The 112,963-nt window shown below is 74.4% G+C and carries 100 protein-coding genes, 2 tRNA genes, 1 other RNA gene and 1 riboswitch (1 of these 104 running past the window's edge); of the genes, 51 read left to right on the top strand and 52 right to left on the bottom strand.

Going from position 1 to position 112,963, the window contains the following annotated elements:
- Together ACWFNE_RS08340 and ACWFNE_RS08335 are read right to left on the bottom strand one after the other, a co-directional pair.
- Positions 1-383, bottom strand: the 5' portion of a protein-coding gene (locus ACWFNE_RS08340; RefSeq protein WP_452121952.1) for a DUF5998 family protein. Its footprint begins 193 nt before the window's first position; only the first 383 of its 576 coding nucleotides appear in the window; it begins with the start codon at positions 381-383; its stop codon lies beyond the left edge, outside the window.
- Between the two features lie 41 nt (positions 384-424).
- Entirely contained in the window at positions 425-3,172 is a 2,748-nt protein-coding gene (locus ACWFNE_RS08335; RefSeq protein WP_452121951.1) for a GNAT family N-acetyltransferase, read from the bottom strand.
- Positions 3,173-3,415: 243 nt separating this feature from the next.
- Between ACWFNE_RS08335 and ACWFNE_RS08330 the strand changes: the two genes are divergently transcribed.
- Positions 3,416-5,887, top strand: coding sequence for a DNA gyrase/topoisomerase IV subunit A (locus ACWFNE_RS08330; RefSeq protein ID WP_452121950.1), 2,472 nt, complete (start codon positions 3,416-3,418; stop codon positions 5,885-5,887).
- 113 nt (positions 5,888-6,000) lie between these two features.
- On the opposite strand, the gene ACWFNE_RS08325 is transcribed toward ACWFNE_RS08330, so the two are convergent.
- A complete protein-coding gene (locus ACWFNE_RS08325; RefSeq protein ID WP_452121949.1) occupies positions 6,001-7,032 on the bottom strand; it encodes a GNAT family N-acetyltransferase in 1,032 nt (343 codons plus the stop codon).
- A 189-nt stretch (positions 7,033-7,221) separates the two neighbouring features.
- Complete coding sequence (locus ACWFNE_RS08320; RefSeq protein WP_452121948.1) at positions 7,222-9,348, bottom strand: DNA gyrase/topoisomerase IV subunit B; 2,127 nt, start codon at positions 9,346-9,348, stop codon at positions 7,222-7,224.
- Between the two features lie 164 nt (positions 9,349-9,512).
- On the opposite strand from ACWFNE_RS08320, the gene ACWFNE_RS08315 reads away from it, so the two are divergent.
- Complete coding sequence (locus ACWFNE_RS08315; protein ID WP_258723523.1) at positions 9,513-9,740, top strand: DUF7455 domain-containing protein; 228 nt, start codon at positions 9,513-9,515, stop codon at positions 9,738-9,740.
- A 262-nt stretch (positions 9,741-10,002) separates the two neighbouring features.
- Positions 10,003-10,899, top strand: coding sequence for an NAD(P)H-binding protein (locus tag ACWFNE_RS08310; RefSeq protein WP_452121947.1), 897 nt, complete (start codon positions 10,003-10,005; stop codon positions 10,897-10,899).
- A gap of 162 nt (positions 10,900-11,061) precedes the next feature.
- Here ACWFNE_RS08310 and ACWFNE_RS08305 read toward each other — a convergent pair whose 3' ends face one another.
- From ACWFNE_RS08305 to ACWFNE_RS08295, 3 genes are all read right to left on the bottom strand, one after another.
- Complete coding sequence (locus ACWFNE_RS08305; RefSeq protein ID WP_452121946.1) at positions 11,062-12,558, bottom strand: RNA polymerase sigma factor; 1,497 nt, start codon at positions 12,556-12,558, stop codon at positions 11,062-11,064.
- 306 nt (positions 12,559-12,864) lie between these two features.
- The gene (locus tag ACWFNE_RS08300) at positions 12,865-13,263 is read right to left on the bottom strand and encodes a universal stress protein (protein WP_452121945.1); all 399 of its coding nucleotides are present in this window, start codon (positions 13,261-13,263) and stop codon (positions 12,865-12,867) included.
- Positions 13,264-13,359: 96 nt separating this feature from the next.
- Positions 13,360-14,487 (bottom strand): DUF4192 domain-containing protein, encoded by a 1,128-nt coding sequence (locus ACWFNE_RS08295; protein ID WP_452121944.1) that lies wholly within the window; start codon positions 14,485-14,487, stop codon positions 13,360-13,362.
- Positions 14,488-14,625: 138 nt separating this feature from the next.
- Between ACWFNE_RS08295 and ACWFNE_RS08290 the strand changes: the two genes are divergently transcribed.
- Both ACWFNE_RS08290 and ACWFNE_RS08285 read left to right on the top strand, forming a co-directional pair.
- Positions 14,626-15,183, top strand: a complete 558-nt coding sequence (locus tag ACWFNE_RS08290; RefSeq protein WP_452121943.1) for a hypothetical protein — start codon at positions 14,626-14,628, stop codon at positions 15,181-15,183.
- Between the two features lie 19 nt (positions 15,184-15,202).
- Positions 15,203-16,321, top strand: a complete 1,119-nt coding sequence (locus ACWFNE_RS08285; protein WP_452121942.1) for a polyprenyl synthetase family protein — start codon at positions 15,203-15,205, stop codon at positions 16,319-16,321.
- Positions 16,322-16,363: 42 nt separating this feature from the next.
- On the opposite strand, the gene ACWFNE_RS08280 is transcribed toward ACWFNE_RS08285, so the two are convergent.
- Positions 16,364-16,783 carry an Rv2175c family DNA-binding protein gene (locus tag ACWFNE_RS08280; protein ID WP_452121941.1) on the bottom strand — a complete coding sequence of 140 codons (420 nt, stop codon included), beginning with the start codon at positions 16,781-16,783 and terminating at the stop codon, positions 16,364-16,366.
- Positions 16,784-16,944: 161 nt separating this feature from the next.
- Between ACWFNE_RS08280 and ACWFNE_RS08275 the strand changes: the two genes are divergently transcribed.
- Positions 16,945-18,186, top strand: coding sequence for a LysM peptidoglycan-binding domain-containing protein (locus ACWFNE_RS08275; protein WP_452121940.1), 1,242 nt, complete (start codon positions 16,945-16,947; stop codon positions 18,184-18,186).
- Between the two features lie 48 nt (positions 18,187-18,234).
- Complete coding sequence (gene pknB, locus ACWFNE_RS08270) at positions 18,235-20,247, top strand: Stk1 family PASTA domain-containing Ser/Thr kinase (RefSeq protein ID WP_452121939.1); 2,013 nt, start codon at positions 18,235-18,237, stop codon at positions 20,245-20,247.
- A 126-nt stretch (positions 20,248-20,373) separates the two neighbouring features.
- Here the strand turns inward: pknB and ACWFNE_RS08265 are convergent, their stop codons facing one another.
- The 3 genes from ACWFNE_RS08265 to ACWFNE_RS08255 all read right to left on the bottom strand — a co-directional run bounded on the left by ACWFNE_RS08265 (position 20,374) and on the right by ACWFNE_RS08255 (position 23,887).
- Positions 20,374-21,726: a class II 3-deoxy-7-phosphoheptulonate synthase gene (locus ACWFNE_RS08265; RefSeq protein ID WP_452121938.1), complete on the bottom strand. Its 1,353-nt coding sequence runs from the start codon at positions 21,724-21,726 to the stop codon at positions 20,374-20,376.
- Positions 21,723-22,943: a pyrophosphate--fructose-6-phosphate 1-phosphotransferase gene (locus ACWFNE_RS08260; RefSeq protein ID WP_452121937.1), complete on the bottom strand. Its 1,221-nt coding sequence runs from the start codon at positions 22,941-22,943 to the stop codon at positions 21,723-21,725. Before ACWFNE_RS08260 ends, ACWFNE_RS08265 begins: the two co-directional genes overlap by 4 nt.
- 146 nt (positions 22,944-23,089) lie before the next feature.
- Positions 23,090-23,887, bottom strand: coding sequence for a lysophospholipid acyltransferase family protein (locus tag ACWFNE_RS08255; RefSeq protein WP_452121936.1), 798 nt, complete (start codon positions 23,885-23,887; stop codon positions 23,090-23,092).
- Between the two features lie 76 nt (positions 23,888-23,963).
- Between ACWFNE_RS08255 and ACWFNE_RS08250 the strand changes: the two genes are divergently transcribed.
- Complete coding sequence (locus tag ACWFNE_RS08250) at positions 23,964-24,596, top strand: hypothetical protein (RefSeq protein ID WP_452121935.1); 633 nt, start codon at positions 23,964-23,966, stop codon at positions 24,594-24,596.
- Between the two features lie 109 nt (positions 24,597-24,705).
- Here the strand turns inward: ACWFNE_RS08250 and ACWFNE_RS08245 are convergent, their stop codons facing one another.
- A complete protein-coding gene (locus ACWFNE_RS08245) occupies positions 24,706-25,650 on the bottom strand; it encodes an ROK family glucokinase (RefSeq protein WP_452121934.1) in 945 nt (314 codons plus the stop codon).
- Positions 25,651-26,035: 385 nt separating this feature from the next.
- Here ACWFNE_RS08245 and ACWFNE_RS08240 point away from each other — a divergent pair, with 385 nt between their 5' ends.
- Positions 26,036-27,847, top strand: a complete 1,812-nt coding sequence (locus tag ACWFNE_RS08240) for an AMP-dependent synthetase/ligase (RefSeq protein WP_452121933.1) — start codon at positions 26,036-26,038, stop codon at positions 27,845-27,847.
- 43 nt (positions 27,848-27,890) lie between these two features.
- On the opposite strand, the gene ACWFNE_RS08235 is transcribed toward ACWFNE_RS08240, so the two are convergent.
- Together ACWFNE_RS08235 and ACWFNE_RS08230 are read right to left on the bottom strand one after the other, a co-directional pair.
- On the bottom strand, positions 27,891-28,067 hold the full coding sequence (locus ACWFNE_RS08235; protein ID WP_452121932.1) for a hypothetical protein: 177 nt from the start codon (positions 28,065-28,067) through the stop codon (positions 27,891-27,893).
- Between the two features lie 119 nt (positions 28,068-28,186).
- A complete protein-coding gene (locus ACWFNE_RS08230; protein WP_452121931.1) occupies positions 28,187-29,641 on the bottom strand; it encodes an NYN domain-containing protein in 1,455 nt (484 codons plus the stop codon).
- 66 nt (positions 29,642-29,707) lie between these two features.
- Between ACWFNE_RS08230 and ACWFNE_RS08225 the strand changes: the two genes are divergently transcribed.
- Complete coding sequence (locus tag ACWFNE_RS08225; protein WP_452121930.1) at positions 29,708-31,663, top strand: DEDD exonuclease domain-containing protein; 1,956 nt, start codon at positions 29,708-29,710, stop codon at positions 31,661-31,663.
- Between the two features lie 7 nt (positions 31,664-31,670).
- A complete protein-coding gene (locus tag ACWFNE_RS08220; protein WP_034633821.1) occupies positions 31,671-31,952 on the top strand; it encodes an Lrp/AsnC family transcriptional regulator in 282 nt (93 codons plus the stop codon).
- 94 nt (positions 31,953-32,046) lie between these two features.
- Here the strand turns inward: ACWFNE_RS08220 and trpD are convergent, their stop codons facing one another.
- Together trpD and ACWFNE_RS08210 are read right to left on the bottom strand one after the other, a co-directional pair.
- Positions 32,047-33,099 carry an anthranilate phosphoribosyltransferase gene (gene trpD / locus ACWFNE_RS08215; protein ID WP_452121929.1) on the bottom strand — a complete coding sequence of 351 codons (1,053 nt, stop codon included), beginning with the start codon at positions 33,097-33,099 and terminating at the stop codon, positions 32,047-32,049.
- A complete protein-coding gene (locus ACWFNE_RS08210) occupies positions 33,096-33,536 on the bottom strand; it encodes a hypothetical protein (protein ID WP_452121928.1) in 441 nt (146 codons plus the stop codon). Before ACWFNE_RS08210 ends, trpD begins: the two co-directional genes overlap by 4 nt.
- Before the next feature lie 244 nt (positions 33,537-33,780).
- Here ACWFNE_RS08210 and ctaE point away from each other — a divergent pair, with 244 nt between their 5' ends.
- The 5 genes from ctaE to ACWFNE_RS08185 all read left to right on the top strand — a co-directional run bounded on the left by ctaE (position 33,781) and on the right by ACWFNE_RS08185 (position 38,839).
- Entirely contained in the window at positions 33,781-34,419 is a 639-nt protein-coding gene (gene ctaE, locus ACWFNE_RS08205; RefSeq protein ID WP_452121927.1) for an aa3-type cytochrome oxidase subunit III, read from the top strand.
- A gap of 61 nt (positions 34,420-34,480) precedes the next feature.
- Positions 34,481-35,266 carry a cytochrome bc1 complex diheme cytochrome c subunit gene (gene qcrC, locus ACWFNE_RS08200; RefSeq protein WP_452121926.1) on the top strand — a complete coding sequence of 262 codons (786 nt, stop codon included), beginning with the start codon at positions 34,481-34,483 and terminating at the stop codon, positions 35,264-35,266.
- A 2-nt stretch (positions 35,267-35,268) separates the two neighbouring features.
- Positions 35,269-36,303, top strand: coding sequence for a cytochrome bc1 complex Rieske iron-sulfur subunit (qcrA, locus tag ACWFNE_RS08195; RefSeq protein WP_452121989.1), 1,035 nt, complete (start codon positions 35,269-35,271; stop codon positions 36,301-36,303).
- Positions 36,300-38,081: a cytochrome bc1 complex cytochrome b subunit gene (gene qcrB / locus ACWFNE_RS08190; RefSeq protein ID WP_452121925.1), complete on the top strand. Its 1,782-nt coding sequence runs from the start codon at positions 36,300-36,302 to the stop codon at positions 38,079-38,081. The genes qcrA and qcrB overlap by 4 nt, the downstream gene beginning before the upstream one ends.
- A gap of 131 nt (positions 38,082-38,212) precedes the next feature.
- Positions 38,213-38,839, top strand: coding sequence for a superoxide dismutase (locus tag ACWFNE_RS08185; protein ID WP_452121924.1), 627 nt, complete (start codon positions 38,213-38,215; stop codon positions 38,837-38,839).
- Between the two features lie 364 nt (positions 38,840-39,203).
- Here the strand turns inward: ACWFNE_RS08185 and ACWFNE_RS08180 are convergent, their stop codons facing one another.
- From ACWFNE_RS08180 to ctaC, 3 genes are read right to left on the bottom strand one after another with little or no spacing between them, the layout of a single operon-like run.
- Complete coding sequence (locus tag ACWFNE_RS08180; RefSeq protein ID WP_452121923.1) at positions 39,204-39,602, bottom strand: cytochrome c oxidase subunit 4; 399 nt, start codon at positions 39,600-39,602, stop codon at positions 39,204-39,206.
- Positions 39,599-41,410 carry an aa3-type cytochrome oxidase subunit I gene (ctaD, locus tag ACWFNE_RS08175; RefSeq protein WP_452121922.1) on the bottom strand — a complete coding sequence of 604 codons (1,812 nt, stop codon included), beginning with the start codon at positions 41,408-41,410 and terminating at the stop codon, positions 39,599-39,601. Before ctaD ends, ACWFNE_RS08180 begins: the two co-directional genes overlap by 4 nt.
- Positions 41,410-42,285, bottom strand: coding sequence for an aa3-type cytochrome oxidase subunit II (ctaC, locus tag ACWFNE_RS08170; protein ID WP_452121921.1), 876 nt, complete (start codon positions 42,283-42,285; stop codon positions 41,410-41,412). Before ctaC ends, ctaD begins: the two co-directional genes overlap by 1 nt.
- 251 nt (positions 42,286-42,536) lie before the next feature.
- On the opposite strand from ctaC, the gene ACWFNE_RS08165 reads away from it, so the two are divergent.
- Positions 42,537-43,709, top strand: a complete 1,173-nt coding sequence (locus tag ACWFNE_RS08165) for a cysteine desulfurase family protein (RefSeq protein WP_452121988.1) — start codon at positions 42,537-42,539, stop codon at positions 43,707-43,709.
- A 5-nt stretch (positions 43,710-43,714) separates the two neighbouring features.
- Positions 43,715-44,065, top strand: a complete 351-nt coding sequence (locus tag ACWFNE_RS08160; protein ID WP_452121920.1) for a sulfurtransferase TusA family protein — start codon at positions 43,715-43,717, stop codon at positions 44,063-44,065.
- A 95-nt stretch (positions 44,066-44,160) separates the two neighbouring features.
- On the opposite strand, the gene ACWFNE_RS08155 is transcribed toward ACWFNE_RS08160, so the two are convergent.
- Positions 44,161-44,511, bottom strand: coding sequence for a HesB/IscA family protein (locus tag ACWFNE_RS08155; protein WP_034632266.1), 351 nt, complete (start codon positions 44,509-44,511; stop codon positions 44,161-44,163).
- Positions 44,512-44,682: 171 nt separating this feature from the next.
- Entirely contained in the window at positions 44,683-45,870 is a 1,188-nt protein-coding gene (locus ACWFNE_RS08150; protein WP_452121919.1) for a glycerate kinase family protein, read from the bottom strand.
- 41 nt (positions 45,871-45,911) lie between these two features.
- On the opposite strand from ACWFNE_RS08150, the gene nadA reads away from it, so the two are divergent.
- The 3 genes from nadA to ACWFNE_RS08135 all read left to right on the top strand — a co-directional run bounded on the left by nadA (position 45,912) and on the right by ACWFNE_RS08135 (position 48,290).
- Complete coding sequence (gene nadA / locus ACWFNE_RS08145; protein WP_452121918.1) at positions 45,912-47,126, top strand: quinolinate synthase NadA; 1,215 nt, start codon at positions 45,912-45,914, stop codon at positions 47,124-47,126.
- The gene (locus ACWFNE_RS08140; RefSeq protein WP_452121917.1) at positions 47,123-47,722 is read left to right on the top strand and encodes a DJ-1/PfpI family protein; all 600 of its coding nucleotides are present in this window, start codon (positions 47,123-47,125) and stop codon (positions 47,720-47,722) included. Before nadA ends, ACWFNE_RS08140 begins: the two co-directional genes overlap by 4 nt.
- A 121-nt stretch (positions 47,723-47,843) precedes the next feature.
- Positions 47,844-48,290, top strand: a complete 447-nt coding sequence (locus tag ACWFNE_RS08135) for an acyl-CoA thioesterase (protein ID WP_452121916.1) — start codon at positions 47,844-47,846, stop codon at positions 48,288-48,290.
- A 124-nt stretch (positions 48,291-48,414) separates the two neighbouring features.
- Here ACWFNE_RS08135 and ACWFNE_RS08130 read toward each other — a convergent pair whose 3' ends face one another.
- Complete coding sequence (locus tag ACWFNE_RS08130) at positions 48,415-49,839, bottom strand: M20/M25/M40 family metallo-hydrolase (RefSeq protein ID WP_452121987.1); 1,425 nt, start codon at positions 49,837-49,839, stop codon at positions 48,415-48,417.
- Positions 49,840-49,889: 50 nt separating this feature from the next.
- On the opposite strand from ACWFNE_RS08130, the gene ACWFNE_RS08125 reads away from it, so the two are divergent.
- Together ACWFNE_RS08125 and ACWFNE_RS08120 are read left to right on the top strand one after the other, a co-directional pair.
- Positions 49,890-50,495 carry a DUF3043 domain-containing protein gene (locus ACWFNE_RS08125; protein WP_452121915.1) on the top strand — a complete coding sequence of 202 codons (606 nt, stop codon included), beginning with the start codon at positions 49,890-49,892 and terminating at the stop codon, positions 50,493-50,495.
- Positions 50,496-50,564: 69 nt separating this feature from the next.
- Positions 50,565-51,575 carry an aldo/keto reductase family protein gene (locus ACWFNE_RS08120; protein WP_452121914.1) on the top strand — a complete coding sequence of 337 codons (1,011 nt, stop codon included), beginning with the start codon at positions 50,565-50,567 and terminating at the stop codon, positions 51,573-51,575.
- A 100-nt stretch (positions 51,576-51,675) separates the two neighbouring features.
- Here ACWFNE_RS08120 and yczE read toward each other — a convergent pair whose 3' ends face one another.
- Together yczE and ACWFNE_RS08110 are read right to left on the bottom strand one after the other, a co-directional pair.
- Positions 51,676-52,275 (bottom strand): membrane protein YczE, encoded by a 600-nt coding sequence (yczE, locus tag ACWFNE_RS08115; RefSeq protein WP_452121913.1) that lies wholly within the window; start codon positions 52,273-52,275, stop codon positions 51,676-51,678.
- A 68-nt stretch (positions 52,276-52,343) separates the two neighbouring features.
- On the bottom strand, positions 52,344-52,526 hold the full coding sequence (locus ACWFNE_RS08110; RefSeq protein WP_452121912.1) for a hypothetical protein: 183 nt from the start codon (positions 52,524-52,526) through the stop codon (positions 52,344-52,346).
- 60 nt (positions 52,527-52,586) lie between these two features.
- Between ACWFNE_RS08110 and yczR the strand changes: the two genes are divergently transcribed.
- Entirely contained in the window at positions 52,587-54,062 is a 1,476-nt protein-coding gene (yczR, locus tag ACWFNE_RS08105; RefSeq protein WP_452121911.1) for a MocR-like transcription factor YczR, read from the top strand.
- Between the two features lie 81 nt (positions 54,063-54,143).
- On the opposite strand, the gene ACWFNE_RS08100 is transcribed toward yczR, so the two are convergent.
- The 4 genes from ACWFNE_RS08100 to ACWFNE_RS08085 form a co-directional block, all read right to left on the bottom strand.
- Complete coding sequence (locus tag ACWFNE_RS08100) at positions 54,144-54,356, bottom strand: hypothetical protein (RefSeq protein ID WP_452121910.1); 213 nt, start codon at positions 54,354-54,356, stop codon at positions 54,144-54,146.
- Positions 54,356-55,414: a quinone-dependent dihydroorotate dehydrogenase gene (locus tag ACWFNE_RS08095; protein WP_452121909.1), complete on the bottom strand. Its 1,059-nt coding sequence runs from the start codon at positions 55,412-55,414 to the stop codon at positions 54,356-54,358. Before ACWFNE_RS08095 ends, ACWFNE_RS08100 begins: the two co-directional genes overlap by 1 nt.
- Before the next feature lie 69 nt (positions 55,415-55,483).
- Positions 55,484-55,933, bottom strand: coding sequence for a hypothetical protein (locus ACWFNE_RS08090; RefSeq protein ID WP_452121908.1), 450 nt, complete (start codon positions 55,931-55,933; stop codon positions 55,484-55,486).
- Positions 55,930-56,286 carry a hypothetical protein gene (locus ACWFNE_RS08085; RefSeq protein ID WP_452121907.1) on the bottom strand — a complete coding sequence of 119 codons (357 nt, stop codon included), beginning with the start codon at positions 56,284-56,286 and terminating at the stop codon, positions 55,930-55,932. The genes ACWFNE_RS08090 and ACWFNE_RS08085 overlap by 4 nt, the downstream gene beginning before the upstream one ends.
- Positions 56,287-56,425: 139 nt before the next feature.
- Here ACWFNE_RS08085 and ACWFNE_RS08080 point away from each other — a divergent pair, with 139 nt between their 5' ends.
- Positions 56,426-57,925, top strand: a complete 1,500-nt coding sequence (locus ACWFNE_RS08080) for a leucyl aminopeptidase (RefSeq protein WP_452121906.1) — start codon at positions 56,426-56,428, stop codon at positions 57,923-57,925.
- A gap of 37 nt (positions 57,926-57,962) precedes the next feature.
- Here ACWFNE_RS08080 and ACWFNE_RS08075 read toward each other — a convergent pair whose 3' ends face one another.
- Positions 57,963-58,331 (bottom strand): oxidoreductase, encoded by a 369-nt coding sequence (locus ACWFNE_RS08075; protein ID WP_452121905.1) that lies wholly within the window; start codon positions 58,329-58,331, stop codon positions 57,963-57,965.
- Positions 58,332-58,553: 222 nt separating this feature from the next.
- Between ACWFNE_RS08075 and lpdA the strand changes: the two genes are divergently transcribed.
- From lpdA to ACWFNE_RS08060, 3 genes are all read left to right on the top strand, one after another.
- Complete coding sequence (gene lpdA / locus ACWFNE_RS08070) at positions 58,554-59,939, top strand: dihydrolipoyl dehydrogenase (RefSeq protein ID WP_452121904.1); 1,386 nt, start codon at positions 58,554-58,556, stop codon at positions 59,937-59,939.
- A gap of 28 nt (positions 59,940-59,967) precedes the next feature.
- Entirely contained in the window at positions 59,968-61,782 is a 1,815-nt protein-coding gene (sucB, locus tag ACWFNE_RS08065) for a 2-oxoglutarate dehydrogenase, E2 component, dihydrolipoamide succinyltransferase (RefSeq protein ID WP_452121903.1), read from the top strand.
- Between the two features lie 154 nt (positions 61,783-61,936).
- Positions 61,937-62,827 carry a TIGR01777 family oxidoreductase gene (locus ACWFNE_RS08060; protein WP_452121902.1) on the top strand — a complete coding sequence of 297 codons (891 nt, stop codon included), beginning with the start codon at positions 61,937-61,939 and terminating at the stop codon, positions 62,825-62,827.
- Here ACWFNE_RS08060 and ACWFNE_RS08055 read toward each other — a convergent pair.
- The 3 genes from ACWFNE_RS08055 to ACWFNE_RS08045 all read right to left on the bottom strand — a co-directional run bounded on the left by ACWFNE_RS08055 (position 62,811) and on the right by ACWFNE_RS08045 (position 67,910).
- The gene (locus ACWFNE_RS08055; RefSeq protein ID WP_452121901.1) at positions 62,811-64,253 is read right to left on the bottom strand and encodes a protein kinase domain-containing protein; all 1,443 of its coding nucleotides are present in this window, start codon (positions 64,251-64,253) and stop codon (positions 62,811-62,813) included. The genes ACWFNE_RS08060 and ACWFNE_RS08055 overlap by 17 nt on opposite strands.
- A gap of 158 nt (positions 64,254-64,411) precedes the next feature.
- Positions 64,412-65,515, bottom strand: a complete 1,104-nt coding sequence (locus tag ACWFNE_RS08050) for a Gfo/Idh/MocA family protein (protein WP_452121900.1) — start codon at positions 65,513-65,515, stop codon at positions 64,412-64,414.
- A 76-nt stretch (positions 65,516-65,591) separates the two neighbouring features.
- A complete protein-coding gene (locus tag ACWFNE_RS08045; protein WP_452121899.1) occupies positions 65,592-67,910 on the bottom strand; it encodes an MMPL family transporter in 2,319 nt (772 codons plus the stop codon).
- Positions 67,911-67,916: 6 nt separating this feature from the next.
- On the opposite strand from ACWFNE_RS08045, the gene ACWFNE_RS08040 reads away from it, so the two are divergent.
- Positions 67,917-68,573 (top strand): MarR family winged helix-turn-helix transcriptional regulator, encoded by a 657-nt coding sequence (locus tag ACWFNE_RS08040; protein WP_452121898.1) that lies wholly within the window; start codon positions 67,917-67,919, stop codon positions 68,571-68,573.
- 115 nt (positions 68,574-68,688) lie between these two features.
- Positions 68,689-69,432 carry a lipoyl(octanoyl) transferase LipB gene (lipB, locus tag ACWFNE_RS08035; RefSeq protein ID WP_452121897.1) on the top strand — a complete coding sequence of 248 codons (744 nt, stop codon included), beginning with the start codon at positions 68,689-68,691 and terminating at the stop codon, positions 69,430-69,432.
- Between the two features lie 39 nt (positions 69,433-69,471).
- On the opposite strand, the gene ACWFNE_RS08030 is transcribed toward lipB, so the two are convergent.
- Complete coding sequence (locus ACWFNE_RS08030; RefSeq protein ID WP_452121896.1) at positions 69,472-69,975, bottom strand: flavodoxin domain-containing protein; 504 nt, start codon at positions 69,973-69,975, stop codon at positions 69,472-69,474.
- A gap of 175 nt (positions 69,976-70,150) precedes the next feature.
- Between ACWFNE_RS08030 and lipA the strand changes: the two genes are divergently transcribed.
- From lipA to ACWFNE_RS08015, 3 genes are all read left to right on the top strand, one after another.
- Positions 70,151-71,152 (top strand): lipoyl synthase, encoded by a 1,002-nt coding sequence (gene lipA, locus ACWFNE_RS08025; protein ID WP_183294518.1) that lies wholly within the window; start codon positions 70,151-70,153, stop codon positions 71,150-71,152.
- A gap of 63 nt (positions 71,153-71,215) precedes the next feature.
- On the top strand, positions 71,216-71,923 hold the full coding sequence (locus tag ACWFNE_RS08020; RefSeq protein ID WP_452121895.1) for a DUF4191 domain-containing protein: 708 nt from the start codon (positions 71,216-71,218) through the stop codon (positions 71,921-71,923).
- A 111-nt stretch (positions 71,924-72,034) separates the two neighbouring features.
- The gene (locus ACWFNE_RS08015) at positions 72,035-72,631 is read left to right on the top strand and encodes a class I SAM-dependent methyltransferase (protein WP_452121894.1); all 597 of its coding nucleotides are present in this window, start codon (positions 72,035-72,037) and stop codon (positions 72,629-72,631) included.
- 88 nt (positions 72,632-72,719) lie between these two features.
- Here the strand turns inward: ACWFNE_RS08015 and ACWFNE_RS08010 are convergent, their stop codons facing one another.
- Positions 72,720-73,154: an RDD family protein gene (locus tag ACWFNE_RS08010; protein WP_452121893.1), complete on the bottom strand. Its 435-nt coding sequence runs from the start codon at positions 73,152-73,154 to the stop codon at positions 72,720-72,722.
- Between the two features lie 175 nt (positions 73,155-73,329).
- Between ACWFNE_RS08010 and glnA (ACWFNE_RS08005) the strand changes: the two genes are divergently transcribed.
- Positions 73,330-74,754 carry a type I glutamate--ammonia ligase gene (gene glnA / locus ACWFNE_RS08005; RefSeq protein WP_452121892.1) on the top strand — a complete coding sequence of 475 codons (1,425 nt, stop codon included), beginning with the start codon at positions 73,330-73,332 and terminating at the stop codon, positions 74,752-74,754.
- A gap of 108 nt (positions 74,755-74,862) precedes the next feature.
- Here glnA (ACWFNE_RS08005) and ACWFNE_RS08000 read toward each other — a convergent pair whose 3' ends face one another.
- Positions 74,863-75,876: a LacI family DNA-binding transcriptional regulator gene (locus ACWFNE_RS08000; protein WP_452121986.1), complete on the bottom strand. Its 1,014-nt coding sequence runs from the start codon at positions 75,874-75,876 to the stop codon at positions 74,863-74,865.
- A 234-nt stretch (positions 75,877-76,110) separates the two neighbouring features.
- Here ACWFNE_RS08000 and ACWFNE_RS07995 point away from each other — a divergent pair, with 234 nt between their 5' ends.
- Positions 76,111-77,352 carry an AI-2E family transporter gene (locus ACWFNE_RS07995; RefSeq protein WP_452121891.1) on the top strand — a complete coding sequence of 414 codons (1,242 nt, stop codon included), beginning with the start codon at positions 76,111-76,113 and terminating at the stop codon, positions 77,350-77,352.
- Here the strand turns inward: ACWFNE_RS07995 and ACWFNE_RS07990 are convergent.
- A complete protein-coding gene (locus ACWFNE_RS07990; RefSeq protein WP_452121890.1) occupies positions 77,343-80,393 on the bottom strand; it encodes a bifunctional [glutamine synthetase] adenylyltransferase/[glutamine synthetase]-adenylyl-L-tyrosine phosphorylase in 3,051 nt (1,016 codons plus the stop codon). The genes ACWFNE_RS07995 and ACWFNE_RS07990 overlap by 10 nt on opposite strands.
- 108 nt (positions 80,394-80,501) lie before the next feature.
- Complete coding sequence (gene glnA / locus ACWFNE_RS07985; RefSeq protein WP_183294512.1) at positions 80,502-81,839, bottom strand: type I glutamate--ammonia ligase; 1,338 nt, start codon at positions 81,837-81,839, stop codon at positions 80,502-80,504.
- 129 nt (positions 81,840-81,968) lie between these two features.
- On the opposite strand from glnA (ACWFNE_RS07985), the gene ACWFNE_RS07980 reads away from it, so the two are divergent.
- The 3 genes from ACWFNE_RS07980 (at position 81,969) to ACWFNE_RS07970 (ending at position 85,604) form a co-directional block, all read left to right on the top strand.
- On the top strand, positions 81,969-83,627 hold the full coding sequence (locus ACWFNE_RS07980) for an NAD+ synthase (RefSeq protein WP_452121889.1): 1,659 nt from the start codon (positions 81,969-81,971) through the stop codon (positions 83,625-83,627).
- 79 nt (positions 83,628-83,706) lie between these two features.
- Positions 83,707-84,519: a 3-methyl-2-oxobutanoate hydroxymethyltransferase gene (gene panB / locus ACWFNE_RS07975; protein ID WP_452121888.1), complete on the top strand. Its 813-nt coding sequence runs from the start codon at positions 83,707-83,709 to the stop codon at positions 84,517-84,519.
- Between the two features lie 98 nt (positions 84,520-84,617).
- A complete protein-coding gene (locus ACWFNE_RS07970) occupies positions 84,618-85,604 on the top strand; it encodes an endonuclease/exonuclease/phosphatase family protein (protein ID WP_452121887.1) in 987 nt (328 codons plus the stop codon).
- Positions 85,605-85,656: 52 nt separating this feature from the next.
- Here the strand turns inward: ACWFNE_RS07970 and ACWFNE_RS07965 are convergent, their stop codons facing one another.
- Positions 85,657-85,839 (bottom strand): SPOR domain-containing protein, encoded by a 183-nt coding sequence (locus ACWFNE_RS07965; protein ID WP_452121886.1) that lies wholly within the window; start codon positions 85,837-85,839, stop codon positions 85,657-85,659.
- Between the two features lie 88 nt (positions 85,840-85,927).
- Between ACWFNE_RS07965 and map the strand changes: the two genes are divergently transcribed.
- Genes map through ACWFNE_RS07950 form a run of 3 tightly spaced genes read left to right on the top strand, consistent with a single transcriptional unit; the run spans position 85,928 to position 88,406 of the window.
- Positions 85,928-86,800 (top strand): type I methionyl aminopeptidase, encoded by an 873-nt coding sequence (gene map, locus ACWFNE_RS07960; RefSeq protein WP_452121885.1) that lies wholly within the window; start codon positions 85,928-85,930, stop codon positions 86,798-86,800.
- Positions 86,797-87,606 (top strand): polyphosphate--glucose phosphotransferase, encoded by an 810-nt coding sequence (gene ppgK / locus ACWFNE_RS07955; RefSeq protein ID WP_452121884.1) that lies wholly within the window; start codon positions 86,797-86,799, stop codon positions 87,604-87,606. The genes map and ppgK overlap by 4 nt, the downstream gene beginning before the upstream one ends.
- A gap of 8 nt (positions 87,607-87,614) precedes the next feature.
- The gene (locus tag ACWFNE_RS07950; RefSeq protein ID WP_452121883.1) at positions 87,615-88,406 is read left to right on the top strand and encodes an MBL fold metallo-hydrolase; all 792 of its coding nucleotides are present in this window, start codon (positions 87,615-87,617) and stop codon (positions 88,404-88,406) included.
- A 52-nt stretch (positions 88,407-88,458) separates the two neighbouring features.
- Here ACWFNE_RS07950 and rnpB read toward each other — a convergent pair.
- Both rnpB and ACWFNE_RS07940 read right to left on the bottom strand, forming a co-directional pair.
- Positions 88,459-88,843, bottom strand: an RNA gene (rnpB, locus tag ACWFNE_RS07945) — RNase P RNA component class A.
- Positions 88,844-88,951: 108 nt separating this feature from the next.
- A complete protein-coding gene (locus ACWFNE_RS07940; protein WP_452121882.1) occupies positions 88,952-89,335 on the bottom strand; it encodes a tautomerase family protein in 384 nt (127 codons plus the stop codon).
- 65 nt (positions 89,336-89,400) lie between these two features.
- Between ACWFNE_RS07940 and ACWFNE_RS07935 the strand changes: the two genes are divergently transcribed.
- The gene (locus ACWFNE_RS07935) at positions 89,401-90,183 is read left to right on the top strand and encodes a YaaA family protein (protein WP_452121881.1); all 783 of its coding nucleotides are present in this window, start codon (positions 89,401-89,403) and stop codon (positions 90,181-90,183) included.
- A 77-nt stretch (positions 90,184-90,260) separates the two neighbouring features.
- On the opposite strand, the gene ACWFNE_RS07930 is transcribed toward ACWFNE_RS07935, so the two are convergent.
- The 7 genes from ACWFNE_RS07930 to ACWFNE_RS07900 form a co-directional block, all read right to left on the bottom strand.
- Positions 90,261-91,484, bottom strand: a complete 1,224-nt coding sequence (locus ACWFNE_RS07930) for a bifunctional RNase H/acid phosphatase (protein ID WP_452121880.1) — start codon at positions 91,482-91,484, stop codon at positions 90,261-90,263.
- Positions 91,484-92,224: a zinc ribbon domain-containing protein gene (locus ACWFNE_RS07925; protein WP_452121879.1), complete on the bottom strand. Its 741-nt coding sequence runs from the start codon at positions 92,222-92,224 to the stop codon at positions 91,484-91,486. Before ACWFNE_RS07925 ends, ACWFNE_RS07930 begins: the two co-directional genes overlap by 1 nt.
- Positions 92,221-93,435 carry a Nif3-like dinuclear metal center hexameric protein gene (locus ACWFNE_RS07920; RefSeq protein ID WP_452121878.1) on the bottom strand — a complete coding sequence of 405 codons (1,215 nt, stop codon included), beginning with the start codon at positions 93,433-93,435 and terminating at the stop codon, positions 92,221-92,223. The genes ACWFNE_RS07925 and ACWFNE_RS07920 overlap by 4 nt, the downstream gene beginning before the upstream one ends.
- A gap of 10 nt (positions 93,436-93,445) precedes the next feature.
- Positions 93,446-94,351: an MOSC domain-containing protein gene (locus ACWFNE_RS07915; RefSeq protein ID WP_452121877.1), complete on the bottom strand. Its 906-nt coding sequence runs from the start codon at positions 94,349-94,351 to the stop codon at positions 93,446-93,448.
- A gap of 114 nt (positions 94,352-94,465) precedes the next feature.
- Positions 94,466-94,539, bottom strand: a tRNA-Val gene (locus ACWFNE_RS07910).
- A 36-nt stretch (positions 94,540-94,575) separates the two neighbouring features.
- Positions 94,576-95,067 carry a peroxiredoxin gene (locus ACWFNE_RS07905; protein WP_452121876.1) on the bottom strand — a complete coding sequence of 164 codons (492 nt, stop codon included), beginning with the start codon at positions 95,065-95,067 and terminating at the stop codon, positions 94,576-94,578.
- Positions 95,064-95,486: a DUF3052 domain-containing protein gene (locus tag ACWFNE_RS07900; RefSeq protein ID WP_412869454.1), complete on the bottom strand. Its 423-nt coding sequence runs from the start codon at positions 95,484-95,486 to the stop codon at positions 95,064-95,066. Before ACWFNE_RS07900 ends, ACWFNE_RS07905 begins: the two co-directional genes overlap by 4 nt.
- Before the next feature lie 305 nt (positions 95,487-95,791).
- On the opposite strand from ACWFNE_RS07900, the gene aceE reads away from it, so the two are divergent.
- A complete protein-coding gene (aceE, locus tag ACWFNE_RS07895) occupies positions 95,792-98,536 on the top strand; it encodes a pyruvate dehydrogenase (acetyl-transferring), homodimeric type (RefSeq protein WP_452121875.1) in 2,745 nt (914 codons plus the stop codon).
- Between the two features lie 84 nt (positions 98,537-98,620).
- On the opposite strand, the gene ACWFNE_RS07890 is transcribed toward aceE, so the two are convergent.
- Positions 98,621-99,307 (bottom strand): hypothetical protein, encoded by a 687-nt coding sequence (locus ACWFNE_RS07890; protein ID WP_452121874.1) that lies wholly within the window; start codon positions 99,305-99,307, stop codon positions 98,621-98,623.
- A 114-nt stretch (positions 99,308-99,421) separates the two neighbouring features.
- Here ACWFNE_RS07890 and ACWFNE_RS07885 point away from each other — a divergent pair, with 114 nt between their 5' ends.
- From ACWFNE_RS07885 to fabF, 5 genes are all read left to right on the top strand, one after another.
- Positions 99,422-100,687 (top strand): PucR family transcriptional regulator, encoded by a 1,266-nt coding sequence (locus ACWFNE_RS07885; protein ID WP_452121873.1) that lies wholly within the window; start codon positions 99,422-99,424, stop codon positions 100,685-100,687.
- Positions 100,688-100,775: 88 nt separating this feature from the next.
- A complete protein-coding gene (locus ACWFNE_RS07880; protein ID WP_452121872.1) occupies positions 100,776-101,792 on the top strand; it encodes an ACP S-malonyltransferase in 1,017 nt (338 codons plus the stop codon).
- Positions 101,789-102,787: a beta-ketoacyl-ACP synthase III gene (locus ACWFNE_RS07875; protein WP_452121871.1), complete on the top strand. Its 999-nt coding sequence runs from the start codon at positions 101,789-101,791 to the stop codon at positions 102,785-102,787. Before ACWFNE_RS07880 ends, ACWFNE_RS07875 begins: the two co-directional genes overlap by 4 nt.
- A gap of 137 nt (positions 102,788-102,924) precedes the next feature.
- Positions 102,925-103,173: an acyl carrier protein gene (locus ACWFNE_RS07870; RefSeq protein WP_258723611.1), complete on the top strand. Its 249-nt coding sequence runs from the start codon at positions 102,925-102,927 to the stop codon at positions 103,171-103,173.
- Positions 103,174-103,394: 221 nt separating this feature from the next.
- Complete coding sequence (gene fabF, locus ACWFNE_RS07865) at positions 103,395-104,642, top strand: beta-ketoacyl-ACP synthase II (RefSeq protein WP_452121870.1); 1,248 nt, start codon at positions 103,395-103,397, stop codon at positions 104,640-104,642.
- Between the two features lie 197 nt (positions 104,643-104,839).
- On the opposite strand, the gene ACWFNE_RS07860 is transcribed toward fabF, so the two are convergent.
- The 3 genes from ACWFNE_RS07860 to ACWFNE_RS07850 all read right to left on the bottom strand — a co-directional run bounded on the left by ACWFNE_RS07860 (position 104,840) and on the right by ACWFNE_RS07850 (position 106,550).
- Positions 104,840-105,340, bottom strand: coding sequence for a DUF3145 domain-containing protein (locus ACWFNE_RS07860; protein WP_034625127.1), 501 nt, complete (start codon positions 105,338-105,340; stop codon positions 104,840-104,842).
- Positions 105,341-105,610: 270 nt separating this feature from the next.
- A complete protein-coding gene (gene def / locus ACWFNE_RS07855; protein ID WP_034625130.1) occupies positions 105,611-106,096 on the bottom strand; it encodes a peptide deformylase in 486 nt (161 codons plus the stop codon).
- A gap of 265 nt (positions 106,097-106,361) precedes the next feature.
- The gene (locus ACWFNE_RS07850; RefSeq protein WP_034625178.1) at positions 106,362-106,550 is read right to left on the bottom strand and encodes a BldC family transcriptional regulator; all 189 of its coding nucleotides are present in this window, start codon (positions 106,548-106,550) and stop codon (positions 106,362-106,364) included.
- Between the two features lie 58 nt (positions 106,551-106,608).
- Positions 106,609-106,683, bottom strand: a riboswitch (cyclic di-GMP riboswitch).
- Positions 106,684-107,292: 609 nt separating this feature from the next.
- Here ACWFNE_RS07850 and ACWFNE_RS07845 point away from each other — a divergent pair.
- The 3 genes from ACWFNE_RS07845 to ACWFNE_RS07835 all read left to right on the top strand — a co-directional run bounded on the left by ACWFNE_RS07845 (position 107,293) and on the right by ACWFNE_RS07835 (position 112,598).
- Positions 107,293-110,694 carry an EAL domain-containing protein gene (locus tag ACWFNE_RS07845; protein ID WP_452121869.1) on the top strand — a complete coding sequence of 1,134 codons (3,402 nt, stop codon included), beginning with the start codon at positions 107,293-107,295 and terminating at the stop codon, positions 110,692-110,694.
- Positions 110,695-110,783: 89 nt separating this feature from the next.
- Positions 110,784-111,305 carry a DUF2231 domain-containing protein gene (locus tag ACWFNE_RS07840; protein WP_452121868.1) on the top strand — a complete coding sequence of 174 codons (522 nt, stop codon included), beginning with the start codon at positions 110,784-110,786 and terminating at the stop codon, positions 111,303-111,305.
- A 228-nt stretch (positions 111,306-111,533) separates the two neighbouring features.
- Positions 111,534-112,598 carry a lytic polysaccharide monooxygenase gene (locus ACWFNE_RS07835; RefSeq protein WP_452121867.1) on the top strand — a complete coding sequence of 355 codons (1,065 nt, stop codon included), beginning with the start codon at positions 111,534-111,536 and terminating at the stop codon, positions 112,596-112,598.
- A 152-nt stretch (positions 112,599-112,750) separates the two neighbouring features.
- Here ACWFNE_RS07835 and ACWFNE_RS07830 read toward each other — a convergent pair.
- Positions 112,751-112,824 (bottom strand) — tRNA-Ile (locus ACWFNE_RS07830).
- Positions 112,825-112,963: the final 139 nt, after the last annotated feature.

Genomic DNA, 112,963 nt, shown 5'->3' with positions numbered 1-112,963 from the left:
GCGCCCCAGCCGATCGCGAGCGTGAGCTCGGACGCCGCGTCGCCGGTGCGGTGCTTCTCGGGCTTCGCGACGACGTGCGTCAGCGCGACCGACCGCAGCTCGGCGAGCGGGACCGACTCGGTCGTGGCGGACGCGCTCGCCGACGGGTTCTCGCTGTCCGCCGGGTGGTCGTCGACGTGCGCGACGACGAGCCGTGACGGCGTCAGGACGAGCACCGTGACGTGCCGACGCACCTCGGCGTCGTCGAACGTCGTCTCGGGGTGGACCAGGTGAGCCAGGACCGGCTCGTCGGCGAGCGCGACGTCGAGCACGTCGGCGACGAGGTCCGGGTAGTACCCGGCCCGGTGGAGGTCGTGGCGGAGTTCGGTGAACGCGGCGGGCACGGGTCCATCCTCCCATCCCGCGCGCCCCCGCCGGCGCGGCGTCACGTCGGGAGGGCTCGCCGCGATCCGTCGGCGCGGTCCGCCGTCCCGAGCTGGGCCCGCGCACCGAGCACCGTCACGCCGCGCTCCGCGACGACGACGGGGTTGAGCTCGAGGCTGCGGAGCTCGGGCAGGTCGTCCGCGAGCACGGACAGCCGCGCGATGACGTCCTCGAGCGCGTCGACGTCGAGCGGCGGCAGCCCGCGGTACCCGAAGAGGCGAGGGGCGGCGCGGGCTGCCCGGACGAGCTCGGCGACGTCGACGTCCGTGAGCGGCGGGACGGCGTAGCTGATGTCCCCGAGCAGGTCCGACGCGTCGCCCGAGAGCCCGAAGCTGAGGACCGGCCCGAACAGCGGGTCCTCGACCGACCGCACGACGCACGCGGCACCGAGCGGCGCCATGCGCTGCACCTCGAGCGGCGCGCGCCCGGGCTCGAGCGGGTGCCCCTGCGCGAGCGCGAGCACCTGCTCGACGTCGGCGCGCAGCTCGGCGTCGTCGTGCACGTCGAGCCGGACCCCGCCGAGGTCCGCGCGGTGCCGCAGGGCGGGCACGGTCGTCTTGAGCGCGACGGGCCAGCCGATCCGGTGCGCGGCCTCGACCGCCTCGTCGGGCGTGGCGACCGGGACCGACTCGAGCACCGCGATGCCGGCGCACCCCAGGAGCTCGGCGGTCTCGGCGGGGCTGAGGTCCACCACGTCCCCGGGGGTCACGCCCGCGAGCCTCGCGAGGACCAGGCGACGGGCCCGGCGGGTGTCGACCCCGGCCGGCTGCACCGGGCTCCCGCGGTCCGCCGAGCGCCACGCCGAGTAGCGCTCCGCCTGGCCGAGCGCGAGGACCGCGTCCTCGGGGGTCGTGTAGGCGGGGATCGTCCAGCGCCGCCCGTCGTCGTCCTCGGCGGTCAGGTCGTCCGTCGCGCCGTGCAGCCCGAGCATGCAGGCGACCGTGGTGCGCCCCGAGCCGGCCGCGACGGCGGCCAGTGCGCGCGAGACCCGCACCTGCGAGTGCCCGACGGTCGGCACGTGCACCGCAACGACGACGTCCACGGCGGGGTCCTCGTAGAGGCGCGCGAGCGTCGAGGCGAGCGCCTCGTCCTCGGCGTCCTCCCGCACGATCGCGGCCTTGCCGCCGACGACGAGACCGACCGCGGCGGCGGCCTCCGCGACGAGCGCGGCCATGGGCGCGGAGCTCGCGACGATCGCGACACGCCGGCCGGTGGGCAGCGGCTGGAGAGCGAGCACCTGTGCGACCTCGAGCATCTGGTGGGTGTTCTCGACCCGGATGACGCCCGCCTGGCGCATGACCTCCTCGAGCGTGCGCCGCGGGGCTCGCGTCGCACGCACCGCGTGCCCCGGCGGGACGACCTGCCCCGACCGTCCCGCGGTCACGACGACGACCGGCTTGACCGCTGCGAGCCGCCGGGCGACGCGTGAGAACTTGCGCGGGTTGCCGATGGACTCGAGGTAGAGACCCACGACCTCGGTCGCGTCGTCGTCGCGCCAGAACTGCATGAGGTCGTTGCCCGAGACGTCGGCCCGGTGCCCGGCGGACACGAAGTGCGCGAGCCCGAGGCGGCGCCGGCGCACCGAGCCGAGCAGCGCCACGGCCATGGGCGCCGACTGGCAGAACAGCCCGATCGTCCCCGGCGGCGGCGGGTCGGCGGCCAGGGACGCGTTGAGCACCCGGCCCCCCGTCGACGAGAGCACGCCGTACGAGCTGGGCCCGACGACGCGCATCCCCGCCGCGTGCGCGGTGCGCAGCAGGGCCCGCTGCAGCGCCAGGCCCTCCGGACCGGTCTCCGCGAACCCGTCGGAGAGGATGACGACGCCGCGGACCTGCAGCCGCGCGAGCGCCCGGACGGCGGCCACGGCCTCGGCCGCCGGCACCGCGACGACCGCGAGCTCGACCGGACCCGGCACGGACGCGACGTCGGGCCAGTGCTGCGTCGTGACCCCCGACGCGCGGGCGTCGGGGTCGGCCGGCTGCGCGACGACGTGCAGCTCCAGGTCGCCGTCGGCGCCGGCCTCGAGGTCCGCGACGACGCGGCGCGCGAGCAGGTCGTCCATCGAGCCCCGCGGGACGTCCGGGGAGCCGACGACGACGACCGAGCGCGCCGAGAGCAGCCCCTGCACGCTGCGGGCCTCCGCGCGGTGCTCACGGTCGGCCATGACCGCGAGCGAGCGCCCGGTCGGGTCGATGTCGAACTCGACGGTCACGACACCGTCCTCGAGCGACTGCCGGACCACGTACCCGGCTTCGCGGAACACCGCGATCATGCGCCCGTTCTGTGGCAGCACCTCGGCGGTGAAGCGCCGGACCCCGCGCTCGCGGGCGGCTGCGGCGAGGTGCTCGAGCAGCACGGACCCGAGCCCGCGCCCGTGGTGCGCGTCCGCGATGTTGAACGCGACCTCCGCGACGTCGGGCGCGATGCGGTCGTACCGTGCGACGCCGATGATCTCCTCGTCCGCGGTCACGGCGACGAGCGCGACCCGGTCGGCGTGGTCGACGACGGTGAACCGAGCGAGGTCCCGGTCCGAGAGGCGGTCGAGGTTGGCGAAGAACCGCAGGTAGATCGAGCGCTCGGACTGCGCGACGTGGAACGCCTGCAGCGCCTCGGCGTCGGTGGGCCGGATCGGGCGCACGTGCGTCGTCGACCCGTCCCGCAGGACGACGTCGGCCTCCCAGCCGGCCGGGTACGCCGGCGCGGGCACGGGGGACGTCCCGGCCCCGTCGCCGTCGATCACCTCAGCCATGCCGTCCAGGCTAGTGCGCCCGTGCGCGGCCACACGGCGGGTCGGCGGGGTCGGCGGGTCGGACCGCGGCGCGCGACCGTGTCCGACCCGCGTGCCATGGTTCGTGCACGCCGCCCGACGCGCGACAATGGCCGCGCCGCACGCACGCCTGCGCGTCGTCACCCACGACCCGCACGACCCGTACCGCCCCGCACAGCCCGCAGCACCCGCCCGTCCGCACGTCCCCCGAGGAGCCGCTCACCTATGGCGCGACGCAACGCGACCCCCGACGTCCCGCCCGAGGACGTCGTCGAGCGGATCGTCGACATCGACGTCGCGGCCGAGATGGAGGGCTCGTTCCTCGAGTACGCCTACTCGGTCATCTACTCGCGGGCCCTGCCCGACGCCCGCGACGGCCTCAAGCCCGTGCAGCGCCGGATCCTCTACCAGATGTCGGACATGGGCCTGCGCCCGGACCGCCCGTACGTGAAGTCGGCGCGCGTCGTCGGCGAGGTCATGGGCAAGCTGCACCCGCACGGCGACACCGCGATCTACGACGCGATGGTCCGCATGGCCCAGCCGTTCTCGCTGCGCCTGCCGCTCGTCGACGGCCACGGGAACTTCGGTTCGCTCGACGACGGTCCGGCTGCGCCCCGGTACACCGAGGCCCGCCTCGCCCCCGCGGCGGCGGCCATGACGACCGGGCTCGACGAGGACGTCGTCGACTTCGTGCCGAACTACGACAACAAGCTCACGCAGCCCGAGGTCCTCCCGGCCGCCATCCCGAACCTGCTGGTCAACGGCGCGAGCGGCATCGCGGTCGGCATGGCGACGAACATGGCCCCGCACAACCTCGTCGAGGTCGTCGCCGCCGCACGTCACCTCGTCGCGCACCCCGACGCGACGCTCGACGACCTCATGCGCTTCGTGCCCGGGCCCGACCTGCCCTCGGGCGGCAAGGTCGTCGGCCTCGACGGCGTGCGCGACGCGTACCGCACGGGCCGCGGGGCGTTCCGCACGCGGGCGACCGCGCGCATCGAGAACGTCACGGCGAAGCGCAAGGGCATCGTCATCACGGAGCTGCCGTACACGGTCGGTCCCGAGAAGGTCATCGAGAAAATAAAGGAGGGCGTGCAGTCCAAGAAGCTCTCCGGGATCTCGAACGCGGTCGACCTCACCGACCGCCAGCACGGCCTGCGGCTCGTGATCGAGGTCAAGACCGGGTTCAACCCCGAGGCGGTCCTCGAGCAGCTCTACCGGTACACCCCGCTCGAGGACTCGTACTCGATCAACAACGTCGCGCTCGTCGACGGCCAGCCACGCACGCTCGGGCTGCGCGAGCTGCTCCAGGTGTGGGTCGCGCACCGCATCGACGTCGTGCGCCGCCGGACGACGTTCCGCCTCGCCCGTCGCCGCGAGCGCCTGCACCTCGTCGAGGGCCTGCTCATCGCGATCCTCGACATCGACGAGGTCATCCAGCTCATCCGCACGTCCGACGACGCCGACACCGCGCGCACCCGGCTGCGCGACGTGTTCGACCTGTCGGAGCCGCAGGCCGAGTACATCCTCGAGCTGCGCCTGCGCCGCCTCACGAAGTTCTCGCGCATCGAGCTCGAGAAGGAGCAGGAGCAGCTCCAGCGCGAGATCGCCGACCTGGAGACGATCCTGGCCGACGAGGAGCGCCTGCGCGGCGTGGTGTCCGAGGAGATGGCCGACGTCGCCGCGACCTACGGCACGCCGCGCCGCACGGTGCTCCTCGAGTCGGCCGGCGGCACCAGCGTCACCGGCGCTGCCGCGGCGTCCCGCTCGGCGACGCCGCTCGAGATCGAGGACTCGCCGTGCTGGGCGCTGCTGTCCGCGACCGGTCTCCTCGCGCGCACGACCGGTCCGGACGCGCCGCTGCGCGCCGAGGCCGGGTCCCGCCGCGCGAAGCACGACGTGCTGCGCGGTGCCGTCGCGACGACGGCGCGCGCCGAGGTGGGTGCGGTAACCTCACGCGGCCGGCTCGTGCGCGTCTCGGTGCTGCACCTGCCCTCGCTCCCGCCGACCGACGGTGCACCGACCCTCTCGGGCGGGGTCCCGCTCGCGGAGGTCGTGACGCTCGAGGCCGGCGAGCGGGTCGTCGGGCTCGCCTCGCTCGCGCCCGACGCGCCGACCCTCGCGCTCGGCACCGCACAGGGCGTCGTCAAGCGCGTCTCCCCCGGCGACGTCCCCGGCAACAAGGACGCGTGGGAGGTCATCGCCCTCAAGCAGCTCGACGAGGTCGTGGGCTGCGCCGAGGTGACCGACGCCGACGAGCTCGTGCTTGTCGCGTCCGACGCGTCACTGCTCCATTTCACGGCCTCGTCCGTGCGTCCGCAGGGCCGCTCGGCGGGTGGCATGGCCGGGATCAAGCTCGCGGCCGGTCAGCGCGTCGTGCACTTCGGCGCCGTGCGCCCGGGTGTCGAGGCGGCCGTCGTCACCATCGCCGGTACGGCGAGCGCCCTGCCCGGCACGCAGCCGGGCTCGGTCAAGACGACGCCGTTCGACGTCTACCCGGGCAAGGGCCGCGCGACCGGCGGGGTCCGTGCGCACCGCTTCCTCAAGGGCGAGGACACGCTGCTCCTCGCCTGGGTCGGGCCGGTGCCGCCGCACGCCACGACGTCCGCGGGCCAGCCCGTCGAGCTGCCGGCCGTCGACCCGCGCCGCGACGGGTCGGGGCTCCCGCTCGCCGCGCCGGTCCACGCCCTCGGCTGACGCCCGGGGCAGGGCCGCGCCCTCGGCTGACGCCCGGGGCAGGGCCGCGCCCTCGGCTGACGCGCCGCGCAGGGCCCGGTGCGGGTCTCCCGACCCGGCCTGCCCGGCCGCGGTCAGACCTCGATCGACCACATCGACGAGCCCTGGAACACCTCGTACCCGAGGCTCGCGTAGAGCCCGTGCGCGCCCGACGGGTTCTCGGTGTCGACGCCGAGCTCCGCGTAGTGCATGCCGTCCGCGGCGTACGCGCGCATCGCCGCCGTCAGCAGGGCCACGCCGAGCCCGCGCCCGCGCCACGCCCGCCGCACCCCCAACAGCTCGGTGTAGCCGGACGGGTACCCGGCGACGGCCCAGTCCTGCTCGTACCGGCCTGAGAGCAGGTAGCCCGCGACCTCCCCGGTCGTGTCGTCGACCGCGAGGAAGCTCCACGACGGCGCGAACATGCTCCGGCCGTGGCTCCACGCCTCGGCGCTGCGCGGCTGGCTGCCCCAGTGGTCCGCGAAGGCCTCGTTGTGCGCCACGCGCGTCGCCTCGTCGCGCTCGGGCGACCAGGGCACGATCTGCACACCGTCGACGTGCGGTACGCCGGGCACCCCGTCGCGCAGCGGGCGACGCATCTCCGAGTAGTAGCGGATCGGCGCGAAGCCGGCCCGCGCGTAGACGCGGGAGGCGTCCGGTGCGGCGTCCTCGAGGTAGGCGGCGAGCCGGCCCGGGACGTCCTTCCCCGACTCGGCGAGCAGCTGCCGCCCCCGACCGTCGAGCCAGGCGACCACCGCGCGGCCGACCCCGCGACCACGCCATGCGGGATGCACGCCACCGAGCAGGAACGCCCGCACGAGCGACTCGTCGCCCGGGGCCGTCGTGGCCTGCGCGTACGCCCGCATAGCGCCGTCGGCGTCCAGGCCGACGAGGGTGTCCCGCGCGTGGTCCTTCCAGTCACCCTCGAACATCTCGACGACCTCCTCGAGGGAGCGCCGGAACGGCAGGGCGTCGGCCGCCTCGATCGCGGCGACGAGGTCGAACAGCGCGGGTGCGTCGTCCGGTTCCAGCGCACGCCACGCGAGGCCGAGCTCGGCGGGCGGTAGCGGGGGCTGCACGGGGGCAGCGGCACGGACGGCGATCGGGGCGAGGGACACGGTGCTCACCGCACCACGATGCCGGTGATGCGGCACGACGGGCAAGGCGATTGATCGGGCCCCGGCGGAGGCGCCGGAGCCCTGCCCACACCGCGAGCCGCGCTCAGGCCGCGACCTGCTCGGCGTGAGGACACGAGCGTCGCCCCCGTTCGGCTCGGAACAGACGGTCCACCGCCGTCGCCGCACCCGCCCGGTGCCTCACGCGTCGATGCGGCTCCGGTCGAGCTCGTCGGCACCGGCGATGATGAAGTCCTTGCGCGGCGCGACGTCGGACCCCATGAGCAGCTCGAAGACCTGCTCGGCCCGCTGCGCGCCCTCGACCGTGACCCGTCGCAGCGTGCGGTGGCGGGGGTCCATCGTCGTCTCCGCGAGCTGGTCGGCGTCCATCTCGCCGAGGCCCTTGTAACGCTGGATGTCGTCCTTGTACCGGCGCCCCGCCCGGTCGAGCTTCTTGAGCGTCGTGGCGAGCTCGGCCTCGGAGTACGTGTAGAGGTACTCCCCCTTGCGGCTGCCGGCGCCGAGGGTCTCGATGCGGTGCAGCGGCGGGACGGCGGCGAAGACCCGGCCGGCCTCGACGAGCGGGCGCATGTACCGGAAGAAGAGGGTGAGCAGGAGGGTGCGGATGTGCGCGCCGTCGACGTCGGCGTCCGTCATGAGGACGACCTTGCCGTAGCGCGCCGCCTCGAGGTCGAACGTCCGCCCGGAGCCGGCGCCGAGCACCTGGATGATCGCCGCGCACTCCGCGTTCTTCAGCATGTCGGTGATCGAGGCCTTCTGGACGTTCAGGATCTTCCCGCGGATGGGCAGGAGGGCCTGGAAGTCCGAGCTCCGCGCGAGCTTCGCGGTGCCGAGCGCGCTGTCGCCCTCGACGATGAAGAGCTCGCTGCGGGCGACGTCGTCGCTGCGGCAGTCCGCGAGCTTCGCGGGCAGCGAGGACGACTCGAGCGCGTTCTTGCGGCGCGAGATCTCTTTCTGCTTGCGCGCGGAGAGCCGGGCCCGCATCTCCCCGACGACCTTGTCGAGCAGCAGCGCCGAGTGCGCCTTGTGCTCGCGCTTCGTCGACGTGAAGATCGCGCCGAGCTCGGCGTCGATCACCTTGGCGACGATGCCGCGCACCGGGGCGGTCCCGAGGACCTCCTTGGTCTGGCCCTCGAACTGCGGCTCGGCGAGCCGGACCGTGAGGACGGCCGTGAGCCCCGCGAGCACGTCCTCCTTCTCGATGCGCTCGCTCGTGTCGCGCGTCGAGATCTTGAGCCGGCGCGCGTTCGCCTCGACCTGCTTGCGCAGGGTCCGCAGGAGCGCGGTCTCGAAGCCCGCGAGGTGCGAGCCGCCCTTCGGGGTCGCGATGATGTTGACGAAGGTGCGGACCTCGGTCTCGTACCCCGTGCCCCAGCGCAGCGCGACGTCGACCTCGCACCGTCGCTCGACCTCCTGCGGGCTCATGTGGCCCCGGCCGTCGAGCACGGGGACGGTCTCCGTGAACGTCCCCTCGCCGGTCAGGTGCCAGACGTCCGTCACCGGCGCGTCGGGCGCGAGGTGCTCGACGAAGTCGACCGTCCCTCCGGCGTGCAGGAACGTCTCCTCGTGCGGCCCGTGCTCGCCGGGCGTGCCGGGGACCCGGCGCTCGTCGCGCACCGTGATCGCGAGGCCGGGCACGAGGAAGCTCGTCTGGCGGGCACGCGTGACGAGCTCGTCGTAGGAGAACACCGCGCTCGTGGGGAACACCTGACGGTCGGCCCAGTACCGCACGCGGGTCCCGGTGCGCCCGCGCGGCGCCTTGCCCACCACGGCGAGCTCGGACCCCGACACGAACGGCTCGAACGGCGCGTCCGGGCTCGGCGCACCGGTGTCCGCGAACGTCCCGGGCTCACCGCGGTGGAAGGTCATCCGGTGCGTCTTGCTCCCCCGGTCGACCTCGACGTCGAGGCGTGCGGAGAGCGCGTTGACCACGGATGCGCCGACACCGTGCAGGCCGCCCGACGCCGCGTAGGAGCCGCCGCCGAACTTGCCGCCCGCGTGCAGCTTGGTGAAGACGACCTCGACGCCCGTGAGACCCGTCTTGGGCTCGACGTCCACGGGGATGCCGCGGCCGTTGTCCCGGACCTCGACCGAGCTGTCGGCGTGCAGGACGATCTCGATCCGGTCACCGTGACCGCCGAGGGCCTCGTCGACGGAGTTGTCGATGATCTCCCACAGGCAGTGCATGAGCCCGCGCGAGTCGGTCGACCCGATGTACATGCCGGGGCGCTTGCGCACCGCCTCGAGCCCTTCGAGGACCGAGAGGTGGCGCGCCGTGTAGCTGGACTCCGCGGATGCTGTCGACACGAGGCCCGATCGTAACCGTCGGCGCCCACACCGGCCGCACGCCGGGCCGCCGACGCTGCTCGTTCCGGGACATCTGGGGCGTTCCCGGACCGGTCGTGTACGCGGGGAGCGAACCACCCGCCCTGGAGGGGAAGTTTCCCGGGTGCGGATGGTTGTATGTCTATGTGACTGGGACGACGACCGAACCGCTGACCGTAGCCGACCGCTGCGACCGCTGTGGCGCGCAGGCCTACGTCCGTGTGCTGCTTCCCGTGGGCGAGCTGCTCTTCTGCGCGCACCACTACCGGGCGCACGCGCCGAAGTTCGCCGATGTGGCGACCCACGTGCAGGACGAGACCGACCGCCTTCTTGCCGAGCATGGAGCAGGTGCAGGAGCAGCAGCCGCGCGCTGACCTCGACCCTCGAGAGGGCGCCGACCGGGACCTCCCCGGGCGGCGCCCTCTCGTCATTCCTGCGGCGGCTCCGCCCTGCCCGACGAGCGAACGGTGCCCGCGACCTCGTCGTCGCCGACGAGGCTCTCGTGCGCGACGTCGGGCCGGCTCGGCGGTCGTCCTGAGCAGCGCCTCAGCCCTCCCCCGGCGGGCCTGTCCCGGCGATGTCGGCGCCCCGCGAGACGATCGTGCGGAACGCAGCCGTCGACGAGAGGCGCGACCGATGACGATCGTCGTGACGACCCCCACGGGACGCGTGGGATCACGCGTGACCGCGCTGCTGGCCCAGGCCGGTGAGCGCCCGCGACTCCTCCTGCGCGACCGCACGCGGCTCGAGCCCCGGCTCCTGACACTGTGCGACGCGGTCGAGCTCGACCTCGGCGACGCGGACGCCGTCGCACGCGCGAGCACCGGCGCGGACGCCCTCTACTGGGTCGACCCGCCGACGCCCGACGACGACCCGGTCGCGGGTCACGAGCGGATGGGCACCGCGGCGGCCCACGCGGTGCGGGCGAACCGCATCCCGCGCGTCGTGCTGCAGAGCAGCGTCGGGGCCGAGGCCCGGCACGGCTTCGGCGACATCGACGGGCTCGGCCGCACGGAGGAGCTCCTCGACGCGACGGGCGCGCACGTGACCCACCTGCGCTGCGGGTACTTCTTCACGAACCTGCTGATGGATCTCGACCAGCTCCGGTCCGGGAGCCTCACGACGACGCTGCCGACGGACCAGCGGATCCCCTGGGTCGACCCGCGCGACATCGGCGACGTCGCCGCGGCGCGCCTTCTCTCCACCTCGTGGACCGGGCGCACGACGCGGGGCGTGCACGGGCCGGCCGACCTGTCGTTCGACGACGTCGCGCGCATCCTCACCGACGTCACAGGTCACCCGGTCGTCGCGACGCACGTCTCCGACGACCAGGTGGCGGGTGAGCTGCGCGGGTTCGGCCTCACCGAGGCGCAGGTCGACGCCGTCGTGGGGATGTCCCGCGGTCTGCGCGGCGACTTCGTCCCGGAGGACGGCCGCTCGGCGCTCACGACGACACCGACGACGCTGGAGTCCTGGGCGCAGGAGCACCTCAGGCCGCTCCTCGGACGGGACGGGGACACCGCCGACCGGTGAGCCGTGCACGGCAGACCGCGAGACACGGGCGGCAGACCTGACCGCGCGCGTGCGCCGGAGCGCCGCAGACCTCCGCGCGCGTGCGCCGGAGCGCCGGAGACGAACGCGCGAAGGCCCGGTGCATGAGCACCGGGCCTTCGTGACGTGCGGGGTCCCGCAGCCTCAGTCGAGGTAGTCGCGCAGCACCTGCGAGCGCGACGGGTGACGCAGCTTCGACATCGTCTTCGACTCGATCTGCCGGATCCGCTCGCGCGTGACCCCGTAGACCTTGCCGATCTCGTCGAGGGTCTTCGGCTGGCCGTCAGTGAGGCCGAAGCGCATCGAGACCACGCCGGCCTCGCGCTCGGAGAGCGTGTCGAGGACCTGGTGGAGCTGCTCCTGCAGGAGCGTGAAGCTCACCGCGTCCGCCGGGACGACGGCCTCGGAGTCCTCGATGAGGTCACCGAACTCGCTGTCGCCGTCCTCGCCGAGCGGGGTGTGCAGCGAGATCGGCTCGCGGCCGTACTTCTGGACCTCGACGACCTTCTCGGGCGTCATGTCCAGCTCCTTGGCGAGCTCCTCGGGAGTGGGCTCGCGGCCCAGGTCCTGGAGCATCTGCCGCTGGACGCGGGCGAGCTTGTTGATGACCTCGACCATGTGCACGGGGATGCGGATCGTGCGGGCCTGGTCGGCCATCGCGCGGGTGATGGCCTGGCGGATCCACCACGTCGCGTACGTCGAGAACTTGTAGCCCTTGGTGTAGTCGAACTTCTCGACCGCACGGATGAGGCCCAGGTTGCCCTCCTGGATCAGGTCCAGGAAGAGCATGCCGCGACCCGTGTACCGCTTGGCGAGCGACACCACGAGGCGCAGGTTGGCCTCGAGCAGGTGGTTCTTGGCACGGCGGCCGTCGGACGCGATCCACTCGAGCTCGCGCCGCAGCTTGGGCTCCATGGTGATGCCCGCGTTGAGCCGCTCCTCCGCGAACAGGCCGGCCTCGATGCGCTTGGCGAGCTCGACCTCCTGCTCGGCGTTCAGCAGCGCGACCTTGCCGATCTGCTTGAGGTAGTCCTTGACCGGGTCGGCCGTCGCGCCAGCGGTCACGACCTGCTGGGCGGGGGCGTCGTCGTCGTCGGCGTCCGAGTAGACGAAGCCGACGCTCTCCTCGGTCGCCTCGTCGGCGGCCGCAGCGGGCTTCGCCGGCTTCTCGGCGTCCTCCTCGAGCTCGCCGGCGGCGGCCTCGACCTCGACGACCGCGGGCTCGACGTCCTCGATCTCCACGTCCTCGAGCTCGACCTCGTCCTCGGCGACCTCGCCGTCGGGCTTGGTGGACTTCGGGGCGGCGACCTTGGCGGACGCGACCTTGGCACCAGCGGCCGCCTTGGCTGCGGCCGGTGCCTTGGGAGCGGTCTTCGCGCGGGCGGGCTTGCGAGCGGCGGGGGCCTCGGCGGAACCGTCGGCGACGACGGCCTTGGCGGCGGGGCGCGTCTTCGCGCTCGTGGCAGCGACGGCGCGCGCTGCGGGGACGGGCTCCTCGACGGCGATCCCCGCGGTCGCGAGACCGCGGACGACGGCCTTCAGACGCTTGGCGTCCTGGACCTGGGCCTGCTCGCAGGCCGCGCGCAGGGCGACCGCGTCGACGCTTCCGTGGGTCCGGCCACGACGGACGAGCTCCTGCATGGCGGGATGCTCGAACTCACGCGGGAGTGCGGGGTGCGAAGGCTGGAGCGACACAAACGACCTTTCGGCAGCGAGAGACCCGGATCAGATCGGCGGGTGCTCCCATATTGTACCGGCCGCTCCTCGGCACAGCGGGCCGAGGGGGCCGTTCGGGTCAGCGTGGACGAGGTCCCGGCGCAGACGGCGCGAGGACGCGACGCTCGAGGATCGCGCGCGGACCCGGTGCCCGCCGCTCTCTCGAGACTGACCACGGTGACAACGTGCGGGCCGGGGGAATGATTCCCGCGGCCGTGCGCGCCCGGCGCGTCAGCTCGCGGCGGGCTTCACCGCGAGCACGGGGCACGGGGAGTCGAGCAGGATGCGCTGCGCGTTCGCGCCGAGGATGAGCTTGCCGACGGGGCTGCGGCGCCGCAGTCCGATGACGATGAGCCCGGCCCCGACCTCCTCGGCCGTGCCGATGAGGTCCTCCGCGACGTCACGGCCACGAGCCAGCACGCGGACGTCGTGCTCGATGCCGCGCGTCGTCAGCTCGGACCGGACCGCGTCGAGCGCCGCCTGGGTCTCCTGGCGGTGCTCGTCGGTCTCGTCGCCACGCTCGCTCACGACCACGACGAGCGACTCGCCGCGCCGCTCGGCCTCGCTCGACGCCGTCTCGAGCGCCGCACGCCCCTCGGGGGTTGCCAGGTACCCGACCACGATGCCCATCGGTCCTCCGCTCTCGACGCACTGACGTCCTGCCCCTGCTGTGACGCTACCGGAGCGTGGGCCCGGCGACTAACGCACCCCGGACGACGGGCCTGGTCAACCCGCGCGTCGGACCCAACCCGGGGGCATCGCTACCGCGAGCGTCCGGTCGAGGATCCGGGCCAGCCGGTGGTCCGGGTCGTCCTCCAGCGCGCGCTCGAGGAGCAGCCCCGCGCGGGCACCGTCCGCCTGCCACCAGGCGAGCAGGGCCAGCAGGGTGCAGGCCGGTGCCTGGGCGTCGCGCCGACCGTGCCCGACGACGCGCTCGAGCACCGTCGCGTGGGCGGCGGTGAGCGCCGCCGGTGGGACGACGCCGCGTCGCTGGTCGACGATCCCGGCGACCGCCTCGCCGACGAGCGCGTCGGTCGCGCCGGGCGCCTCACGCAGCGACCGTTCGGGGAGGTCCGGCGGGCCCGGCACCATGCTCACGAGCACCGCGTCACGCACGCGCGTGTCGGCGAGGGCGACGTCGAGGCGGCCCAGCGCCGGCGCTCCTGTGGACGGCGCTCCCGCGAGCGCAGCGGAGACCTCGTCCCGCCACGCCGCGAGCGACGCGAGGCGCCATGCCGTGAGCGCTGCCGGACCGCCCGCGACAGCCTGGTCATGGCGCCTGCGCCAGCGTGCGGCGACCCGTGCCACCGACCGGCGCGCGTCACCGCCCGCGGAGGGGATGCGGGCGACGTCGGCCCGGCAGTCGGCGACGGCGGACCCGGCGAGCACGAGCTGAGCCCCGACGGCGGTCGACTCGAGGTCGCGCAGCGCCCGGCCCCCGGGCGGGCAGCAGCCGGGGTCGTCGCAGTCGAGCGCGAGGTAGCCGTCGGCCGTCACGACCCAGACCGCGACGTCGGACAACCCGGCGGCCGCCGCCTCCCGGAAGTGCTCCGCGGCGGCCCGCGCGGCCGGCGGGCTGCCGGCACTGCGCGGGTCGTGCGCGGTGTAGAGGACGAGCACCGCGCGCTCGGCACCGTCCGCCCCGAGGTGCGCGACGAGACCGCGCGCGACCTGGGGGCCGTGCACCACGTCGCCCAGGTCGGGGAGGTCGACGCGCGCGACCAGCCCGATCCGCCCGCGGGGTGGTCGCAGGCTGACCGCGACGGCACTCTCGTGCGGCCGGAACCCCAGCTGGTGCGGGAGGTAGGCGAGCATCTCCCGGGGCTCGCTGACCCGGATCGTCGTCGTGTCCATGTCCGTACCCAAGCGAACCCGGGCACGCGTGGGAGGGTGTGCTCCGGGCACTGTGGACCGCGCGTCGAGCCACGGACCCTGGGGTCGCGCGACGACGCGCACGCCGCGCTGACCGGGGACGTTCGTTACGGTGTGCGCGTGCTCCGCCCCTCCCCCGCCCGACGTGCGTGCACGGCGCTCGTGTCGACCGTCGTCGCCGCGAGCGCGCTCGCCGGGTGCACGGCGGACGCCCTCACCCCGGCGCCCGGCGCCACCGGCACGGCCACCAGCACGGCCGGGAGCGACGCCGCCGCCGGGTCGACCCCGTCGCCGACCGAGCCGCTGCTGACCGCCGGACCCGACACCGCGTCCGCGGTCGGTCGCCTCGTCGACGGCTTCCCGACCGACCTCGTGACGGTGCCCGCCGACGCAGAGGTCCTCGTGTCGTCGGCCCGGCCTCCGGACGCCGCGGGTCTGCGCGAGATCAGCCTGAACCTGCGCAGCCCGCAGGACGCCGCTGCGCTGCTCGACGGGGTCCGCGCGACGGTGCTGGCCGCCGGCTTCGCCGAGACGACGGGCGCGGCCGCCGAGCCAGGGCTCGCGGCGCAGGCGACGTTCAGCCGCAGCGAGGGCCAGGAGATCGTCATCGTGGGTGTGCTCGACCGGGACGGGGTGCGCACGCTCACGCTCGGCGGACGGGTGCGCACCGCCCCGTGAGCGCACCTAGGCTGCCCGCGTGACCTCCTCCCCCGCACTCGTCGACGTCGAGGACGTCCGCAGCCGCGTCGACGCCGCGCTCCGGCTCCACGTCGAGGACCTCCGCCCGAGCCTCGCCGCCTCGAGCGCCGACGCGGACCGCCTCGCCGGCGCCGTCGAGCAGATGCTCGGCGGCGGCAAGCGGCTGCGCGCCGCCTTCTGCTACTGGTCCTGGCGCGCGCACGGCGGCGTGCCCGGCACGGCGCGCGAGCAGGTCGTCGTGCAGGTCGGCGCGGCGCTCGAGCTCTTCCAGGCGGCCGCGCTCTTCCACGACGACGTCATGGACGACTCGGACACCCGGCGCGGGCTGCCCGCGGCGCACCGCACGTTCGCGGCGCTGCACGAGGACGCGGCCTGGTCCGGGGACGCCCGTCGCTTCGGCGAGTCGGCCGCGATCCTGCTCGGTGACCTCGCTCTCGTCCGCAGCGAGCACGTGTTCTCGCGGGCGCTCGACCCCGAGCCGGCGGTGCTGCGCTCCCGCGTGCGCGAGGTGTTCGACGTGATGCGCACCGAGGTCACCGTCGGCCAGTACCTCGACGTGCTGGCCCAGGCGCTCCCCTGGGGCGAGGACCCGGAGGCCGACGAGCACCGCGCGCGCGAGGTCATCCGGTCCAAGTCGGCGCGCTACAGCGTCGAGCACCCGATCGTGCTGGGTGCTGCGCTCGCGGAGGCCGACGACGACGCGCTCGCGGCGTGCCGGTCCGTGGGGCTGCCGCTGGGCGAGGCCTTCCAGCTCCGTGACGACCTGCTCGGCGTCTTCGGCGACCCCGCGACGACGGGGAAGCCTGCCGGCGACGACCTGCGCGAGGGCAAGCGCACCGTCCTCGTCGCCCGTGCGATGGCCCGTGCGCTCGCGTCGGGGGACGCCGGGACGGCCGCCCGGCTCCGGTCCGAGCTCGGGGTCCGTGACCTGTCCGACGAGCACGTCGCCGCCCTGGCCGCCGCGATCGCCCGCACCGGCGCGCCCGGCGACGTCGAGCGGCTCATCGACGAGCTCGCCCGCGGTGCGTTCGACGCGCTCGACCGGCTCCCGCTGCACGAGCCGGGCCGGACCTACCTCGTCCGGCTCGCGCACGCGGCGGTCGACCGGCACGCCTGAGCGCCAGCCCTGCGCCCCGGGCCCCGTGCCCGGGCCGGCGTCTCAGAGCAGCGCCTGGGCCTGACGGCGGACCGCGGTCTTGTGGCCCGTGCGCAGCGCCTCGATCGGCGTCGCACCGAGCGACTCGTCGTGCGTGAAGAGCCAGGCGATGGCGCCCTCGTCGTCGAACCCGGCGTCGGACAGCAGCGTGAACGTGCCCTGCAGCGCGGCGAGCACCGTCCAGTCCGCGGCGTCCGGTCCGGCGGCCTCGCGCGAGGGTGCGGACGGGTTCGCGAGGTGGCTCGGCACCAGGAACGCCTCGGGGACCGACAGGACGCGCGGGTCGCCGCGGCGGACGGCCGCGAGACGGTCCTCCTGGAGCAGCCGGCGGACCTTGCCCACGTCGAGCCCCAGGCGGTCCGCGACGTCGGGAAGGGTCAGCCAGGAGCCGACGAGCTGGTCGAGCGGTGTGGATTCAGTCACCGCCACAGGGTACGCACCCTGCAGATCACCCGTATGCGCGGAAATGACAATGCCGTAATTCCGGCACGGCGCTTTCGCGCCTGCATTCCCTGCGTTACGTTCGCATCACGTCACACGAGTCACATCCGCACCATCCATCACATCTGCCACACGAGGTCGACATGACGCAGCACGCCACCGCCCCGTCCGCCGCGCCGCACCCGCGCACGGCCGGCACGCGGCCCCGCCCGCAGCGCATCGACCCCCAGCTCGTGCGCCGCGTCGGCACCGGGACGGGCGCGACGCTCGTGCTCGCCGCCGCCGCGGTCGCCGCGTCCGCCAGCGCCGCGCACGCCGACGAGCAGTACACCGTCCGCAGCGGCGACACCGTGAGCCACATCGCGACGCGCACCGGGACGACCGTCGCCGCGCTGGCCCGCGCGAACGCGCTCGCCGACGCCTCGCACATCCGCATCGGGCAGAAGCTCGTCATCCCGACCGGCGCCACGGCCGCCGCGCCCGCCCCGGCGGCGGCGCCTGCCGCTGCCGCCCCGGCCGGCGCCACGCACACGGTCGCGCGCGGCGAGACGGTCTCGCACGTCGCGAAGCGCTACGGCACCACGGTGGCCGCGATCGTGAGCGCGAACGGCCTCGACGCGCGGGCGTTCGTCCGCGCCGGGCAGACGCTCACGATCCCCGGTGCCGCGCAGGCCGCGCCCGCTCCGGCAGCCCCCGCCGCCGCCCCCGCCGCCGCGGCTGCGACCCACACGGTCGGGTCCGGCGAGACGGTCTCCAGCATCGCGAAGCGCTACGGCACCACGGTCCAGGCGATCGTCGGCGCGAACGGCCTCGACACGCGCGCGTTCATCCGCGTCGGGCAGAAGCTCGCCGTCCCCGGCGCGGCGGCACCCGCGGCAGCACCCGCCCCCGCCGCGCAGCTCGTCGGGAACACCTTCGCGGGGCGGACCTACGCGAGCCCGGTCGTGGCCGCCGCCAACGCGAACAAGGCCACGCTGCTCGCGTCCGGGGTCCCCTCGAAGGCCGAGATGCAGGCGAAGGTCGCCGCGACCGCGCGCTCGATGGGCGTGGACGCCGCGCTCGCGCAGGCCGTCGCCTTCCAGGAGTCAGGCTTCAACCACACGTCGGTGTCCCCCGCGAACGCGATCGGCACCATGCAGGTCATCCCGACGTCCGGGGAGTGGGCCTCGCAGCTCGTCGGGCGCAGGCTCGACCTGCTGAACCCGGACGACAACGTCGTCGCGGGCGTCGCCATCCTCCGCTCGCTCGTGCGGACGAGCCCCGACCTGCCCACCGCGATCGCGGGGTACTACCAGGGCGCGTCGTCGGTGCAGCGCAACGGCATGTACGCCGACACGCGGCGCTACGTCGCGAACGTGCAGACCCACATGACGCGCTTCCGCTGAGGCGCCGCCTCCACGGTGTGAGGCCGCGGCGACCGTAGACTCACCCGCGTGGGAGCCACCGTCACCGATCCGCTCGTGGGCCGCCTGGTCGACGGGCGGTACGAGGTCGTCTCCCGGATCGCCCGCGGCGGGATGGCCACCGTGTACCTCGCGGTCGACCGGCGCCTCGACCGCGACGTCGCGCTCAAGGTCATGCACCCGCACCTCGCCGAGGGCGGCGCCGGCTCGGACTTCGTCGCACGCTTCCGCCGGGAGGCCCGCGCCGCGGCCCGCCTCACGCACCCCGGGCTCGTCGGCGTGCTCGACCAGGGCGTCGACGGCGAGACGAGCTACCTCACGATGGAGTACGTCGACGGGACCAACCTGCGCCGCCACCTGGCCGAGCGCGGCGCGCTGACCGTCGGCGACGCGCTCGGGATCCTCGAGCGCGTGCTCGACGCCCTCGGTGCCGCGCACCGCGTCGGCCTCGTGCACCGGGACATCAAGCCCGAGAACGTCCTCATCGCCGTCGACGGCCGCGTCAAGCTCGCCGACTTCGGGCTCGCGCGCGCGGTGACCGAGGTGACCTCGACGACGACGGGCACGGTCCTCGGGACCGTGGCCTACCTGGCGCCTGAGCTCGTGACCCGCGGCGCGAGCGACGCGCGCACCGACGTGTACGCCGCCGGGATCCTGCTCTACGAGATGCTCACGGGCCGGCAGCCGTTCACCGGCGAGACGCCGATCCAGGTCGCGTTCCAGCACGTGAACTCGGACGTGCCACCGCCCTCGGACCTGGTCCGCTGGCTGCCCGTCGAGGTCGACGAGCTCGTCACCGCGCTGGCGGCGCGCGAGCCCGAGGACCGTCCGGTCGACGCGTCCGCGGCGCTCGAGCAGCTGCGCCGGACGCGCGCGACCCTCGACGGGCCCACGCTCGCCCGAGCCGCCGAGGTCCCACCCACGATCACCCTGCCGAGCGCGACGGACCCGCGGCCCGCGGAGGACGACGGGCTCCCGACGAGCGCGACGTCCGCGGGGCTCGACGCCGCACGGCGCCAGGACGAGACGACCCGGCTCGACGTCGCCGAGGCCGGCCGCACCGTGGCCCTCCCGATCGGGACCGGGCTGAGCCGCGCCGCGGTGTCGACCCGGCACGACGGCCCGCCCGCCGGCGCGGGCCGGCCCACCGGCCGGCGCCGGAGGTGGCTGGTCGTCACCGCGTTGCTCGTGGTGCTCGCCGCCGCCGGCGCGTGGTGGTACATGACGTCCGGCCCCGGCGCCTACACGCGCGTCCCGGAGCTCATGAGCCTCACGCGCGAGGAGGCGCTCGCGACGCTCGGCGACCACGGGCTCGAGGGAGCGCCGGTCGACGCGTTCGACAGCGTCGCGCCGGTCGGCACCGTGTTCGCGAGCGACCCGGCCGTCGGCGACCGGATCCGCAAGGACGGCACCGTGACGATCTCCGTGTCCAAGGGCCCGGACCTCGTCGCCGTGCCCGAGGGGATCGTCGGGGCGATGCAGGCCGACGCGCAGGCCGCGCTCGAGGCCGCCGGTCTCGTCGCCGAGTACGCCCCGGGCGAGGACCACCACGACGACAGCGCCCCGCTCGGCTCCGTTCTCTCGGCCTCGGCCGAGCCCGGCCACCAGGTCGAGCGCGGGTCCTCGGTCGTGCTCACGCTGTCCGACGGGCCCGCCCCGGTGACGATCTTCTCGGTCGTCGGCGCGAGCGAGGACGAGGCCACCAGCCAGCTCACGGACGCGGGGCTGAAGCCCGAGGCGGTCCCCGCGTGGTCCGACACCGCACCCGCGGGCCAGGTGATCGCCCAGGACCCGAAGGCCGGGACCGCCGGGCACCGGACCGACGCGGTCACGATCACGGTGTCGCAGGGCCCGGAGCCCATCGCGGTCCCCGACCTCACCGGCAAGCAGTTCACCGAGGCCGAGGCGGCGCTCAAGGCCCTCGGCTTCGCCGTGAAGCGGGAGAACGTGCTCGGCGGCATCTTCGGGACCGTGCGCTCGCAGAGCACCCCCGCCGGCGAGAAGGTCCCCAAGGGCAGCACCATCACCCTGACCGTCGTCTGACCCTGACGCCCGCCGCCCGACCACGGCCCGATCGCACCGCAGACGCCGCACCGCGGCTGCCCCCGCGCACGAGAACGGCGCGTGACCCGTCGGGTCACGCGCCGTTCTCACGACCGGGGCCGGAGCTCACGCCTTGCGGAGCAGCTCCACGACCTGGAACGCGAGCTCGAGCGACTGCTGGTGGTTCAGGCGCGGGTCCACGAGGGTCTCGTAGCGCCGCCCCAGGCCCTCGTCGTCGATCTCCTCGGACCCGCCGAGCACCTCGGTGACGTCGTCGCCGGTGAGCTCGATGTGCAGGCCGCCCGGGACGGTGCCGAGCGCCCGGTGCACCTCGAAGAACCCGGCGACCTCGTCCATGACGTCCGAGAAGCGCCGCGTCTTGTACCCGCTCGCCGACGTGATGCCGTTGCCGTGCATCGGGTCGCACACCCAGGTGACGGGGCGCCCGTCGGCTGCGACCTTCTCCACGAGCGCGGGGAGCAGGTCGCGGATCTTGCCGGCACCCATGCGCGTGATGAAGGTCAACCGGCCGGGCTCGGCCGTCGGGTTGAGCTTGTCCATGAGCGCGAGGGCGTCGTCCCCCGTGCTGGTGGGCCCGAGCTTCACGCCGATCGGGTTCTGCACGCGCGAGAAGTAGTCGACGTGCGCCCCGTCGAGCTGACGGGTGCGCTCCCCGACCCACAGGAAGTGCGCCGAGCAGTCGTAGGGCAGCCCGGTGCGTGAGTCGATGCGCGTGAGCGGACGCTCGTAGTCGAGCAGCAGGCCCTCGTGGCTCGAGAAGAAGTCGACCGTGCGCAGCGCGTCGAAGTCGGCACCGCACGCCGCCATGAAACGGATCGCGCGGTCGATCTCCGCGGCGATCTCCTCGTAGCGCGCGTACGCCGGGTTCGCGGTGAACCCGCGGTTCCACTCGTGCACGCGCAGCAGCGACGCGAAGCCGCCCGTCGTGAACGCGCGGATCAGGTTCAGCGTCGACGCCGACGTGTGGTACGCCTCGAGCAGACGCTCCGGGTTCGGGACGCGCGCCTCGGGCGTGAACTCGTAGCCGTTGATGATGTCGCCACGGAACGCCGGCAGCGTCACCCCGTCGCGCGTCTCCGAGTCCGAGCTGCGCGGCTTGGCGTACTGCCCCGCCATGCGGCCCATCTTGATCACCGGCAGGCTCGCGCCGTACGTCAGCACGACCGCCATCTGCAGGATCGTCTTGATCTTGTTGCGGATGTTGTCCGCGGTCGCCTCGGCGAACGTCTCGGCGCAGTCCCCACCCTGCAGCAGGAACGCCTCGCCGCGGCCCGCGGCGGCGAGCTGGGCCCGCAGCGCGTCGGACTCCCCCGCGAACACGAGCGGCGGCACGGCGGACAGCCGGTCCGTGACCCGCGCGAGACCGGCGGCGTCCGGCCAGCGCGGCTGCTGCGTCGCGACGAGCTCACGCCAGTGGTCGAGCCCGGCGACGACCTGCGGGTCCGCCTCGACGGTCATGAGTGGCCGCCGGGCACCAGCGGCTGGCCGATGTCGGCGAGCAGCGCACCGAACCAGTCCTGCGACACGTCGAACGCCTTGCCGCCCGCGATGCGGGGGAACGCGATGGCCTTGAGCCGATCGCCGTCCTCCTCGTCGTGGCCGATGACGCCCGAGTCGCCCTTGAGCGCGGCCTCGACCGCGAGGTCCGTCATCGACTTGATGAGGCGCAGGTCCTCGGCGTTCGCCGCTGCGGCGCGCGAGTAGTAGCCCGACTTCTGGACCATGACCTTCTCGGCGCCCAGCTTCTCGGCGAACTGCTTCGCGAACCACTGGCCCGGGTTGATCGTGTCGAGCTTCACGTGCCCGAACGGGTCGCGAGGGACCTCGGCGCCGGACGCCTCGAGCTGCTCGACGATCTCGTGCATGCCCGCCCCCTCCGAGAGGAAGATGTTGACGTTGCCCTGCTCGTCCATGATCGTCTTGAGGCGCGCCGCCTCGGCGTCGATGTCGAGCGCGAGCTCGGGCAGGAAGACCGCGTGGATGTCCCAGCGCTCACGCGTCAGACCCAGGCTCGGGACCCACTCCTGGGCGTCGAGCCACGTCCGGTACTCCGCCGCCGCCGCCGCCGTGAGCCAGCCGCAGTGCCGGCCCATGACCTCGTGCACGATGAGCATGCGCGGACCCGAGCGGTGCTCGCCGATGATGTTGGCCGCGAAGCCGGCGGCCTCCTCGGCCGCGGTCCAGGCGCCGAGCGACTGCTTGATCGGGACGACGTCGTTGTCGATCGTCTTCGGGAGGCCGACGACCGTGAGGTGGTAGCCGTTCTCCTCGAGGAACGCCGCGAGGTCCGCCGCGGTCGTGTTCGTGTCGTCGCCGCCGATGGTGTGCAGCACGTCGACGCCGTCGGCCTTGAGCTGCTCGGCCGCGACGTGCAGGGGGTTCTGCCCCTCCTGGACGAGCCCGCGCTTGACGCAGTCCGCGGCGTTCGTCAGCTTGACGCGCGAGTTGCCGATCGGGGAGCCCCCGAAGCGGTGCAGGAGGCCGGCCTTCGCGCGGGCCTCCGCGTCGACGACGATCTTGTCGCCCCGCAGGAGCCCGTGGTAGCCGTGCTGGTAGGCGATGATCTCGATCTCGGGCGCGATCTCGGTGTACCGCTCGATGAGGCCACCGACGGCCGAGGACAGGCACGGGGCGAAGCCGCCTGCGGTCAGGAGCGCGACGCGACGAACCGACATGAGACACACCTCTCGTTGTTTCTGCACAGCTGGCGCCCACAGGGTGGGGCGTCCCGGTGGCCCGTCGTCGGGCCCAAGGTCCGGGTTTCGTGACGGCGGGACTGGTCGATCTGCGCCGGCGCGGGAGGCCCGGGACGGCGACCGGTTCATCCTACTGACGCGCTCGCGTCGTCCTCGGGCGGTCCCGGCACCTGGACGTCCGGGGCGGGACGGCCGCCCGGCGCCGTCGGGCCGGACTCGGCCACGGGTGCCGCCGCGGGGTGACCCGTCGCGATCCGGGCCTTCTGCGTCGCGGCGTACACGTCGACGTACTCCTGGCCGGAGAGACTCATGAGCGCGTACATGATCTCGTCGGTGACCGACCGCAGGATGAAGCGGTCGTTCTCCATGCCGCGGTACCGGCTGAAGTCGAGCGGCTCACCGATCACGACGCCGAGGCGCACCGGCTTGGGGATGACCCGGCCGAGCGGCTGCGCGACGTCGGTGCCCACCATGACGACGGGGACGACCGGCGCCCCGGACTCGAGCGCGAGGCGCGCGACACCCGTCTTGCCGCGGTACAGGCGGCCGTCGGGGCTGCGCGTGCCCTCGGGGTAGATGCCGAACAGCCCACCCTCGCGCAGCCGGTTGAGCCCGGTGCGCAGCGCGGCCTCGCTCGCCTTGCCGCCCGAGCGGTCGACGGGGATCGTCCCGACGCCGCGGAAGAAGCCGGCCTTGAGGCGCCCCTTCATGCCGGTCCCGGTGAAGTACTCGGACTTGCCGATGAACACGATCTCGCGGTCGAGCACGAGCGGCAGCACGAACGAGTCGATCACCGCGAGGTGGTTGCTCGCGAGGATCGCGGCGCCCTCGCTCGGCACGTTCTCCGCACCACGGACCCAGGGGCGGAAGACGAGGTGCAGGAGCGGACCCACCATGACCCGCTTCATCAACCAGTAGAACAAGCTGCCACCTCTCGACCACGCCGCCCGGGGATGTCCCGCGCGGCCCGCACCGCATGTCCGACTCTAGAGTGCTCTCATGGCCGCACGCCCGGACGACCCCGACGACACCGTCCCCGATCCCGGGACGACTCCCGGCACCGCGGAGGGCACCGGTGGCGCCGCCTCCGAGCCCGCCCCCGACGCGCCCCGCGAGCCCACCGACGACGAGCGCTGGGCGGCGATCGTCGCCGACCTGACCGGCGGGAACGACCCGGGGGGCGGCACGTCCGGGCCCACGAGCACGACCGGGGCGGCTGCGGGTCCCGCCGTAACCTACCCCGTCGCCCCGGGGGTCCCGGACCCCCGCGTCATCCGTCCGGCCGCCGACGACGCCGAGCGCGAGCGGCCCGGACCGCCCGAGCTCACCGGCCGGTCCTGGGACGGGACCACCCAGATGGACGCCGCCGACGCGGCGGACGAGGCCGAGGAGCACTTCGTCGCCCCTGACCCCGGCCCCGTGATGGGCGGCGACCCGCTGCTGACGATGGCGTGGTTCGCCGCCGCGGGGATGCCGGTCTTCCTGCTCGTGGTCGTCGTGGCGTGGCCCACGGCCCCCGCCGCGCTGATCCAGGCCGCGGCCGCCGTCTTCGTGCTCGGCGTCGCCGCGCTGCTCTGGCGGATGCCGCACCGACGCGACGACGCGGACGACGACACGGGCGCCGTCGTCTGACGGGAGCGGCCGTGGCGGGGCCGGCGGCCGAGGTGCAGCCGGCGGCAGTGGTCCGCCGGCAGCCGCACAGCGGCGGTGCCCGGGGCGTCGCCGCCCCGGGCGGTCCGCGTCAGAAGCGGGCGAGGTCCGCCGCGCCGACGATGCCGGCGTCGTTGCCCATCGCGGCGAGCTCGATCCGCGCCTCGGGACGGTAGCCGCGCGCCGAGAGCTGCTCGCCGAACGCCTGCCGCGCGGGCGCGAGGAGCAGGTCGCCGGCGGCACCGACCCCGCCGCCGACCACGATGAGCTCGGGGTCGAGCAGGGCGGCGACGGACGCCGAGCCCTCACCGATCCACCGGCCCAGCTCGGTGAACAGCTCGACCGCGAGCGGGTCGCCCTCCTGCGCGGCGTCGGTCACGTGCGGGCCGATGAGCTTCTCGGCGTCGCCGCCCGCGAGCTCGAGCAGGCGCGCCGCACGCTCGGGCTGGGTGATGACCGCTGCCTGCGCGTCGCGCACGAGAGCGCTGCCCGACGCGTACTGCTCCCAGCAGCCCTCGTGCCCGCAGCCGCAGTAGTGCCCGCCCGGCACCACCCGCATGTGCCCGACCTCGGCGGCCACGCCCCACGCGCCGCGGACGAGCTGCCCGCCGATCATGATCGCGCCGCCGAGGCCCGTCCCGACCGTGAGCATGAGCATGTCGTCGACGTCGCGGCCGACACCGAAGCGGAACTCGGCCCAGCCCGCAGCGTTGGCGTCGTTCTCGACGACGATGCGCACGTCCGGACCGACGAGCTCCGCGACCCGGTCGCGCAGCGGGTAGTTGCGCCACGCGAGGTTCGGGGCGAACAGCACGCCGGACCGGTCGGAGGCGACGAAGCCCGCTGCGGCGAGACCGATGGCGCCGACCTCGTACGACCCGGACAGCTCGGCGTAGATCTCGGCGATCGCCCGGTCGATGCTCCCGGCGTCGTCGGGCTGCGTGGCCCGGCGGGTCTGCGCCAGGATGACGCCGTCCTCGTCGACCACGCCGGCCGCGATCTTGGTCCCGCCGATGTCCACACCGATCGCGTGCATGTCCGTCCTTGCTCCTGGGATCGTCGACCGCCGAAGTGTGCGCCGGCCTGCGCGAGCCGCCCGCGGGGGGCCGCGGCGACGCGCCGGCTGCTGCGCGACAACCGTGCCTTACCGGGCGCACGGGTGCGAGCCCACGCTAGCGCGCCCGGCGCACGTCGCCCGCACGGGTCCGCGGTGCCGGGCCGCTGCCGGGTCCGCAGGGGGCACGTGGGGCACGTCGCGTGCACGGACGGGTGACGCGGGCGACGTGTGCACGGACGGGTGACGAGACCGGGCACGCCGCCTGCACGGTCACGAGCCCGGCCGGCGTGAATGTGACCGGTCAGTACGAAAGTCCCGGTATCGTGCGACGAACCCCCGTCGCCCTACTGTCACTGGAGCCAGCATGGACGAGATCCACACTCCCCCGCTCGTCGAGGCGAGGCCCGACGAGAACCTCAACGACCTCCTCGCAGCACGCGTCGCGTCGACCCCCGACCGCCCGCTGATCGAGATCAAGTCCCCCGGCGACGGCCCCTGGATCCCGCTGACAGCCCGTGCGTTCGACGCCGAGGTCGTCGCGCTCGCGAAGGGCCTCGTCGCGCGGGGCGTCCAGCCGGGCGACCGGGTCGGGATCATGTCGCGGACCCGGTACGAGTGGACGCTGCTCGACTGGGCGACGTGGGCCGCCGGCGCGGTGCCCGTGCCGGTCTACGAGACGTCCTCCGCGGAGCAGGTCCTGTGGATCCTCACCGACGCCGACGTGTCGCTGCTCGTCGTCGAGTCGGCCGAGCACGCCGCGACCGTGGCCGAGGTCCGCGCCGACGCGCCGCACCTGCGCGAGGTCCTCGTGATCGACGACGGCGCCGTCGAGACCCTCGTCGCGGGCGGGACCGGCGTGGAGGACGCCGAGATCGTGCGCCGCCGCGCGCTCGCCGACCTCGACGACGTCGCGACGATCATCTACACGTCCGGCACCACGGGCCGCCCCAAGGGTGCGCGGCTGACGCACGGCAACTTCAGCGTCCTGACGCGCAACGCCGTCGAGGGCCTCGAGGAGGTCGTCTCGACGCCCGGCGCTCGCACGCTGCTCTTCATGCCCCTCGCGCACGTGTTCGCCCGGTTCGTCGAGGTCCTGTGCATCCCGGCCGGGGCGGTGCTGGGCCACACGCCCGACACCAAGAACCTGCTGGCGGACCTCGCGTCGTTCCAGCCGACGTTCATCCTCTCGGTCCCCCGCGTCTTCGAGAAGGTCTACAACTCCTCGGAGCAGAAGGCGGCGGCGGGCGGCAAGCTGAAGATCTTCCAGTGGGCCGCCGCCACGTCGATCCTGTACTCGCGTGCGACGGAGACGCCGAGCGGCCCCGGCCTGGGCCTCAAGCTCCAGCACAAGGTCGCGGACGTCCTCGTCTACAAGAAGCTCCGGCACGCGCTGGGCGGCCGCTGCGAGTGGGCCATCTCGGGCGGTGCGCCGCTCGGCGAGCGCCTCGGTCACTTCTACCGCGGCATCGGGTTCCGCGTCCTCGAGGGCTACGGCCTGACGGAGACGACCGCCCCGGCGACCGTCAACATGCCGGGCCGGACGAAGATCGGCACCGTCGGCCCCCCGCTCCCTGGGTGCGGCATCCGGATCCAGGAGGACGGCGAGATCGAGGTCACGGGTCCGCACGTCTTCGCCGGCTACCACAACAACGACGCCGCGACGGCCGAGTCGTTCCACGACGGCTGGTTCCGGACCGGCGACCTCGGGTCCCTCGACGACGACGGCTTCCTGCGGATCACGGGACGCAAGAAGGAGATCATCGTCACGGCCGGCGGCAAGAACGTCGCGCCCGCGGTGCTCGAGGACCGGTTGCGCAGCCACGCTCTCGTGAGCCAGGTCGTCGTCGTGGGCGACGCCCGTCCGTTCATCGGGGCCCTCGTGACGCTCGACGCCGAGGCGCTCCCGGGCTGGCTCAGCGCGCACGGCCACAAGCCGATGACCGTCACGGAGGCCGCACAGGACCCTGAGGTCCTGGCCTCGATCGAGAAGGCCGTCGAGCGGGCCAACCGGGCGGTCTCGCGCGCCGAGTCGATCCGCAAGTACCGCATCCTCGACACGGACCTGACCATCGCCAACGGCTACCTCACGCCCAAGCTGAGCGTGCGCCGCGCGCAGGTCATCAAGGACTTCGCGGCGGAGATCGACGCGCTGTACGACACGGCACCCGCCGAGTGAGGCACGGTGCGCACGCCGGGTCCGCCCGGCGTGCGCACCGGCACTAGCCGGTCTGGCGCAGACGCAGCGGGGGCACCAGCCCGGACGCCGCCAGGACCTCGAGCGCCGCGCGCTCGTCGTCGACGAGGTCGACCGCGCGCACCGGCACCGTCAGGAACGTCACCACGCAGTCGGAGCACGCCGCCGGGCGCACCGTGCAGCTCTCGCAGTCGATCAGCATGCGGCGGACGCTAGCCGTGCACGCCGACATCACAACGCCGCCCGTCCACAGGTGTCGCCCGCACGCCGGCCCGGACCTCTGCCCGGCGCGTGTCCCGCCCGGACGGACGACCGCCCGCCTCAGAGGCGGGCGACCCGCGCGACGAGCGTCGCCGACGGCACGACGCGCGCCCCGGCCGCCTCGACGTCGTCGGCGACCTGCCGGTCGCTCGTCACCACGACGACGACCCGTCCGCGGGGCTCCGCCCCCACCAGGCGCCGGATCAGGTCGTCGGCGATCTCCCCCACCGAGAACAGCACGCGCACGCCGCGCGGACCGCTGCCCGGAGGGCGGGGCCCCTCCTGCCCGTCGAAGCAGCACGTGACCTCCGCGCCGGTGCGACCCGCGACGTTCGCGAGCGCGTCGACGAGCCGGCGCCGCTGCTCGGCGAGGCTCAGCCCGGGCCACGCCGCCTTCGAGACGTTGTAGCCGTCGACCACGAGGTGCGCGTGCGGCAGGGCGAGCAGGTCGTCGAGCAGCGCCGGGTCGGTCGCGGCGCGCCCCCGGGACGTCGCGCGCTCCACGGGAACCGGGGCCGACGCGCCCACCAGGTCGGCGGGCCGGTCGCCGACGGGCGGCAGCGCGAGCTCGGCGCGCAACCCCTGGCCGGCGTCGACGATCGTGTCGAGCAGGAGCCGCACGCGCACCCCGGCGAGGTCGCGTGCGACGCGGGCCTCCTGCCGGACCTGGGCCCGCTCGGCCTCCGCGACCCGGCGCAGGGCCTGCGCGCTCGCGAGAGCCTCGTCGGCGCCGGCCCGAGCCGTCGTCGCCCGCGCCAGGACGTCCTGCGCCTCGACGGCGGCGCGCCGACCCTCGCTGCGGGCCCGGTCGGCGTCCGAGCGGAGCCGGCGCTGCTCGCGCCGGAGCGCCGCCGCGTCCTCCTCCGCCCGCTCCGCACGGGCGCGTGCCTCACCGAGCTGCGCGGTCAGCACCGTCGCGCGTTCCTCGGCGCGCTGCAGGGCCTCGCGCGCGCCGTCCAGCGTCGCCTGCCGGTCGCCGCCGGCCGGCCCGGCGACGAGGTGCCCCGCGGCCTCGGCGAGCATGGCCGCCCAGCCGTCCGGTCGCAGGAGCCAGGCGCCCACCGCGACGTCGAGCGGCGCTGCCTGCGCGGCGGGCGGGTCGAGCAGCGCCGCCTCTCCGGCAGGTGGATCGAGGAGCGCCGCCCGTCCGGCGGGCGTGTCGGGCGTGTCTCCAGGGGATCCGCCGGACGGCCCGGCTTCGTGCTCGTGCGCCGGGCCCTGGGCGGCGGTCGCGGACGTGCCGCGCCCCAGCAGCGCCGCGACGTCCGGCCGCGCCCCGGCCCACACGCGGGCGACCCGGGCCCGGAACGCCGCGTCACCCTCGAGCGCGGACCACAGCGGCAGCGCACCGGCCGACGCCCGGCGACGCGGCGCGAACCTCTGGACCTGGCGGAGCGCGGCAGGGACGTCCGCGAGCTCGATCGTCGTGAGCACCTCGGCTGCGAGCCGCACGAGCACGGTCCGGACGGCGTCGGGGACCGTGGGGTCCGGGTGTCCCGGTACGTCGTCGGCCATGCGCCCACCCTAGGCACCGACGGGTCGTCGCCGGTCGTGTCGGTCCCCGCGGCTAGCGTCCACGCCATGCAGCACGACCGCCCCGCCGCGCGCCGGGTCACCCGGGTGGACCTCGCACCCCCGCTGCAGGGCCGCCCGGTCCAGCTCGCGCTCGACGAGCTCGGCACCCGGCTGTCCGACGTGACCTTCGTGGTGGTCGACCTCGAGACGACGGGCTCGGTGCCCGGCACGAACGCGATCACCGAGATCGGCGCCGTCAAGGTGCGCGGCGGCGAGGTGCTCGGCGAGTTCCAGACCCTCGTCGACCCCGGCGGCCCGGTTCCCGCGTTCATCTCCGTGCTGACGGGCATCACGACGTCGATGGTGATCGGCGCCCCGCGCATCGAGGAGGTCCTGCCGAGCTTCCTCGAGTTCGCGAGGGGCAGCGTGCTGGTCGCGCACAACGCCCCCTTCGACGTCGGCTTCCTGAAGGCGGCCGCCGCGCAGACGGGCCACGCGTGGCCGGGTCACCAGACGGTGGACACGGTGCGGCTCGCGCGCCGCGTCGTGACCCGCGACGAGGCCCCGAACCACAAGCTGGGCACCCTCGCGGCGCTGTTCGGCGCGACCGTGACGCCCAACCACCGCGCCCTGTCCGACGCCCGCGCGACCGTCGACGTCCTGCACGCCCTCCTCGCACGCCTCGCGCCCCTGGGCATCACGCACCTCGAGGACCTGGCGACGGCCACCGACCCGGTGCCGTCGGACGTGCGGCGCAAGCGGCACCTCGCCGACGGGCTCCCCGACGGCCCGGGCGTCTACATGTTCGTGGGCCCGCGCGAGGAGATCCTCTACGTCGGCACCTCGACGTCGCTGCGCACGCGCGTCCGCAGCTACTTCACGGCGGCCGAGAAGCGCTCGCGCATGGTCGAGATGGTGCGCGTCTCCGAGCGGGTGCACCCCGTCCCGTGCGCGACGACGCTCGAGGCCCGGGTCCGCGAGCTCCGGCTCATCGCCGAGCACGCGCCGCGCTACAACCGCCGCTCGCGCTTCCCCGAGCGCATGCCGTGGGTCCACCTGACCGTCGAGCCGTACCCGCGGCTGTCGGTCGTCCGCGAGGTGCGCCCGGCCGCCGTCCCCGCGCCGCACGGGCACGAGCCCGCGTACATCGGCCCGTTCGCGTCGCGCGGCGCCGCGCAGTCCGCGATCGACGCGCTCCACGAGACGTTCCCCGTGCGGCAGTGCAGCGGCCGGCTGCCGTTGCGCGCCGCGCTCGGGGCCGTCGCGTGCGCGCTCGCGGAGATGGGCCGCTGCGGGGCGCCGTGCACCGGTCGGTCCTCGCCCGAGCAGTACGCCGAGGTCGCGTCGGCGGTCCGCGCGGCGATGGTCGGCGACCCGTCCCCCGTCGTCCGGGCGCACGCGACACGCATCGGGCGCCTCGTCGCCCAGGAACGGTTCGAGGAGGCGGCCGTCGTGCGCGACCGGCTCGCGGCCTTCCTGCGCGGCGCCGCCCGCGCGCAACGGCTCGCACCGCTCGCCCGGTGCCCCGAGCTCGTCGCGGCGCGGCGCGCGGACGTCGGCGGGTGGGAGGTCGTGCTCGTCCGCCACGGCCGCCTCGCCGGCACGGCGACCGTGCCGCGCGGGGTGGACCCGTGGCCCGCGATCGAGTCGCTGCGGCTGTCGGGCGAGGAGGTGGCCCCACCCGCCGTGCCCGCACCGGCGTGCCACCCCGAGGAGGCCGACCTCGTGCTGACCTGGCTCGACCAGCCGGGCGTGCGGCTCGTGCTGGCGCCTGAGGGCTGGACGTGCCCGGTCGGCGGGGCGCAGGCCTACGCGGACCCCGCGAGCACCGCGGGGCGTGTCGCGGCGTACCTCGCGCACGAGCTCGAGACCGCTGCCTCGGTCGGCGCCCCCGGGGCGCAGGTCACGGCCGCAGGTCCGGGCGCGGAGGACCTGGGTGCCGGGTCGACCGCGGCGGGGTCGACGGCGCCGGGGTCGACCACGGCGGGGTCCACCGGCACGGGCGCGACCGGCGCGGCATGATGGCGGGATGCTGACCGCCATCGTGCTCATCGACACCGACGCCGCCCGCATCCCCGAGGTCGCCGCGGCGATCGCCGACGTCCCCGGCGTGAGCGAGGTCTACTCCGTCACCGGGGAGGTCGACCTCATCGCCCTCGTGCGGGTCCGCGAGCACGAGGCGCTCGCGGACGTCATCGCCGACCAGGTGAGCAAGGTCGAGGGGGTCCTGCGCACCCAGACGTATATCGCCTTCCGCGCGTACTCCAAGCACGACCTCGAGCAGGCGTTCGACCTCGGCATCGAGGACTGAGCGGCCGGGGCCCCCGTCCGGCGGGAGCACCCGAGCGGTCGGGTCGACGGCCCCGCGCACCCGGCCGCCGGACGGCCCGCTCGCCGGGCCGTGCTCAGACCGCGGCGGCCCGCCAGCGTTCGAGCACCGCAGCGGCGGCCCCGTCGTCGACCGCGCGGCGCGCGATCTCCATGCCGGCGCGCAGACGGTCCACGAGCGGCCCGTCCGCCGCACGCGTCCCGGGCAGCGTCCCGTCCGCGACGATGCCCGTCGCCGCGTTGAGCAGGACGGTCTCGCGCGAGGGGACCGCCTCGCCCGCGAGCACCTGACGCACGACACCGGCGTTGAACGCGGCGTCCTCCCCGCGCAGGTCGGCGATCGTCACGGGCGCGAGGCCGAGGTTCGCGGAGGGGTCCAGGCGGTGCTCGACGACCTCGCCGTCGTGCACCTCCCAGACGCGGGCCGGGCCCGTCGGCGCGAGCTCGTCGAGCCCGTCGTCGCCGCGGAACACCAGCGCGCTGGACCCCCGCGCCGCGAGCACGCCCGCCACGAGGCCGGCCATCCGGGCGTCGGCGACCCCGATCGCGCTCGCCGCCGGCTGCGCCGGGTTGGTGATCGGTCCGAGGAAGTTGAACACGGTGGCGATGCCGAGCTCGCCGCGGACGACGGCACCGTGCCGCATGGACGGGTGGAAGACCTGGGCGAAGCAGAACGTGATGCCGACCTCGGTCGCGAGAGCGGCCACGCGCTCGACGGGCTGGTCGAGCCGGATCCCGAGCGCCTCGAGCACGTCGGCGGAGCCCGAGGAGGACGAGGCCGCACGGCCGCCGTGCTTCACGACGCGCAGGCCGGCCCCCGCGATCACGATGGCGGCCATCGTCGAGATGTTCACGGTGTGCGTGCGGTCGCCTCCGCTGCCGACGATGTCCACCGTCCGACCGGGGACGTGGATCCGGTGCGCGTTCGCGAGCATGACGTCGGACAGCGCGCGGAACTCCTCGACCGTCTCGCCCTTGCTGCGCAGCCCCACGAGGAACGCGGCGACGCGTGCGGGCGAGGCGGTGCCGGCCATGATCTCGCCCATCGCCCACGTGGACTGCTCGCGCGTCAGGTCACGGCCCTGGACGAGCGCCGTGAGCAGGTCGGGCCAGGTGTGCCCGGCGCTCATCCGGCGCTCGCCGCGGCACCGACCAGCTCGGCGACGACGCGCTGCACGTCGATCGGGTCGAGCGGCTGGCTGAGCACGGCGTCGGCCTGCGACCACGACGCGAGCCAGGCGTCCTGGGGCCGGCCGGTGAGCAGCAGGATCGGGGGGCACCGGAAGATCTCGTCCTTGAGCTGGCGGGCGATCCCCATGCCGCCCGCCTTGCCGGCCTCGCCGTCGAGCACGAGGACGTCGAACCCGCCGGCGTCGACCTGGCTCAGGACGGCTGCGGGCGTCGCGACCTCGACCCACGCGATGTCGGGCGCCCCGCGGCGCAGGCGCCGCCCCACGGCGAGCAGCACCTGCTGCCGCGTGTCGACGTCGTCGCTGTAGAGGAGGATCCGGGGGGCGCGCTCGCGCTCGTCCGTCGCGTCAGCTCCGTGCGGGTCGGCCGTGACCATGGTGCGTCCTCATTCGTCGTCGACGTGCGTGCCCCGGCATCTTGGCACGCCGACCGGGCCGTTGTGCAGGTCGGGGGCACCGTCGCGCGCGTCGTCGTCGGGTCCGCGCAGGCCTCGGCCGGGACCTCCGGCAGGCCCGCGTGGCCCCCCGTGTCACAGCGCTGAGGTGACGCTGTGACATATACCGCTCCCCGCGGGTGGGTCCGACGACCCATGCACGAGCGTCATCAGCCATAATGAACGCGTGTCGACTGCAACGGCTGCCCCTCGCACCGCACCCCACGTGAGCGTGAACCGCCCCAACCCCGTCTCCGTGGGGACGATCGTGTGGCTGGCCAGCGAGCTCATGTTCTTCGCGGGCCTGTTCGCGATGTACTTCACTCTCCGGGCGACGGTGCCCGACGAGTGGGCCGAGCAGACCCAGAAGCTCAACCTCACGTTCGCCGCGATCAACACCGCGGTCCTCGTGCTCTCGTCCGTCACCTGCCAGATGGGCGTGTGGGCGGCCGAGCGGTTCCAGCCCGCGCGGACCGGGAGCCTGCTCCAGGTCGGTCGCTGGGGCATGAACGAGTGGATGACGCTGACGTACGTCATGGGCGCGGTCTTCATCGGCGGCCAGGTCTACGAGTACGCCGAGCTCGTCCACGAGGGACTCACGATCTCCTCGAGCCCGTACGGCTCGGTCTTCTACCTCACGACCGGCTTCCACGGCCTGCACGTCGTCGGCGGACTCATCGCCTTCCTCTTCCTGCTCGGCCGCTCGTTCGCGGCGAAGCGGTTCGGTCACCACGAGGCGACCACCGCGATCGTGACGTCGTACTACTGGCACTTCGTCGACGTCGTCTGGATCGCGCTGTTCGCGGTCATCTACCTCCTGCGCTGACGCCTCCGGGCAGCGGCGCGCGGTTCCACCCTTCCCCAACGTGCGAGACGAGGATCGATTCGTGAAGGCACTCGCAGCCCGCAGGCACCACCGGTACGCACCGGCCGTGCTGCTCCTGCTGGCGCTGCTGCTCACCGGAGGGCTGTACGCGGTCCTCGCACCGCAGGCCGCCGACGCCGCGCCCGCCGCGGCGGGCAGTGACGACATCGCCACCGGCGAGAAGATCTTCCAGGCCAACTGCGCGACGTGCCACGGCCCGGCGGCGGAGGGCACGGACGCAGCCCCGTCGCTCGTGGGCGTCGGAGCAGCCGCCGTCGACTTCCAGGTCGGCACCGGCCGCATGCCGATGCAGGCGAACGGCCCGCAGGCGCCCGCCAAGGAGGTGCAGTTCACCGACGAGCAGATCGAGCAGCTCGCGGCGTTCGTCGCCTCGCTCGGCGCGGGCCCGTCGATCCCGAGCCAGGAGATGGTGGACCCGGCCGAGGGCGACGTCGCCAACGGCATGGCCCTCTTCCGCACCAACTGCGCGATGTGCCACAACGCGGTGGGCGCCGGCGGCGCCCTCTCGGAGGGCAAGTGGGCCCCGTCGCTCACGGAGACCTCGCCGACGCACATCTACGAGGCCATGCTGACCGGCCCGCAGTCGATGCCGGTCTTCAACGACGCGAACATCTCCCCCGAGGAGAAGCGCGACATCATCGCCTACATCGACGCTCAGCGTGAGCCGTCCCCGGGTGGCATCAAGCTCGGATCGCTCGGCCCCGTCAGCGAGGGCGTGTGGATCTGGCTCGTGGGCATCGGCCTGCTGATCGGTACGTCCGTCTGGATCGGAGCGAGGTCCTCGTGAGCATGCAGCACAACCCGGTCCCCGGGAACACCGAGGCCGTCGAGGTCCACCGCGACGGCGGCCACTACCCGGACCGGTTCGAGAACCCGGGTCTCGGGGAGCACCGCCCCCGCCTGGGCGACACGGACCCGAAGGCGAATAAGCGCGCCGAGCGCCAGGTCGTCACGCTCTTCCTGGTCTCGCTGCTGGGCACCGTCGTCTTCATCGCGGCGTACTTCGTGGTGCCGCTGGGCGACACGCCGGAGACCATGCAGCGCTCCAACCTCTTCCTCGGGCTGGGACTGTTCCTCAGCCTGTTCGGGATCGGCGCGGCCGCGGTGCACTGGGCCAAGGCGCTCATGAACGACCACGAGCGCGCCGAGGAGCGTCACCCGCAGCGCAGCTCCGACGAGAACCGCGCGGGCGCGATCCAGGCGCTCAAGGACGGCGCCGAGGACTCGGGCATCGGTCGCCGCGGCGTGCTCAAGGGCGCGTTCGCGTCGGCGCTCGCCCTCTTCCCGCTGACGATCGCGCTGCCGCTCATCGGCGAGGTCGGCGAGGACTGGGACGTCTCGAAGTTCAAGCACACGTGGTGGAAGAAGGGCACGAAGCTCGCCCTCGACCCGTCCGGCGAGCCCATCAAGGCCGCGGACGTCACGATCGGCTCGGTCTTCCACGTCATCCCGGAGGACCTCCACGACGCCGAGCACCCGCTCGACGAGAAGGCCAAGGCCGTCGTGCTGCTCATCCGGATGGACCCGCGCGACCTCAAGTCCGAGCAGGGCGAGGGCTGGTCGTACGACGGCATCGTCGCCTTCTCGAAGATCTGCACCCACGTCGGGTGCCCCGTGGCGCTCTACGAGCAGCAGACGCACCACCTGCTCTGCCCGTGCCACCAGTCCACGTTCGACGTGGCCAACGGCGCCAAGGTCGTCTTCGGTCCCGCCAACCGGCCGCTGCCTCAGCTGCCCATCGAGGTCGACGACGAGGGCTACCTCGTCGCGCAGTCCGACTTCCACGAGCCTGTCGGTCCGAGCTACTGGGAGCGCCTGAAGTGACAACCACGACCACCCGCACGGGCGCCGCCGCCGGCGCCACCGCGGACTACCTGGACCAGCGGACCGGCATCGGCACCGCGGTCAAGACGTTCGCGCGCAAGATCTTCCCCGACCACTGGTCGTTCCTGCTCGGCGAGATCGCGCTGTTCAGCCTCGTCGTGCTCATCATCTCGGGCGTCTTCCTCACGATGTTCTTCGTGCCGAGCATGGCCGAGACGCACTACGAGGGCCCCTGGGCCGCGATGAACGGCGTCGAGATGTCCGAGGCGTTCGCCTCGACGCTCCGCCTGTCGTTCGAGGTCCGCGGCGGGCTGCTCATGCGCCAGATCCACCACTGGGCAGCGCTTCTGTTCATGGCGGCGATCGTCACGCACATGATGCGCGTCTTCTTCACCGGCGCGTTCCGCAAGCCGCGCGAGATCAACTGGGTCGTCGGCTTCGTGCTGATGATCCTCGGCCTCGCCGCCGGCTTCTCCGGCTACTCGCTCCCGGACGACGTCCTCTCGGGCAACGGCCTGCGCATCACCGACGGCGTCGTGCGGTCGATCCCGATCATCGGCAGCTACCTGTCGTACTTCATCTTCGGGGGCGAGTTCCCCGGTCAGGACCTCATCCCGCGCCTGTTCACCGTGCACGTCCTGCTCGTGCCGGGCCTCATCCTCGCGCTCGTCGGGCTGCACCTGCTGCTCGTCGTGCTGCACAAGCACACGCAGTACCCGGGCTCGGGCCGGACGGACAACAACGTCGTCGGATACCCGCTCTTCCCGACGTACACCGCCAAGGCCGGCGGGTTCTTCTTCCTGGTGTTCGCCGTGATCGCGCTGATGGCCGCGACGATGACGATCAACCCGGTGTGGAACTACGGCCCGTACGACCCCTCCCCCGTGTCCGCCGGCGCCCAGCCGGACTGGTACATGCTGTTCCTCGAGGGTGCGCTGCGGCTCATGCCCGGTCAGGGCACGGAGTGGGTCATCGCGGGATACACGCTGTCGCTCAACGTCCTGATCCCGGCCGTCGTGGTCCCGGGCATCCTGTTCACCGTGCTCGCGGTGTGGCCGTTCGTCGAGGCCGCCGCGACCGGTGACAAGCGCGAGCACCACGTGCTCGACCGCCCGCGCAACGCCCCGTTCCGCACGGCAATGGGCGTCGCGATCCTCACGGCGTTCACGGTCCTCGTCCTCGCCGGGTCGAACGACATCATCGGCGCGCAGTTCTCGATGTCGATCAACGACATCATCGAGGTCTTTCGCGTGCTGTTCTTCGTCCTGCCGGTCCTGGCGTTCTGGATCACGAAGCGCATCTGCCTCGGTCTCCAGCGCAAGGACCGCGAGCTGGTGCTGCACGGGCACGAGACGGGCCGCATCGTCCGCTTCGCGCACGGTGAGTACATCGAGGTGCACCGCCCGCTCGACGAGCACGAGCGCTGGCTGCGCGTGCAGCACGAGCCGCGTCGTCCGCTCGAGATCGAGCCGGCCGAGGACTCGCGCGGCGTCCGTCGCAAGGGCTACGGGGCTGACCGCCTCCGGCAGCGCCTGTCGCGGCTCTTCTACGAGGACCGCGTCGAGCCGGTCACCCCGGCCGAGCTGGCCGCGGCGCACTCGCACGGTGAGCACGACGCGATCGCGGCACCGGAGAGCAACGAGAGCACCCGCCTCGTCGGCTCCGCGACGGGTGGCTCGGGCTCGCAGGAGGGCTCGGCCACCGGCGCGGTCGGCGGCGGGCAGCATCTCGTCGAGCCCGAGACCGGCAACCCCGAGACGGACGCGCGGAATCGCTGAGCCCGCGCGAGAGTTGGTCGTACCGAGAGGGCGCCGCACCCCCAGGGCGCGGTGCCCTCTCGATATGTATCTGACGGAGCACCCGACGACGCCGCGGTCCGCCGCGGCCTGACGCAGGAGAGGCACCACCTATGGCTGACTACACCCTTCCCGAGCTGCCGTACGACTACGCGGCGCTCGAGCCCCACATCTCCGGCAAGATCATGGAGCTGCACCACGACAAGCACCACGCGGCCTACGTCACCGGTGCGAACACGGCGCTGGCCAAGCTCGCGGAGGCCCGCGAGAGCGGTGACCTCGCAGCGGTGAACCTGCACGAGAAGAACCTCGCGTTCAACCTCGGCGGTCACGTCAACCACACGGTGTTCTGGAACAACCTCTCCCCCGAGGGCGGCGGTGCGCCGGCCGGCGAGCTCGCTGCTGCGATCGACGAGTTCTTCGGCTCGTTCGACGGTTTCCAGAAGCACTTCGCGGCCGTTGCTGCCGGTGTGCAGGGGTCCGGCTGGGCGATCCTGGCGTGGGACTCGATCGGCCAGAAGCTCGTCGTGGGCCAGCTCTACGACCAGCAGAGCAACATCGCTCTCGGCCTTGTGCCGGTGCTCATGCTCGACGTCTGGGAGCACGCGTACTACCTGGACTACCTGAACGTCCGCGCCGACTACATCAAGGCGTGGTGGAACATCGTCAACTGGGCCGACGCGGGTGAGCGCCTCGCGCGTGCACGGACCCAGACGGTGGGACTCATCATTCCCGCCTGACGTCTCCGAGCGCCTTCTCCGGCCGGTTCCGGGTCCACGTGGCCTGGTACCGGCCGGAGCCGTTTCCGGCTCGCTGACGGCCCCTCAGGCCGACCGTCGCCGTCCGGCCGAGGACGCACCGGCGCGAACCGGACCGATGCTGTCGGGACCGGTGCCGTCCGGCGGCGAACGGACAGGCACCGCCTCGGACAGTCGCGCGCACCTGCCTGCGTCCCGCGAGGGGTCGGCGGCCGCCCGCCGACGAGCGGCGCCCGTGTGGGCGCGTCCGGTGCACGACCCGAGCATGACGAGAGCGCCGGTACCCCGCGGGGTACCGGCGCTCTCGACGCTGCGTCGACGTCAGCGGGCTCGCGCCCGGGCGTCGTCAGTGCGCGTGCTGACCGCGGGAGAACTCGAACACGAAGCCGACGAGCGCGACCATGCCGAGCAACGCGCCGAGACCCACGAGCCACCAGCCGAGCGCGAGCCCGGCGAACACGAGGGCAGCGGCGAGGGCGATGGCGAGCGGCCACCAGCTCCACGGGCTGTACACGCCCTGGTCGCCGGCGCCCTGCTCGATCTCGCCGAGCGGGTCGTCCTCCGGGCGGGCGTCGATGCGCCGCGCCAGGAGCGCGAGGTAGCCGCCGATCATCCCGACGAGCCCACCGACGAGGGGGATGCCGAGCGTGCCGACCGGCTCGCCGTCGCTCCACACCGCGTAGATGACGCCGACCGGGACGAAGAACAGGATGCCGTAGAGGAAGAGCTTGGCCTCGATCTTCACCGCGGGCCCTCCTGGTCCTTCTCGTCCGGGAGCACGGTCGTGCTCGACTGCTCGGGCTCGCCCGTGCCGTTGCGCAACCGCTCCTCCGCCAGCTCCTTCTGCCCCGTCAGGTCGGCCTCGCCGAGCAGCTCGTCGAGGACGTTCTGGTCCGGTGCTGTCTGGTCGAGCGCCGCGACCTCGGGGTGGTGCAGGTCGAACGCAGGGCGCTCGGACCGGATGCGCGGCAGCGACGTGAAGTTGTGCCGCGGCGGCGGGCAGCTCGTGGCCCACTCGAGCGAGCCGCCGAAGCCCCACGGGTCGTCGACCGTGACGAGCGGCGCCTTGCGCCAGGTCACGTAGACGTTCCAGAGGAACGGCAGCGTCGAGGCCGCGAGGACCACCGAGCCGACCGTCGAGAGCTGGTTCATCCAGGTGAACCCGTCCTCGGGCGAGTAGTCCACGTACCGGCGAGGCATGCCGACGACGCCGAGCCAGTGCTGCACGAGGAACGTCAGGTGGAATCCGACGAACAGCAGCCAGAAGTGCACCTTGCCGAGGCGCTCGTCGAGCATGCGACCCGTGAACTTCGGCCACCAGAAGTAGAAGCCCGCGAACATCATGAACACGACGGTGCCGAAGACCACGTAGTGGAAGTGCGCGACCACGAAATAGGTGTCGGAGACGTGGAAGTCGAGGGCCGGGCTCGAGAGGATGATGCCCGTCAGACCACCGAAGAGGAACGTCACGAGGAAGCCGAGCGTCCACAGCATCGGCGTCTCGAACGTGATCTTCCCGCGCCACATCGTGCCGATCCAGTTGAAGAACTTCAGACCGGTGGGCACGGCGATGAGCATCGTCATGAGCGAGAAGAACGGCAGCAGCACCGCGCCGGTGACGTACATGTGGTGCGCCCACACGGTCACGGACAGGGCGGCGATCGCGAAGAACGCGTAGATCAGGCCCTTGTAGCCGAAGATCGGCTTGCGGCTGAAGACCGGGATGATCTCGGAGGCGATGCCGAAGAACGGCAGCGCGATGATGTACACCTCGGGGTGCCCGAAGAACCAGAACAGGTGCTGCCAGAGGATCGCTCCCCCGTTCTCGGGGTTGAACACCTGGGCGTCGAGCCGCCGGTCCGCGCCCAGCGCGAGCAGCGCCGAGGCCAGCGGCGGGAACGCCATGAGCACGAGGAGGCTGGTCACGAGGATGCCCCACGTGAACACCGGCATCCGGAACATCGTCATGCCCGGAGCGCGCATGCAGACGATCGTGGTGATGAAGTTGACCGCACCGAGGATCGTGCCGAAGCCACCGAGGGCGAGGCCGAAGACCCACAGGTCACCGCCGAGGCCCGGCGAGTACGCCGTCGTCGACAGCGGCGCGTAGGCGAACCAGCCGAATGACGCCGCGCCCTGCGGGGTGAGGAACCCGCCGACGGCGATGAGCCCGCCGAACAGGTACAGCCAGTACGCGAACATGTTGAGCCGCGGGAACGCGACGTCGGGGGCGCCGATCTGCAGCGGCATGATGACGTTCGCGAAGCCGGCGAACAGGGGCGTCGCGAACAGCAGCAGCATGATCGTGCCGTGCATCGTGAACAGCTGGTTGTACTGCTCGGGGGTCTGCACGACCTGGATGCCGGGCTCGAACAGCTCGGCACGGATCAGCAGCGCCATGACGCCCGCGATGCAGAAGAAGACGAACGACGAGATCAGGTACAGGTACCCGATGGTCTTGTGGTCGGTCGACGTCACCCACTTGATGACGGTCCGACCGAGGGTCTGACGACGCGGCGCCAGACCGGGGATCACCTCGACGGCGGCGGCCATCAGTCCTCACTCCTTTGCGACGGCGAGTCGAGATCCTGGACGCGGCTGTACTCGAGCCCGAGCTCACCGGTCTGGCCCCGCTCACGCAGGTCCTCCATGTGCGCGTCGTACTCGTCGCGCTCGACGACCTTGACGTTGAACAGCATCGACGCGTGGTACTCGCCGCACAGCTCGGCGCACTTCCCGGTGTAGTCGCCCACCTCCTGGGGGGTGACCTGGAACTGGTTGGTGCGGCCCGGGATGACGTCGAGCTTGTAGAGGAACGCGGGGATCCAGAACGAGTGGTTGACGTCGCGCGAGTCCAGCTCGAAGCGGACCGTCTCGTCGACCGGCAGGTAGAGCGTCGGCTGCTCGGCGAGGACGCCCGGGTCGCCGATGCCCTCCGCCTGCTGGCCCGTGTCGTAGACCTGGTCGTCGACGTAGTTGAAGTCCCAGCTCCACTGCTTGCCGATGACGTGGACCGTCAGGTCGGGCTCCTCGCTGGTGTCGTTGATCGCCGACATGTCGCGCGCGGTGTAGTAGAAGAGCACGCCGACCATGATCAACGGGAGGATCACGTACATGACCTCGAGCGGCACGTGGTAGCGCAGCTGCACCGGCAGCGTGTTGTCGTTCTTGCGCTTGCGGTAGACCGTGATGCACCAGAGCATCAGGCCCCACGTGATGACGCCGACGATGAGCGCGGCGATCCACGAGCCGACCCAGAGGTTGGTGATCCGGCCGGTCTGGTCGGTCACCTCGGCCTCGGAGCTGCCGGGCAGCCAGCCGCGCTGGACCTCGGCGGAGCAGCCCGCCAGGGCGATGGACACGACGGCGACCAGGGTCGCCCACCTCACGGCGGGCCGCTGGTGCCGGCGGGGATTCTGCGAGTGCACGCGGGACCTCTCACTCACGTCCCGGCGGCACGCCGCCGGGTGCTGGCGGAGGTTTCCCGGGACCTTCGTCCTCATTCCGGGGAAGCCTATCGCCTGTGCGGCACGGATTCGCTCCGAGGGGGCGGCATGGCGACACGGCGTCAGCATCGTGACAGGGCTCCGCGGGGCCCCCTCGGGCCGCCGCGCGCTAGCGTGCGCGGGTGAGCACGCACGTCGGACCGCCAGGACCCGCCGACGGTCCACCCCCGGGTGTGACGCATCCCACGCGCGACCGGCGCGTCTTCCTCGACGCGGGCGGGCGGGCGCCGATGAGCGCGCAGGCCCGCACGGCGTTCGACGAGGCGCTCGACCAGGGCTGGGCCGACCCCCGCCGGCTCCACGCCGAGGGACGGCGCGCCCGGCTCCTGCTCGACGGCGCGCGCGAGGCGCTCGCCGCAGCCGTGGGCGCGCGCACCGAGGAGGTCGACCTCGCGCCGTCCCACACCGCGGGCCTGCACGCCGCGGTGCTGTCGGTGGCACGCGGCCGGCGCCGCGCGGGCCGCGACGTGGTTGTCGGCGCGACGGAGCGCGCCGCCGTGCTGTCCGCGGCCGAGTTCGCCGCCGCGGAGCCGTGGTCGCCCGCGACGGGCTCGCGCGTCGTGGTGGGGGTCGACCGCGTGGGGCGCGTCGACGCCGAGGCCTACCGGTCCGCGCTGCGCTCCCCCGGCGTCGCGCTCGCCGCCCTCCAGCACGCGAACGGCGAGGTCGGCACGGTGCAGCCCGTCGAGGAGGTGCACGACGCGGCGCGCGCGGCCGGCGTCCCGCTGCTCGTCGACGCGGGCGCGAGCCTCGGGCACCTCGCCGTCCCCGACGCCTGGGACGTGCTGGCCGCCGACCCCGGCGACTGGGGCGGCCCGGCGGGCGTGGGCGTGGTCGTCACGCGGGCCGGGGTCCGCCGTGCGCCGAGCTGGCCCGAGGACGAGGACCGCTGGTTCCCGGGTGGCGTGAGCGTCCCCGCCGCGCTGGCCTCGGCGGTGGCACTGCAGTCGGCACTCGCCGAGCGGCAGGTGCACGACGCGCGCCGCCGCACGCTGGTCGCCCGGGTGCGGGAGCGGGTCGCGGCCGACGTGCCGGACGTCGAGGTGGTCGGCGACCCGGACCGGCGGCTCCCGCACGTCGTGACGTTCTCGTGCCTCTACGTCGACGGGGAGGCGCTCGTGACCGAGCTCGACCGGCTGGGCTTCGCGGTCGGCTCCGGCTCGGCGTGCACGTCGAGCGCGCTCGAACCGAGCCACGTGCTCGCGGCGATGGGCGTGCTCACGCACGGCAACGTCCGGCTCGCGCTGCCGGCGGACGTGCGCGACGACGACGTCGAGCGGTTCCTCTCCGCGCTGCCCGGTGCCGTGGCCCGGGTGCGCGCGGTGCTCGGCGTCGAGGGGCTCTGAGCCCGGTGCGCACCGGCGGGCCCCGAGCACGGCCGCAGGACGGCGACGACGCACCCGACGCCGCCCGCCCGCACGCCGCGGGCGGCGTCGGCGGCACCGGCCCGGCCGCGCACGGTCCGGAGGACGGCGTGGTGGTCGACGCGCGTGGCCTCCGCTGCCCGATCCCCGTGATCCGGCTCGCCCGCGCGGCGCGCGACGCCGCTCCCGGGGCGGTCCTGACGGTCGTCTCGACGGACCCCGCAGCGCGGCACGACGTGCCGGCGTGGGCGCGGCTGCGGGGCCACGAGGTCGTGGCGTCGCGCACGGAGGCCGACGGCGCCCTCGCGATCACCGTGCGGGTGAGGGCGCCAGTCTGACGGTCCATGAGCGCGACGCCAGGGACCCAGAAGGGCCCGGCACCCTCGGGTGCCGGGCCCTTCCGAGCCTGCGGTGAAGCCGGCGAGCGGTCGGCTCAGCCGAACGAGCCGCCGCACGCGCACGAGCTGCCCGCGTTCGGGTTGTCGATCGTGAAGCCCTGCTTCTCGATGGTGTCGGCGAAGTCGATCGTCGCGCCGTCGAGGTACGGCACGCTCATGCGGTCCACGACGACCTCGACGCCGTCGTAGTCCTTGAGGGCGTCGCCGTCGAGCACGCGCTCGTCGAAGTAGAGCTGGTAGATCAGGCCCGAGCAGCCGCCGGGCTGGACGGCGACGCGCAGACGCAGGTCGTCGCGCCCCTCCTGCTCGAGCAGGCTGCGGACCTTGCCCGCGGCGACGTCGGTGAGGAGGACGCCGTGCGTCGCGGTCTCGGTGGTCTCGCTCATTGGTTGCTCCCGTGCCTCGAGGAAAGGTCGAGTGGTGCTCAGCACTCTCGTCAGCGTCGTCAACAGCCCGGCGCCACGTCTTGTTCCCTCAGCGTACGCCGCGGGCCGGAAGCCTCCTGCGCACCCCGGGCACGCGCACGGCGCGCACAGCGGGATCTCCGCGCCGGGCCGTCAGCGCGCCCAGGTGCGTGCGACGCGCTCGACCCGGCGCCCGAGCGTCCCCGCGGGGTCCGCGAGCGAGTCCCGCACCTGCTCGGGCGTCTCGGCGACCGCGTAGGCCGCGGCGATCCCCGCGGCGCCCCACTCGCGGCGCCCGACGTCGACCTGCCCCGCGAGGACCACCGTGGGCACCGCGAGCGGCAGCGCGCGTGCGGCGACCGCAGCGATGACCTTGCCGTGCAGCGACTGCCAGTCGAACCGCCCCTCGCCCGTGAGCACGACGTCGACGTCGGTGATGCGGTCGCCGAGCCCGACCGCGTCGGCCACGAGGGCCGAGCCCGGCAGCAGGCGTGCGCCGAGGAGCGCGAGCCCGAACCCGAGCCCGCCGGCCGCCCCCGCGCCGGGCTGCGCGGCGAGCCGGGTGACGGGCGCGGACGCCCGGGCGCCCGCGAGCAGGTCGGGCCGCACGGACCCGGCGAGCGCCCCGACCGCGACGTGCGCGAAGTGGCCGAGGGCGCGCTCGAGCTGCTGGGCCTGCACGGGCGTCGCACCCTTCTGCGCCGCGAAGCCCGCGCTGGCGCCGTGCAGCCCGAGCAGGGGCACGTCGACGTCGTACGCGCCGACGAGCTCGACGCCGGCGAGCCCCGAACGGATCTCCGCGAGCGCGCCGAGGTCGTCGGCGAGGACGTCGCCGAGCTCCCCGCCGCCCCGCCCGAGCGGCGACCGCGCGCCCCCGACGCCGAGAGCGGCGAGCAGTCCGGCGCCCGCGTCGTTCGTCGCGGAGCCGCCGAGCCCGACGACGACGCGCCGGGCGCCGGTCGCGACCGCCGCGCGCAGCAGCTCCCCCACGCCGTACGTGCTGGTCACCGCCGGGTCACGCCGACCGTGCGGGACGAGCGCGAGACCCGCGGCGTGCGCCGACTCGACGTACGCCGTCGCCGGGCGGCCGTCCGGGCCGGCGACCAGGAGCACCGCGGCCGGGACCGGCTCCCCGAGCGGCGAGCGGACCGTCACCGAGAGCAGCTCACCGCCGAGGCTCGCGCGCAGCGTGGCGAGGAAGCCCGGGCCGCCGTCGGACAGCGGGCACACGCGCACGTCCGAGCCCGGCACGGCGCGCAGCCAGCCGTCGCGGAGCACGGTCGCGGCCTCCTGGGCCGTCAGGGTGCCACCGAAGTCGTCGGGGGCGATCAGCACGCGCACGGGGCCGATCCTGTCACGGTGCGCTGTGGGAAGATCGCGCCGTGAGCCTCACGACACCGCCGCAGGACACCACGTTCACGGAGCCGGCCCCCTCGGCGCTGCTCCTCCTCGGGCGCGGGGTCGACCTCGCCTCCGAGCGCGGCGTCGAGTGCGTCGGGTCGCTCCCCGCAGCGAGCGATCCCGACCTCGTCGAGCGCGCGCACGCGGCCCGCGCCGCCCTCGGTGACCGGGCGTTCGTGCTCGGCCACCACTACCAGCGCGACGAGGTGATCGACCTCGCGGACGTCACCGGGGACTCGTTCAAGCTCGCGCGCGAGGCGGCGGCGCGTCCCGAGGCCGAGTTCATCGTGTTCTGCGGCGTGCACTTCATGGCCGAGTCCGCGGACATCCTCACGTCCGACGCTCAGCAGGTCGTGCTCCCCGACCTCGCGGCGGGCTGCTCGATGGCCGACATGGCGGCGATCGACCAGGTCGAGGACGCCTGGGACGTGCTGGTCGAGGCGGGCGTCGCCGAGGACACCGTCCCGGTGACGTACATGAACTCCACAGCCGCGATCAAGGCGTTCACCGGGCGCCACGGCGGCACGGTGTGCACGTCCTCGAACGCGCACGTCGCGCTGCGCTGGGCGTTCGACAAGGTCGGTGGCGTCGCGGGCACCGGCAAGGTCCTGTTCATGCCCGACCAGCACCTCGGCCGCAACACCGCGGTGAACCAGCTCGGGCTCTCGCTCGACGACTGCGTCGTCTTCGACCCGCGGCGGCCGAACGGCGGGCTCACCGCCCAGCAGCTCAAGGACGCCCGGATGATCCTGTGGCGCGGGCACTGCTCGGTGCACGGCCGGTTCTCCGAGCGCAACGTCACGGACGTCCGGGCGGCGGTCCCCGGCGTGAACGTCCTGGTGCACCCCGAGTGCAAGCACGAGGTGGTGACCGCGGCGGACATGGTCGGCTCGACGGAGTACATCATCCAGGCGCTCGCCGCGGCGGAGCCGGGGTCGTCGTGGGCGATCGGCACCGAGCTCAACCTGGTCCGGCGCCTGGCCCGCGCGCACGCCGACAAGCAGGTGCACTACCTCGACTCGACGGTGTGCTTCTGCTCGACGATGAACCGCATCGACCTGCCGCACCTCGTGTGGACGCTCGAGTCGCTCGTGGCCGGCCGGGTCGTCAACCGCATCGTCGTCGACGCGGACGACGCCCACTGGGCGCGCGTCGCGCTCGACCAGATGCTCGCCCTGCCGGGGTACGGCGCATGAGCACCCACAGCCCCGTCCGGGTCGGCGTCTTCGTGTTCGACGACGCCGAGGAGCTCGACGTCGTGGGCCCCTACGAGGTGCTCGCCTGGTGGGCGCGCCACTCCGAGCTCAAGCCCGAGGTCGTGACGTTCTCCCGCGACGGCAACGGGGTGCGCTGCGCGAAGGGCCTGCGCCTCGTCCCGGACCACTCCGCCGAGGACGTGGGTCCGCTGCACGTCGTGGTCTACCCCGGCGGCAAGGGCACCCGCCCTCTCGTGAAGGACTCCGAGCACCTCGCCTGGGTCCGGCAGCTGCGGTCGACGACGGCGCTCATGACGAGCGTGTGCACGGGCTCGCTCGTGTACGCCGCGGCCGGCCTGCTCTCCGGGCGGCCCGCGACGACCCACTGGGGCGCGCTCGACGAGCTCGCCCAGGTCGACCCGACGGTGCTCATCGACGCCGAGGCCCGCTTCGTCGACGACGGCGACGTCGTCACGTCCGCGGGTGTCTCCGCCGGGATCGACATGGCGCTGCACCTCGTGGCGCGCCTGGAGTCGGTGGACGAGGCGCGCGCGGTCCGCCGCGGCATCCAGTACGACCCCGCTCCCCCGGTCTGACCCGGTGAACCGGTACCTGCGCCTGCTGCTCGTGTGGCTGCGGGCACGGCGGTCCTCGCACACGCCGTCCGCACCGTCCCCAGGGTCGCCGCTCGGGGCGTACCGCACGACGCTGCGAGTCATGCCCAACGACCTCGACCTGCTGCGGCACGTCAACAACGGGTCGTACCTGACTCTGCTCGACATCGGGCGCGTCGACATGACGCTGCGCTCGGGTGCGCAGTCGGCGCTCGACGCCCGCGGATGGTTCCCGGTGGTGGTCGGCGAGTCGATCCGGTTCCGCCGCTCGATGACGCTGTGGGAGCGGTTCACGATCGTCACGCGCGTGCTCGGGTGGGACGAGCGGGTCATCTACCTCGACCAGCGTTTCGAGCGGACGGGGCGCGACGGCGCGGTCGAGGTCGTCGCGGAGGCGTGGGTCGTCGCGCGCTTCCTCGCCCGCAGCGGCGGCACCGTCCCGTCGCCCGAGGTCGCCGCGCTGTTCGGGCTCGACCCGACCAGCCCGCCGCTGCCCGAGCCGGTCGTCACCTGGTCCCGGGCCCTCGACCTGGCGCACCGGACGGCCTGAGGCGCCGGCGGACCGGACGGTGACGCGGTCCTGCCCGGCACGTCCCGCGCGGCAGGGCCGGGTCGGGCGCTGCCGCGCTCCGCCGGCCTCGGGCGTCTCGGGTGGGCGCCTCGCACTCGGGCGCCTATGCGCCGGCGTCCGCCGCGAGCCGGGCCAGCAGCAGCGCCTCGGCGAGGACCACGCGCTCGAGCTCACCGAGGTGCACCGACTCGTCGACGCCGTGCGCGCGGCTGTCCGGGTCCTCGACGCCGGTCACGAGGATCGCGGCGTCCGGGTAGACCTCGAGCAGCTCGGCGACGAACGGGATCGAGCCGCCGATGCCCACGTCGACCGGGTCGGTGCCCCACGCCTGCGCCAGCGCCCAGCGCGCGGCGCGCATCGCCCCGGAGTCCCGCGGCGACTGGAACGGGCGGCCGAGCTCCCCGTCGCGGACCGTGACCCGGGCGCCGAGCGGGGCGTGCGCGTGCAGGTGCTCGCGCACCGCCGCCATCGCCGCCGCGGGTTCCTGACCGGGCGCGATCCGCAGGCTGAGCTTCGCGGTCGCCGTCGGGGTCAGGGTGTTCGACGCCCGCCCGACGCTGGGCGCGTCGAGCCCGATGACGGACAGCGCCGGCCGGGTCCACAGGCGGGCCGTCAGAGGGCCGGTCCCCGCGAGCCGGGCGCCCTCGACGACGGACGCGTCGGCGCGCAGCGTGGCCTCGTCGTAGTCGACGGTCGGGTCCGGCGCGCAGGTGAGTCCCGCCACCGCGACGTCACCCGCGTCGTCGTGCAGCGTCGCGATGAGCCGGGCGAGCAGCGTGACCGCGTCGAGCACCGGTCCGCCGTACATGCCCGAGTGCACCGCGTGCTCGAGCACCGTGACCTCGACCTCGAGGTCGACGAGCCCGCGCAGCGACGTCGTGAGCGCCGGGACGCCGACGCGCCAGTTGCTCGAGTCCGCGACGACGATGACGTCGGCCGCGAGCTCGTCGCGGTACGCGGTCAGGAACGGCAGGAAGGTCGGCGAGCCGATCTCCTCCTCGCCCTCGACGAAGACCGTGACACCGACGCCGAGGTCGTCGCCGAGCACGCGCAGGGCGCCGAGGTGGGCGACCACGCCGGCCTTGTCGTCGGCGGCCCCGCGACCGTAGAGGCGCCCGTCGCGCTCGGTCGGCTCGAACGGCGCCGTGGACCACGCGGCGTCGTCGCCGGGCGGCTGGACGTCGTGGTGCGCGTACAGCAGGACGGTCGGTGCGCCGGCCGGTGCGGGCCGGCGTGCGACCACGGCGGGTGCGCTCGGGCGTCCGTCCGGACCGTCGACGCGCAGCACCTGCACGTCGTCGAGGCCCGCGTCGCGCAGGAGGGCCGCGACCGCGTCGGCGCTCGCGGCGACGTGGACCTGGTCGAACTCGACGTTGGAGACGCTCGGGATCCGCACGAGGTCCTCGAGGTCGGCGCGCAGGCGCGGGAACTCGTGCGCGGTGCGTGCGCGGAGGAGCTCGACCCCGTCGGTCGTGAGGGGGGCCTCGGGTGCGAGCGGGGAGCCGGCGGGGGTGGGGCCGGCGGGCATGGTGGAGTCGTTCGTCACGGACCGGCACGCTACTCGACTACCCTGGACGGGTGTTCGGACGCAGCAGCAAGGACCAGGGGCCCACCTCCCCCGCCCCCCTCGATCCCCTGGGGACGGACGACGCCGTCCGCGAGGGCAAGGGCCGCCCGACGCCGCGTCGCAAGGTCGCCGAGTCGGCCAACCGACGGCCCCTCGTCCCCGCCGACCGCAAGGGTGCCGCGAAGGCTGCACGCCTCGAGCAGCGAGCCGCGCGCGACCGCCAGTACCAGGCCCTGCAGACGGGCGACGAGCGGTTCCTGCCCGAGAAGGACAAGGGCCCGGTGCGGCGCTACATCCGCGACCACGTCGACGCGCGCTGGAACCTCGGCGAGATGTTCCTGCCGGTCGCGCTCGTGATGCTCGTGCTCCAGATCGTGCTGGCCCAGGTCAACCCGAACGCGGCGTTCGTCGTCCTCATCGCGCTCTACGCGTTCAGCCTCGTCATGCTGCTCGACGCCTACCTCATGTGGCGCGGCCTGAAGAAGCGCCTGCGCACGAAGTTCGGCGAGAACGTGGTCGTGCGCGGCACCGCGATGTACGCCGTGCTGCGCGTGTTCCAGATCCGCCCGTCGCGGCTGCCCAAGCCGCAGGTCAAGCACGGCCAGTACCCGTCCTGACCCGCGGGCACGCGCGCCGGTCACTGCCGCAGGCGGGCCGGGGACGACGAGCGATCGTAGGGTGACGGGATGGTCAACTACCGCTACCTCGGCCGCTCCGGGCTCAAGATCTCGGAGATCACCTACGGCAACTGGCTGACGCACGGCTCCCAGGTCGAGCAGGACGCCGCCGTCGCGTGCGTCCACGCGGCCCTCGACGCCGGCATCACGTCGTTCGACACCGCCGACGTCTACGCGAACACCAAGGCGGAGAAGGTCCTCGGCAAGGCGCTCAAGGGCGTCCGTCGGCAGAGTTTGGAAATCTTCACGAAGGTCTACTGGCCCACGGGCCCGCAGGGGCCGAACGACTCGGGCCTCTCGCGCAAGCACGTCCTCGAGTCGATCGACGGCTCCCTCCAGCGGCTGCGCACCGACTACGTCGACCTGTACCAGGCGCACCGCTACGACCACTCGACGCCGCTCGAGGAGACGATGCAGGCGTTCGCCGACGTCGTGCGCTCGGGCAAGGCGCTGTACATCGGCGTCAGCGAGTGGACCGCGGACCAGATCCGCGCCGGCCACGCCCTCGCGCAGGAGCTCGGCTTCCAGCTCATCTCGAACCAGCCCCAGTACTCGGCGCTGTACCGCGTCATCGAGGGCGAGGTCGTCCCGGCGTCGGCCGAGCTCGGCGTCTCGCAGATCGTCTGGTCCCCGATCGCGCAGGGCGTCCTCACGGGCAAGTACCAGCCGGGTCAGCCGCTGCCCGCGGGCTCGCGGGCGACCGACGAGAAGGGCGGCGCGAAGATGATCGCGCGGTTCCTCGACCGGCCCGAGGTGCTCCAGCGGGTGCAGGACCTCCGCCCGGTGGCGGACGAGCTCGAGCTCTCGCTCGCGCAGCTCGCGGTGGCGTGGGTGCTGCAGAACGAGAACGTCGCGGCGGCGATCATCGGGGCGTCGCGTCCCGAGCAAGTCACCGAGAACGTCAAGGCGTCCGGCGTCGAGATCCCCTCCGAGCTCCTGAACCGGATCGACGAGATCCTCGGCGACTCCGTGATCTCGGACCCTGCGGAGACCGCGAAGAGCTCCCCGAAGTCCCGCTGAGCACGCCGACGGCCCGCCCTCCGGTGCGCGGAGGGCGGGTCGTCGTGCGTCCTCCGCTCCGGGGACGGGCGGGCGCGGGGCGGGCGGCCCGGCGTCCGGGTCAGCGGACGGTGAACCGCGGCAGCAGGTGGTGCACGACCGGACCGATCGCGAGCGCGTAGGCGAGCGTCCCGAGCCCGACGGTCCCGCCGAGCAGCCAGCCCACGGTCACGACGACGACCTCGATCGTCGAGCGCACGAGCCGCGTCGACCGGCCGGTGCGGGCGACCAGGCCCGTCATGAGCCCGTCGCGCGGCCCCGGCCCCAGGCGGACGCCGACGTAGAGCGCGGTCGCGAGCCCGTTCAGCACGATCCCCGCGACGACGAGTCCGACGCGGGCTGCGAGCGGGAGCTGCTCGGGCAGCCGCGCGAGCAGCGCGAGGAACGGGTCGACGAGCGCGCCGATGACGACGACGTTCGCGACGGTCCCGATGCCCGGACGCTGGCGCAGCGGAATCCACACGAGCAGCACGACGACGCTCACGAGGACGGTGACCGTCCCGAACGACAGGCCGGTGCGGCGCGAGACGCCCTGCGAGAGCACGTCCCACGGCATGGAGCCGAGCCCGGCACGGACCAGCAGCGTGATGGACGCCGCGTAGAGCACGAGGCCTGCGAGCAGCTGGACGTACCGACGCGTGCGCCGCGTCGTGGGGAGCATCTCCGGGCGGTCGCCCGCCGTCGGCCCGGCCGGGGGCCCCGCGCCGCCGCCGGGCGCCGTGCGGACCGTCACACCAGGCCGCGGATGCGCGGGCCGGTGGGGAGCCCGGCGGCGAGCGAGCTGCCGTCGGCCCAGTGCGGCTCGGTGGCGGGCGGCCGGCGGTGGCCGAGGCCGTCGCCCTGGAGCACGGCGGGCAGCTGCACGAGGGCGACGAGGACGGTGACGGAGAGGAGGACGGCGAAGAAGACCATGGGGAGAGCCAATCGCGTTTTGGCATTGCCATCAATAGCCACTTGGGGAAAGGTGGATGCGTGACGACGATCGAGGACCTGCCCAGCGACCGCCGCCTCTCCGCGAACGGACTCGCGCGGCTGCTGGGCGCCTGGCAGCGCCCGGGACCGGCGTACGCCGCCCTGGCCGACGGCGTGCGCTCGGCGATGCACGCCGGGTCGCTGCCGCTGAGCACCCGGCTGCCGAGCGAGCGCGAGCTCGCCGAGGCGCTCGGCGTCTCGCGCACCACGACGACCGCCGCGTACCGGACGCTGCGCGACGAGGGCTTCCTCGTCAGCCGCCAGGGCTCGGGGACGGTCACCACGCTGCCCGCGTCGGGCGCCCGCGGCATGCACGCGCCGGTCGTCGTTCGCCCGTCGCAGCCGGACGTCGCCGACCTGTCCATCGCGGCCCCGCCCGCGCCGTCCGCGCTGCACCCCGCGTACGTGACCGCGCTCGACGCGCTCCCCCGCTACCTGTCCGGGCGCGGCTACGAGCCGCTCGGGCTGCAGGTGCTGCGCGAGGCGATCGCCGCGCGCTACACCGAGCGCGGCACCCCGACGACCCCGGACCAGGTCCTCGTCACGAGCGGCGCCCAGCAGGCGATCAACCTGCTCGTGCACGCGCACGTCGGGCCCGGCGACCGCGTCGTCGTCGAGCACCCGACCTACCCGCACGCCATCGACACCGTGCGCGCCGCCGGAGGCCGCCCCGTGCCCGTGCCCGTGGGCACCGGGCCGTCCGGGGGCGTCGACGTCGACCTGCTCGAGTCCACCCTGCGGCAGGTCGCACCCCGGCTCGTCTACCTGGTCCCCGACCACCACAACCCGACCGGCACGAGCCTCCACCCGGCGGCCCGCGACCGCGTCCGCGCGCTCGCCCGGCGCCACCGCACCGTGATCGTCGGCGACGAGGCGCTCACCGACCTCACGCTCGACGGCCCCGAACCCGAGCCGTTCGCGGGCGCCGGCGCCTCCTCCGGGTTCGTCGTGTCCGTGGGGTCGGCGTCCAAGACCTACTGGGGCGGGCTCCGCATCGGCTGGGTCCGCGCGCACCCCGACCTCGTGTCCCGCCTCGCGGTGCTGCGCGGGCACGTGGACATCGCGACCGCGGTCCTCGAGCAGCTCGTGACCGCCGAGCTCCTGGCCCGGCGCGACGAGATCGTGCCGGGCCGGCGCGCGGTGCTGCGGGAGCGGCGCGACCTGCTCGTGGACCTGCTCGCGGAGCAGATCCCGTCGTGGCAGGTGCCCGTGCCCGCAGGCGGGCTGTCGCTGTGGCCCGACCTCGGGGCGCCCGTGGCGTCGGCGCTCACGGCCCTCGCGGTCCGGCACGGGGTGCGCGTGCTGCCCGGGCCGGCGTTCGCGGTCGACGGCAGCTTCGAGCGGCACCTCCGGCTCACGTTCAGCGAGCCCGTCGCGGTGCTCGAGGACGGCGTGCGCGGGCTGGCCGCGGCGTGGGCCGCGCTGGGCATGCCGCAGGACGCCCGGCGCTCGGCGCCCGTGCAGGCGATGGTCTGAGCGCCGGTGGGTCGACGTCCCCGCGTGCGGCCGTGCGCCCCGGCGGCACGTGCACGACGAGTCGCCGGAGGCCCTCGTGCGCTAGGGCACGTGCAGGACGAGCGGCGGTGTGGCGGGCGTGCCGTCGTGCAGCAGCTGCGCCGAGTGCGCCCCTCCTGCCGCGAGCGCGCGCCACTGCTCGCCGAGCCACTGCTCGGCGTCGTACTGGTTCGAGAACGCCGGGCTGCCGGGCCGGTCGAGGTGCGTGCCGTCGGCGTCGTCGAACGTCCACTCCCACTGCGGCCGGACCACCATCAGCTGCCTCCCGCACGTGCCGCGGAGCGCGCGGCGTCGGCTGCCAGCGCGCGGTTGACGCCCGCGGCCCAGAAGGGGCCACGGTAGATCAGCCCGGTGTACCCCTGCACGAGCGTCGCACCGACGGCGACGTACTCGCGGGCGTCCGCGGCCGTCGTGATGCCGCCGACGCCGATCACGACGGGGTCAGGTCCGAGCCGCGTGCGCAGACGCGCGACGACATCGAGGCCGCGCGCGAGGACGGGCGGACCGGACAGCCCGCCCGGGCCGAGGTCGTGGGCGATCGTCGTGTTGACCGCGACGACGCCGTCGAGCCCGAGATCGAGCGCGAGGTCGGCGACCGCGTCGACGTCGTCGTCGGACAGGTCGGGAGCGATCTTGACCAGGAGCGGGACGCGCGGCCGGCCCGCCCGCTCCGTCGCCTCGTCGGCGGCGGCGCGCGTGGCCTCGAGGATCGGGCGCAGCGCCTCGACGGACTGCAGGTCGCGCAGGCCGGGCGTGTTCGGGGAGGACACGTTGACGACGAGGTAGTCCGCGTACGGGGCGAGCCGCCCGGCGCTCGTGGCGTAGTCGGCGGGCGCGTCCTCGGCCGGGGTCACCTTGGTCTTGCCGATGTTCACGCCCACGACCAGGGACCGGCCCCGGGGGGTCGCGCGCAGCCGGCGCAGGCGGAGCGCCACCGCGGACGAGCCCTCGTTGTTGAAGCCCATGCGGTTGCGCAGCGCGCGCTGGCCGAGCACGCGCCACAGCCGTGGCTTGTCGTTGCCCGGCTGCGGGTGCGCGGTGACCGTGCCGACCTCGACGAAGCCGAACCCGAGCATCACGAGCCCGGGGACCGCCCGGGCGTTCTTGTCGAAGCCCGCAGCCAGGCCGAACCGCGCGGGGAACGGGCGGCCGAGCGCCGTCACCGGTGCCGCGGGCGGAGGGGCCGTGAACCGTCCGACGACCGCCCGCAGCGGCGGCACCTCGCCGACGAGCCGGATCAGCGCGAACGCGAGCTCGTGCGCCCGCTCGGGGTCGAGGCGGCACAGGACGAGTCGGAACAGGAGGCTGTACACGGCTGACAACCTAGCCGCCGCGGCACGGCACCCGGCGGCAGCGACCGCGCTGGCCCGCAGCGCGCACGGTCAGGCCGTGGGGCCACCGCCGCCCGCCGGCCGCGTGCGCCACAGCCACGCGAGCCCGAGGAACGGCAGCACGAGCGGGACGTAGCCGTAGCCCTGGCCGAACCCGGACCAGACGGTCTCGTCCGGGAGGTCCCCGGCGTCGAGCAGCGAGAGCGCGCCGACCGTGAGCACACCCACGAGCTCGATGCCCACCGCGACCCAGGCGACCGTGCGCCACCGCCCGCCGCCGCGCGCGAGCGCGACCGTCGCGAGCACGTAGACGAGGGCCGAGAGCGCCGAGAGCCCGTACGCGAGCGGCGCCTCGTCGAGCTTCGTGGCGATCTGGTAGGCCGCACGTGCGCTCGCCGCGAGCGCGAAGATCCCGTACACGGCGACGAGCGCCCGACCCGGACCGGACGCCGTGCTCGTGGGCCGCGCGCCACCGGGGCGAGGGCCGGGTGCGGCGCTCATGCGGCCCAGATCTGGGTCAGGCGCAGCTCGAGGAACGCGACCGTCAGGGCGGCACCCAGGAGCACCACCGAGCTCCACCGGGTGCGCTCCGCGAACGCCCAGGCGGCGGCGAGCGGCAGCAGGATCAGCTGGGTCAGCACGTACCCCCAGAACAGCGCGGGGTCGGGCGAGGCCGCGCCCTGCGCGAGGAGGACGCCGGCGACGACGGCCTGGACGACGAGCAGACCCACGACGACGGCACCGCCCCAGAGCTGACGCAGGACCACGGCGCGGTCGCGCACGACGAACCACAGCGCCCACGCCGCGAGCGCGAGGGACGTGGCCGCGACGAGCGCGGTGAGGGGGCCTGGCACGGGCGACCACGCTACCCGTCGGACCCGGCCGCCACCGGCCGCCGGCCGCGTGACCTCCGTCCCAGCGCCCCGGGGGCCTGTCGGGTGGCCGGGGCTGCCCGCCGGGGGGCTGGGGGTGGTCGCGGTCTACCATCGACGCGTGCCCCGAGCGACCCTCACCTCCCAGGACCCTGCCCACCTCGACGTCGACGCCCTCGTGGTCGGCGTCGCCCGGACCGACCAGGGCCCGCGCCTGCTCGACCCCGACGCCCTCCCGCAGGACGTGCGCACCGAGATGACGGCGCACGCCGTGGCGCTCGGGATCTCGGGCGACCAGGACGAGGTGCGGCGCCTGCCCAGCGCGGGACGCCTCAAGGCCGCGGTCCTCGTGCTCACCGGCGTCGGCCCGCTCGACGCCGTGACGCCGGAGACGCTGCGCCGTGCGGCAGGAGCGGCGACGCGCGAGCTCACCGGCGTCGCGTCGGTCGCCGTCGCGCTGCCCGCCACCGACGTGGCCTCGCTCGCGGCCGTGGCCGAGGGCGCGCTGCTCGGTGCCTACGCCTACATGCGCTACCGCGGCGCCGACACCGCGGCGAGGTCGGCGCCCGTCGGGACGCTGCAGGTCGTCACGCCGCTCGTGCGCGACCGCGAGGCGAAGGCCGCGCTCAGCCGCGCCGAGGTCGTCGCCGACGCCGTGCACGGCGTGCGGGACCTCGTGAACACCGCACCCAACGACCTGTTCCCCGCGGCGTTCGCCGACCTCGCCAAGGCCGCGGCCAAGGAGGTCGGCGCACGCGCCCTCAAGGTCACCGTGCTCGACGAGAAGGCCCTCGCCGCCGGCGGCTACGGCGGCCTGCTCGGCGTCGGCCTCGGCTCGGTGCGGGGCCCGCGCCTCGTCAAGGTCGCGTACACCCCGTCGAAGCCGGCCGCGAAGGTCGCGCTCGTCGGCAAGGGCATCACGTTCGACTCGGGCGGCATCTCCCTCAAGCCCGCAGCCGGCATGGAGGCGATGAAGTCCGACATGGCCGGCGCCGCCGCGGTGCTGCACACGGTCCTCGCGGCCGCGCGCCTCGAGCTGCCCGTGGCCGTCACGGGCTGGCTGTGCCTCGCCGAGAACATGCCGTCCGGCACCGCGCAGCGCCCGTCCGACGTCCTCACGATCCGCGGCGGCAAGACCGTCGAGGTGCTCAACACCGACGCCGAGGGCCGGCTCGTGCTCGCCGACGGGCTCGTCGCGGCGACCGAGGAGAAGCCCGACGTCGTGCTCGACATCGCGACGCTCACGGGCGCCCAGCTCATCGCGCTCGGCAACCGTGTCTCCGCCGTCATGGGCACCGACGCGGTGCGCGGCGAGGTCATCGCCGCCGCCGAGGGCTCGGGCGAGCTGTTCTGGCCCATGCCGCTGCCGGCGGACCTGCGCGCCGGGCTGAAGTCGAAGGTCGCGGACCTCGCCAACATCGGGGACCGGTTCGGCGGGATGCTCACCGCCGGGATCTTCCTGCAGGAGTTCACCGGCGGGACGCCGTGGGCCCACCTCGACATCGCCGGGCCCGCGTTCAACGAGAAGACCGCCCACGGGTACACGCCCGTCGGGGGCACCGGGGTCGGCGTGCGCACGCTGCTCGCGTTCCTCGAGCAGCGGGGCCACGCCGGACGCTGAGCGGGCGGGACGCACGCAGGGGACGCGCGGGGCCGGGTCAGTGCAGACCGGCCTCGCGCGCGTTCTCGCGGCGCCGCTCGATCCGCTGGCGGGAGTTCCAGTCGCGCATCCGCTGCGGGTAGCCCGTGCGCTGCACGTCGTACACCGGGATGCCCAGGCCGCGGGCGAGCTCGTGCGCGGCTCGCGCGTCCGGTACCCGACGGCGCGTCCACTCCCCCGTCGTCGCGATGAGCATGAGCGTCGTCTGGGTCACGTTCGTCTGCGGCTCGACGTACGCCTCGACCCCGACGCGGGTGTCGACGAACTCCCGGAGGTGCGCGACCGTGGCCTGCTGCGCGGCGCGCCCGGTGGGGGCGGCCTCCGTGCTCCCCGGTGCGCGGCGACGGCGGCGTGCGAACAGGCCCATCCGTGGAGGGTAGCGGCCGCACCTGGGCGCGTGCTGGGAGCCGCGTGGACCTCGCCCGCGGGCCCGTGCACCGGCGGCCGCTCGAGTCATGGGATGACTGTTCGGAGCGTCACACCGCGTCGTGGCTGGTCCGGTTCGTTCGGCGGGCCCTACGGTGACAAGATGGTCGGCGAGCACCCAGCCCACCACACGCCTGCACAGAATTGCGCTGAGGAGTTGCACGTGGCCGACACGACCGGATCCGCTTTCGACATCGTCGTCCTGGGCGGAGGGAGTGGTGGCTACGCGGCTGCGCTCCGCGGCGCCCAGCTCGGCCTCAACGTGGCTCTCGTCGAGGAGAGCAAGCTCGGCGGCACCTGCCTGCACTGGGGCTGCATCCCGACCAAGGCGTTCCTGCACGCCGCCCAGCTCGCCGACGACGCCCGGGACGGTGCGCACTTCGGTGTGCACACCGAGCTCAAGAGCATCGACATGACCGGCGTGCAGCAGTACAAGGACTCGGTCATCGGCCGGCTGTACAAGGGCCTCCAGGGCCTGATCAAGTCGCGCAAGATCACCGTGATCGAGGGCCACGGGCGCCTCGTCGCGAAGGACACCGTCGAGGTCGACGGCCAGCGGTACACCGGCAAGCACGTCGTCGTCGCGACCGGCTCGTACGCCCGCTCGCTGCCGGGTCTCGAGATCGGCGGCAGGATCCTCACGTCGACCGAGGCGCTCGACCTCGCCGAGGTCCCGACGTCGGTCATCGTGCTCGGCGGCGGCGTCATCGGCTCGGAGTTCGCGAGCGTGTGGAAGTCCTTCGGCGCGGACGTCACGATCATCGAGGCGCTCCCCCACCTCGTCGCGAACGAGGACGAGGCGCTGTCCAAGGCGTTCGAGCGCGCGTTCCGCAAGCGCGGCATCAAGTTCAACCTCGGCGTGCGGTTCGCCGGCGTCACGCAGGACGAGAACGGCGTGCACGTCTCGCTCGAGGACGGCAAGACGTTTGACGCCGAGTACCTGCTCGTCGCGGTCGGTCGCGGGCCGCGCACCGCGGACCTCGGCTACGAGGAGCAGGGCCTCACGCTCGACCGCGGCTTCGTGATCACGAACGAGCGCCTGCACACCGGCGTCGGGAACGTCTACGCGGTCGGCGACATCGTCCCCGGGCTCCAGCTCGCGCACCGCGGGTTCGCGCAGGGCATCTTCGTCGCCGAGGAGATCGCGGGACTGAACCCGCAGCCGATCGTCGAGTCGGGCATCCCGCGCGTCACCTACTCCGAGCCCGAGGTCGCCTCCGTCGGCCTCACCGAGGCCAAGGCCAAGGAGGTCCACGGGGCCGACGCGGTCGAGGTCCTCGAGTACAACCTCGGTGGCAACGGCAAGAGCCAGATCCTCGGCACCGCCGGCTTCGTCAAGCTCGTCCGCCAGAAGGACGGCCCGGTCATCGGTGTCCACATGATCGGCGCGCGCGTCGGCGAGCTCATCGGGGAGGGCCAGCTCATCGTGAACTGGGAGGCCTACCCCGAGGACGTCGCCGCGCTCGTGCACGCCCACCCCACGCAGAACGAGGCCCTCGGGGAGGCGCACCTCGCGCTCGCCGGCAAGCCGCTGCACGCCCACAACTGACCCCACGATCGAAGGAGAACGAGCGGTCATGTCCGACAACGTGCAGCTCCCCGCCCTCGGCGAGTCCGTCACCGAAGGAACCGTCACCCGCTGGCTCAAGCAGGTCGGCGAGACCGTCGAGGTCGACGAGCCGCTGCTCGAGATCTCGACCGACAAGGTCGACACCGAGATCCCCTCGCCGTTCGCCGGCGTGCTCGAGCAGATCCTCGTGCAGGAGGACGAGACCGTCGAGGTCGGCGCGAACCTCGCCGTGATCGGCTCCGGCGAGGGCGGCGGTTCCGCCCCCGCCGAGCCGGCGGCCGAGCAGCCCGCCGCCGAGGCGCCCGCCCCTCAGGAGCAGGCCCCCGCCCCCGAGCAGCCTGCCGCTCCCGAGCAGCCCGAGGCAGCGGCCGCGCCGGCCGAGCAGCCTGCGGCGCCGTCCGCCCCGTCGGGCGGTGGCGAGAACGTCACGCTCCCGGCGCTCGGCGAGTCCGTGACCGAGGGCACCGTGACGCGGTGGCTCAAGGCCGTGGGCGACGAGGTCGCGGTCGACGAGCCGCTCCTCGAGATCTCGACCGACAAGGTCGACACCGAGATCCCCTCGCCGCTCGCCGGCACGCTCCAGGAGATCCGCGTCCAGGAGGACGAGACCGTCGAGGTCGGGGCCGTCCTGGCCGTGATCGGCTCCGGTGCCGCCGCACCCGCCGAGGCCCCGGCGCAGCCCGCCGAGGCCCCCGCCGCGCAGGAGCAGCCGTCGGCCCCGGCGACGGAGGCGTCGCCGCAGGTCGCCGCCCCCGACGAGGCCCAGGCACCGGCCGCGCCGCCGGCCCCGCAGCCCGCCGCCGAGCCCGCAGCGCCGGCGCCGCAGGAGACCCCGGCACCCGCGCCGAGCGCGCCGTCGGCTCCCGCCCCGAGCGCATCCGCGTCGGGGACGTACCTGACCCCGCTCGTCCGTAAGCTCGCGGCGGAGAAGGGCGTCGACGTCGCGACCCTCACGGGCACGGGCGTGGGCGGGCGCATCCGCAAGGAGGACGTCCTCGAGGCGGCCGCCCAGGCGGAGGAGGCGGCACGTGCCGCAGCCCAGGCCCCCGCCGCCGCGCCCGCACCCGCCGCGTCGAAGCCGGCTGCTGCGGTCGAGGTCTCGCCGCTGCGCGGCACGACGGAGAAGGCGAGCCGGCTCCGCCAGATCATCGCCGAGCGCATGGTCGACGCGCTGCACAGCCAGGCGCAGCTCACGACGGTCATCGAGGTCGACGTCACGAAGGTCGCGCGCCTGCGGGCGAGCGCCAAGGACGGCTTCCGGGCGCGTGAGGGCGTGAACCTGACGTTCCTGCCGTTCTTCGTGCTCGCGGCCGTCGAGGCGCTCAAGGTGCACCCCAAGGTCAACGGCGTGCTCGAGGGCAACCAGATCACGTACCACGGGCACGAGAACGTCAGCATCGCGGTCGACACCCCTCGCGGGCTGCTCACGCCGGTGATCCGGGACGCGGGCGACCTCAACCTCGCGGGGATCGCGCGCAAGATCGCGGACCTCGCGGCCCGCACCCGCGACAACAAGGTCACGCCCGACGAGCTGAGCGGCGCGACCTTCACGGTGACCAACACGGGCTCCGGCGGTGCGCTGTTCGACACCCCGATCGTCCCGGGCGGCACGTCGGCGATCCTCGGCACCGGTGCGATCGTCAAGCGCCCGGTCGTCACCAAGGACGCGGACGGCGGCGAGGTCATCGCGATCCGGTCGATGTGCTACCTGTCGCTGTCGTACGACCACCGCCTGGTCGACGGCGCGGACGCGTCGCGCTACCTCGCGACGGTCAAGGCCCGCATCGAGGAGGGCGCGTTCGAGGCCGAGGTCGGCCTCTGACCCGCACCGCATGACGCCCGACGCCCGGGCACCCGCTGCTGCGGGTGCCCGGGCGTCGTCGTCCGCGGGGAGGTGCGGAGCTCCGCGGCGCATCCGCGGTGAGACGCGCGCCGCTCCCCCGGCAGGTTCACCGCCCGCTCCCTAGGGTGAGCGCATGCGCATCGTCGTCGCTGGATCGCACGGCCTCATCGGCACCGCCCTGGTCTCGGAGCTGAGGGGCCGGGGCGACACCGTGCACCGCCTCGTCCGCGGCACCCCGGGGCACCCGGAGGACGTCGCGTGGGACCCGGACGCCGGGCGGCTCGACCCCGAGGCGCTCGCCGGGGCGGACGCCGTCATCAACCTCGCCGGCGTCAACGTCGGCACGCGCCGCCTCACGCAGAGCCGCAAGCGCGCGGTGATCCTGTCCCGGACCCGGACCACCGGCCTGATCGCGACGGCCCTCGCGGGGCTCGCGTCACCGCCGCCCGTGCTGCTCCAGGCGTCGGGCATCGGCGCGTACGGGGACCGCGGGGACGACGTGCTCGACGAGGACGAGCCGCTCGGCGACACGTTCTTCGCCGGCGTGGTCCGGCAGTGGGAGGCGGCGACCGCTCCTGCCGAGCGCGCGGGCGTGCGCGTCGCTCACCTGCGCAGCGGGATCGTGCTCGCGCGCGGCGGGGGTGCGCTGGCGCGCATCATGCCGCTCGTCCGGGCCGGGGTCGCGGGTCCGCTGGGCTCGGGCCGGCAGTACTGGAGCTGGATCACGCTCGCCGACGAGGTGCGCGCCGTCCTGCACCTGCTCGAGGCACCGGTCGCCGGTCCGGTGAACCTCGTCGCGACGGCGGCGACGAACGCCGAGGTGACGTCCGCGCTCGCCCGCGCCGTGCACCGCCCCGCGGTCGTGCCCGTCCCGGCGTGGGCCGTGCGCCTCGGGCTCGGCGACTTCTCCCAGGAGATCCTGGGCTCGGTGCGGGCCGTCCCGCGCCGGCTCACGGACAGCGGGTTCACGCACGTGCACCCGGACATCGACTCCGCGGCGGCGTACGTCACCGCGACGGACTGACCTCGGGGTCTCGGACCTCGCTCACCCGCCAGCCCGCCGGGGTCTCGTGCAGGACGAGCATGACGGCGCGTGCCGGGGCGGCCGGCACCTCGGTGTGGACGGACCCGTCGGCGCGGACACGCTGGTGCGCCGAGGTCGCACTCGTCACGAGCACGTGCACGTCGCCGTCCACGGGCTCGTCGGACGTGGCGCTCGCTGCCGCCGGTGCGGTCTCTCCCACGACCGCGGACTCCGTCACGGCCACGCTCAGCCCGGCGAGCCGCAGCCCGTCCGCGGCGAGCCGGGCGAGCAGCTGCGTGTCGGCGGCGTGGGCGGCGGAGCCGGGGACCTCGACCTCGTCGAGCGCGGCCGGGTCGCCCGCCACGAGGACCTCGCCGCGGCGCTCGGTGAGCTCGCGGGCCGCTGCCTCGGCCTCCGCCTCGCGCCCGGTCCCGTCTGTCTCCCTGCCGACCGCCTGATCGGCGCGGGCCCGTTCACCCAGCACCCAGGGCCGGGTCACGATCAGGGCGACGGCACCCACGACGAGCACGACCGCCGCGGCGACCACCCCCACGAGCGCCCGGCGCGTGCGGACCGTGCGGGCGCGTCGCCGGTCCGCCCGCCGGACCGTCGCGTCGCGTGAACCTCGCCCGGCGAGCCGGGACAGCTCGGTGCGCGCGAGCACGGCGGCGTCCGGGAGCACGACCGGCTCCGGCTCCTCCGCACGGAAGCACGCGTCCGCGAGCGCCTGCGCGGTCGGCCGCAGCGCAGGGTCGGGGTCGGCGGCCTCGGCCAGCAGGTCCCGCACGCGCGTGCCGCCGTCCCACGGCTCGTCCACCGCGGGGTCCGGGACCGCGAGGTGCCGCAGCACCGTGCGCGCGAGCGCGTGCACGTCTCCCTCGGGCTCGCAGGCGGCGCCGTCGTCGACCTCCGGGGCGGCGTAGCCCGGCGTGCCGGAGCCGCCGACGACGCAGCTGACGAGGTCGACGAGCACCGGCCGGCCGTCGTCGCGCACGACGACGTTGGCCGGGGAGACGTCCGAGTGCACCAGGCCGGCGGCGTGCAGGGCCGCGAGCGCGTCCGCGAGGGGGATCGCGAGCGTCACGGCCTCGCCCGCGCTCCACGGCCCGCGCGCGTCGTGCAGCGCCGCGAGGGTGGCGCCGGGCACGTGCTCCGTGAGCAGAGCGCACCGGCCGTCCGGGAGGTCGAGCACGTCGCGCAGGCGGGCGAGGTGCTCGTGGTCGACGTCGCGCAGCCGGTGCAGCCGGGCGGCGTGCCGAGGGTCGACCGCGAGGTCCAGGACGCGCACGACCACGCGCTGGGCCGAGCCGTCCAGCGTCACCGCGGACCACGCGGGCCCGTCGGCGCCGAGACCCACCGGGCCGACGACCCGGTACCCCGCGGTCAGCAGCGCAGCGGCGACGTCGGGCGGGGCAGCGCGGTCCATGCCGCCATCGAACCGTGCTGCGGCGCCCGGCGGACCGCTGTCCACAGGCCGCGGACCGCAGACCGCAGACCGCCCGGGCCGCCGCTGGCTGCCGCGCTCGGCGGACCGCTGCCCACAGGCCACGGGCCGCGGTGCCCGGCAGACCGGAGGCCGCGGCGTCAGCCCGCGACCGCCGGGTCCACCCCGACGGCCCGTCCCTCGCGCGCCGACACCCGGGCGGCGTCGAGCACGCCCGCGGTGCGCACGGCGTCCCACGGGTCGACCGGCACGGGCCCGCCGTCGAGGACCCACGCCGCGACGGCGCGGTAGTAGTCGGCGTGGCCGCCGGGCGCGCGCGGGACGGGCACCCGGTCGCGTCCGTGCACGAGCCAGCCCTCGTGCTCGTCGCCCGTGACGCGCGGCGCCCCCCCGAGCACCCCGCGCGGACCGGCGTCGTCGTGGGTGTGCCGCTCGTCGAGCGACGCGAACGGCGTCGGCTCGCCCTCGAAGCTCGTGACGAGGTAGGCGCCCTTGTCGCCGAGGACGCGGGTCCGTGGACCGGGTGCACCGACGAGCGCACCCGCCTGGAGGTGGCTGAGGACACCGGGGCCGCCGTCGGGAGCGGCGTGCCGCACCGCCAGGAACACGTCGTCCTCCGCAGGCGTCGTGAGGGCGCGCAGCTCGGCGTACACGCTCTCGACCGGGCCGAACAGCTGGACGGCGGAGTCGACGAGGTGGGCACCGAGGTCGAGCAGCAGCCCGCCGGCTCGCGTGTCGTTCTCCTTCCAGCGCTGCTGCGGGACGGGGCGCCACCGCTCCCAGCGCCGCTCGAAGCGGTGCACGCGCCCGAGCCGCCCGTCGTGCAGCAGGCCCAGCAGCGTGAGCTGCTCGGGGTCCCAGCGGCGGTTCTGGAAGACCGTCAGGTGCCCGCCGGAGCGCTCGGCCTCGACCGCGAGCTCACGCGCCTCGGCGGTGCTCGGCGCGAGGGGCTTGTCCACGACGACGGGCAGGCCGGCCCCGAGGGCGGCGCGCACGTGCGCCACGTGCTCGCCCGTCGGGCTCGCGACCACGACGACGTCGAGCTCGGCGGCGTGCCCGAGCAGCCCGGCGACGTCCGGCTCGACGACGACGCCGGCCCAGTCGGCGCGCGCCTGCGCGGACCGCTCGGGGTTGCGGCTCACGACGTGCGTGACCCGCGCTCCGACCTCGCGCAGCAGCCGGGCGTGGATGCCCCGTCCCGCCGACCCGTACCCGACCAACCCGACCCGCAGGGACTCGCTCATGAGCCCCAACCTACGGCGCGGGCAGCACCGCGCGGCACCCCGCGTCACCCGCGTCGCGGGTCGGTGCGCGCGACGCTCAGGGCACCGGCGCGGCCTCCCGGGAGCGTTCGGCGACGCCGGGCGACCGGTCGAGGCGCCCGAGCGGGCTCGGCCACCACGTGCGCCGGCCGAGGTCGTGCACGAGCGCCGGGACGAGCAGGCTGCGGACGACGAACGTGTCGAGCAGGACCCCGAACGCGACGAGGAACGCGAGCTGCGCGAGGAACAGGAGCGGGATGACGCCGAGCGCGCTGAACGTCGCCGCGAGCACGATGCCGGCGGACGTGATGACGCCCCCGGTGACGGCGAGCCCGCGCAGCACGCCCTCGCGCGTGCCGACCTGCAGGGCCTCCTCGCGCACGCGCGTCATGAGGAAGATCGAGTAGTCGACCCCCAGCGCGACGAGGAACGTGAACGCGTAGAGCGGCACCGCGGGGTCGGCCCCCGGGTAGCCGAGCACGTGGTTGAACACGACCGCCCCGACGCCGAGCGCCGCACCGAACGACAGCACGTTCGCGAGCACGAGCAGCACCGCGGCGACGACCGAGCGCAGCAGCAGCATGAGGATGAGGAGGATCACGCCCAGCACGACCGGGACGATGACCCGCAGGTCCCGTGCGCCGGCGACCTGGGTGTCGAGCGTCTGCGCCGCCGCGCCGCCGACGAGCGCGTCGGGCGAGACGTCCGCGAGGGCCTCGCGCAGGTCCTCGACGGTGCTCACGGCGGCTTGGGTGTCGGCGGCCTCCTGCGTCGCGACGTCGACGCGGACGCGCCCGTCGACGACCACCGGGGGGGCGGGCTCGGCGGCGGGTCCTCCGACGCCTCCGGGCGCCCCGCCGCTCTCGCCCGTGTAGACCGTCACCGCGTCGACGCCGTCGACGCCCTCGGCCGTCCGCACGACGGCATCGAGGTCTTCCTCGGGCGCCACGACGAGGATCGGCTGGGTCGCGCCCGCCGGGAAGTGGTCGGAGAGGACCTGCTCGCCGGCGACGGCGTCGACCTCGACGAGGAAGACGTCCGACTGGTTGGTGCCGCTCGCGTCCAGGGTCGGCAGGAACGCCGCGCAGGCGACGAGGACCAGCGCCGTCGAGACCCACACCTGCCGCGCGCGACGGCCGACGAACCGTGCGACCCGGCCCCACACACCCGTGAGCACCTCGGCGGTGGGCCGCCGGTGGCCCGGGCCGTCGTGCTCCGCGCCCGCGACGACCTGGGGCCGGCTCGGCCAGAACAGCGCGCGCGAGCGGGACCCGAGGACGAGCAGCAGCGCCGGCAGGAGCGTGAGCGACGCGACGAACGCGGACGCGATGCCGATCGCCGCGACCGGGCCGAGGCTCGAGTTGGACTTCAGGTCCGAGAGCAGGAGGCACAGCAGCCCGGCGATCACGGTGCCGGCGCTCGCGGCGATGGGCTCGATCGACGCCCGCACCGCCCGGTGCATCGCGGTGAACGGGCTCTGCACGCCGCGCAGCTCCTCGCGGTACCGCGCGACCAGCAGGAGCGCGTAGTCCACCGCGGCGCCGACGACGAGGATCGAGAGGATGCCCTGCGACTGCCCGTTGAGCGTGAGGACGTCGTTCGCGGCGAGCTGGTAGACGACGAGCGCGGCCGCGCACAGCGCGAACACCGCGGAGAAGATCACGACGAACGGCAGGAACGGCGAGCGGTACACGATCACGAGGATGAGCAGGACCGCGCCGAGCGCGACGAGCAGGAGCACGCCGTCGATGCCGCCGAACGCGTTGGACAGGTCGGCGACGAATCCGCCGGGTCCGGTGACCCACGCCTGGAGCCCGAGCTCCCCGGCGTCGTCCGCGCTCGCCCCGAGCTCGGCCACGAGCGCGTCGCGCAGCGCCTGGACGGACGCACCGGTCACGCTCTCGTCGTCCGCGAGGCGTCCCTCGGCGGCATCGCCGTCGAGGGAGAGCGGGACGAGCACCGCCTCGCCGTCCTCGGACGGGACCGCGACGGCCGGGCCGGTGAGCACGTCCGCGAGCGTCGCGGGGTCGCCGGCGGCCGCGTCGGCCCCCGGGATCGGGACATCCGGGACAGTCCCGGCGAACTCCTGGACCGCGGTGATCTGCTCGGGTGACAGGGCGCCTCCGCCCTGCGCCTCGAGCACGACGAGCACGGGTAGGGTCTCCGAGTCGACGAAGGCGCGCCCCGCCTCGGCCGCACGTGTGGACTCCGCGGACGAGGGCAGGAACGCGGCCGAGTCGTTGGTCTGGACCTGCGAGAGCTTGCCCTGCGCCATCCCCCCGAACGCTCCGACGGCGAGCCAGACGGCGAGGACGGCGACGAGAGCCAGCGCGCGCAGTGCCGCCCGACCAGATTTACTCAGCATGCTGAGTATCATGAGGGAGTGCTGCGCGACGCGCAACACGTGCTCAGCATGCTGAGCATCCGGGCGAGCGCCGAGGCGCGGGACGGGGTGGGTGTGGGCGACGACGCGCGTGCTCCCGGTCCGGCAGCCCCCTGGGCGCGGATGGCCTCCGACGACCCCATGAGCTGGCCGGTCGGCCGGTTGCTGTCCGCCGCCGCGCGGCGCGTCGAGCGTGAGTGGAACGCCCACCTCGCCGGGTGGGACCTCAACCACGCGAGCCTGCCCGTGCTCGTCCTCCTCGCGCACGAGCCCCGCTCGCAGCGTGAGCTCGCGGACGCGTGCAGCGTGACCGAGCAGACGATGAGCCGCATCCTCGCCCGCATGGAGCGCACCGGGTACGTGACGCGGGCGCCGCACGCCACCGACCGGCGCAAGGTCGTCCTCGCGATCACGGAGGCGGGCCGCGCGGTCGCCGTGAAGGCGGCCGACCGTCGCCCCGCCGAGGCCATGACGACCCGCGGGCTCACCCCCGAGCAGGTCGAGCAGCTGCGGGCGCTGCTGGCGGTCGTCGCCCGGCCGGCGACGGGGACGGGGCCGACGGACGACGCGCACGCCCCCGCTGCCGACCCTCGACCCACGGACAGGGGCGGCGACGACCCCGGCGACGTGTGCCGCGGGCAGGACCGCACCGCCTGAGCGGCACGCCCGAGCCGTCGCAGCGAGCCGCACCCACGAGCGCGCGCCACGTGCGGAGGGCCGGTGCGACGACCGTCACGCCGCCGGTGCGCGGGCCCCGGGTTAGCCTGGCGCCATGCAGTTCGTCGAGCTCGACCTGGGTGCCCGGCTCCAGCCGTACCGGCCGACGTGGGACCTCCAGCGCGAGGTGCACGCGGAGGTCGCCGCGGGCACCCGCGAGGACACCGTGCTCCTGTGCGAGCACGAGGACGTGTACACCGCGGGCCGCCGGACGGCGTCGTGGGACCGGCCGGTCGACGGCACGCCCGTGGTCGACGTGGACCGCGGCGGGCGCATCACCTGGCACGGTCCGGGCCAGCTCGTCGGCTACCCGATCGTCCGGCTCGCGCAGCCCATCGACGTCGTGCGCTACGTGCGTGCCCTCGAGGAGACCCTGATCCGCACGTGCGCCGACCTGGGCCTCACCGCCGTCCGGGTCGAGGGGCGCTCCGGCGTGTGGTTCGCGGCCGAGGACGACGGACCGCGCGGCCCGCTGCGGGAGCGCAAGGTCGCCGCGATCGGCGTCCGGGTCGCCCAGGGCGTGACGATGCACGGCTTCGCGCTCAACTGCGAGCCGGACCTCGACGCGTTCGGCCGGATCGTGCCGTGCGGGATCGCCGACGCGGACGTCACGTCGCTCAGCGCCGAGACGGGCCGACGCGTGAGCATCGCCGAGGTGCTCCCGCTCGTGCGCACGCACCTCGAGGCCGCGCTGGCGCCGGTGCGCCTGGCGACCGCGGTCGCCCGGACCGCCGGGGACAACGCCCGCACCGACACCTCGGACGTCGACACCTCGGACGTGGTGCCCGCGCTGCCCTGACCGCCTTCCCCGCGGCCGGGCTGCGCGGGTCGTCGTGGGTCAGCGCCGTGCGCCGTGGGGGGCGAGCTCGTCGGCGAGGCCCGCGGCCCAGCCGCGGACCGCGTCGAAGTCACGGAAGTCGCCCTGCTCGGCGTCGATCATCGCGACGAGCGCCCGCTCGGCGAGCCCGAGCGTGCGCCGGTCCAGCCTCCCCCCGAAGACCTGCGGCGCGCGCGCCCCGACCTGCGCGGCGAGCACGTCCACGTCGTCGGGCACCGTGGGCGGGCTGAGGGGGTCGCCGACCGGCCCCGACCAGAACAGCCACACGGGCCGCGCCCGCAGCTGCCCGCCCTGCCGCTCGACCAGGTACCGCAGCGCGGTGCCGAGCCGACCGGCGTAGACCGCGGAGCCCAGCACGACCGCGGCGTACGGCTCGACCGTGCCCACGTCCTCGGGCTCGAGCTCGTCGACGTCGTGCCCCGCGGACCGCAGCACGTCGGCCACGACCGTCCCGATCTCCCGCGTCGCGCCGTGGCGCGAGGCCACCGTCACCAGGATGCGCATGTCGAACCCCCTCGCCGTCGTGCGGTCGCCCTCGGCCCGCTCGTCCCCTCCAGCGTCGCGCTCGCAGGCCTCCGCGGCCTGGGTCGGAGGTCCCGTTATTCCCGCGCCGACCTGTGATGCGCGCCTCCCGCTGCGCACAGCGAGCGCCCGCACCTGCTGACGTAGGGTGAGGAACGTGACGATCGCACCCGAGGGCCGGCGCATGCTCCGCGTCGAGGCACGCAACGCGCAGACGCCGATCGAGAAGAAGCCCGACTGGATCAAGACGCGCGCGACGATGGGCCCGGAGTACAGCGAGCTCAAGGGCCTGGTGAAGCGCGAGGGCCTGCACACGGTGTGCGAGGAGGCGGGCTGCCCCAACATCTTCGAGTGCTGGGAGGACCGCGAGGCGACCTTCCTCATCGGCGGCGACCAGTGCACGCGGCGCTGCGACTTCTGCCAGATCGACACCGGCAAGCCCGCCGACTTCGACGCCGACGAGCCCCGCCGCGTCGCCGAGTCCGTCCAGGCCATGGGCCTGAAGTACGCGACCGTGACCGGCGTCGCGCGCGACGACCTGCCCGACGGCGGCGCGTGGCTGTACGCCGAGACGGTCCGCCGGATCCACGCCCTCAACGCCGGGACCGGCGTCGAGCTGCTCATCCCGGACTTCAACGCCGTGCCCGAGCTCATCGGCGAGGTCTTCTCCTCCCGCCCCGAGGTCCTCGCGCACAACCTCGAGACGGTCCCCCGCATCTTCAAGGAGATCCGCCCGGGCTTCCGCTACGACCGCTCGCTGTCGGTGCTCACGGCGGCACGCGAGGCCGGCCTGGTCACCAAGTCGAACCTCATCCTCGGGATGGGCGAGACGATGGAGGAGGCGGCCGAGGCCCTGCAGGACCTGCACGACGCGGGCTGCGACCTCATCACGATCACCCAGTACCTGCGCCCCTCGGTGCGCCACCACCCCGTGGCCCGCTGGGTGCGCCCCGAGGAGTTCGTGGCGCTGTCCGACGAGGCCGAGCGCATCGGCTTCCTCGGCGTCATGGCTGGTCCCCTGGTCCGCTCGTCGTACCGCGCGGGGCGCCTGTGGGGTCAGGCCATGCGCCGCCGCGGGCAGGAGATCCCGGCCGCTCTGGCCCACCTCGGCGAGGAGCGCTCGTCGCGCCAGGAGGCGTCGAGCCTGCTCGCCCGCTGACCGCTGCTGCACGGGCTGCGTGCGGGCACGCAGCGGCCCGGGCGGCGACTAGACTTGCCCACCATGGCCCGCGAGAAGACCGTCAAGCCGCCCAAGGTGAAGAAGACCCGGTGGTACCACCAGGTCTGGCAGGCGTACCAGATGACCCGCCGGAACGACCCGGCGGTCACGTGGTACGTGCTCGGGGCGTTCGTCGGGATCATCGCGCTCGGCCTCGTCATCGGCTTCCTCACCGGCCACCCGGTCTACGCGCTGTTCGTGAGCCTGCCGTTCGCCGTGCTCGCCGCGATGTTCATCCTCGCGCGGCGCGCCGAGACCGCCGCCTACACCCAGATCGAGGGTCAGCCCGGCGCGTCCCGCGCGGCGCTCGGCACGATCCGGCGCGGCTGGACGTTCGCGGAGGAGCCCGTCGCCGTCGACCCCCGCACCCAGGACCTCGTGTTCCGCGGCGTCGGCCGGGCGGGCGTCGTGCTCGTCGGCGAGGGCCCCGCGCCGCGCGTCGCCAAGCTGCTCGAGGCCGAGCGCAAGCGCACCGCGCGCGTCCTCTCGGGCGTGCCGATCACCGTGATCCAGGCCGGCAACGGCGAGGGCCAGGTGCCGCTCCGCAAGCTCCCCCGTGCGGTCACGCGCCTGAAGCCGACACTCACCAAGCAGGAGACCGGCGAGGTTCTCAAGCGCCTCACCGCTCTCGGTGCCGCGCGGCTGCCGCTGCCCAAGGGCATCGACCCGATGCGCGCGCGCCCGGACCGCAAGGGCATGCGCGGGCGCTGACCGGCCCTCCCGGCACCGGCGCCACCGGGGCCGACCGGCGCCTCGCCCGCGGCGACGCGCCGGACGCGCGCGGCTCGATGCAGCGCGCTCCTGCACGCTACGGTCTCGGTCGTGCCGGCGTCGTACTGGAACCACAACACGCACTACCACCCGCTCGCGCTGCGGCACGTGCGCCCCGGCACGCGTGCGCTCGACGTGGGGAGCGGCGAGGGGCTGCTGACGCGCCGGTTCGTGGCCGCGGGCGCCTCCCGGGTGACGGGCGTCGACACCGACCCGGCCGAGACGGCGCGGGCGACGCGGGCCGCCGAGGGCGACGATCGCCTGCGCTACGTGACGGGCGACGTGCTGACGGCGTCCCTCGACGACCACGCCTACGACCTCGTGACGTGCGTCGCGACGCTGCACCACCTCGACCTGGCGGCGGGCCTGCAGCGGCTGCGTGCGCTGACGGCGCCGGGCGGGCACGTCGTGGTCGTCGGGCTCGCCCGCGCCGGCTCCCCCGCCGACCTGGCGCTGTCCGCCGCCGGCGTCCCGGCGGCGCTCGTCGCGCGACGGCTGCGGGGCGAGTGGGAGCACGGCTCACCGATCGCCGAGCCGCGGACGACGTACGCCCAGGTGCACGAGGCGGCCCGCCGCCACCTCCCGGGCGCGCGCTGGCGGCGGCACCTGTACTGGCGCTACAGCCTCACGTGGCAGGCGCCGCGCTGATCCCCGCCGTGCTGACCCCGGGCCCGCGCGTCGCACGACGCCGACGGGCGCCGGACGGGCGCCCGGGTGGTCGGCGCCGCAGCGGACCTCAACGCCGGACGATGACCGTCCCCGCCGTGCGGTCGTGCAGGCCACGGCCGTCCGCGTCCCACACGACGGCCGGCACGACGAGGCACAGCAGCACCGTCCGGACCAGGGCGAGCAGCACGCCGGGCGGCGTGCCGGGGCTGACCAGCCGCTGGACGCGCAGCCCGAGCGCGCGGTGCCCGAGGGTCGTGCCGAGCGTGCTCACGAGCAGCACGTTCTCGAGCGCGAAGACGCCGAGCGTCGCCATGGGGTCACGGTCGAAGAACGCGGCCGAGATGAGCAGGCAGACCGCCCAGTCGATCGCGAGGGCCGCGAGCCGGCGCCCGACCGGCGCCAGCGAGCCGGCTCCCGTCGCGGGCAGGCCGAGGCGCGAGCCCTGGCCCTCGCCGGACGGGCCTCCCTCGAGCCACGAACCCATCCCCGCGCGCTGCTCCATGCGGCTAGCCTAACCAGCGGACCGGGCGCCGCCGTCGCCCGCGCGTGCGACCGATCGTTACGTGCGGAGCCCCCGCGTAACAGCGCGGAAACATGAGGTACACGGCCGGGTAACGCCCCCCACCTAGCCTCGAGGCGCCCGGACAGCGGGCGTTTCACAACCCGAGGAGCAGCGGATGTTCAGCAAGCCGGAGGAAGTCCTGGCGTTCATCAAGAGCGAGGACGTGAAGTTCGTCGACGTCCGGTTCTGTGACCTGCCCGGCGTGATGCAGCACTTCAACGTCCCGGCCTACTCGCTCGACCTGGACTTCTTCACCGACGGCCAGATGTTCGACGGCTCGTCGATCCGTGGCTTCCAGGCGATCCACGAGTCGGACATGAAGCTCATCCCCGACCTCTCGACGGCCTACCTCGACCCGTTCCGGACCGAGAAGACGCTGAACATCAACTTCCACATCGTCGACCCGTACACCGACGAGCCGTACAGCCGCGACCCGCGCCAGGTCGCCGCGAAGGCCGAGGCGTACCTCCGCTCGACCGGCATCGCGGACACGGCGTTCTTCGCCCCCGAGGCCGAGTTCTACATCTTCGACGACGTGCGCTTCGAGACGAAGCAGAACGCCTCGTACTACTACATCGACTCCATCGAGGCCGCCTGGAACACGGGCCGCGTCGAGGAGGGTGGCAACCTGGGCCACAAGACGCCCTACAAGGGCGGCTACTTCCCCGTCCCGCCGGTGGACATGTTCGCCGACCTGCGCGACAAGATCTCGCTGCAGCTCGACGCGCTGGGTCTCGGCGTGGAGCGCGCGCACCACGAGGTCGGCACCGCCGGCCAGGCGGAGATCAACTACCGCTTCGACGAGCTCGGCAAGTCGGCCGACAAGGTCCAGCTGTTCAAGTACGTCGTGAAGAACGTCGCGCACGAGGCCGGCAAGACCGCGACCTTCATGCCGAAGCCGCTCTTCGGCGACAACGGCTCGGGCATGCACGTGCACCAGTCGCTCTGGAAGGACGGCAAGCCGCTGTTCTTCGACGAGAAGGGCTACGGCGGGCTCTCCGACATGGCGCGCTGGTACATCGGTGGCCTGCTCAAGCACGCGCCCTCGCTGCTCGCGTTCACGAACCCGACGGTGAACTCCTACCACCGCCTGGTCCCGGGCTTCGAGGCGCCGGTCAACCTGGTCTACTCGGCGCGCAACCGCTCCGCGTGCATCCGCATCCCGGTCACGGGCTCCAACCCGAAGGCCAAGCGCATCGAGTTCCGCGTGCCCGACCCGTCGAGCAACCCGTACCTCGCCTTCGCGGCGATGCTCATGGCCGGCCTCGACGGCATCCAGAACCGCATCGAGCCGCCGGAGCCGGTCGACAAGGACCTCTACGAGCTGCCCCCCGAGGAGCACGCGCTCATCCAGCAGGTCCCGGGCTCGCTCTCCGAGGTGCTCGACAACCTCGAGGCCGACCACGACTTCCTCACGGCGGGCGGCGTGTTCACGCCGGACCTGATCGCGACGTGGATCGACTACAAGCGCTCGCACGAGGTCGACCCGATCCGGCTGCGGCCGCACCCCCACGAGTTCGAGCTCTACTACGACGTCTGATCGGCTGCTCCCGATCAGTGCGGGCGAGGGGCGTTCCTGGCAGCTGCCAGGGGCGCCCCTCGGCCGTTGTCGGGGCAGGGCGCGTGCTGGTGCGTCGCGGAGCGGTCGTCAGGCGTCGCGCGACGGTGCCGGGGCGCAGGACTGCCGCTCGACGAGCTCGGTCGGCAGCGACACGTGCGTCTGGGCGGGCGAGCGGCCCTCGACCAGGTCGATGAGCATGCGGACCGCCTGGTAGCCCATCTCCTGGATCGGCTGCGCCACGGTCGTGAGCTGCGGGACGGCGAGAGCCGACTCGGGCACGTTGTCGAAGCCGATCACCGAGAGGTCCTCCGGGACGCGCAGCCCGAGGCCCTGCGCCACCTGCATCGTGCGGATGGCCGAGAGGTCGTTGGCCGCGAAGATCGCCGTGGGCGGGTCGTCGAGCGCGAGCAGCTCGCGGGCGGGCTGCTCGGCCGACTCGGGGCGGTAGCCACCGACGCGGACGAGCTCGGGGTCGACCTCGACGCCCGCGGCCTCGAGCGCGTGGCGGTAGCCCTCCTCGCGCAGGCGGGCCGACTCGAGGTCGAGGCGACCGCCGAGGAACCCGATCCGCCGGTGGCCGAGGCCCAGCAGGTGCTCGGTCGCGAGCATCGCGCCCTTGAGGTTGTCGGAGTCGACGGTCGGCATGCCGGAGCGGCCGGTGTGCGGGTCGACCGCGACGACCGGGGTGCCGTAGCGCGCGTCCACGACCGTGGGGGTCACGAGGACGGCACCGTCGATCAGCGTCCCCGAGAGGCGCGAGAGGTACCGACGCTCCCAGCCGACGAGCTCCTCGGCCGCGCCGCTCGCGGAGTAGGCGACGATCTCGTAGCCGCTCCCCCGGATCGCGTGCGCCGCGCCCTTGAGGAGCTCGGTGCTGAACGGCTCGAAGTCCGCGACCAGGATGCCGATCACGTTCTTCTGGTGGCTGCGCAGGCTGCGCGCGACGAGGCTCGACTCGTAGCCGAGCTCGGCGATCACCGCCTGGACCCGGCTCGCGGTCTCGGCCGAGACGCCGTAGCGCTCGTTGATCACCTTCGAGACGGTCGCCACCGAGACGCCGGCCTGCCGGGCGACGTCGCTGATGGTGAGCCTGCGCTGGATCTCCACGGCGGACACTCTAGCGTGTGTAAAACGTTATCGAAAACGATTGCCGTGCTGCTCGCTCCAGGGGACCGTGAATCGGCCCCACCCCGAGCTGCGGAGCGGGTCGCCCGCTCGCGCCACCGCGCGCTCCTCTGCCGGGCGATCCCCCGCACCGTCCACTAGGTTTCCCCCCGACACCCGCCCGCACGGCCTCCCCCCGGCCTCGGCGCACCCCCCGTCGTTGGAGCCCGCATGACCGTGCCCGTCCTCCCGCCCCGCACGTCCGCCGCCGCCGCCGATCGTCGTCCCCCCGCGTGGCTCCCGCGCGCACTCGTCATGGCCGTCGTCGCGGTGTTCCTGGGCGTGCTCACGTGGCGCGCGCTGGGCAAGCTCGGCACCGTCCTGACGATCATCGTGATCTCGTGGTTCATCTCGCTCGCGATGGAGCCGGCCGTGAAGTGGCTCGTGCGGCACCGGGTCCGGCGCGGGCTCGCGACGGGGCTCGTGATGATCGGCTCGATCATCGGGGTCGTCGTCGTGCTCGCCCTGTTCGGCGGGTTGTTCGTCGCGCAGCTCGTGGACCTCGTGCAGGACGTGCCCCGCCTGTACGCCGACCTGACGGCGATGCTCGACGACAGCTTCGGGATCGTGCTGCCGGAGACCTCCGAGGTGCTCGAGCGGCTCGCGAACGACTGGGGCGACGACCTGGCGTTCGGGATCCTCGGCGTCGGCGGCTCGATCCTCGGGTTCTTCTTCGTGCTGTCCGCGGTCCTCCTGGTCGTCTACTACATGGTCGCCGCCGGGCCGCGGTTCCGCGCCGCGATCTGCCGGCTGCTCGCCCCCCGGCGCCAGCACGAGGTGCTCAACATCTGGGAGGTGTCGCAGGCCAAGGTCGCCGACTTCATCAACTCGCGGCTCGTCCTCGCGGCGCTCTCGACCGCGTTCACCTTCGTCTTCCTCACGGTCGTCGACGTGCCGTACGCGCTGCCGCTCGCGGCGTTCACCGGGGTCGTCTCGCAGTTTGTCCCGACGATCGGCACCTACCTCGGGGGCATCCTGCCCGTCGCCGTCGCGTTCTCGGTCAGCCCGCTGACGGCCGCCGGGGTCCTCGTGTTCGTCCTCGCGTACCAGCAGGTCGAGAACCTGATCTTCGCTCCCAAGGTGTCCGCGCGCTCGCTCGAGCTCAACCCGGCGATGTCGTTCCTCGCGGTCCTCGCGTTCGGTGCGGTGTTCGGCGCGCTCGGGGCGTTCCTCGCGCTGCCCGTCGCCGCCACGATCCAGGCGGTCTCGGGGACGTACGTGCGCCGGCACGAGCTCGTGGACTCCGAGCTCCTGCGCGCCGAGCCGGGCCAGACGCTCGAGCCGAAGGACCCCGAGGCCACGCGGTCCCCGCACGACGGCGAGCACCACGACGCCGCGGACGAGACCGCCGCGTCGACCGACGGTCCGGGCGCCGGCCCGGTCGAGAGCCGCACCGTGGACGCTCAGGCGTAGAAGACCCGCTCGACGACCGCCCGGGCCCGGCGCGCCGTGCGCAGGTAGACCTCCTCGAGCTCGCCGCCCGAGCCCGGGGGGAAGCCCAGGACCCGCGCGAGCCCGGCGAGCGCCTGCCGGTCGTGCGGGAGCACGTCGGCGCGCGCCCCCCCGGTGCGCCCGCTCCACAGCACGAGCGCGTCACGCAGGCGGGACGCGAGCTCCCACGCGTCGGTCAGCTCACGGCAGTCGTCGGGGTCGAGCAGGCCGGCGCCGGCCGCGGCGTCGAGCGCCTCGAGGGTCGCGGTCGTGCGCAGGCCGGGGACGCGGTGGGCGTGCTGGAGCTGGAGCAGCTGGGCCGTCCACTCGACGTCGGAGATGCCACCCCGGCCGAGCTTGAGGTGCCGCGCCGGGTCGACCCCACGCGGCAGCCGCTCGGCCTCCACGCGCGCCTTGACACGCCGCACCTCGCGGACCGTCGCGGCGTCGAGCCCGCCCTCCGGGTAGCGCAGCGGCGCGACGAGCCCGACGAACCGGCGACCGAGCTCCTCGTCCCCCGCGACCGGGCGCGCGCGCAGCAGCGCCTGGCTCTCCCACGGCGAGGACCAGCGGCCGTAGTACTCCGCGTAGGCGTCGAACGAGCGGGTCAGCGGTCCGTTCCGGCCCTCGGGGCGCAGGTCGGCGTCGACCTCGAGCGCCGGCTCCGGACCGACCTCGCCGAGCATCTGCCGGATGCGGGTCGCGACCGTGAGGGCGAACTGCTGCGCGCCCGTGGGGTCGGCGCCGGGGACGGGGTCGTGCACGAAGAGGACGTCCGCGTCCGACGAGTACCCCATCTCGCGCCCACCGAGCCGGCCCATCGCGACCACGAGGAGCCGCGTCGGGTCCGCGTCGAGGCCGTGCTCCCGGCGGGCCTCGGCCCGCGCGACGCGCAGCGCGCCCGCGAGCACGACGTCCGCGGCCGTCGTGAGGCTCTGCGAGGCGCGCGTGCTGATGACCACGCCCAGCACGTCGGCAGCGGCCGTGCGGGCGAGCTCGCGCCGCCGCAGCGCCCGCAGCGCCGTGGCCGCCGGGGTCGGCTCGTGCGCGCGGGTCAGCACCGCGTCCGCCTCGGCGGTCAGCCGCTCGTGGGTGCGGGGCTCGAGCTCGGCGTCGCCCGCGAGCCACGTCACCGACTCGGGCGAGCGCGACAGCGCGTCGGCGACGTAACGGGACGTCGACAGCACCCGCGCGAGTCGCTGCGCCGCCGTCCCGGAGTCCCGCAGCAGCTTGAGGTACCAGTGCGTGGTGCCGAGCTCGTCGGACAGGCGACGGAACGCGAGCAGCCCGGTGTCCGGGTCCGCGCCGTCGGCGAACCAGCCGATCATCACGGGCAGCAGCTGGCGCTGGATCGAGGCACGCCGCGAGATGCCCTCGGTCAGCGCGGCGATGTGCCGCAGCGCGCCGGCGGGGTCCTTGTAGCCGATCGCGGCGAGCCGGGCACGCGCCGCCTCGGGGGCGAGCCTGGCCTCCTCGGTCGAGAGCTGGGCGGTCGCGGGCAGGAGCGGTCGGTAGAACAGCTCCTCGTGCAGGCGCCGGACCTCGCGCCGCACGGTGCGCCACCGCTCGTCGAGCCCCGCGGCGCCCTCGGCGCGCATCCCGACCGAGCGCGCGAGCCGGCGCAGGTCCGCCTCGGCGGTCGGCATGAGGTGCGTCCGCTGGAGCCGGTGCAGCTGGATGCGGTGCTCGAGCGCGCGCAGGAGCCGGTAGCAGACCGCGAGCTGCGCGGCGTGCTCGCGGCCGACGTACCCGCCGGCGGCGAGTGCCGCCAGCGCTGTCAGCGTGTTGGGGCTGCGGATCGTCTCGTCGGCGCGCCCGTGCACGAGCTGGAGGAGCTGGACGGTGAACTCGACGTCGCGGAGCCCGCCGACGCCGAGCTTGAGCTGCCGGTCCGCCTCGGCCGCGGGCACGTGGTGCTCGACCCGGCGCCGCATCGCCTGGGAGTCCTCGACGAAGTTCTCCCGCTGCACGGCCGACCACACGAACGGGTTGACGAGCTCGACGTACTCGCGCCCCAGCGCGGCGTCCCCCGCGAGGGGCCGGGCCTTGAGCAGCGCCTGGAACTCCCACGTCTTGGCCCAGCGCTCGTAGTACGCGCGGTGGCTCGCGACCGTGCGGACCAGCGGCCCGTTCTTGCCCTCGGGCCTCAGCGCCGCGTCGACGGGCCACAGTGCCGGCTCGGCCGACGCGGTCGAGCACGCACGCGCGAGCCCGGTCGCGAGCCGCGCGCCCACCGCGAGCGCCTCGTCCTCGTCGACCCCGTCGACCGGCTCGGCGACGTAGATGACGTCGACGTCGCTCACGTAGTTGAGCTCGCGGCCCCCGGTCTTGCCCATCCCGATGACCGCGAGGCGCACGCCGAGCCCGTGGTCGTCCAGGTCGGCGCGGGCGATCGCCAGCGACGCCTCGAGCGCGGCGGCCGCGAGGTCCGCGAGCGCCGCCGCGACCCCGGGGAGCCGGCTGAGCGGGTCGGTCGCCGTCAGGTCCGTGGCCGCGATCCGGAGCAGCCGGGCACGGTACGCGCGGCGCATCGCGTCGACGCCGGGCGAGCCGACGACACCGGCCACCGGGACGTCCGCGGCTGGGTCGGCGCCGACGGCCTCGAGCAGCTCGGAGCGCACGTCCGCGGCGCTGACACCGGTCCCCGCGGAGTCGTCGGCCAGGAGCACGAGGTTGCCCGGGTGCGCCGCGAGGGTGTCGCCGAGGGCCACCGAGGAGCCGACGACGGCGAGCAGCCGGTCCCGGCCCTCGCTCGGCGACCCGAGGAGCGCGCGGAGCACGCCGGCGTGCGCGGGGTCGGCCGACGAGACGCAGGCGCCCGCGATCTTGGCGAGCGCGAGCAGCGCGTGGTCGGGGTCCGCGACCTCCGACACCGGACCCAGGAGCGCCTCGGGCTCGTCCGCGACGACCGCGAGCGCGGCGTCGGCGAGCAGCCGCTCCGCGCGCGCGGCGTCGGCGAACCCGGCGCGGGTCAGCCGTCCGGCCAAGGTGCTGCCGCGCCCGCCGGCGCCGAGGGTGCTCACGCCGTCACGCTACCCACGGCGCACGCGTGACGGCGCACCGGGCCGCGGTCCGGGACGCACGGCCCCGGGAGCGCGGCGACCCAGGCGCGGGCGCCGTCCACGAGCGCGTCAGAGGACCGGCAGGAACCGCTGCAGCTCGTAGGGCGTGACCTGCGAGCGGTACTCCTCCCACTCGCGCCGCTTGTTGCGCAGCACGTAGTCGAAGACGTGCTCCCCGAGCGTCTCGGCGACGAGCTCCGACTTCTCCATGACGCCGATCGCGTCGACGAGCGACGTCGGCAGCGGCTCGATGCCGAGCGCGCGGCGCTCCGCGTCGGTGAGCTCCCAGACGTCGTCCTCGGCGCCCTCGGGGAGCTCGTAACCCTCCTCGATGCCCTTGAGGCCGGCCGCGAGCATGACCGCGAACGCCAGGTACGGGTTCGTCGCCGCGTCGACCGCGCGGTACTCGATGCGGCTCGAGTTGCCCTTGCCGGGCTTGTACATCGGCACGCGCACGAGCGCCGAGCGGTTGTTGTGGCCCCAGCAGATGAAGCTCGGGGCCTCGGAGCCGCCCCAGAGCCGCTTGTACGAGTTGACGAACTGGTTCGTCACCGCGGTGATCTCGGCGGCGTGGCGCAGCAGACCCGCGATGAAGCTGCGGGCGACCTTCGAGAGCTCGAGATGCGCGCCGGGCTCGTGGAACGCGTTGCGGTCGCCCTCGAACAGCGACAGGTGGGTGTGCATGCCGGACCCGGGCTGGTCGGCGAGCGGCTTCGGCATGAACGAGGCGAAGACGCCCTGCTCGAGCGCGACCTCCTTGACGACCGTGCGGAACGTCATGATGTTGTCGGCGGTCGTGAGCGCGTCGGCGTAGCGCAGGTCGATCTCGTTCTGGCCCGGGCCGGCCTCGTGGTGGGAGAACTCGACCGAGATGCCCATCGACTCGAGCATCGTGATCGCCGCGCGCCGGAAGTCGTGCGCGGTGCCGCGCGGGACGTGGTCGAAGTAGCCGCCCGAGTCGACCGGCACGAGCGGGACCAGCGGGTCGGCCGGCGCCTCGAAGAGGTAGAACTCGACCTCGGGGTGCGTGTAGAAGGTGAACCCCTGCGCGCTGCCCTTCGCGAGCGCGCGCTTGAGGACGTTGCGCGAGTCCGCGAGCGAGGGCTCGCCGTCGGGCGTGAGGATGTCGCAGAACATGCGCGCGGTGCCGTGCCGCTCGCCGCGCCACGGGAGCACCTGGAACGTGCTCGGGTCCGGCTTGGCGATCATGTCGGCCTCGTACACGCGCGTGAGCCCCTGGATCGAGCTCCCGTCGAAGCCGATGCCCTCCGCGAAGGCCGCCTCGAGCTCGGCCGGCGCGATCGCGACCGACTTGAGGATCCCGAGCACGTCGGTGAACCAGAGCCGGATGAAGCGGATGTCCCGTTCCTCGACCGTGCGGAGCACGAACTCCTGCTGCCTGTCCATGCGGTACATCCTGCCTGATGGACGGGCCGTCCCGGCGCCGGACCGCGCCGGGTGCACCCGATCGCACCCCGTTTCCGGGCCCGCCCGACCCGCGGCGTGCGGTACCGCGCCACCCTCTAGGCTCGGCGCATGGCCCACCTGCGCATCGCCCTGGCCCAGATCGACACCTGCGTCGGCGACCTCGACGCGAACAGCCGTGCGGTGCTCGACCGGTCCCGCGAGGCCGCGGACGCGGGTGCCGACCTCGTGGTCTTCCCCGAGATGACGATCACCGGCTACCCGATCGAGGACCTCGCGCTGCGGGCGTCGTTCCGCCGCGGGGCGGAGGCCGCGCTGCACCGCGTGGCGAAGGAGCTCGACGCCGCGGGCGTGGGGAACCTCGCCGTGCTCGTCGGCTCCGTCGGCGAGACGACGTCGCGCGAGCACGACGGCGCCCCGGCGCGCCCGACCAACCAGGCGGTGCTCCTCCAGCACGGTGCGGTGCAGACGCGCTACGACAAGCACCACCTGCCGAACTACGGCGTGTTCGACGAGTTCCGGATCTTCGCTCCCGGCGACGGCGTCTGCGTGCTCGACGTGCGCGGGCGGCGCGTCGGCGTCGTGATCTGCGAGGACATCTGGCAGGACGGCGGTCCCGTCTCGCAGATGGACGAGAACGAGGTGTCGCTGCTCGTCGTCCTCAACGGCTCGCCGTTCGAGGAGGGCAAGGGGCATGTGCGCACCGAGCTCGCCGCGCGCCGCGCCCGCGAGGTCCAGGCGCCGGTCGCGTACTGCAACATGGTCGGCGGCCAGGACGACCTCGTGTTCGACGGCGGGTCGTTCGTCGTCGGCGCCGACGGGCGGCTCCTCGCGCGGGCGCCCCAGTTCCACGAGCACCTGCTGGTCTGGGACCTCGTCGAGGACGACGAGGAGCCCGCGACCGGCGAGATCGCCCCGCCGCTGCACCCGGACCAGGAGATCTACGAGGCGCTCGTCGCCGGCCTCGTGGGCTACGTGCGCAAGAACGGCTTCCGGTCGGTCGTGCTGGGGCTGTCCGGCGGCATCGACTCCGCGCTCGTCGCCGCCCTCAGCGCGGACGCGGTGGGCGGCGAGAACGTCGTCGGCGTCTCGATGCCGTCGCGGCACTCGTCGGAGCACTCGAAGGACGACGCCGCCGACCTCGCGGAGCGCATCGGCGCCGACTACCGCGTGCAGCCGATCGGCCCGATGGTCGACGCGTTCGAGGGCGAGATGCACCTCGAGGGCGTCGCGGCGGAGAACCTGCAGGCGCGCGTGCGCGGTGTGATCCTCATGGGCCTGTCCAACGCGGAAGGTCACCTCGTGCTCGCGACGGGCAACAAGTCCGAGCTCGCGGTCGGCTACTCGACGATCTACGGCGACGCCGTCGGCGGCTACGCGCCGCTCAAGGACGTCGACAAGTCGCGCGTCTGGGCGCTCGCCCGGTGGCGCAACGACGCGGCGATCGACGCCGGGGCGATCCCGCCGATCCCGGAGAGCTCGATCACCAAACCCCCGTCGGCCGAGCTGCGACCCGGTCAGGTCGACCAGGACTCCCTGCCGCCGTACGACCTGCTCGACGAGGTGCTCGACGCGTACGTCGAGCACGCCGAGGGCCGCGCCGAGCTGCTCGCCCGCGGGTTCGACCCCGAGGTCGTGGACAAGGTGCTGCAGCTCGTCGACCGGGCCGAGTGGAAGCGGCGGCAGTACCCGCTCGGGCCCAAGGTCACAGCGCTCGCGTTCGGCCGGGACCGGCGCCTGCCCATCACGACGCGGTGGTGCGAGCCCTGACGGGCGCCACGACCCCCACGACCCCGGGGCGCACGCCGGCGTGCGCCCGACCCACCCCGGACCACCAGGAGCAGCGGCGATGAGCGAGACCCCCAAGCGCGTGCGCGTGCACCACCTCCGCGAGGCGAAGGAGCGCGGGCACAAGCTCACGATGCTCACCGCCTACGACGCCCCGACGGCGCGCATCTTCGACGAGGCCGGCATCGACCTGCTGCTCGTGGGCGACTCGATCGGCAACACGATGCTCGGCCACGAGACGACCATCCCGGTCACCGTCGACGAGCTCATCCCCGCGGTGCGCGCGGTCACGCGCTCGGTGCGCCGCTCGCTCGTCGTCGCCGACCTGCCGTTCGGGTCGTACGAGGCGGGCCCGCAGCAGGCGCTCGAGACGGGTGTGCGGTTCTTCAAGGAGGCGAACGCGCACGCCGTGAAGCTCGAGGGCGGCAAGCGGTGCGCCGCGCAGGTCCGGGCGCTGACCGACGCGGGGATCCCCGTCGTCGGGCACCTCGGCTTCACCCCGCAGTCGGAGAACATCCTCGGCGGCAAACGCGTCCAGGGTCGTGGCGACACGGCAGCCGCGACGCTGAGCGAGGACGCGCTCGCCCTCCAGGAGGCCGGCGCGGTCGCGGTGGTCCTCGAGATGGTGCCGTCGTACGTCGCGGCGCGCGTGACCGAGATCCTCGAGATCCCCACGATCGGCATCGGCGCCGGCCCGCAGTGCGACGGCCAGGTGCTCGTGTGGCTCGACATGGCGGGCATGGGCGACTGGTCGCCGCGGTTCGCGAAGCAGTACGCGCAGGTCGGCCGGCTCCTCGGGGAGGCCGCCCGCGCCTACGCCGACGACGTGCGCTCGGGCGGGTTCCCCGACGCGGCGCACTCGTTCGAGAGCTGAGCACCACGCCGGCCGGGCGGGCATCCGCGGAGCCGGCCCGGCACCCGGGCTCGGACGCGCACCGGGGCCGACGGCTCGCCGCCCGGGCGGTGCCCGTCGTGCTCGCCCTCCTCGTCGTGGTCCTCGTGGCCCCCGGGGCCTCCGACGCGGCGGGTCGAGTCGTCGGCGCGCACCTCGTCGCGTTCCGGATGCCCGTCGCGCTCGGCATGCTCGCGCTGGGTGTGGTGGCGCTGACCGTGCCGCGGGTGCGGCGCTCGCGCGTCGGGGCGGTCTCGGCCGCGGTGCTGCTGGCCGGGGCGGTGGCGCAGGTCGCCGTCCTGGGCGCCCGGGGCTGGGACGGGGACGTCACCGCGGCGCGCGAGGACGGGGACGTCGTGGTGCTCTCGTTCAACACCCTCGGCGTGGTCACGTCCCAGGACCTGGCGCCGCTCGTGCTCGAGCACGGCGCGGACGTGGTCGTGCTCCCGGAGACCCTGCCCGCCACCGCCCGGGCCACGGCGGCGCTGCTCGAGGACGCGGGCCGGCCGGTGTGGGTCTTCGGGCGGAGCACGGGGGGTGGCGCCCCGGTCGCCTCGACGGCGCTGCTCGTCGCGACCGACCTCGGGCGGTACGAGGTCACGGCCGACCTGCCGACGGTGCTGGGCGGTTTCCGCGCCGACCCGGTCGCGGGCGACGCCGCCCCGGCCCGGGGGGCTCGCGCCGGGACGGCCGGACGCTCCCCGCTGCTCGTCGCCGCGCACCCGACGGCACCGTTCTCGCTGGCCGCGATGGACGACTGGCGCCGCGAGACGAGCCTCGTCGCGCAGACGTGCGACGGTACGCCCGGGCTCGTCGTCGCGGGCGACCTCAACGCGACGCTCGACCACCCCGGCCTGCGTGACCTCGGCTCGTGCGTCGACGCCGCGGAGACCGCCGGCGCCGCCGCGCTGGGCACGTGGCCCGCCGGGATGCCGAGCTGGCTGTCGACGCCGATCGACCACGTGCTGGTCGACCCGGAGGTCTGGGACGTCGTCGGCTTCGACGTCCTCCCTGCCGTCGGGGGCAGCGACCACCGTCCCGTCGTGGCCCACCTGCGACCGCGCTGACGCGGACGCCGTCAGCCGGCCCCGACGCCCACGAACCGCACGGGGCCGCGCCTCACCGGCGGCGCTCGTCCTCCTCGTCCCAGGCGCGCGTCCGGGCCTTCGCCTGGTCCAGCGCGTGCTCGGCGGCCTCGCGCGACGGGTACGGGCCCATCCGACCGGTCCAGTCGGAGACCTTGCCCTCCTCGACCTGGCCGGTCTCGGTGTTGTAGTAGAACTCGCGGTCCGTCCCGGACATGGTTCCTCCGCCGGTCTCGGGGCGCCTCGGAGGCGCCTTCCTGCTGCTCAGCCGCCGTTCCGCGGCACCTCTCCGTAGACTGCCACTCATGTCGACCCTGCACGCGTCGAGACCGGCGCTGGTCCCCGGCACCGTGAGCCCACGCCGCGACGTGCCCCGTTCGATCGCGCGGCCCGAGTACGTCGGCCGCCCTGGCCCCGCGCCGCACACCGGCAGCGACGTGGTCGACCCCGGGACGGTCGAGCGCATCCGCGTCGCCGCGAGGATCGCCGCGCAGGCGCTCGAGGAGGTCGGGCGGCACGTCGTGCCCGGGGTGACGACCGACGAGCTCGACCGCGTGGGGCACGAGTTCCTGCTGGACCACCACGCCTACCCGTCGACGCTCGGGTACCGCGGCTTCCCGAAGTCGCTGTGCACGTCGGTCAACGAGGTGATCTGCCACGGGATCCCCGACTCGACCGTGCTCGTCGAGGGCGACCTCGTGAACGTCGACATCACGGCCTACGCCGACGGGGTGCACGGCGACAACAACGCGACGTTCGGCGTCGGCGAGCTCGACGAGGAGTCCGCGCTGCTCGTCGAGCGGACCCGCGAGGCGCTCGCCCGGGCCATCAAGGCGGTCGTGCCCGGCCGCGAGATCAACGTCGTCGGGCGCGTCATCGAGAAGTACGCGCAGCGGTTCGGGTACGGCGTGGTGCGCGACTACACCGGCCACGGGGTCGGCGAGGCGTTCCACACCGGCCTCGTCGTGCCGCACTACGACGCCGCGCCCGCGTACGCGACCGTGATCGAGCCCGGCATGGTGTTCACGATCGAGCCCATGCTCAACCTCGGCACCCCCGACTGGGTCCTGTGGGACGACGGCTGGACCGTCGTCACCGCCGACGGCCGACGCAGTGCCCAGTTCGAGCACACCCTGCTCGTCACCGAGACCGGGACGGAGATCCTGACGCTGCCATGAGCAAGCACCACGAGAAGGACCAGGACAAGAAGCACGGCAAGGGCGCCTCCGGCGTGGCCGGCACGGCGTTCGGCATCGACATCGGCGGCAGCGGCATCAAGGGCGCGCCCGTCGACCTCGGCACCGGCGAGTTCAGCGCCGACCGCGTCCGCATCCCGACCCCGCAGCCCGCGACCCCGGACGCCGTCGCCCGCACCGTCGCCGAGGTCGTCGACGCGTTCCAGCTGCCGCCGGAGCTGCCCGTGGGCGTGACGTTCCCGGCGGTGATCCTGCACGGGGTCGCGCAGTCCGCCGCGAACGTCGACAAGTCGTGGATCGGCACGAACGTCGAGGAGGTCGTCGCGCAGGCGACCGGCCGCCGCGTCGTCGCGGTCAACGACGCCGACGCCGCGGGGTACGCCGAGACCGTGTACGGCGCCGCGCACGGCCAGAAGGGCGTCGTGCTCGTCGTGACGCTCGGCACGGGCATCGGCTCCGCGCTCATCGTCGACGGGCACCTCGTGCCGAACACCGAGCTCGGGCACCTCGAGATCGACGGGCACGACGCCGAGTCGCGTGCGGCCGACAGTGCCCGCGAGCGCGAGGACCTCGACTACGCGCAGTGGTCGGCGCGGCTGCAGCGCTACTTCCGGGTCGTCGAGGACCTGTTCTGGCCCGACCTCATCGTCGTGGGCGGCGGTGTCAGCAAGAACCACGCGAAGTTCCTGCCGCTCCTCGACCTGCGCACGCGCATCGTGCCCGCCGAGCTGCGGAACGCCGCAGGCATCGTCGGCGCGGCGGCGCTCGCGGCGCAGGCGCAGCACTGACGACGCCGGTGGCTCCCCCGGCGCGGCTCGCACGGGTCGCGCCGGGCGTGCACACCGTCACCGCGGAGATCTGGACGACGCTCAGCACCGTCGTCGACGGAGCCGACGGCACCTGCCTCGTCGTCGACCCCGCGATCACCCCAGCGGAGGTCGACGCGCTCGCGGACGCGCTCGAGGCCTCCGGGCGGCGCGTGGTCGCGGGCTTCTCGACGCACCCGCACTGGGACCACGTGCTGTGGTCGCCGCGCTGGCCGGGCGCCCCGCGCTGGGCCACGCGGACGGCCGTCGACGCGCTGCGGCGCACCCGGGCCGCGGACCTCGCGAAGGCCGACGACGCCGCTCCGGGCCACGACCCCGACGTGTTCGGGCTCCTGACGGCGCTCGACACGGAACGGACCAGCGTGCCGTGGGACGGCCCGGAGGTCCGGGTGCTCCCCCACCGCGCCCACTGCCCCGGTCACGCCGCGCTCGTGCTGCCCGAGGCCGGCGTGCTGCTCGCGGGCGACATGCTCTCCGACCTCGAGATCCCGCTGCTCGACGTCGACGCCGACGACCCCGTCGGCGACTACGTCGCGGCGCTCGACCTGCTGGACGACGCCGCCGACGGTGTCCGGGTGCTCGTCCCGGGCCACGGCCACGTCGGGGACCGCGCCGAGCTCGCGCGCCGGCTCGCCGCGGACCGGGCCTACCTCGACGCGCTCGTGCACGGGCGGACTCCCGCCGACGCCCGGCTCGCGACACCGTGGCTCGCGCAGGAGCACGAGCGGCACGTCGAGCGGCTGCGTCGCCGGGGCGGCTGAGGAGGACGTCGCGGTCGGCGACCCGGCGGGGTCGCCGCTGACGCGACCGGAGCGGATGAGCTGGCCGGTACGCCGGGTTCTGTGCCCGCGCGCGGTTGCCCCCGCGCGGGTGACGGCCATCCATCTACGACGTACGTTGCCGCACGCCTCCAGCGGCCTACCCGGGAGCTCGGGCGGGCAGCCCTCGGACGCTCCCTGTCTGGCCTTGCTCCGGGTGGGGTTTACCTAGCCGCACCGGTCACCCGGCACGCTGGTGGTCTCTTACACCACCCTTTCACCCTTACCCCGCCTGCCCCGGAGGGCGGGCGTGGCGGTCTTCTCTCTGTGGCACTGTCCCGCGGGTCGCCCCGGGTGGGTGTTACCCACCACCCTGCCCTGTGGAGCCCGGACGTTCCTCGGCGGGCCCGGAGGCCCGACGCGGCCGTCTGGCCAGCTCATCCGGGACCCAGCGTAGTGCGCCGCGCGCCGTCGCGGGACCGCGGGTGGCCGGGGCTGTGCGGGCGCCGCCCGCCGCGACCGCACAGCCCCGCCGAGCCTGGCTCGCGTCACACGTCGACGCGGTACCCGAGCGTGAGCTCGTCGCCCGCGACCCCGCGGATGCCCCAGCTCGCGGGCGGGCTCTCGAGGATCACGAGCTCGAGGTCCTCGGCCGCGAGCCCGAGCGCGGGCACGACGTCGTCGAAGAAGGCGGCGATCAGCGCGCGCCGGGCGGTGGCGCTCCGCCCGGTGAAGCACACGATCTCGACGACGAGGTAGGCGGGCGAGCGGGGTGCGACGAGGTCCTCGGCGTCGAGCAGCAGGAACCGGTGGAACCGCTTGTCCTCGGGCAGCTGCCACGCGCCGACGAGCGCGGCGTGCACCGCGTCGGACACCTCGCGCCGCCGGGGCGCCCAGACGTCGCGACGCCCGTAGATCTTGACCTGAGCCATGCCCACCTCCGGGTCGCGGCCGCAGCACGTCGTCGCCCGCGGTACGCGCAGCCTAGAGTCTTCGGGTGCTCGTGCTCCTGCCGCCCTCCGAAGGCAAGACCGCGCCGGCGCGCGGCCCGGCCCTCGACCTCGACGCCCTGTCCTCCCCCGAGCTCGGGCCGGTGCGCCGCACGGTGCTCGGCGCGCTCGTCGGGGTGAGCGCGCGACCCGACGCGACCGCCGTGCTGGGCGCGGGGGCGTCGCTCGCCGGCGAGGTGGCCCGCAACGTGACGCTGCGCGAGGCGCCGACGGCGCGGGCATCCCGCGTCTACACCGGCGTCCTCTACGCGGCCGCCGGGCTCGACGACCTGCCCCGCCGGGCACGCGAGCGCTCGGCGCGGGCCGTCCGGACCGTCTCCGCGCTGTGGGGCCTGGTCTCCCCGGCCGACCGCATCCCCGCCTACCGGCTCTCGATGGGCACCGACCTGCCGGGCGTCGGACCCCTCGCGGCGGCGTGGCGCGACCCGCTCGCCGCCGAGCTCGACGCCGCCACCCGGGGTCGGCTCGTGGTGGACTGCCGCTCCGCGGCCTACCTCGCCGCGTGGCGCGCGCCCGCCGACGCCGACTGGGTCCAGGTGCGCGTCCTGCGCGAGCTCGACGGCGTGCGGTCCGTGGTGTCGCACAACGCGAAGCACACGCGCGGCGTGCTCACGCGGCACCTGCTCGTGCGGCCCGGGCGGGAGCCCCGCGACGCTGAGCAGCTCGCCGCGGCGGCCGCGGAGCTCCTGGCCGACGGCACGCTGCTCGACGTGGAGCTCGGTGCACGCCCACGCACCGGCGCCCGGGTGCTCTCGCTCGTCGTGCGCTGACCGCAGGCCGGGGCCGGCGGCGCGACGCCGTCCGGGCCGACGCCCGCCACCACCGAGGTCGGGGCGGCACCACGGCGTCAGCGCGCGGGCGCCCAGCCCTCGCTCGGTGCTCCGGCGACCGCGACCTCGGTCCGCCCGTCCTCGAACAGCCGCACGATGCTCACCGACGCCGGCGCCACGCGGAGCTGGCTCCACGCCGACGGCTGCGCGCGCATCGTGAGCCCGAGCGCTGCGCGGATCGCGACCGCGTGGCTGACGACGACGACGGTCCGGTCGACGCCGCCGGCGAGCAGCGCGTCCAGACCGCCCTGGATGCGGCGGCCGACGTCCTCGATCGACTCGCCACCGGGCGGGCGGACGTCGGCCCGCGTGTGCCACGGCACGAGCATCCCGGGCCAGCGCTCCTCGATCCCCTCGGCGGTCAGCCCCTGCCAGGCGCCGAAGTCCGCCTCCTGGAACGCCGGCTCGGTGCGCACGGGCAGACCGAGCCGCCGCGCCACGACGGCGGCCGTCTCCTGCGTGCGCACCATCGGGGACGCGAGCAGCTCGGTCGGGTACGGGATGTCGCCCCACAGGTCGCGGCCCACGCGCCGGACCAGCTCCGCCGCGGCCGCGGCCTGCTGCCGCCCGTGGTCGTTCAGGGACGGCCCCGGTTCCGAGGAGCCCGAGTAGCCCCGAGAGACCGTCATGGTCGTCTCCCCGTGGCGTACGAGCACGACCGTGACGGGCTGGGCGTCGTCGAACCGGACCGCCGCGCCGGACGGGCGCGGTCCCCGCGCGGGCGTGCCGTCGCCGCCGGGCGCCGGTGCGGGCGGCAGGCCCGGCGACGGCGCACCGGTCGTCGGTCCGGGGTTCCGCGAGACCGGGCCGCGCGTGTCCATCGCCTCGTTCGCGAGCGCGTCGGCCGCCGAGTTCTCGGCGCGCGGGACCCACGTGTAGGTCACCTGCGCGCGCGGTAGGACCTCGGCGGCGCGCCGGGCCAGGCGGCGCATGTCCTCGTGCTTGATCTGCCAGCGTCCCGACATCTGCTCGACGACGAGCCGGGAGTCCATCCGGACCTCGACGAACGCCGCGGGGTCGATCTGCGCGGCGGCCTCGAGCCCGGCGACGAGCCCGGAGTACTCGGCGACGTTGTTGGTCGTGACCCCGAGGTGGTCGGCGCGGTCCGCGAGCACCTGCCCGGTGGCCGCGTCACGGACGAGGGCCCCGTAGCCGGCGGGCCCCGGGTTGCCGCGCGAGCCGCCGTCCGCCTCGACGACGAGCCGGCGCGGCGAGCCCGCGGCGCCGCCCGCCGACGTCATCAGAAGGCGTCCTCACCGCGCACGAGGATGCGCCCGGAGTCCTCGCAGTACACGATCTCCTCGGGCGGGAGCGCCTTGATGCGCGCGAGCTCGGTGCCGGGCACCTGCAACCCGCTGCCCTCGGACCGCCCGCGCCGCAGGGCCGCGACGGCCACCCCGCCGAGCCGGCCGCGCAGCCGCTCGTAGAGCGCGAGGAGCTTGCCGTCGAGCGGCGAGGCGAGCTCGGTGCGCTGCGCCGCGACCCTCTCGGCCTCGGCGTCGAGCTCCGCGAACGCGGCGTCCCGCTCGGCGACCAGCTCGGCCTCTTGCGCCACGACCTCGGCGTGCGCGGACGTCAGCCCGGCGAGGGCCGACTCGTGCGCCTCGAGCCGCTCCATGACCTCGAGCTCGACCTCCTCGAGCTCGTCCTGCCGGCGCGCGAGCGACGCGAGCTCGCTCTGCAGCGCCTGGAGGTCCTTGGGGCTCCCGGCCCCGGAGTCGAGCCGCGCCTGGTCGCGGGCGGCGCGCGTGCGGACCTGCTCGACGTCGGTCTCGGCCTTCGTGACCTCGCGGCGCAGGTCGTTCGCGGCGGTGCGGGACGCGACGAGCGCGGTGTCGAGGTCCGCGAGCCGGCTGTCGACCTCCGCGAGCCGGGCCAGCACGGGGTGGGTGCGCTTGCGGTGCGCGATCTGGTCGAGCCGGGTGTCGAGCTGCTGCAGGTCGAGGAGCCTGCGCTGGTCCTCGGGGGGTGCGGTGGTCACGGGGCGGTTCCTTCCGACGACGGGGGGCGGTCCGGGCTCGGGACCCGGCCGGACCACGGATCGGTGCGCAGCGTGCTGACCCTGGTCTCCACCGTAGCGCCGGCGGCACGGGCGTCCGCGCGCAGGTCGGCGGCGGCGCGCTCGAGCCACGGCCACTCGGAGGCGAAGTGGGCGACGTCCACGAGGTACGGGGTCGCGGGCGCGCCCGGTGCGGCCTCGAACTCGGCGCGCTCGCGCAGCTCGGACGCCGGGTGGTGCCGCAGGTCCGCGGTGAGGTAGGCGTCCACACCGGCGGCCCGCACCGCGTCGAACAGCGAGTCGCCCGAGCCCCCGAGCACCGCCACGCGCTCGACGACCCCGTCAGGGTCGCCCGCGAGCCGCACGCCCTGGGCGGTCGCCGGCAGCGCCTGCGCGACGCGCTCCGCGAAGCCCCGCAGCGTCGTCGGCCCGGGCAGGCGCCCGACGCGTCCGAGCCCCGTCGCGCCGTCCTCGCGCGCCAGCTCGAGCACGTCGAACGCGACCTCCTCGTACGGGTGCGCGGCGCGCATCGCCGCGGTCACGGCGCGGCGCAGCCGGCGGGGCGCGACCATCTCGACACGCGCCTCGACGACGGTCGTGGCCTCGCCCCGGCGGCCGACCGCGGGGTCGGCGCGGTCGGACGGCGTGAACGTGCCCTCCCCCGTCGTCCGCCACGCGCAGCGGCTGTACTCCCCGACCGCCCCCGCGCCGGCGGCGGCGAGGGCGTCGACGAGCCGCTCCGCGTCCGCGACGGGCACGAACACGACGTGCTTGTCGAGCGCCTCGACCGGCTGGGCGACGAGGGGCACCTGGTCGACGAGCCCGACGGCGTCGGCCAGCGCCTCGGCGACCCCGCCGTGCGCCGCGTCGGCGTTGGTGTGGGCGACGTGCAGCGCGACGCCGGAGCGGACGAGCCGGTGCACCAGCGCGCCCTTGAACGTCGTCGCGGCGACCGAGGTCACCGGGCGCAGCAGCAGAGGGTGGTGCACGAGCACGAGGTCCGCACCCCAGGCGACGGCCTCGTCGACGACCGCGGCGACCGGGTCGACGGCGAGCAGCACCCTGCGCACGGGCTGGCCGGGGTCGCCCGTGACGAGCCCGACGGCGTCCCACGACTCGGCCGTCGCGGGCGGGTAGCGGCGCTCGAGGAGCCGCACGACCTCGGCGAGGGGCAGGGCGTCGTCGCGGGTCACGGACGGAACGCTACCCGCCGGGACGCCGCCCGCCGAGCACCTCGACGGGGTCGCCGACCGTGACGCGGCCCGTGGTCACGGGCACCATCCGCACGCCGAACCAGACCTTCCCGTCCCAGCGCCGGTGCTTCGCGAGCGTGCGCAGCGGCTCCTGCCCGCGCGCGAGGGTCGTCGGGTCGACCGTCGTCATGACGCACCGGTCGCAGTGCTCGGCGAACCGGAGCTCGACGTCGCCCACCCGGATGCCGGGCCAGGCGTCCTCCGCGAACGGCTCGACGTCGCCGTCGACCACGAGGTTGGGCCGGAAGCGCTCCATCGCCAGCGAGGCGCGGCGGCCGGCGCTCCCGGCGGCGCCCCGCTCCTCGCCGGTCCCGGGCGCCGCGAGCGCGGGTGACCCGGGGGCGGTGCGGGCCGGCGCTGCGGCGACCCACGCGTCGAGCCGGCGCAGCGACGCCACGACCGTCACCAGCACCGGGCCGTCGTCCGCGAGGCTCAGGACGTCGCCCGGTCGCCCGCCGTGGGCGGGGTCGACCGGACGCCGCGCCGGGTCGTCCTGCCACACGAGCCGGACGTCGAGCCCGAGCGCGGCGCGCAACCACGCGTCGGCCTCGGGCCCAGCCGCCAGTGCACGGCCGACGCGCGAGAGGCCCACGGCCACCGCACGCCCGCCGACGGGCGGCTCGACGGGAAGGTCGCCGTGCTGCGGGTGGCTCAGCACGACCCCGCCCCCGGGGGACGTGCGCGCGCTCACGCCGAGCAGCTCGGGGTGGCGCCGTGCGGTGACCGCAGCGCCCCCGGGGTCGACGAGCATCCACCGGCGGTCGCCGCGCAGCCCCGCACGGTCGACGTCGGCCGACGTGACGGGCTCGCCGCGCAACGACTTCACGGGGTGGACGGTCAGGGCCGCGAGGTGCACCGCGCGACGCTAGCAGGCGGCATCTGCGCGCCGGCTCGACCGCCGGCCCCGGCACGCCGCTGCTGCGCGATCCCCGGCGAGCCCACGCGGGCCGCCGCGCGTCGGGACGAGGGGTGGGCCCGGCCGGTTTCGAACCGGCGACCTCCGCGGTGTAAGCGCGGCGCTCTGACCAGCTGAGCTACAGGCCCCTTGCGACGGGGGCACAGCCTACCCGCCGGACACCCTCAGGCGGGGGCGACGGGGAGCGCCGCGAGCGCCGCCCGGTACTCCGCGACGTCCCGCACGACGCCGCGCGAGTTGCGCACGCACCAGCGGACCACGCCACCGGCGTCGACCAGGAAGCTCCCGCGCAGCGCGAGCCCGTGCGCCTCGTCGAACACGCCGTAGGCACGGGCCACCTGGCCGTGCGGCCAGAAGTCCGAGAGGAGCGCGAACGCGTACCCCTCCTGCTCCGCCCACGCGCGCAGCGAGAACGTCGCGTCGCACGAGACCACGAGGAGCCGCGCGCCGCCGGCCTCGAGCTCCGTCAGGCCGTCACGGAGCTCGCCGAGCTCCTGCGTGCAGCGCCCCGAGAAGGCGAACGGCACGAACACGACGAGCACGGGTGCCCCCCGCAGCGCGCCGAGGCGCACCGGGGTCCCGTGCGTGTCGTCGAGCGTGAAGTCCGGTGCCGGGTCACCGACGCCGACGAGCGCGTCGGGCCCCGACGGGCTCACTTGCCGCGGCCGCGCGTCCCGAGCCGCGTCGCGGACCAGTCGGAGGCGATCGCGAAGGTGCTCGTCGCGTGGAGCCCCGCGGTGGTCGCGGCCTCCTCGATGTCACCGTGGTCGACGTGACCGGAGCGGCCGGGCTTGGGCGTGAACACCCAGATCGAGCCCCCGTCGTCCAGCACGGTCTGCGCGTCCACGAGGGAGTCGGTGAGGTCGCCGTCCTCCTCGCGCCACCAGATCACCACGGCGTCCGTGACGTCGTCGTAGTCCTCGTCGACGAGCTCGGTGCCGGTGGCGGCCTCGATCGCTGCGCGCAGGTCGTCGTCGACGTCGTCGTCGTACCCGAACTCCTGGATCACCTGACCGGAGGTGAAGCCCAGACGAACCGCTGCCTGCGTGGCCGCGTCGCCCGCGGTGCTTGCCACGTGCTGACCGTTCCCTTCCGTCGAGACCGCCCAGAGGTGGCGACCTTTCGATTCCGCAAACCGTAGCCCACCGCACCGGGGGACGCCGTGGCAAGGGCTCCGAGCGAACCGGCGTGGCGCCGGTGTCGTGAGCGTCACGTCCCCCCGGGTGCCCCCGGTGTGACTTTCCGGCCCCGGGAGCAGGAGAATGGGTGAACTACCCCGCGCCCGACGGCGCGCACTGCCGCGCAGAGACGTCGGGACCGGGTCCAGGTGCGCGCAGGGGCCGACCAGGCGCCGCCGCGAACGAGAGGCGAGGAGCGCTGGTGGCTTCGACCGACGAAAGAGGGCCGCTCATCAACGGCCTGCTGAGCCAGGTACCCGACTTCGACCCGGAGGAGACCGGTGAGTGGGTCGAGTCGCTCGACGGCCTGATCGACGACCGCGGCGGGCCGCGGGCACGCTACGTGCTGCTGAGCCTGCTCAAGCGGGCACGCGAGCGCAACATCGCGGTGCCGACGTCCCTGAACACGCCGTACGTCAACACGATCGGCGTGCACGAGGAGCCGTACTTCCCCGGCGACGAGGTCATGGAGCGGCGCTACCGCTCGTGGATCCGCTGGAACGCGGCCGTCATGGTCACGCGCGCGCAGCGTCCCGGCGTCGCGGTCGGCGGGCACATCTCGTCGTACGCGTCCGTCGCGACGCTCTACGAGGTCGGCCTGAACCACTTCTTCCGCGGCAAGGACCACGAGGGCGGCGGCGACCAGGTCTACTTCCAGGGCCACGCCTCCCCCGGCGTGTACGCGCGCGGGTTCCTCGAGGGCCGCCTGTCCGAGCACCAGCTCGACGGGTTCCGCCAGGAGCTCTCGCACCCCGGCGGCGGCCTGCCGTCCTACCCGCACCCGCGGCTCGCGCCCACGCTGTGGGAGTTCCCGACGGTCTCGATGGGCCTCGGCCCGGCGTCGGCGATCTACCAGGCGTGGACCAACCGCTACCTGCACCTGCGCGGCATCAAGGACACCAGCCAGCAGGACGTGTGGGCGTTCCTCGGCGACGGCGAGATGGACGAGCCCGAGAGCCGCGGCATGCTGCAGCTCGCCGCGCAGCAGGGCCTCGACAACCTCACGTTCGTCGTCAACTGCAACCTGCAGCGCCTCGACGGCCCGGTCCGCGGCAACGGCAAGATCATCCAGGAGCTCGAGGCGCAGTTCCGCGGCGCCGGCTGGAACGTCATCAAGGTCATCTGGGGTCGCGAGTGGGACGTCCTGCTCAACGCCGACAAGGACCGCGCGCTCGTCAACCTCATGAACGAGACGCGGGACGGCGACTACCAGACGTACAAGGCCAACGACGGCGCGTTCGTGCGCGAGCACTTCTTCGGCCGTGACCCGCGCACCAAGCAGCTCGTCGAGAAGATGACGGACGACGAGATCTGGGCGCTCAAGCGCGGCGGGCACGACTACCGCAAGCTCTACGCGGCCTACTCGGCGGCGCGCGCCCACACCGGGCAGCCGACCGTGATCCTCGCGCACACGATCAAGGGCTACGGCCTGGGCTCGGGCTTCGCCGGACGCAACGCGACGCACCAGATGAAGAAGCTCAAGGGCGACGACCTCAAGGCGCTGCGCGACTCGCTGCACATCCCGATCACGGACGAGCAGATCGACGCCGACCCGTACCTGCCGCCGTACTTCCACCCCGGCGCGGACGACCCGGCGATCCAGTACATGCTCGACCGGCGCCGCCAGCTCGGCGGGTACGTGCCGGAGCGCCGCGAGAAGCACGTCCCGGTGCAGGTCCCGGGCGACAAGGTCTACGAGGGGCTCGCCAAGGGCTCCGGCACGCAGGAGGTCGCCACGACGATGGCGCTCGTGCGCCTGTTCAAGGACCTCGTCCGCGACAAGGAGTTCGGCCACCGGATCGTCCCGATCATCCCGGACGAGGCCCGCACGTTCGGCCTCGACGCGATCTTCCCGAGCGCCAAGATCTTCAACACGCAGGGCCAGCACTACCTCGCGGTCGACCGCGACCTCATGCTCTCCTACAAGGAGTCCGAGGCCGGCCAGATCATGCACACCGGCATCAACGAGGCGGGCTCGGCGGCGGCGTTCCAGGCGGTCGGCACCTCGTACGCGACGCACGGCGAGCCGCTCGTGCCGTTCTACTTCTACTACTCGATGTTCGGGTTCCAGCGCACGGGCGACCAGTTCTGGGCCGCCGGCGACCAGATGACCCGCGGCTTCCTCATCGGGGCCACCGCGGGACGGACGACGCTGACCGGCGAGGGCCTGCAGCACGCCGACGGGCACTCGCCCGTGATCGCGGCGACCATGCCGCACGTCGTGCACTACGACCCGGCGTACGGGTACGAGATCCGGCACATCGTGCGCGACGGCATCGACCGCATGTACGGCCCCGACTCGGGTCGCGACCGGGACGTCCTGTACTACCTCACGGTGTACAACGAGCCGATGCTGCAGCCGGCCGAGCCCGAGGGCGTCGACGTCGAGGGCATCCTGCGCGGCATCCACCGCGTCGCCGAGGCCGAGGGCGACGGGCCCCGCGCCCAGATCCTCGCGTCGGGTGTCGCGGTGCCGTGGGCGCTCGAGGCGCGCGAGCTGCTCGCGAACGACTGGGGCGTGCGCGCCGCGGTGTGGTCGGTCACGAGCTGGAACGAGCTGCGGCGCGACGGCCTGCGGGCTGACGAGCGGGCGTTCCTGCACCCCGGCGAGGAGCAGCACGAGGCGTACGTCACCTCGAAGCTGCGCGGGTCCGAGGGCCCGTTCGTCGCGGTCAGCGACTTCGACCACCTCGTGCCCGACCAGATCCGCCAGTGGGTCCCGGGCACGTACGCGACGCTCGGCGCCGACGGCTTCGGCTTTTCGGACACGCGGCCGGCCACGCGGCGGCACTTCAAGATCGACGGCCCCTCGGTCGTCGTCCGGGTGCTCCAGCAGCTCGCCCGCGAGGGGCACGTGGCGCACGACGCCCCGGCCCGGGCGATCGAGCGGTACCGGCTGCACGACGTCACCGCGGGCACGTCCGGCAACGCGGGCGGGGAGTCCTGACGCGCGTGCCGTGAGGCGCTGACGGAGACGAGGAGGGGCCCGGCGGATCACCGCCGGGCCCCTCCTCGTCGGTGCAGTGTCGCGTCAGGTGCCGGGCGTGCGCTGCTCGGCCTGCGCGATGGCCCGGCCCAGCTCGACGCGCAGGTCGGCGACGGCTCGCGCGTCCGGGTAGAGGTCGAGCGACGCGAGGTGCTGCTTCGCCTCGAACGGGCGGTCGGCCTCGAGCGCGGCGAGCACGAGCTGGCGCGCGATCTCCGGGTCGTGCTCGCGGGGACGCCAGTGGCCGACACCGAGGGACAGCGCGTCGACCGGGAGGCCCGCGTCGCGCAGGACGCCGAGACCCGCGGCGAGCGCCTGGCCGCTCGGGTCGCGCTCCGCGGCGGTCGTGAGCCGGCGCAGCGTCCCCTCGTGGTCGTCGCGCACGGAGAGGCGGGCGACCTCGATGAGCGGGTACCACGCGCGCGGGTTGCCGGCGAGCTCCTCGCCGAGCGACCACACCGCGAGGTCGGCGGCGCGCTGGCGCTCGCTCTCGTCGGTCGGGGCGCTCAGCGGGTCGCCGTCGTGCGAGGTCTCGGCGGCGCGACGGCGGACGATCTCCGCGAGCGCGCTGAACGCGCGCTCGTTGTTCGGGTCGTCGCTCAGCATCGAGCGCAGGGCGTCCTCGTGCAGGGTGTCCCCGCGGCGCGTGGCCGTGGTCGGGCGCCGTGCGCCCACTCTCGATGCCGACGTCGGTCGTCGCATGAGCTGGCGGAGCCGGGGCAGAAGGGCCATGAGGCGACAATATCCGCTGGCTCGCCCGCGCACCCGGGCTGGGGCCCGGATCCGCGGTCTCGACGGCCTCGGTCTTTGTCGACTTCCCACAACGGCGGACCGTATGCTCGCCCGATGGCCCCGCCCCGCACCCGCATCTCGGCGCGCGAGCCCGGGACGTCGACCCGCACCGCGGCGGCGACCCCGCCGCCCGCCGCGCCCCGTGGCAGCGACGCACCGTGCCCGACCGGGACGGAGACGCTGCGCCGCGTGCGGGACGGCAACGGCCTGCTCGCCGCGGCGGCCATGCGCCGGCTCGACGAGGACCTCGACTGGTACCGCACGCTGCCCGCCGAGGACCGCTCCTGGGTCGGGCTCGTCGCGCAGGCCGGCATCACGGCGTTCGTCACGTGGTTCGGCGACCGGTCGGCACCGCCGCACGGCGTGGGAGAGATCTTCGCCGCCGCTCCCCCGGAGCTCACGCGGTCGATCTCCCTGCAGCACACGCTCCAGCTCGTCCGGGTCGTCGTCGACGTCGTCGAGACGCACAGCGACGAGCTCGCGGCGCCGGGCGGGGAACGCGACCTGCGCGAGGCGGTCCTGCGCTACTCGCGCGAGGTCGCGTTCTCGGCCGCGGAGGTCTACGCCCGGGCCGCCGAGGTGCGCGGGGCATGGGACGCGCGGCTCGAGGCGCTCGTCGTGGACGCCCTGGTCCGGGGCGAGGTCGACGACGCGCTGCGCTCGCGGCTCGCGGCGCTCGGCTGGAGCGGCCGAGGCTCGACGCTCGTCATGGTCGGCACGACGTCCTCGGTCCTCGACGACGTGCGCGCCGCGGACCTGCGGCGCACGACCCGCCGGGCCGCGGACGACGCCCTCGTCGGGATCCAGGGCGACCGGCTCGTCGTCATCCTGGGCGGCGAGCGGGACCTGCGCACCGCCGCCACCTCGCTGCTCCCGCGCTTCGGGCCCGGGCCCGTGGTCATCGGTCCGGTCGTCCGCGACCTCGCCGACGCGGCACGTTCGGCGCGCGCGGCACTCGCCGGCCTCGTCGCGGCGCCCGCCTGGGAGCAGGCCCCGCGGCCCGTGCCCGCTGACGACCTGCTCCCCGAGCGGGTGCTCACCGGTGACGTGACGGCGCGGCGCACGCTGGTCGCCCAGGCGTACGAGCCGCTCGTCGCCGCGACCGGCTCGCTGCTCGAGACCCTCTCGGCGTACCTCGGCGCGGGCCGGTCGCTCGAGGCCGCGGCGCGCGTGCTGTACGTGCACCCCAACACCGTCCGCTACCGCCTGCGCCGGGTCGCGGACGTCACGGGCTGGGACCCCCTCGACCCGCGCGAGGCGTACGTGCTGCAGACGGCGCTCGCGCTGGGCCGTCTGGGTGAGTCGGCCGCCGGCTCCTGAGCCTTTGTAGGATCGGCACAACGTCGTTCGTCGAGGTTGGTGCGCGTCGTGTGCCGTGCCGGCGGGACAAGCAGGGCACAGTGGACAGGTGCTCGCCATCGTCTGCCCTGGCCAGGGCTCCCAGTCCCCCGGAATGCTCGGCCCGTGGCTCGAGCTCGACGGGGCGGCCGCGCGCCTCGACGGGTTCTCCCGCGCCGCCGGGCTCGACCTCGCCGCGCACGGCACGACCTCGGACGCCGACACGATCCGGGACACCGCCGTCGCCCAGCCGCTCATCGTCTCGACGTCGTTGCTGGCCCTGCACGCGGTGCTCGACGGCCTCGGCGGGCACACGGCCCCCGAGATCGCCGACGTCACCGCAGGCCACTCCGTGGGCGAGTTCGCCGCTGCCGCTGTCGCGGGGGTGCTGGACGACGCGGACGCGGTCGGTCTCGTGGCGCAGCGCGCGACCGCGATGGCCCGCGCCGCTGCCACGACCCCGACCGGGATGAGCGCGGTCGTCGGCGGCGACCCCGAGGAGGTCCTCGCCGCGATCGCGGCCGCCGGCCTCACGCCCGCCAACGTCAACGGGGGCGGCCAGGTCGTCGCGGCCGGCGCCCTCGACGCCCTCGCAGCGCTCGCGGCGGACCCGCCGGCCAAGGCCCGCGTGATCCCGCTCCAGGTGGCGGGGGCGTTCCACACCGAGTTCATGCGTCCCGCGCTCGACGCGTTCGCCCCCGCCGCCGCGGGCCAGGCGGCGCACGACCCGCGGACCGTGCTGCTGTCCAACGCCGACGGTCGCGCCTACGGCGACCTGCCGGGTGCGACCGGCCCGCACGGCTCGGGCGCCGAGGTGCTCGGACGGCTCGCGCAGCAGATCGTGGCCCCGGTGCGCTGGGACCTGTGCCAGGACACCCTGGTCGCGCTCGGCGTCACCGGCCTGCTCGAGCTCGCCCCCGGTGGTGTCCTCACGGGCCTCGCGCGACGTACGCTGCGCGGGGTCGAGACGGTCGCGGTGAAGTCCCCGGCCGACCTCGACGCCGCGCGCGACCTCGTGCTGCGCCACACCTCCTCGCCCGCGAGCAGCGCGGCCGAGTCCCCGAGCACCCAGGAGAACGCCTCGTGACCCGTCCGACCCTCACGCAGGCGACCGGCCCCGCGCACACGCGGATCCTGGGGCTGGGCGCCGCGCGCGGCTCGAAGGTCGTGCCGAACGACGACATCGTGGGGCCGATCGAGTCCTCGGACGAGTGGATCCGCCAGCGGACCGGGATCGTCACGCGCCGCCGCGCCGAGGCGGACACGGACGTGCTCGACCTCGCCGAGGAGGCGGCCCGCGAGGCGATCGCGAACGCGGGGCTCACGGGCGCGGACATCGACGCGGTCATCCTGTCGACGGTCACCTACTTCCACCAGACGCCCGCGGGCGCGGCGATCGTCGCGGACCGGGTCGGCGCGACACCCGCCGCGGCGTACGACATCTCCGCCGCGTGCGCCGGGTACTGCTACGGCGTCGGCCAGGCCGACGCGCTCGTGCGCTCGGGCGCCGCGCGCAACGTGCTGGTGATCGGCGCGGAGAAGATGAGCGACTTCATCGACCCGGCCGACCGCAGCATCTCGTTCCTGCTCGGCGACGGCGCCGGCGCCGTGGTGATCGGCCCCTCCGACACCCCCGGCATCGGCCCGACGGTCTGGGGGTCCGACGGCGGGCAGGCGCAGCTCATCCGCCAGACGCACTCGTGGCAGGAGGCGGGCGAGCACGGCTGGCCGACGCTGCGCCAGGAGGGTGCGAGCGTCTTCAAGTGGGCCGTCTGGCAGATGGCGCCCGTCGCGCAGAAGGCCGTGGCCGCCGCCGGGCTGACGATCGACGACCTCGACGCGTTCATCCCCCACCAGGCGAACATGCGGATCATCGACCAGATGATCAAGCAGCTCAAGCTCCCCGACACGGTCGCGGTCGGCCGGGACATCGCCGACATGGGCAACACGTCGGCGGCCTCGATCCCGCTCGCGACCGAGCGCCTGCTCCGGGAGGGCCAGGTCAAGAGCGGGGACATCGCGCTGCAGATCGGCTTCGGCGCGGGGCTCGTGTACGCCGCGCAGGTCGTCGTCCTGCCCTGATCCCGGCGCGGGGAGCCGCCCCCACGGGGCTCCCGACACGCGACCGGCCCGACCGCGGGTCCGCCGCACGGCGGTACCGTGCACAGTTCAGCAGCACCCCCAGCACGTCCCAGCAGCACCCAACCAAGGAGACACCGATGGCGCACAGCGAGCAGGAGATCCTGGCCGGACTGGCCGAGATCGTCAGCGAGGAGACGGGCCTTCCCACCGACTCCGTCCTGCCCGAGAAGTCCTTCACCGACGACCTCGACATCGACTCGCTGTCGATGATGACGATCGTCACCCTCGCCGAGGAGAAGTTCGACGTGCGCATCCCCGACGACGAGGTCAAGAACCTCGTTACGGTCGGCGACGCGGTCTCGTTCATCTCGGGCGCCCAGTCCTGAGCCCGCCGCTCGGCCGGCACCCCGCCGGCTGAGCACCGCTCGGCCCGCACCACCGGCCGAGCACAGCCCGACCGGGCGCCGTTCACCTGAACGCCCCCGGTCCGCGCTCCCCCGAGGACGCAGCACGACGCAGCCGGCCGCCCGGCCCACCCACGGCGCACCACCCGCCCGGGCCGGGCGCCCGGACGTCCCTCCCGCCACCGCCCCGAACTGGAGCACCCATGAGCCCCGTCACCGACGTCGTCGTCACCGGCCTCGGCGCCACCACTCCCCTCGGTGGTGACGTCCCGAGCACCTGGCAGGCCGCCCTCGCGGGCGAGTCCGGCGCGCGCCCGCTCTCGAACGACTGGGCGGAGCGGTACGAGATCGCCGTGAGCTTCGCGGCGCAGCTCAAGGTCGCGCCCGACGCGGTCCTGTCCCGCCCCGAGATCAAGCGCATGGACCCCTCGGCGCAGTACGCGATCATCGCCTCGCGCGAGGCCTGGGCCGACGCGGGCAGCCCCGAGGTCGACCCCGAGCGCCTGGGCACCGTCGTGTCCTCGGGCATCGGCGGCATCTGGACGACGCTCGACGCGTGGGACACGCTGCGGGAGAAGGGCGGGCGCCGCGTCCTGCCCATGACCGTGCCGATGCTCATGCCGAACTCCCCCGCCGCGTACGTCGAGCTCGAGCTCGGCGCCCGCGCCGGCGCGCACGCGCTGGTCTCGGCGTGCGCGTCGGGCGCCGAGGCGATCGGGTACGCCGTCGAGATGATCCGCTCGGGTCGCGCCGACGTCGTCGTGGCCGGTGGCACCGAGGCCGCGATCCACCCCATGCCGCTCGCGGCGTTCGCGGCGTCGCGCACGCTGTCGACGCGCAACGACGACCCCGCCGCCGCGTCCCGGCCGTACGACACCGGGCGTGACGGGTTCGTGCTCGGCGAGGGTGCCGGCATCGTGGTGCTCGAGAGCGCCGAGCACGCTGCCGCCCGAGGCGCGCGCGTCTACGCCAAGATCGCCGGCGTCGGCCTGTCCGCCGACGGCTACCACCTGACGTCCCCCGAGCCGTCGGGGCGCGGTCAGATCTCCGCGATGCGCTCGGCCCTCTCCGACGCCGGGATCGACCCGGCGGACGTGCGGCACGTCAACGCGCACGCCACGTCGACGGTCGTCGGCGACCTCATCGAGGCTCGGGGTGTGCGTGACGTGCTCGGCTCGGCCGCGGACCAGGTCGCGCTCTCGGCGACGAAGTCGATGACGGGTCACCTGCTCGGCGGCGCCGGCGCGCTCGAGACGATCTTCACGGTGCTCGCGCTCCACGAGCGCACGGCTCCCCCGACCATCAACGTCACGGACCCGGACCCGGAGCTCGTGCTCGACCTGGTGCGCGACACCGCGCGGGCTCTGCCTGCCGAGGGGCAGCTCGCCGCGATCAACAACTCGTTCGGCTTCGGTGGCCACAACGTCGCCCTCGTGGTGACGACGGCCTGACCCGCACACGACGACGGCCTGACAGCACACGACGACGCCCGGCAGCCGCGACCCGTGAGGGTGCGGCGACCGGGCGTCGTCGTGCGTGGCGCCGCCGGCGTCGCGGCCCAGCCGTTGTCGGCCGGTCGGCCGTCGCGAGCGGGTGAGCCGGGACCGACGGGTCTGCCGTCGGGGGCGTGGCAGCCGTCGCCGGCGGTTCAGCCGACCCGGTGCAGCCAGCGCACGGGCGCGCCGGCACCGGCGTAGCGGAACGGCTCGAGCTCGTCGTCCCACGCCTGCCCGAGCGCGAGGTCGAGCTCGGCGCGCAGACGAGCCGGGTCGGCCGCGTGCACGAGGGCCGCGCGGATGCGGTCCTCGGGTACGACGACGTTGCCGTGCACGTCGGTCTGGGCGTGGAAGATGCCGAGCTCGGGCGTGTGGCTCCAGCGGGAGCCGTCGGTGCCGTGGCTCGACTCCTCGGTCACCTCGTAGCGCAGGTGGGTCCACCCGCGCAGCGCCGAGGCCAGGCGCGCGCCCGTCCCCTGGGCACCCTGCCAAGACAGCTCCGCCCGGTACATCCCCGGCGCCGCGGGCTGCGGCGTCCAGTCCAGGGACACGCGTGTGCCCAGCACGTTGCCTGCCGCCCACTCCATGTGGGGGCAGAGCGCACGTGGCGCTGAGTGCACGAAAAGTACACCGCGGGTGATCGCACCTGCCATGTCGCCCTCCTGACGGCTCGAGGTTCGTCTTCCCCAACGACCTCGTCCCGCGAACGGAGTGCACCACGGCCTCGCGGCGTGCTGGTGACAGCATGCATGATCCGGTCGCCCGGACGCCAGCGAATCCGGCCCCGCCACCCGGACGTGCACCGGCCCGCCGGGCGTTCGGTCACGGTTCGCCCCGATAGGTCGGGATCACGGACCGGGACCGCGGCGGCGACGCCGGGCCTGCCCCGGGCCCGGCGCACCCGCCCGGCGCCGCGACCGGTGTCAGAGCTGGTCGCGGATCGCGCGCATCGCCTTCTTGCGCACCGACCGCTCGAGCCGGTCGAGGTAGAGGTACCCGTCGAGGTGGTCCACCTCGTGCTGCAGGCAGCGAGCCATGAGCTCGGTCCCCTCGACGACGACCTCATGACCGTCGAGGTCCTCGCCCACGACGCGCGCGTACCAGGCGCGCTTCGTCGGGTACCAGAGGCCGGGCACCGAGAGGCATCCCTCGTCGCCGTCCTGGTAGTCCTCGGACAGCTCGACGATGCGCGGGTTGAGCACGTAGCCGATCTCGTCGTCGATGTTCCACGAGAAGGCGCGGAGCCCGACGCCGATCTGGTTGGCGGCGAGGCCGGCCCGACCTTCGTGGTCGACGGTCTCGAGCAGGTCCGTCACGAGCGAGCGCACCCGGTCGTCGACGGTCGTGATCGGGTCGCAGGGGGTGCGCAGGACCGGGTCGCCGACCGTGCGGATCTCTCTCATCGCCATGCCCACGATTGTTTCATGCGGGGCTGTCCGACTCGGGCACTCCGGCGGTCGGGGGTGGACACCGTGCGGCCCGGTGCTCCCCTCCGGCCCGCCGCCGTCCTCGCTCCCCCGCGCCCGTGCCGCCTGCACCTCCGCGGTTCACCAACAACGCCCGCGCATCGACGTGGCCCAGGTCACGTGAATGGGACGGGTGCACGACAAAAGGCCCGGGGATATTCCCCGGGCCTTTCGGCGAGAAGGCTGTGCGCGACGCGCGGCCGAGCGATCAGACGTCGGAACGCTGCTGCGGAACGCCCGTGAGGAGCTGGCGGACCTCGTTCTCGTGGAAGCGGCGGTGCCCACCGAGCGTCCGGACGGCCGAGAGCTTGCCGGCCTGCGCCCAGCGCGTGACGGTCTTCGGGTCGACCCGGAACATCGCTGCGACCTCACCCGGGGTGAGCAGAGCGCCCGGCATCGAGGTGGACTCGGAACGGTTGGGGGTGGTGATGGCCATGATGGCAACTCTCCTGTCGTTCGGTAGCTCGGCTGACCCCTGAGGCCCCGTGGCTTTGCGTCCCCACCTTGCGGCGGGTTTGCCGTTTCTCGCTGACGTCCTCAACTATGCATGAACCCGGACAACTTCGCAACAACCCCCCGAGGGTGAAACGACCCGGCCTGGGGGCCGTTCGGGTGAATCGACGCGCTTCGACGGCGCCTATAACACGGCGCGTATCGGCGCGCATCCTGACCGCAACGCGGGCCCGCGTTGGGCCGGAGCAGACGTATCCGTGACGATCTCTCGCCCTCCTGGCCGATTCGTCCTACCCTTGACCCAACGCCCAGGCGCGAGCGGGGCGGGTCGCCAGGTGACCACGGCGGGTGACGGGCGCCTCATCTTGTGCGGGTGAGGCGCCCGAACGCTGTCCGCGCACTCCCGCGCCGCAGAGACGCACGTCACGCCCGGCCGCGTCACCATCCGCTTTGTCCCCTGGCCGCGTCACCCCCCCCCGCCGCTTCCCCCCGCCGCCACCGGGACGGGTCGCCCGCCCCAGCCGCCGGCCGCGCGGTCGCCGAACGACCGGTCCCCGCGCGTCCGCACCGGGCCGCCCAAGCCCCCCGCACGGCCCCTGACCTGCGGCTCTCCGCTCAAGTCACCCCCGTACGTGCCGATGGTCCTCCCGAGGAGCCCACACGTGGCTCGCACCCGGAGGAGTCACGTGCCGCACACCTGGACCGTCCTCGCGCTCGCGCGCCACATCGGCGGGTTCTACCACGGTGAGCTGCTGGCGGGGCTGGTGCGGGAGGTCACCGCGCAGGGCGGTCGCGTCGTCGTGGCCCAGACCGCACCGGAGGAGCCCGAGCTCGACGAGACGGTCGTCGGCGAGACCGCGCTGTCCGTGGCGTGGGACGAGGCCGACGCGGTCGTCACGATCGCCCTGAGCGCGAGCGCGGCCTTCCTCGCGCGGATGCTCGAGCTCGGCAAGCCCGTCGTGCTCACGAGCCAGCGGGTCGACGGCGTCGAGGCGCCCGTCGCGCTGCCGGACAACCACGGCGGGATCCACGAGGCCGTCGAGCACCTGCGCGCGCACGGGCACAGCCGGATCGGCTTCGTCGGGGACCTGCGGCAGTACGACTACCACGAGCGTCACCTCGCGTACCGCGACGCGCTCACCACCCACGGGCTCGCCCCGAGTGACGAGCTGCTCGTCGTGGCGCGGGACTGGTCGGAGGCCGCGGGCGAGGACGCCGCCCGGGAGCTGCTCCGCCGCCCCGAGCGGCCCGACGCGGTCGTCACCGCGTCCGGGCACAACGCCATCGGACTCATCCGCGGGCTCGCCGCCGCGGGCGTGCGCGTGCCCGAGGACGTCGCGGTCCTCGCGTTCGACAACGTCGAGCACGGTGCGTACGCGACCCCGAGCCTGTCGAGCGTGCACCAGCGGTTCGACGAGGTCGGTGCGCTGGCCGGCTCGCTCGTCATGCGCGCCCTGCGCGGTGAGCACGTGCCCGCGGGCAGCCACGTCGCGGCGGCCACCGTGGTCGTCCCGCGCGGCTCGTGCGGGTGCCGCGACGACGTCCTGACCTCGCGTCCGGCACCGGCGTCCCGCGCCGCGGTCGTGCCCGTGCAGCCCGAGGACCTCCACCGCACCCTGTCGACGCTGCTCGCCGGGCGGCACCCCGGCACCGTGGCTCCCGACGCGACGGCGGCACTCGCCGTCGATCTCGAGCGCCTCCTGCGGCTCGGCGACGACCTGACCGACGCGCACGTCGACGGGCTGCTCGCGCTGATGCGCGGCTCCGCGCCCGGCGACGACGCGCTGCACCGGGTCACCTCGGTGCTCACCGAGCACGTCCAGCGGCTCATGAGCACGGGGACCGCCGCCGGCGCGAGCCCGCACCCCGCCGCGCTGAGCCGGGTCGCCGCGGCGCTCTGGCGGCTGCAGAACCACGGGTCGGTGCAGCGGGCGCACGCCCTCGCGGACCACGTGCTCGAGGGGTCCGACGTCGCGGCGGCGCTGCTCCGCGCGGACGCGGACGCGGCACGCGGGCTCGGCTGGCTGGCGCAGACCCACTCGCGCGCGGGACTGCTCGCGCTGTGGGACGACGCCGCACCCGGTGCGCCGCTGCGGCTCGCGGGCGTGCACGACCCGGACGGGCTCCTCGACCACCACGTCGGCGCGGAGCTCGACTGGCGCAGGTTCCCGCCGTCGGACCTCGTCGGGGCCGCCGACGGCGCGCAGGGAGAGGTGTGCCTCGTCGTCCCGGTCCGGACCCCGGCCCGGCGCTGGGGTCTGCTCGCCGTCCTCGGCGTCGTGAACTCCCGGTCGAGCCACGAGGCGTACCACCACTGGGCCACGCTCCTGGGCTCGGTGCTCGAGGGCGAGGAGCTCGCACTCAGCGCACGCGCGAGCGAGGCCCGGTACGCGCACGCCGCGCGCGCCGCGAACGACGGCCTCTGGGAGCTCGACCTCGGGACGCGCGCCATGTACGTCTCACCCCGGGGGCGTCAGCTCCTCGGGCTCGACCCCGACGCGCCCGCACGCATGGAGCGCTGGACCGAGGTGACCCACCCGCAGGACCAGGAGCGCGTGCGCGCCTCGTTCGCGCAGGCGCTCGACTCACCCGAGGTCCCCGTCGAGGTCGAGTACCGCGTGCGACGGCCCGACGGGACCTACCACTGGCTGCTCAGCCGCGGCCTCGGCGTCGCGACCGGGCCCTCGGGACGCGCGGCCCGGCTCGTCGGCTCCCTCAGCGACATCCACCCCCGCAAGGAGCTCGAGGAGCGCCTGCGCGCGGCCGCCCTCTACGACCACCTGACCGGGCTGCCGAACCGGCGGCTCTTCCTCGAGCGCCTCACGGCCGCGGTCGAGCAGCACCGCCGCGACCCCGGCTCGAGGTTCGCCGTGCTGTTCTTCGACCTCGACGGGTTCAAGCTCGTCAACGACTCGCTCGGCCACCTCATGGGTGACCAGCTCCTGCTCGCCGTCGCGGAGCGGCTGCGCACGCAGGTCCGCGCGGTCGACACGGCTGCGCGCTTCGGCGGGGACGAGTTCGCGGTCCTGCTGTCCGAGCCCGAGCCCGACGAGCTGCTCGCGATCGCGCAGCGCATCCAGGAGCGGATCTCCGCACCCGTCGAGCTCGCCGGTCACGAGGTCGAGGTCACCGCGAGCGTCGGGGTCGCCACGTCGTCCGGGGAGTACACGGACCCCGAGGACGTGCTGCGCGACGCGGACATCGCGATGTACGACGCCAAGGGCAGCGAGCGCGGCTCCGCGTCGGTGTTCGACCCGACGATGCACGTGCGCGCCACGGTCCGCCTGCGGGCCCGCGGCGAGCTGCGCACCGCCCTCGCCCGCAGCGAGTTCGTGGTGCACTACCAGCCGGTCGTGCCGCTCGACGGGTCGGGTCTCGAGCACTTCGAGGCGCTCGTGCGCTGGGAGCACCCCGAGCGCGGGCTCCTGCTGCCGGGGGACTTCCTGGCCGCCATGGAGGACAACGCCACGATCGTGACGCTCGGCAGCTGGGTCGTCGACGAGGTGTGCCGGCAGGTCGCCGCCTGGTCCCAGGACTACCCGGGACCGGTCGCGGTCGCCGTCAACCTCTCGCACCGCGAGTTCTGGGCGCCCGCCCTGCTGCGGACCGTGACCGACTCGCTCGCCCGGCACGGGGTGCCCGCGCACAGCCTGATCCTCGAGATCACCGAGTCGGTGATCATGGCGGACCCCGCCGTCGCGCGGAAGGTGATGACGGACCTGAGGGCGCTCGGCGTGCGGCTGCACATCGACGACTTCGGGACCGGGCAGTCCTCCCTCAACGCGCTGCGGACGTTCCCCGTCGACGCGCTCAAGATCGACGGCGCGTTCATCCGCGAGCTCGAGGTCGTCGAGCAGACCACCGAGCTCGTGCGGATCATCGTCGAGATGGGCCGGGTGCTCGGGCTCGAGGTCGTCGCCGAGTGCGTCGAGACGCCCTCGCAGGCGGACCGGCTGCGGTCGATGGGCTGCGCGAACGCCCAGGGCTGGCTGTACGCGCGGGCGCTCCCCGGAGCCGAGGCCGGCGCGCTGCTCGGGCACGCGCTCGGGTCGGAGCCGGTCGAGGCGTCCGGGACCGGGAGCCGCTGACCTCCCGCGACGCGGTCGCTCCCCCTGCGGGGCGTGCCACCCCGGGCGATACTCGGCGTGACGCACCACCGGGACCCAAGGAGACGCTCGTGACGACCAGCTCGCCCTCCCGCGCCAAGCAGCCGCGCAACGCCCTCGCCGGCCCGTACGGTCACCCGTTCCACCCGATCCTCGTCACGGTGCCGATCGGTGCCTGGGTCGCGAGCCTGGTGTTCGACCTCGTCTCCCGCATCACGACCGACGGCTCCGCGTTCGTCACCGGCGCGACGTGGCTCATCGGCATCGGCATCGTCGGGGCGCTGCTCGCCGCCGTCGTCGGGTTCCTCGACCTCATGACGATCCCGCAGCGGACCAAGGCGCACCGCACCGCGCTCACGCACATGACGCTGAACGTCGTCGTCGTCGTGCTCTACGCCGTGAACCTCGGGCTGCGACAGGGCGAGGACGGCGACGCGATCAGCACGGTGCCGCTCGTCCTCTCGCTCATCGCGCTGGCGACCCTCGGTGCGTCGGGCTGGCTGGGCGGCAAGCTCGCCTACCGGTACGGAGTGCGCGTCGCCGACGAGGGCACGCAGGCCGAGGGCTTCCAGGCGCAGGCGCCGAAGGGCTGACAGTCTCGCGGCGTGCGTCGGCGCGGGCGCGGCCGGGCTCGGTCGCATAAACGCTTCGGGTTCTTCCGCTCCCTCGGGGCCCGTGTGACGGTCGAGAGCGAACCGGCCCAGGAGCTGGGAGCACCGTCGCGGGGCACGTCGGCACATCGTGGTGCGTGCGTCCCGCGTGAGGTGCGGCGCCCCTCGCCGTCCCGCTCCGGTCCGCTCACCCGAGCACCTGGAGGATGCATGTCCGTACGCCCCCGTCTGCGCAGGCTCGCCCTCGCACTCCCCCTCGCCCTGGTCGCGCCCTTCGTCGCGGTCGCGGTCATGGCCCCGCCCGCGGCGGCCCACGGGTCGGTCACCGACCCGCCCACGCGCAACTACGGCTGCCTCGAGCGCTGGGGCGACAACCACCTCGACCCGACGATGCAGCAGAAGGACCCGATGTGCTGGGGTGCGTGGCAGCACGACCCCAACGCGATGTGGAACTGGAACGGCCTGTACCGCGAGGGTGTCGGCGGCCGGCACGAGGCGACGATCCCGGAGGGTCAGCTCTGCAGCGGCGGGCGCACCTTCTCGCCGCGGTACGACTACATGGACACGCCCGGCAACTGGGTCGCGAAGGGCGTCGCGCAGAAGTTCACGCTGACGCTCACGGACGGCGCGCAGCACGGCGCCGACTACCTGCGCATCTACGTCTCCAAGGCGGGCTTCGACCCCACCACGGAGCGGCTCGGCTGGGACGACCTCGACCTCGTCACGCAGACCGGCCGGTACGCCCCGGCGGGCAAGTACCAGGCGGACGTCGACCTCGGCGCCCACACCGGACGCGCGGTGCTGTTCACGATCTGGCAGGCGAGCCACCTCGACCAGCCGTACTACCTGTGCAGCGACATCAACATCGGCGGTGGCACCACGACGCCGACGCCCACGCCGACCCCGACGGTCACCCCGACGCCCACGCCCACCCCGACCGTGACGCCGAACCCGACGCCCACGCCGACGGTGACGCCCACGGCGACCCCGCAGCCCACGGGCGCCTGCACGGCCACGGTCACCGTCGCCAGCAGCTGGGGCAACGGCTACCAGGGCACGCTCACGATCAAGGCCGGCTCGGCGGCGATCAACGGCTGGACGGCCACGGTGAACGGCGCGACGATCACGCAGGCCTGGAACGGGAAGCTCTCGGGCAGCACCATCACGAGCGAGGCCTACAACGGCAAGCTCGCTGCGGGCGCCACGACCACCGCCGGGTTCCTCGGCAGCGGCCCGGCCCCGACCGGCGCGACCGCCACCTGCACGGCGTCCTGACGTTCGAGGACGCACCTGCACGACGTCGGGGCGACCGGCCCTGACCGCACGGCGCGCGGCCCCGTCCCTCTGCTGAGGGGCGGGGCCGCGCGGGTGCCCGCGGTCGGTCCCGGGTGCGGCGGTGCGTGGGCCGCGCAGGAGCGACGGCGCGGTGGGCCAGGTGGGGCTTGAACCCACGACCGACGGATTATGAGTCCGCTGCTCTGACCGGCTGAGCTACTGGCCCGCGTGCGCCAGGCTACCGGGCGGTCGCGGGGGGGGGGGGGTCGAACGGGGGGGGGCGAGGGGAAAGGGGGGGAGGGGGGGGGGAGAAAAAAGAGAACAACACCACCGAGGCACGCGCCACCCAGAACACATGCAGAGGT

This window comes from Cellulomonas sp. NPDC055163 (assembly GCF_053607065.1).
This window is presented reverse-complemented; position numbering and strand designations above follow the sequence as displayed.

Excerpts from the sequence above, each read along its gene's own strand:
- ACWFNE_RS08020 (WP_452121895.1), top strand. The coding sequence starts at position 71,216 with ATGGCCCGCGAGAAGACCGTCAAGCCGCCCAAGGTGAAGAAGACCCGG.
- ACWFNE_RS08305 (WP_452121946.1), bottom strand. The coding sequence starts at position 12,558 with ATGCAGGAGCTCGTCCGTCGTGGCCGGACCCACGGAAGCGTCGACGCG.
- ACWFNE_RS07965 (WP_452121886.1), bottom strand. The coding sequence starts at position 85,839 with ATGTCCGGGACGGACCGCGAGTTCTACTACAACACCGAGACCGGCCAG.
- ACWFNE_RS08250 (WP_452121935.1), top strand. The coding sequence starts at position 23,964 with ATGGCCGCACGCCCGGACGACCCCGACGACACCGTCCCCGATCCCGGG.
- ACWFNE_RS08335 (WP_452121951.1), bottom strand. The coding sequence starts at position 3,172 with ATGGCTGAGGTGATCGACGGCGACGGGGCCGGGACGTCCCCCGTGCCC.
- ACWFNE_RS08045 (WP_452121899.1), bottom strand. The coding sequence starts at position 67,910 with ATGATACTCAGCATGCTGAGTAAATCTGGTCGGGCGGCACTGCGCGCG.
- ACWFNE_RS08310 (WP_452121947.1), top strand. The coding sequence starts at position 10,003 with ATGACGATCGTCGTGACGACCCCCACGGGACGCGTGGGATCACGCGTG.
- ACWFNE_RS08210 (WP_452121928.1), bottom strand. The coding sequence starts at position 33,536 with ATGGTCACGGCCGACCCGCACGGAGCTGACGCGACGGACGAGCGCGAG.
- ACWFNE_RS08140 (WP_452121917.1), top strand. The coding sequence starts at position 47,123 with ATGAGCACCCACAGCCCCGTCCGGGTCGGCGTCTTCGTGTTCGACGAC.
- ACWFNE_RS08100 (WP_452121910.1), bottom strand. The coding sequence starts at position 54,356 with ATGGTGGTCCGGCCGCAGTGGGAGTGGACGTTCGACGACGCCGACGGC.
- lipB (WP_452121897.1), top strand. The coding sequence starts at position 68,689 with ATGCAGTTCGTCGAGCTCGACCTGGGTGCCCGGCTCCAGCCGTACCGG.
- ACWFNE_RS07850 (WP_034625178.1), bottom strand. The coding sequence starts at position 106,550 with ATGCCGGGCGCTCTGCTCACCCCGGGTGAGGTCGCAGCGATGTTCCGG.
- ACWFNE_RS07860 (WP_034625127.1), bottom strand. The coding sequence starts at position 105,340 with ATGGCAGGTGCGATCACCCGCGGTGTACTTTTCGTGCACTCAGCGCCA.
- ACWFNE_RS07980 (WP_452121889.1), top strand. The coding sequence starts at position 81,969 with ATGGCCCACCTGCGCATCGCCCTGGCCCAGATCGACACCTGCGTCGGC.
- ACWFNE_RS08295 (WP_452121944.1), bottom strand. The coding sequence starts at position 14,487 with ATGGACACGACGACGATCCGGGTCAGCGAGCCCCGGGAGATGCTCGCC.
- trpD (WP_452121929.1), bottom strand. The coding sequence starts at position 33,099 with ATGAGCGCCGGGCACACCTGGCCCGACCTGCTCACGGCGCTCGTCCAG.
- glnA (WP_183294512.1), bottom strand. The coding sequence starts at position 81,839 with ATGGACAGGCAGCAGGAGTTCGTGCTCCGCACGGTCGAGGAACGGGAC.
- ACWFNE_RS08120 (WP_452121914.1), top strand. The coding sequence starts at position 50,565 with ATGGTCAACTACCGCTACCTCGGCCGCTCCGGGCTCAAGATCTCGGAG.
- map (WP_452121885.1), top strand. The coding sequence starts at position 85,928 with ATGTCGACCCTGCACGCGTCGAGACCGGCGCTGGTCCCCGGCACCGTG.
- ACWFNE_RS08135 (WP_452121916.1), top strand. The coding sequence starts at position 47,844 with ATGCCCAACGACCTCGACCTGCTGCGGCACGTCAACAACGGGTCGTAC.
- panB (WP_452121888.1), top strand. The coding sequence starts at position 83,707 with ATGAGCGAGACCCCCAAGCGCGTGCGCGTGCACCACCTCCGCGAGGCG.
- ACWFNE_RS07835 (WP_452121867.1), top strand. The coding sequence starts at position 111,534 with ATGTCCGTACGCCCCCGTCTGCGCAGGCTCGCCCTCGCACTCCCCCTC.
- glnA (WP_452121892.1), top strand. The coding sequence starts at position 73,330 with ATGTTCAGCAAGCCGGAGGAAGTCCTGGCGTTCATCAAGAGCGAGGAC.
- ACWFNE_RS08010 (WP_452121893.1), bottom strand. The coding sequence starts at position 73,154 with ATGGAGCAGCGCGCGGGGATGGGTTCGTGGCTCGAGGGAGGCCCGTCC.
- ACWFNE_RS07885 (WP_452121873.1), top strand. The coding sequence starts at position 99,422 with ATGGCCCCGCCCCGCACCCGCATCTCGGCGCGCGAGCCCGGGACGTCG.
- ppgK (WP_452121884.1), top strand. The coding sequence starts at position 86,797 with ATGAGCAAGCACCACGAGAAGGACCAGGACAAGAAGCACGGCAAGGGC.
- ctaD (WP_452121922.1), bottom strand. The coding sequence starts at position 41,410 with ATGGCCGCCGCCGTCGAGGTGATCCCCGGTCTGGCGCCGCGTCGTCAG.
- yczE (WP_452121913.1), bottom strand. The coding sequence starts at position 52,275 with ATGCTCCCCACGACGCGGCGCACGCGTCGGTACGTCCAGCTGCTCGCA.
- ACWFNE_RS08050 (WP_452121900.1), bottom strand. The coding sequence starts at position 65,515 with ATGAGCGAGTCCCTGCGGGTCGGGTTGGTCGGGTACGGGTCGGCGGGA.
- ACWFNE_RS08220 (WP_034633821.1), top strand. The coding sequence starts at position 31,671 with ATGCTGACCGCCATCGTGCTCATCGACACCGACGCCGCCCGCATCCCC.
- qcrA (WP_452121989.1), top strand. The coding sequence starts at position 35,269 with ATGCAGCACAACCCGGTCCCCGGGAACACCGAGGCCGTCGAGGTCCAC.
- ACWFNE_RS08185 (WP_452121924.1), top strand. The coding sequence starts at position 38,213 with ATGGCTGACTACACCCTTCCCGAGCTGCCGTACGACTACGCGGCGCTC.
- ACWFNE_RS07995 (WP_452121891.1), top strand. The coding sequence starts at position 76,111 with ATGACCGTGCCCGTCCTCCCGCCCCGCACGTCCGCCGCCGCCGCCGAT.
- ACWFNE_RS08030 (WP_452121896.1), bottom strand. The coding sequence starts at position 69,975 with ATGCGCATCCTGGTGACGGTGGCCTCGCGCCACGGCGCGACGCGGGAG.
- ACWFNE_RS08090 (WP_452121908.1), bottom strand. The coding sequence starts at position 55,933 with ATGAGCGCCGCACCCGGCCCTCGCCCCGGTGGCGCGCGGCCCACGAGC.
- def (WP_034625130.1), bottom strand. The coding sequence starts at position 106,096 with ATGGCGATGAGAGAGATCCGCACGGTCGGCGACCCGGTCCTGCGCACC.
- ACWFNE_RS08155 (WP_034632266.1), bottom strand. The coding sequence starts at position 44,511 with ATGAGCGAGACCACCGAGACCGCGACGCACGGCGTCCTCCTCACCGAC.
- ACWFNE_RS08265 (WP_452121938.1), bottom strand. The coding sequence starts at position 21,726 with ATGACCGTCGAGGCGGACCCGCAGGTCGTCGCCGGGCTCGACCACTGG.
- ACWFNE_RS07890 (WP_452121874.1), bottom strand. The coding sequence starts at position 99,307 with ATGGCCCTTCTGCCCCGGCTCCGCCAGCTCATGCGACGACCGACGTCG.
- ACWFNE_RS07930 (WP_452121880.1), bottom strand. The coding sequence starts at position 91,484 with ATGACGTCGGCGGGCGGCGCCGCGGGCTCGCCGCGCCGGCTCGTCGTC.
- ACWFNE_RS08300 (WP_452121945.1), bottom strand. The coding sequence starts at position 13,263 with ATGGGCATCGTGGTCGGGTACCTGGCAACCCCCGAGGGGCGTGCGGCG.
- ACWFNE_RS08110 (WP_452121912.1), bottom strand. The coding sequence starts at position 52,526 with ATGGTCTTCTTCGCCGTCCTCCTCTCCGTCACCGTCCTCGTCGCCCTC.
- ACWFNE_RS08055 (WP_452121901.1), bottom strand. The coding sequence starts at position 64,253 with ATGGACCGCGCTGCCCCGCCCGACGTCGCCGCTGCGCTGCTGACCGCG.
- ACWFNE_RS08330 (WP_452121950.1), top strand. The coding sequence starts at position 3,416 with ATGGCGCGACGCAACGCGACCCCCGACGTCCCGCCCGAGGACGTCGTC.
- ACWFNE_RS07870 (WP_258723611.1), top strand. The coding sequence starts at position 102,925 with ATGGCGCACAGCGAGCAGGAGATCCTGGCCGGACTGGCCGAGATCGTC.
- ACWFNE_RS08060 (WP_452121902.1), top strand. The coding sequence starts at position 61,937 with ATGCGCATCGTCGTCGCTGGATCGCACGGCCTCATCGGCACCGCCCTG.
- ACWFNE_RS08230 (WP_452121931.1), bottom strand. The coding sequence starts at position 29,641 with ATGGCCGACGACGTACCGGGACACCCGGACCCCACGGTCCCCGACGCC.
- ACWFNE_RS08235 (WP_452121932.1), bottom strand. The coding sequence starts at position 28,067 with ATGCTGATCGACTGCGAGAGCTGCACGGTGCGCCCGGCGGCGTGCTCC.
- ACWFNE_RS08225 (WP_452121930.1), top strand. The coding sequence starts at position 29,708 with ATGCAGCACGACCGCCCCGCCGCGCGCCGGGTCACCCGGGTGGACCTC.
- ACWFNE_RS08130 (WP_452121987.1), bottom strand. The coding sequence starts at position 49,839 with ATGCCCGCCGGCCCCACCCCCGCCGGCTCCCCGCTCGCACCCGAGGCC.
- ACWFNE_RS08260 (WP_452121937.1), bottom strand. The coding sequence starts at position 22,943 with ATGTCGGTTCGTCGCGTCGCGCTCCTGACCGCAGGCGGCTTCGCCCCG.
- ACWFNE_RS08240 (WP_452121933.1), top strand. The coding sequence starts at position 26,036 with ATGGACGAGATCCACACTCCCCCGCTCGTCGAGGCGAGGCCCGACGAG.
- sucB (WP_452121903.1), top strand. The coding sequence starts at position 59,968 with ATGTCCGACAACGTGCAGCTCCCCGCCCTCGGCGAGTCCGTCACCGAA.
- ACWFNE_RS08245 (WP_452121934.1), bottom strand. The coding sequence starts at position 25,650 with ATGCACGCGATCGGTGTGGACATCGGCGGGACCAAGATCGCGGCCGGC.
- fabF (WP_452121870.1), top strand. The coding sequence starts at position 103,395 with ATGAGCCCCGTCACCGACGTCGTCGTCACCGGCCTCGGCGCCACCACT.
- ACWFNE_RS07940 (WP_452121882.1), bottom strand. The coding sequence starts at position 89,335 with ATGGCTCAGGTCAAGATCTACGGGCGTCGCGACGTCTGGGCGCCCCGG.
- ACWFNE_RS08275 (WP_452121940.1), top strand. The coding sequence starts at position 16,945 with ATGACGCAGCACGCCACCGCCCCGTCCGCCGCGCCGCACCCGCGCACG.
- ACWFNE_RS08075 (WP_452121905.1), bottom strand. The coding sequence starts at position 58,331 with ATGGGCCTGTTCGCACGCCGCCGTCGCCGCGCACCGGGGAGCACGGAG.